We start from the raw sequence: 115,343 nt of genomic DNA on the forward strand, positions 1-115,343 counted from the left end.
CAGATCGTGCCCAACGGCCCCAACAGCATGCTGATGCAGTGGACCATGTTCGGCTACGAGGACGACACCGAGGAGATGACCCGCCACCGCCTGCGCCAGGGCAACCTGATGGGCCCGGCCGGCTTCCTGGGCCTGGAGGACAACGAGGCGATGAAGTTCGTGCAGGAGGGCGTGCGCCGCTCCAGCACCGACCTCAACGTCATCAAGCTCGACGCGGACCGCATCGGCACCTCGGAGACCCTGATCTCCGAGGCCTGCATCCGCGGCATGTACCAGTACTACCGCGAAGTCATGGGGTTCCAGGCAGCATGAGCGCACTCATTTCCAAACTGTTCCGCCCGCGCCGCATCGCACTGCCGCGCGCCATCGAACTGGCCCGCGAGGTCGAGGCCTTCAACGCCGAATACTGCGCGGTGCTGGATGCCGGCATGGTCGAGCAGTGGCCCGACTTCTTCACCGAGGACGGCGTCTACCGCATCACCGCCCGCGAGAACGCCGAGCTGAACCTGCCGGTGGGCCTGGTCTATGCCGAGGGCCGCGACATGATGATCGACCGGGCCATCGCCATCGGCCGCACCCAGATGTTCGCGCCCCGCTACAACCTGCACCTGGTGAGCAATACCCGCGTCACCGAGGAACTGGCCGACGGCGGCATCGTCGCCCAGGCCAACTTCGTGCTGCTGCAGACCCTGGTGGAAGGCCCCAGCACCATCCACATGGCCGGCACCTTCCACGACCGCTTCGTGCGCCGCGACGGCGGCCTGCTGCTGGCCGAGCGCCAGGCCATCTACGACACGACCATCATCGCCAACGACCTGGTCTATCCGCTGTGAAACAGCGCCGCTCAGATCCCGCGCAGGATGGTGCGGCTGTACTGGTTGTTGGCCTCGACCAGGCGCTGCATCAGGTCCATCAGCATCGACTTCTCGGCCTCGCGCAGCGGCTCCAGCAGCCGCTCCTGGGCACGGGTCATGTTGGCGTGCAGGGCGGCGACCAGGCGCTGGCCTTCGTCGGTCAGGCTGACATGGCGGGTGCGCCGGTCCTGCGGATTGGGCTTGCGCTCCAGCAGGCCGCGGTCTTCCAGGCGCTTGACCACGTCGGCGGTGGTGGTGCGGTCCAGGCCCACCTCCTGGCCCAGCGCCGTCTGGTCCAGGCCCGGCAGCGCGGCCACCGCCGTCATCAGGCCGTACTGCACCGGCGTCACCGATTCGGTCTTGAACTCCTCCAGGAACATGGCGACGTGGATCTGGTGCAGGCGCCGGATCAGAAAGCCCGGACGCTGGAACAGGAGGGCCTTGGCCGGATCGGCCGGGCCGCTGGTGCTGGGTTTCACAGGACTCCCGAAAAATCGTTAGTAGGCTGAGAATTTTGCCACTGCATCGTGCCGCAGGTCCGCCCAATCGGCAGAGAGAACAAGGTCATTCGCAGTTTTCTTGAGCTGGATCAAATCTGCGTACCAAAGGCATATCCGAACCGTTTCCCTTTCCAGGAAAAACCATGAACAGAATCCGCAAGATCGCCTTCGAGGAACACTTCATGGCGCCCGGCTTCGAGCGCTATTCGCCCTTCCTGAAGTTCATCGCGCCCAGCGCCGCGGCCGAGCTGCTGGCGCGGCTGTCCGACATCGACGCGATGCGGCTGGCCGAGATGGATGCGGCGGGCATCGCCATGACCATCCTGTCGCAGACCGGCCTGGGCATCCAGGGCGAGCCCGACACGGCCGCCGCCATCCGCGCCGCCGCCGAGAACAACGACTACCTGGCCACGCGCATCGCCCGCCATCCCGGCCGCTTCGGCGGCTTCGCCTGTCTGGCGATGCAGGACCCCCAGGCCGCCGCCGACGAGCTTGAGCGCGCGGTGACCCAGCTCGGCTTCAAGGGCGCGCTGGTCAACGGCCACACGCTGGGCCGCTACTACGACGACCCGGCCTACGACGTGGTCTGGGAGCGGCTGCAGGCGCTGGACTATCCGCTCTACCTGCATCCGATCGACTTCCCGCAGGTGCCCAGGACACTCGAAGGCTTCCCCGTGCTGCACGGCGCCACCTGGGGATGGGGCGTGGAGACCGGCTCGCATGCGCTGCGCCTCTTGTTCTCCGGCGTGTTCGACCGCTTCCCCAAGCTGAAGATCGTGCTGGGCCACATGGGCGAGGGCCTGCCCTTCCAGCGCTGGCGCTACGACAGCCGCTTCGCCGCCTATCCCTTCGGCATCACCCTGCAGCGAAAGCCTTCGGAGTACATCGGCAGCAACATCGTCATCACCACCTCGGGTGTCTGCTCCGAGGCGGCCTTGAAGGGCGCCATCGCCGAGATGGGTGCGGAGGCCGTGATGTTCTCGGTGGACTACCCCTACGAAGACACGGCCATCGCCGCCGACTTCATCGAGCAGTCCGACCTCGACGAGGCCACCCGCGCCCTGGTCTGCCATGGCAATGCCGAGCGGCTGCTCAAGCTCGATCCCCAATAAAGAAATCGCCCATCCAAGGAGCCAGATCCCATGACCCGTCCCTACCGCATCGGCCAGATCGTGCCGAGTTCCAACACCACCATGGAGACCGAGATCCCCGCCATGCTGCGCCTGCGCGAGGCGATCCGGCCGGAGCGTTTCACCTTCCACTCCAGCCGCATGCGCATGAAGACGGTGCAGAAGGACGAGCTGGCCGCCATGGACGGCGAATCCGACCGCTGCTCGCTGGAACTCTCCGATGCGCGGGTGGACGTGCTGGGCTACGCCTGCCTGGTCGCCATCATGGCCATGGGCCGTGGCTACCACCGCCAGTCGCAGGCGCGGCTGACGGCGCATACCGAGAAGAACGAGGGCAAGGCGCCGGTCATCACCAGCGCCGGCGCTCTGGTCGATGCGCTGAGGATCATGGGCGCGAAGAAGGTCGCGCTGGTGGCGCCCTACATGCTGCCGCTGACCGAGCTGGTGGTGGACTACATCCGCCACGAGGGCTTCGAGGTGAGCGACTGGACCGCCCTGCAGATCCCCGACAACCTGGAGGTGGGCCGGCACGATCCGTCCCGCCTGCCGGCCATCGTGGCCAAGTTGAAGACCGACGACGTGGACGTGATCGTGCTCTCGGCCTGCGTGCAGATGCCCTCGCTGCCGGTGATCGCCCAGGTGGAGGCCATGACCGGCAAGCCGGTGGTGACGGCGGCCGTCGCCACCACCTACGCCATGCTCAAGGCGCTGGAGCTGGAGCCCATCGTGCCGGGCGCCGGCGCGCTGCTGTCGGGCGCCTACTGATGGGCTCGCGGCTTCTGTACGGCGCCCATGTGCGCGCCAACGGCATCCGCCAGCATTACCTGCGCTACGGCGGCCAGGGCCGGCCGCTGCTCATCGTGCCGGGCATCACCAGCCCGGCGATCACCTGGGGCTTCGTTGCCGAACGGCTGGCCGAGCGCTTCGACACCTATGTGCTGGACGTGCGCGGCCGGGGCCTGTCCGAAGCCTCGCCGACGCTGGACTACGGGCTGGACGCCATGGCCGCCGACGTGGCCGCCTTCGCCGAGGCGCTGGACCTGCGCGGCTATGCCCTGGTCGGCCATTCGATGGGCGCGCGCATCGGCATCCGCGTGTCACGCCACCATGGCGAGCGGCTCGGCTGCCTGGCGATGGTCGATCCGCCGGTGTCCGGCCCCGGCCGCCGGCGTTATCCCTCCAACCTGGCCTGGTACCTCGATTCGATGCGCCAGGCCCGGCGTGGCATCACGGTCGAACAGATGCGGGTGTTCTGCCCCAGCTGGACCGAGGAGCAGCTGCGCCTGCGCGCCGAATGGCTGCACACCTGCGACGAACGCGCCATCGTCACCACCTTCGACGGCTTCCACCAGGACGACATCCAGTCCGACCTGCCTTTCGTCAAGGTGCCCTCCCTGCTGATGGTGGCCGGCCGCGGCGGCGTGGTCGCGCCCGAGGACCAGGCCGAGTTCACCCGCCTGCTGCCCGGTTTGTTGACCGTGCAGGTGCCCGACGCCGGCCACATGATCCCCTGGGACGACGAGGCGGGCTTTCACGCCGGCCTGCACAGCTTCCTGGGCACGAATCTGGCTGCGGCCTGAGAATCGTCCTTCGCTCTTTCCATAGGAGAACCCATGCCCGTCAGTGACCACCAGTTGATCGGCGCCTGGAAGCAGGTGCTGGCCTTGTCCCGGCTGGAGCGCGGCCAGACCGTGACCATCCTCACCGGTGCCGCCACCCATCCGCAGACCCTGGCCTGCGCGCTCATCGCCACGCAGGACATGGGCGCCATCGTCAACCGGCTGGACCTGCCGCCGGTCAACGGCGAGAAGGCCCACAGCCGCGACAGCCTGGCCTACCTGGGCACCACGCCGCTGACCGGCAATCCGGCGGCCATCGCCATGCTCAAGGCCAGCGACCTGGTGCTGGACCTGATGACCCTGCTGTTCTCGCCGGAGCAGCACGACATCCTGTCGAGTGGCACCAAGATCCTGCTGGCGGTGGAGCCGCCCGAGGTGCTGGCCCGGCTGGTGCCGACCGAGGCCGACCGTGCGCGCGTCAAGGCCGCGGCCGCCCGCATCGGCAAGGCGAAGGAGATGCGGGTGGTGTCGGCCGCCGGCACCGACATCCGCTTCGCCCTGGGCGAGTTCCCGGTCATCAGCGAATACGGCTTCGTGGACGAACCCGGCCGCTGGGACCACTGGCCCAGCGGCTTCGCGCTCACCTTCCCCGACGAGGGCGGCAGCCAGGGCACCATCGTCATCGACAAGGGCGACATCCTGCTGCCGCAGAAACGCTACTGCAGCGAACGCATCGTGCTGACGGTGGAAAACGGCTACGCCACGAAGATCGAGGGCGGCATCGATGCCGCGCTGCTCGCCGACTACATGGCGGGCTTCGACGACCCCGAGTCCTTCGCCATCTCCCACATCGGCTGGGGCCTGCAGCCGCGCTCGCGCTGGTCCACCCTGGGCCTGTACGACCGGGAGGCCACCATCGGCATGGATGCACGGGCCTTCGAGGGCAACTTCCTGTTCTCGCTCGGCCCCAACAACGAGGCCGGCGGCAGCCGCACCACCACCTGCCATATCGACATTCCCCTGCGCAAATGCACGGTCAGCCTGGACGGGCAGGACGTGGTGCGCCAGGGCCAGGTCCTCGAATCCCAAGGCTGACACACCCGATGCACGCAGAGATCCAGACCTATGCCCGCCAGGGCTTCGGCGCCGAGTTGCCGCTCAAGGCCCCTTTCGGGCTGCTCATCGTCGATTTCGTCAACGGCTTCGCCGATCCGGCGATCTTCGGCGGCGGCAACATCGCCCCGGCCATCGCCAGCACCGTGCCGCTGCTGCAGGCGGCACGCGAACGCGGCTGGGCCGTCGCGCACAGCCGCATCGTCTATGCCGACGACGGGGCGGACCACAACATCTTCTCGCTCAAGGTGCCGGCCATGCTCACGCTCAAGGAGCAGGAGCACCGCAGCGCCATCGTGCCCGAGCTGGCGCCGGCCGCGGGCGAGCTGGTGGTGAGGAAGACCGTGCCATCGGCCTTCTTCGGCACGCCGCTCACCCAATGGCTGGCGCAGCGCGGGGTGCAGACCCTGGTGATCGCCGGCGCGGTCACCAGCGGCTGCGTGCGCGCCAGCGTGGTGGATGCCATGTCCTGGGGCTTCCGGCCGGTGGTGCTGTCCGACTGCGTGGGCGACCGCGCGCTGGCGCCGCACGATGCCAGCATGTTCGACATGGGCCAGAAGTACGCGGCGGTGATGACCCGCGACGAGCTGCTGCGCGCCGCCTGAGCCTGCGGCCGGCTCAGGCGTCCCGGGGCGCCGGCTGTTCCCAGGCCTGCGCCAGCGGGTTCAGCTCCGAGCGCGCCACGCTGCCTATGCCCAGATAGCCCTTGCCCTCGTGGCCCGGCGGATTGCGCCGGTACACCGGGTGCCAGCCGCGCTCCTGCATGCACTGCACGATGGCGAGCTTGACCGCGCCGGTGCCCAGTTCGCTCAGCAGGAATTCCGTGTGTTCGCCGATGCGGCGGGCGCCGAGCGCATCGGTGTCCGAAGCGAGCGCGAGAAAGAGGCCGCGGGCGATCGCCGGATGCACCGCGCGTTGGCCGTCCACCCCGGCGTCGACCAGCAGCGCATGCCGGTGCAGGTCCAGCTGCCCGCGCTCGCTGTCCAGGCCCAGCGAGGGGCGGAACACGCCGGCCTCGATGCCCTGGCGCAGCAGCTCGGGGTAGCGCTCCTGGCGTTCGAGCCGGTCCAGCGCGGAGAACACGGTGCTGTAGGTGCCGATGTCGGGCAGCGCCGGCTCGGGCAGCAAGGGTCCGTGCTGCAGCAGCCGGTCGAACAGGATCAGGGCCTCGGCCGGCCGGCCGCTGCGCTCGCAGGCGGACAGGGCGGTGTTGTAGTGCTGGGTGTTGGGGAACACCGGCGTGGGGAAGAAGGCGCCGCATGTCTGCAGGTGGTCGAACAGCGCGAGCAGCTTCCAGGGCTTGCGGGCGCGGTCGCAGCTGGCCATCGCCAGGTAGTAGCAGATGGCGTCGGGCGACACGCTGTGCCAGCGGCCGGCAAGCGTATCGAAGCGGCGGCAGCGCGCCAGGCCTTCCAGGCAGGCGATGGCCTTGTCCGTGTCGGCGCCGTATTGCCGGATGCAGGCGGAGGTGACCTTGAGCACCTGCTCGGCATCGACCTTGCCGCGGTTGAAGCGCTCGATGATGCCGGCATTGGGTTCCTGCCCCTGCAGATAGCGGCACTCCAGCAGGTGGAGAAAGCCGCAGGCCGGCACGACGGGCCAGGACGGCAGCACGCACGCATGCTGGGTCAGCACCGGCAGTTGCATCAGTTCGAAGGGCAGCGGCCACGGCAGCAAGCCGTCAGGCTCCTGAGCTGCCTCCTGGCCGCCGGGGGCGGGCTGCTGCGCGGCGGGCCAGGGTGCCGGGGCGGGGGAAGAATTGCCGTGCGCGTGGATCTGGTCCATGTGGGCGGGTCCTGGGCAAATGGTGTGCTTGGCGGGTGAGGCCTGTTCAGCCGGCGGCGCCGCCGCGGTCCGGGGAAGGGCACTGTTCGGCTGGCGCCACCCGGCTCTCGTCGTTCGGCTGGCCGGATGTGTTGACGGAGTAGGCCGCGGTCCAGCCCTGGCGCTGGATCCAGCCCTTCACGGCCTGCTCCAGCCCCTCGGGGCAGAAGGTGCCCAGCACGATTTCGGTGTTCCGGTCGATCGGCCTCGGCAGCCCCAGGGGCTGTGGCATGTAGCGCAGGCAATGCAGGATGGCGAGCGCCAGCGCCGGATCCACGCCGCGGGTGTGCGTGGCGGGCGCATGGTGCGGCGTCAGCACCGCTGTCCGGCGCAGGTCGAGGCGGTTGCCGGTCGCATCGAATCCGAGGCTGGGCTGGAAGACCTGGCCGTCCGGCCTGCCGGGATGGTCCTGCATGCCGCGCCACAGCAGGGGCGCATACCAGTCCGGCCGGCCGAGGCTGGCGCAGGTGCGCAGTCCGATGCAGTAACTCATGTAGGTGGCCAGCAGGGCGCAAGGCAGTCGTGGGCCGGTGCACAGGAGGCAGTCGAGCAGCGCCAGCACCGTCGAGGTCCAGCCGGACTTCTCGCAAGCCGACATGGCGGCGTTGATGCACTTCACGTCCGGCAGCGCGGGGATGGGGAAATGCGGTCCGTGCACCCGCAGGTGCTCGAACAAGGCCATCGCCATCGCCGGCTGGCGGCCCAGCTCGCAGGAGACGATCGCGACGGTGTAGGCGATGGTGTTGGGATAGACGGCCTGCACCTCGCCGCTGTGCTCGTCCTGGCGGCAGCAGGCGCTCAGGGCATGCAGGCAGGCCAGGGCCGTCTTCCAGTCGGAGCCGCATCGCTTGATGCAGCAGACGGTGACACGCAGCACCTGTTGTGCATCGACCTCGCCCCGGTTGAACGAGGCGATGATGCTGGCATTGGGCGCGTCGCCATCGCGCGGGGGCCGGGCCAGGAGATGAGCGAAGCTGCGTGCATGGAGCGGTGCCGCGCCGTCCGCATCCACGTCCTGCTGCCATGGCGGCGGCCATGCCGCGGAGGCGGCGTGCTGCAGGAGGGGACCGCCCATGCAGGCCGGGTCAGGCGCCGGCCCGCTTGCGGCATACGCTTGAACAGGTTCCGCTTCGGCTTCGGCGCCTGCCCGATCCGGCGTGACCTCCGCCATGCCGAGGTCGGCGGCCGGCAGCCGGGCCACCAGGCTGCCGCGGTCGATGCGCCCGTCCGGCAGCAGCGGGTAATCCGGGATCCAGCCCTGTGCGCGGATGAACTCGGCCACGGTGCGCCGCAGCGCATTCGAAGTGTCTTCGCCCAGCACGTAGGTGGTGCCGTGGTCGATGCCGACCTGTTGGCCGACCAGGCCGGGATGGAAGCGCAGGCAGTGCAGGATGGCGTAGGCGAGCGCCGGATGCACGCCGGGTGGTTGGCTGGGGTCCACCAGCACCTGCGGCTGGTGCAGGTCCAGCCGGTTGCGGTCCGCATCGAAACCGAGCCCGGGGCGCAATACCGGCCTGGCGGGCCGGCCGGTGTCCTGCTGCAGGCCCAGACCCAGGCGCAGCAGGCCCACGTACCAGTCCGGCCGTTGCGCGCCGGCACAGGCCGCGGCCGCCACGGCGTAGCTGACGGCGGTGGGGAAGACGGGCGAGGCCTGCAGCGGGCCTATGCAGCTCAACTCATCGAACAGCCTCAGGGCCATGTCGATCCAGCCGCCTTCCTGGCAGGCCGCCATCACGACGTTGAAGGCTCGCGCATCGGGCAGGGCGGGTGCCGGAAAGCCCGGCCCGTGCCGCAGCAGGTGCTGGAACAGCGCCAATGCCCTGGCGGTCTCCCCGGCGTGCTTGCAGACCCGGATCGCGGAGGTGTAGAGGACGACGTTGGGGCAGACGATCTCCCCGACGCCGGCGTGCGGATGGCGCCGGTCGCAGCGCGAGAGCGCATGCATGCAGGCCAGGGCGTCCTGCCAGCGGGTGCCGCACTTCGCCATGCAGGCGCAGGTCTGCTGCACCACCGCCCGGGCGCCGATTTCGCCCCGGTTGAAAAGCTCGACGATGCTGGCGTTCGGCTCGGTGCCGGCGGGCACGGGGCAGGGCAGCAGATGGGCGAAGCTGCGCGCTTCGGGCGGGCAGGCGGCGGGTGCCTGGAAGATGGGCGTGCCTGCCGCGGTCGCGACGATGTCCGGGACGACGGCGGGAACATGTCCATCCGCCGAAAGCGCCGCCACGCCTGCAGGCGGTTCCGTCTCGGGAGCGGTGGTCTGCTGCGCCGACGGCGGCGCGGGCTGGGTGGGCGAGCCCCGCCGCTGCGGCCCGTGATGGATACCGGCGCTATCCACGGCGGTGCTCCGGTGCCGGTGCGGGCGGGGCCGCGCCCGTCCACGGCCTGGCCAGGGGATTCAACTCGGATCTGCCCTGGGTCCGCCGGCGCATCGCCGTCGCGGCGTCGCAGAGCACGCCGGTGTGGGCCTCGATCTTCCACTTCGGATTCCAGCCCTCGGCGCGCATGAAGGCATGGACGGTTTTCGTGAGCAGGTTCGAACGATGGGGGCCGACCCGGAAGACCGTTTGCCGGTCTATGCCCCTGGCATGGCCCAGCTGCTCGGGCTCGTGCCGCAGGCAGTGGATGATGGCCCGTGCCACCGATGTGCGCACCACGGCGGCGGGCGCTCCGTCCGGCAGCAGGGCGACGGCGCATTCGTGCAGGTCGAGTTCGTTGCGCGCGGCATCGAAGCCCAGCGAAGGCCTGAACACCCGCGACGCGGGCAGGCCGGGCAGGCCGCGGATGCCATGGGCGAGTATTTCGGCGTAGAGGTCCGGTTGCCCGGACTGCTCGCAGGCGGCCAGGCCCACCGCGTAACTGACGGCATTGGCGTAGGCCGGCACCGGCAGGCCGGGGCCCTCGCGCAGCAGCTGCCAGAAGAAGTCCAGCGCCTGCGTGTGGCGCTTCTGCCGGGTGCAGGCGGAGATCACCATGTTGTAGGTGTTCGTGCGCGGGAAGGCCGCGGGCCGGTACGACGGCCCATGGGTGCGCAGGTGCTCGAAGAGCCACAACAGGGGCTCGACGCGTTCGGCCTTCTTGCAGACGGCGATCGCGGCGTGGTACGTGGTGGACTGCGGCGATGCTGGCGGGGCCTGCTCCAGCAGCAGTCCGAACAGTGCCAGTGCATGGTCGACCAGGCCGTCGGCCTCCAGCTCCGCGATGGCGATCGAGAAGAGCTCCACATCGGGCTGGATCGACACGGGGTCCGGCAGCAGCGGGCCGCAATCCCGCAGGTGCTGCAGCAGCGCCTGCACCTTGTCGGCGCGACCGGCCTTCTGGCAGATCCCCATGGCGATGCCGTAGCTGAAGTGATCCGGGCACACCACCTCTTCGCGGCCGGTGAGGGGGTTGCGGCGCTGGCAGCGCGAAAGCGCGTGCAGGCAGGCCAGTGCGTCGTCCCAGTGATCGCACTTGCGCATGATCACCGAGGTGAGCTTGAGCACTTCCACCGCCACGTGATCGCCCCGGTTGAAGCGGCGCACGGTGCGGGCGTTGCGCTCCTGGCCGGGGCACGGCGGCTGCTCCAGCAGCGCGGCGAAACTGCGTGGATCGGCCCTGTCCCCGGCGAGCGGTGATGGCGCAGACCACACACGCGAAGCCCAGGGCCGCGGCTTCTGAGCGTCTGCCTGCCGGCACCAGAGCGCGAATGCCGGCTCCGCCGCTTGCGCTTCTTCCGGCTCCGCACCGGACCGGTCTTCGGTTTCCAGCGTCCAGGGCAGAAGCTGTGGCCAGGGCGTGCTGCCCTGCCAGGTACTCGACCCCGTGGCGGATGGCATGGTCATGGCAGCTCAGTCCGGACGCCCGTCACGACGTGGATGCCCATGCGGCTGCCGGCTTTGGCGGATGGCGGGGGTGGCGCCCTCCAAGGACTCGACCTGGACGAACTGCGGGCTCCAGTCCGGCAGGCGCAGGAAATCGACGACGGTTTTCTTCACCGTGGTCGCGCTGCTGCGGCGCAGCAGGAAACGTGTCTGCGGGTCGATGCCCGCGGGCTGGTCCTGGGCATCCCGGGCATGCACCAGGCGGCGGCAGATGGCACGGGCGAGCGCGGGGTGGATGCAGGCGTCGAAGGGAGTCCTGGGCTTGAGCAGCACGGCACGCTCATACAGGTCCAGCTCATTGCGCGCGGCGTCGAAGCCGAGGGCCGGGTGGAGCAGCCGGGTACCGGGTTTGCCAGGCTCGCCCGCGATGCCCAGGTCGATCAATCCCGTCTGGCGGTCCAGGCGTTCGAGCCTCTCGCAGATCTCCAGGCCCAGGCACAGGCTGACGATGTCGGGATAGACCGGCGTGGGCAGGTCGGGGCCGTCCTGCAGCAGCTGGTCGAGGATCGCCAGCGCCTCGGCGTCCCGCCCGGCATTGACGCAGGCCGTCATCGTCATGTTGTAGGTGATGGTCAGCGGCCAGGCCGGCCGCGGATAAAGGGGGCCGCAGGTCCGCAGGTGGTGGTAGAGCTCCAGTGCATCGTCGGTGCGGCCCGCCTTCATGCAGGTGGCGATGGCGCCGTTGTAGGTGACGGCCTGCGGCCAGGCCTGGGGCCGGTAGTCGGGGCCGTGGCGCAGCAGATGGTCGAACAGGGCCAGTGCGTCGTCGGCACGGCCATCGGCCTCGCACTCGGAGATGGCGATCGAATACACCGGCGTTTCCAGGAACAGCGGATCGGGCAGTGAGGGGCCGTTCTGCAGCAGGTGGTCCAGCAGCTCGCTCACCTTGTCGGCGCGGCCGGCCCGCTGGCACTGGGCGATCGCGATCGCATAGGTGAAATGGTTGGGGCAGACCACCTCCTCGCGGCGGGTCTGCCGGTCGCGCCGCCGGCAGCGCTTCAAGGCGTCGACGCAGGCCAGCACCTCGTTCCAGTTCTTGCCGCATTGCCTCATGACGATGGAGGTGACTTTCTGCACCTTGTCGGCATCGGCGCCGCAATGGTTGAAGTTGTGGATGAGCCTGGCATTGGGTTCGAGCCCGGGCGGCAGCGACCACTCGATCAGCTGGGCGAAGCTGCGCGGGTCGGCATCCGGCGCGGCGTTGCGATCGGCAGGGGGCGTGAAGGCCGCAACGGCGCCCACCGAGTCCTGTGGCCCGTGTAAGACAGGACCGCAAGAAAGCGGCCATGCCGCCGCGGTGGGAGGGTCATCGCCGGGATCGGACGGGCTGTCGGGCGCCACGGCGGGCGTCCAGGGAAAGCTGGTCTGCCAGCGGGTGATGGCCGGCCAATCGGTGGGTCTGGTGTCCATGGCGGGCCACTGTGCCCGGCCACGGCCGCCCGGCGCAGCCGCTTGCGCAGCCACGGCGTGGCAGACGAAGCGCCTTGGGCGGGGCGACACATCCGGTCACCTGGCTCTGGTGCTTTTTGCCACCGCGGGCGCAGAATCGCCCGACCCCCTGCCTGCCGGGGACTACCCATCCCGCATCCATGCAAGTTGCCCCCAGAAGAGCCGACGAAGCGGAGAGCCTGCGTGCCTTGCACGGTCTGCTGGCGCTGGACACCACCCCGGAGCCCGATTTCCAGGCGCTGGTGGAGGTGGCCTCCATCGTCTGCGAGGTGCCGATCTCCCTCATCAGCCTGATCGACGACCAGCGCCAGTGGTTCCGCGCCAACCACGGCCTGCCCGGTGTGTGCGAGACACCGCGCGAGATCTCCTTCTGCGCCCACGCCGTGCTGGCCGACGGCATCCTGGAAATACCGGATGCCCTGGCCGACGAGCGCTTCTTCGACAACCCGGCGGTCACCGGCGAGCCCAAGGTGCGTTTCTATGCCGGCGCGCCGGTGACGCTGGACGACGGCCACCGCATCGGCACCATCTGTGTGATCGACCGCCAGCCGCGCCGGCTCGACGACACCCAGCGCCGCGTCCTGCAGCTGCTGGCCGTGTCGGCCGCCCGCGCCCTGCAGGGCCGTGCCGCGATGAAGCACCTGGCGGTGCAGGCCCGGGCGCTGCAGGAAAGCGAACAGGCCCTGCGCCGCGAGGCCGAGGACCTGCAGCGCCTCAACCGCCTGCAAGAAGAAACCGCCCAGGCCTTCGCCGAGGCCCAGCGCCTGGGCCATATCGGCAGCTGGGAATGGGACCTGGTGCGCAACGTCAACACCTGGTCGCTGGAGATGTACCGCATCACCGGCCGCGACCCCGACCAGCCGCCGCCCACGGTGGCGCAGCGCCTGAACTCCTTTCTGCCGGGCCACCGGGAGCGCCTGGCCGCCGCCATCGGGCGCTGCCTGGGCCAGGGCGAGCCTTATGCGCTGGAGCTGGAGTTCCGCCGCGTGTCGGACCAGCAGCTGCGCTGGCTGGACACCCGCGGCACCCCGGTGCGCGATGCGTCCGGTGTCATCGTCGCGATGCGCGGCACCTCGCAGGACGTCACCGATTCCAAGCGCGCCGAGCAGGCCCTGCGCAAGAGCCAGGAGTTCCTCGAACGCACCGGCACCCTGGCCGGCGTCGGCGGCTGGGAGGTGGACCTGGACGCCGCCCTGGTGACCTGGTCGCCGGAGGTGCGCCGCATCCACGGCGTGGCGGCGGATTTCCAGCCCACGCTGGAAAGCGCGCTCGGCTTCTACACCGCCTCCTCGCGCCCGGTGGTGGAGGAAGCGGTGCAGGCGGCGATCGCCACCGGCCGCAGTTTCGACCTGGAGCTGGAGATCCGCCGCACCGACGGCGAGCTGCGCGACGTGCGGGTGGTCGGCTCCGTCGAGGCGGCCGAGGGCCGCTCGGTGCGCCTGGCCGGCGCCTTCCAGGACGTGACCGAACGCAAGCGCCTGGCCAAGCTGCTGGCCGAGCAGCACGAACTGATGCGGGTGACCCTGCACTCCATCGGCGATGCCGTCATCACCACCGACCGGCTGGGCCGGGTGACCTGGCTGAATCCGGTGGCCGAACGCATGACCGGCTGGCTCAGCGAGGACGCCGCCGGCCGGCCCCTGAGCGAGGCCTTCCACATCGTCCACGAAGGCACCCGCGAGACCGCGCCCAATCCGGTCGATGCCTGCCTGGCCGAAGGCCGGGTGGTGGGCCTGGCGCAGGGCACGCTGCTGATCGCGCGCGACGGCACCGAGCACGGCATCGAGGACTCCGCCGCCCCGATCCGCAACGATGCCGGCGAGCTGCTGGGCGCGGTGCTGGTCTTCCACGATGTCTCCGAGCAGCGGCGGCTCTCCAGCGAGATGACCTACCGGGCCACCCACGATTCGCTGACCGGCCTGGTCAACCGGGTGGAGTTCGACAACCGGCTGCACCGCACCCTGGAGCAGTCGCGCGAGACCGGTACCGAGAACGCGCTGCTCTACATCGACCTGGACCAGTTCAAGCTGGTCAACGACGCCTGCGGCCATGCCGCCGGTGACGAGCTGCTGTGCCAGGTGAGCCAGCTGTTCCGCGAGACCCTGCGCAGCCGCGACACCCTGGCCCGACTGGGCGGCGACGAGTTCGCGGTGCTGCTGACCCACTGCACCACGCTGCAGGCGCGGCGCGCGGCGCAGGCCATCTGCGACCGGCTGGATGTCTTCCGCTTCACCCAGGACGACAAGCGCTTCCGGGTCGGCGCCAGCATCGGCCTGGTGCCGCTGGACCGGCGCTGGGCGAATATCGACGCCGCCAAGCAGGCCGCCGACGCCGCCTGTTTCGCGGCCAAGGAGGGCGGCCGCAACCGGGTGCACGAATGGCTGGACAGCGACGACGCCCTGCGCGCCCGGCACGGCCAGATGCAGTGGGCCTCACGCATCGAGCGGGCCATAGACCGCGACGAGTTCGTGCTGTTCGCCCAGCGCATGCAGAAGCTGCACGACGAAGAAGGCGGCCGGCATGCCGAGGTGCTGGTGCGGCTGCGCGACGAGGACGGCACGCTGATCCCGCCCGGCGCCTTCCTGCCGGCGGCCGAGCGTTTCCACCTGGCCACCCGCATCGACCGCTGGGTGCTCTCGCATGCCACCGATTGGCTGAGGCGGCCCGAGGCGCAGGCGGCCATCGGCTGCCTGAGCGTGAACCTGTCGGGCCAGTCGGTCGGCGACCGGGCCTTCCAGAGCTGGGTGCAGGCGGTGCTGGTGGAGGCCGGCCCGGCGATCTGCTCGCGCCTGTGCTTCGAGATCACCGAGACCTCGGCGGTGACCAATATGGCCGAAGCGGCCGTTTTCGTGGAGCGTGCCCGGGCCCTGGGCGTGCGGGTGGCGCTGGACGATTTCGGCGCCGGCGCCTCCTCCTTCGGTTACCTGAAGAACCTGCGGGTGGACTTTCTCAAGATCGACGGCCAGTTCATCCGCGACCTGGTCAGCGATCCGCTGGACGAGGCGGCGGTGCGCTGCTTCATCGATGTCTCCCGCATCCTGGGCATGCAGACGGTGGCGGAGTTCGTGGAGGATGCGGCGGTGATGGCCAAGCTGGTCGAGGGCGGCGTGGACTATGCGCAGGGTTATCTGGTGCACCGGCCGGCGCCGATCGACGAATTGCTGATCGGGCCCTCCGACGCGGCCTGAAGCCGGCGGCTCAGCCCGGCGGGCGGCGGCTGCGCCCGGCGCTGGCCTGGCCGGTTTCACGCAGCGCCTCGCGCAGGCTCTGCACGATGGCCGCATGGCTGTTGCGCACCCGCTCCGCCATGCCGATCTCGCGGTGGAACTCCGCCTCGCCCAGGCCGATCACCCGCACGCCCTCCGGCGCCGGGAAATGCGGCCGGCTCTGCGGCAGCAAAGCCACGCCCAGGCCGTTGGCCACCAGCTTCATCAGGCCGCCGAGTTCGTCCATCTCCACCGCCTCCTGTACCTCCAGCCCCTGCGCCTGCAGGAATTGCGCGACCAGGCGGCCGCCGAAGGAGGAGCGGTCGTAGCGCAGGAAGGGCCGCTCCTGCAGCAGCCGGCGCCAGTCCCGTCCCTTGGCCGCTGCTGGCGCCACCAACACGAAACGTTCGGACCACAGCGGATGCCAGGCCAGTTCGGCCGGCAGGGCAAAGGGTGGGCGGATCATCACCGCCGCATCGAGTTCGCCCGCATCCACCTGGCCCAGCAGCGACAGCGACACGCCGGGCAGCACCCGCATGCGCAGTCGCGGGAACTCGCCGTGCAGCGCGGCCATCGCGTCCGGCAGGCCGGCGGCCTGCACCGAGGCGATGGCGCCTATGCGCAGCAGCACGGCGGCCTCGTCGCTGCCGGGCTTGCGGTGCAGCTGTTCGTACTGGGCCAGCAGCAGTTCGGCGCGCTCCACCGTGGCGTGGCCGGCGGCATTGAGGGTGGCCAGCCGGCCGTGGCGGTCGAAGAGCGCGAAGCCCAGCGACTGCTCCAGCCGCTGCATCTGCGCGCTGACGGCGGACTGGGTCAGGCCGATGCGGTCGGCGGTGCGGGAGAAGGTGCCGTGGCGGGCCACGGCGAGGAAGGTGCGGAGTTCCTTGAGCATGGCCAATCATCGATAAGTTTTGTCAGTCCGACAAAAATATATCGTTTATCAGCATGTAGGGCGGCCCCTAGACTTGCCGCTTTCCCTTCCTCCCCACGAGAAAACCATGTCCGCGACCGCCGCCAAGATGCCGCCCTTCCACCTCGCCTTCCCGGTGCACGACATCGCCGCCGCACGCGCCTTCTACGGCGAGCTGCTGGGCTGCCCCGAAGGCCGCAGCGCCGACACCTGGGTGGACTTCAATTTCTACGGCCACCAGATCGTCGCCCACCTGGCGCCGGACGAATGCGGCCACCGCCAGGCCAGCGCGGTCGACGGCCACGACGTGCCGGTGCGCCACTTCGGCGTGCTGCTGACGATTCCCGAATGGGAAGAGATGGCCGGCAAGCTCAAGGCCGCCGGCACCAAATTCATCATCGAGCCCTACACCCGCTTCAAGGGCGAAGTGGGCGAGCAGTCCACGATGTTCTTCCTGGACCCGTCGGGCAACGCGGTCGAGATCAAGGCCTTCGCCAACTTCGACAACCTCTTCGCCAAGTAAGCGAAGCGCTCAGGGCGCGGCGATGGTCACGCCGTCGGCCAGCAGGGCCTCGCGCATGGCCTGGGCGAACAGGGCGGCGCCGGGCTGGTCGCCATGCAGGCAGACGGTGTCGGCCTGGATGGCCACTTCCTTGCCCGAGACCGCCCGCACGAAGCCCTGCTGCAGCATGCAGCGCACCTGGGCGATGGACTGCTGCAGCTCGGTGATCATGGCGCCGGGCTGGGTGCGCGGGGTGAGCGAGCCGTCGTCCTGGTAGCTGCGGTCGGCGAAGACTTCCTGGGCCACCTGCAGTCCCATGTCGCGCGCCACCTCCACCATCACGCTGCCGGCCAGGGCGAAGACGACCAGCCCGGGATCGAGGTCGCGCACCGCGCGGCAGATGCCGGCCGAGAGCTTCCTGTCCTTGGCCGCCATGTTGTAGAGCGCGCCGTGGGCCTTCACATGGCGCATGCGGCTGCCCGCCGCCTTGGCGAAGCCCTGCATGGCCGCCGCCTGGTAGAGCGTGATGCCATAGGCCTCGGCTTCGCTCAGCTGCATGGTGCGCCGGCCGAAGCCCTGCAGGTCGGGCAGGCTGGGATGGGCGCCGATGGACACGCCCCGCGCCACGGCGGCGGCCGCGGTGGCCGCCATGGTCACCGGATCGCCCGCGTGGTAGCCGCAGGCGATGTTGGCGGAGCTGACATGGCCGAGCAGGGCCTGGTCGTCGCCCATGTGCCAGGCGCCGAAGCTTTCGCCCATGTCGGAATTGAGGTCGACTTTCATGTGATTTCCATCCGGGTTGGTGAGGAGGCCATTGCGACAGCCCTTCTTTCGACAAAAAGCATTCAGGAATTCTGAACGCAAGCGCAATTTACTGCGACAAACAACATCTTCTGTTGGTTCTTTCAGCTCAATCCAACCACCCAGCGCTCTTCGTGCCGTTTGCAGAAGTTGCGTGTGCCCTTGCGCAGCACCTCGGCGGTCTTCAACACGAGCGGCCTGGCGTTCCACGGATGCCATAGCGACATCTTGAAAGCCGGCAGCGGTGGCAGGTCGAGCTCGACGAGGTCGCCGCGCTCGATCTGCTCCTTGACGAAGATGCCCGGCACCAGGGCCACGCCCACGCCTTCGCGCGCCAGGGCCAGCTGCGCCGTGATGGAGGGCGCGGCCGACACCCGCAGGTCGCTCAGCGCCACGCCCTGGCGGCCGGCCAGCTGCTGGATCAGGTTCATCGCGTCCAGATAAGGCTGGGTGCCGCGCATCTGCAGCAGCAGCTGCTGGCGCAGCACGTTGTGCAGCAGGTCGCGCTTGGGCAGCAGGCCGCGCCGCGCCACCCAGTGCACCGGCAGCCGCATCAGGTCTTCCACCGTGGCATGCGAGGGATGCACCGCGCTCGACACCCGCAGAACGATGTCGAGCTTGCCCGACATCATCTGTTCGGCCAGGTTCACCGTCAGGTCCACCTGCAGGTCGAGATCGACCGCCGGCAGGCTCGACCGCATCAGCTTCATCAGGTCGGGCAGGCAGGTGTGGACCACGGTTTCGATGACACCCACACGCACCCGGCCGCTCAGCTCGGCGCCGGTCTCGCGCGCCGCCGTCTCCATCTTGCGGGTGGTCTCCAGCAGCGCCTCGGCATGCTGCACCAGGCGGGCGCCGTGCTCGGTCAACGCCATGCTCTTGCCGTCGTAGTGGAAGAGGGAGGCGCCCAGTTCGGCCTCCAGCGAACGCAGCCGCATCGAGATGGCGCCAGGCGTGGCATGCATGACCTCGGCGACCCGCCGGACACTGCCGATGCGTGCCAGCAGGATGAAGGTTTCGACGAAGCGGGTATTCATCGCAAGGTCTTGAATTGGTGCATCGGTGCTCTGCTTTGGTGGATTTCGTCCGATTGTTGTGCGTGCATTGTTCAACTTACTTGAACAGGTGTTTTGACAATTCTTCGATGGACGACATCTGGTGACGGTTCCTAAAGTAAGCAAATTCCTTGCACACCGCCAGCATCTCCATGACATCCGTTTCGCCACTGGCCCAGGCTTCTTCGCCATCCGCATTCCGGCAGCTGGTGCGCGCCGGCCGCTTCACCGCCCAGACGGCGGGGCAGTGTCCCGGCTTCACCCAGGGCAACCTCGCCATCATGCCCAGCGCCTACGCCGACGAGTTCCTGCGTTTTGCCCGGCGCAACCCCAAGTCCTGCCCGGTGATCGGCATGAGCGAGCCGGGCGATCCTTCGGTGCCGGAGCTGGGGCAGGACATCGACCTGCGCACCGACATCCCGGGCTACTGCGTGTTCCGCGACGGCCGCATGGTCGAAGAGGTGCCGCATCTGCGCGAACTCTGGCGCGAGGACCTGGTGGGTTTCGTGATCGGATGTTCGCTCTCCTTCGAGGAGGCCCTGCTCGAAGGCGGCGTGCCGGTGCGCCATATCGAGCAGGGCACCACCGTTCCGATGTACGACACCGACCGCCCCAACGGCGCGGCCGGCCGCTTCGGCGGAAACGGCGTGGTGAGCATGCGGCCGATGAGCGCCGCGCAGGCGATCCGCGCCATCCAGATCACCTCGCGTTTCCCGGCCACGCACGGGGCGCCGGTGCATTTCGGCGATCCGGCGGAGATCGGCATCGCCGACATCGACCGTCCCGACTACGGCGAGCGCGCCGAGATCCGCCCCGGCGAGATCCCCGTCTTCTGGGCCTGCGGCGTCACGCCGCAACAGGCGATCCGCTCGGCCGGACTGCCCTTCGCCATCACCCACAAGCCCGGCCACATGCTGGTGACCGACGTGCGCAACAGCCATCTCGCGGTGCTGTGAGGCACCCCTTTTCCCGCCAACACTTTCCGATCAGGAGTTACCGATGAAACGCAGGCAGATTCTTCTAGGCGCCGGTGCCGCAACCGTCCTCCAGGGTGCATGGAACGAAGCCATGGCGCAGGGCAAGGAAGTGGTGATCGGCGCCCTCTATCCGATGAGCGGCCCCAGCGCCCAGGTCGGCATCGATGCCCGGCAGGCCTTCGAGACCGCGCTCGAGGTCATCAACAACGTGAGCCCGCTCGACCTGCCCACGGCGAAGAACGCCGGCCTGGCCCGCCTGGGCGGCGCCAAGGTGCGTGTCGTCTATGCCGACCACCAGGCCGATCCGCAGAAGGGCCGCGCCGAGGCCGAGCGCCTGATCACGCAGGAGAACGTCTGCGCCATCGTCGGCTGCTACCACTCCTCGGTCTCGACCACCGTCAGCGCCACCTGCGAACGTTACGGCGTGCCCTTCGTCTGCGCAGACTCGTCTTCGCCCACGCTGAGCGCCCAGGGCCTGAAGTTCTTCTTCCGCACGGCGGCGCACGACGAGATGTTCTCGCAGGCCATGTTCGACTTCATGGACGCACTCAAGGCCAGGGGCCAGAAGATCGGCTCGGTCGGCCTGTTCTACGAAGACACCATCTTCGGCAGCGACTCCGCCAAGGTGCAGCGCAAGCTGGCCGCCGAGCGCGGCTACCGCATCGCCTGCGACATCAAGTACCGCAACAACTCGCCATCGCTGACGGCCGAGGTGCAGCAGATCAAGAACGCCAATCCCGACGTGCTGATGCCCTCGAGCTACACCACCGACACCATCCTGCTGGCCAAGACCATGGCCGAGCTCGGCTACCGGCCGCCCAACATCGTGGCGCAGGCCGCGGGCTTCGTCGAGAAACCCGCGCTGGATGCGGTGGGCGACAAACTCGTCGGCATGATCAGCCGCGCCAGCTTCTCCGAGGACATGGGCGAGAAGCGACCCTCGGCCAAGGCGGTCAACGCCAGCTTCAAGGCCCGGGCCGGCCGCGACCTGAACGACCAGACCTCGCGCCAGTTCAGCGCCCTGATGGTGCTGGCCGACGCGATCGACCGCGCCGGCACGGTGGAGCCCGGCAAGATCCGCGAGGCGTTGGCCGCCACCGACATCCCGGGCGACAAGACCATCATGCCCTGGGCCCGGGTGAAGTTCGACGCGCACGGCCAGAACACCTTCGCCAGCCCGGTGCTGATCCAGTGGAACAAGGCGAAGTTCGTCACCGTCTATCCCTTCGAGGTCGCCACCGCCAAGGTCGTGTGGCCCATGAACGGCTGAGGGACGGACGCACCATGACCGCTGCCGCCTTGTCGCAGGTGCTGGCCAGCGGGCTGTTGATGGGCCTGATCTACGGCATGATCGCCGTGGGCCTGTCCCTCATCTTCGGCCTGATGGATGTCGTGAACTTCGCCCACGGCGAATTCATGATGCTGGCCATGTACGCCACCTTCGGGTGTTTCGTCTTCTTCCACATCGACCCGGTGCTGGCGCTTCCCCTGGTCGCGGCGCTGATGTTCATCTTCGGCGCGAGTGTGTACGCCGGCGTGGTGCGCCATGCGCTGCGGGTGAAGGTCAACGCCGGCATGGTGCAGATCTTCGCCACCTTCGGCCTGGCCACGCTGATGCAGGGCGCGGTGCAGTTCTTCTTCACGCCCGACTACCGCAACATCGGCGACAGCAGCTGGCTCGGCGGCAAGACGCTCGAACTCGGCGGCATCTTCATGCCCTGGCCGCAGCTCTTCGGCGCGGCGGTTTCGCTGATCGCCTTCGGCGGCCTGTTCCTGCTGATGAAGCACACCGACTTCGGCCGCGCACTGGAGGCCACGCGCGAGGACAAGGGCGCCGTCGCCCTGGTCGGCATCGACAGCAACCGGGTGTTCGCGCTGGGCTGGGGCCTGGGCGCGGCCCTGGTCGGCGTGGCCGGCGCGGTGCTCTCCACCTTCTACTACATCCATCCGCAGGTGGGTGCGGCCTTCGGCACCATCGCCTACATCACGGTCGCGCTCGGCGGCTTCGGCAGTGTCTTCGGTGCCTTCGCGGCCGGCATCGTGGTCGGCCTGGTGGAGGCGCTGACCGCGGTGGTGCTGCCGCCCGCGATGAAATCCATGGGGATCTACGTGCTGTACCTGGCTGTCATCTTCCTGCGTCCGCAGGGTCTGTTCGGAAGGCTGTGATGTCCACCATGCCCATTGTTTCCAACTTCGGCGCAAGCCCTGCGCCTTCGGGCGGCCCGCCGACCCAGGCCGCCAGCGACGCGGTGCGTGGCTTCGGCGACCGTCGCCGCCGGCAGCTCGTGATCGCCCTGGCGATCTTCGTGCTGGCCGCGCTCTCGCCGCTGTTCGTGCAGAACGCCTATCTGCGCAACGTGATCGTGCTCACGCTGATGTACGCCGCACTGGCGCAGGCCTGGAACATCCTCGGCGGCTACTGCGGCCAGATATCGCTGGGCCATGCGCTCTACTTCGGCGTGGGCGCCTATGCCACCAGCAAGGCCTATGTAGGCTTCGGCCTGCTGCCCTGGTTCGGCATGCTGGGCGGCGGCCTGCTGGCCGCGGCACTGGCGGTGCTGGTGGGCTACGGCTGCTTCCGGCTGAAGGGCCATTACTTCTCGATCGCCACCATCGTCATCGCCGAGATGGGCCTGCTGATCGCCCACAACTGGGAATGGCTGGGCGCCGCCTCCGGCATCCAGTGGCCCTTCGGCGCGGACAGCTGGGCCACGCTGCAGTTCGCCCGCGACAAGACACCGTACATCCACTTCGCCCTGGGCCTGCTGGCGCTGACCTGGTTCATCTGCTGGCTGATCGAGGACTCGCGCTGGGGCTACTGGTGGCGCGCGGTGAAGGACAACGCCGATGCGGCCGAGAGCCTGGGCGTGACGGTGCTCAGCTCCAAGCTCGCGGCGGCGGCCATCTCGGCCTTTCTCACCGCGGTGGGCGGCGGCTTCTATGCGGCCTTCGTCTCCTACGTCGATCCCGACAGCGTGCTGCATTTCCGCTTCTCGCTGCTGATCGTGCTGCCGGTGGTGCTGGGCGGCATCGGCACCCTGTGGGGCCCGATGCTGGGCGCGGCCATCCTGATACCGCTGACCGAGTTCTCGCGCAGCTACATGGGCGGCTCCGGCTCGGGGCTGGACCTGATGATCTACGGCGCCCTGGTGATGGCGGTGGCACTGCTCAAGCCCGAAGGCCTGGTGCGCCTGCTGCCCGCGTGGCCGTGGCGCAGGAAGGCGGTGGCGCCATGAGCCAGGAGATCCTGCTGCAGGCCCGCCAGGTCACGCGCCGCTTCGGCGGCCTGGTGGCCAACAGGGAGATCGATGCCGACATCCGCCGCGGCGAGATCCTCGGCCTGATCGGCCCCAACGGCGCCGGCAAGTCGACCTTCTTCAACCTGATCGCCGGTGCGCTGCCGCCGAGTTCCGGCACGCTGCATTTCGAGGGCCGGGACGTCACCCGCCTGCCCGCCACCCGCCGCTGCGCCCTGGGCATCGCCCGCACCTACCAGGTGCCGCGCTCCTTCGATTCGATGACGGTGGTGGAGAACGTGATGATCGGCAGCTTCGTGCGCCACCGCGGCACCGCGGCGGCCCGCCATGCGGCGCTGGAGATGCTGGATTTCACCGGCCTGTCCCGCCAGGCCAACACGCTCACCCACCAGCTCACGCCGCCGGAGAAGCGCCGCCTCGAAGTGGCCCGGGCCCTGGCCACCGGCCCCAAGCTGCTGCTGCTCGACGAGGTGCTGACCGGCCTCACGCCCAGCGAAGCCCGCCAGGGCGTGGAGCTGATCCGCCAGGTGCGCGATACCGGCGTGACCGTGGTGATGGTCGAACATGTGATGGAAGTCGTCATGCCCCTGGTGGACCGGGCCATCGTGCTGAACCTCGGCGAGGTGCTGGCACAGGGTGCGCCGCGCGAGGTGGTGCGCGATCCGGCCGTCATCTCGGCCTATCTGGGAGATCGCCATGCTGCTTGAAGTCTCGAAGCTCACCTCGGCCTATGCCGGCCTGGTGGCCATTTCCGATATTTCGCTGCAGGTAGCGGAGGGCGAGATCGTGGTGGTGGCCGGTGCCAACGGCGCGGGCAAGTCCACGCTGCTGCAGTCGATGATCGGCATGGTCAAACCGCGTTCGGGGCAGGTGAGTTTCGCCGGCGAACGCATCGAGGCCCTGGCCGGCCACCACATCGCCGCGCGCGGCCTGGCCTTCGTGCCGGAGAGCAAGCGCCTGTTCCCGCGCCTGTCGGTGGCGGACAACCTGCGCCTGGGCAGCTATCTGCACCGCAAGAAGGCGGACCGCGAGGCGCCGCTGGAGATGGTCTTCCAGCTGTTTCCCCGGCTCAAGGAGCGCCTGGCGCAACGGGCCGAGACGCTCTCCGGCGGCGAGCAGCAGATGCTGGCCATCAGCCGCGCGCTCATGACGCGGCCGCGCATGCTGATGCTCGACGAGCCCTCGCAAGGCATCATGCCCAAGCTGGTCGACGAGATCTTCGATGCGGTGCTGGCCATCCGCGCCTCGGGCGTCACGGTGCTGCTGGTGGAGCAGCGCCTGGCCGAGAGCCTGCAGATCGCGGAGCGGGCCTATGTGCTGCAGACCGGCCGGGTGATCCTGTCCGGCAGCGCGGCCGAGGTGCGCAGCAATCCGGAGGTGCGCAGGGCCTACCTCGGGATCTGAAACCGGGCGCCGTGCGCCCGACACAGGAACCCGGCCCCGGTCAAAACCGCGAGGGCAGGAAGGGTTGCGGATCGAGGTAGGCCTGCTTGCCCTCGATCTGGTCGGCCAGCAGCCGGGCGCTCGCCGGCCCCAGGGTGAAGCCCTGGTGGCCATGGCCGAAGTCGAACCACAGCCCCGGGTGGCGCGGCGCCGGCCCGATCACCGGCTTCATGTCCGCCATGCAGGGCCGATAGCCGGCCCAGGGCGTGGCCTCCACCGGTGCGCCCAGGTCCAGCAGCTCGCGGGCGACGGCCTCGGAGCCGGCCAGCTGGCGGGGTGTCTGCGCTGCGTCCAGGTGGGCGATCTCGGCGCCGGTGGTCAGGCGCAGGCCCTGGCGCATGGGGGCCAGCACATAGCCGCGTTCGGCATCCAGCAGCGGCAGGTTCAGCGCCTCGCCGCCGGTGAAATGGCGGTGGTAGCCGCGCTTGAGGATCATCGGGAAGCGGTAGCCCAGCGCGGCCGTCAGCGGGCCGGACCAGGGGCCGAGCGCGACGACCGCATGCCCTGCCTCGATCGGGCCTTCGGCGCTGTCCACCCGCCAGCCCGCGCCCTGCGGCCGCAGGCTGCCGGCATCGCCGCTGGTAAATCGGCCTCCCAGGCGCTGGAACAGGGCGGCGTAGCGCTCCACCAGCGCGCCCGGGTCGCTCACCGTCCAGGGCTGGTGCCAGTGGATGGCGCCGGCCATGCTCTGGCGCAGGGCCGGTTCGGCTTGCGCCAGGCTCTGGCCGCCGAGGGCGGCGCTGGTCACGCCGTAGGCCTCGCACAGGGCCTTGGCGCGCCCGCGGGCCGCGTCGAAGGCGGCTTCGCTGCGGTAGGCGAAGCGAAAGCCCTGGCGCCGCACCAGGTCGCCGGCATCGGCGGCCGCCACCAGACGCTGATGTTCGCTGGTGGAATGCGCGATCAGGCTGGCGTATTGGGCGGTGATGCGCCGGTGGCGGCCCGGCGCGCTGGCCCGCCAGTAGCGCGCCAGCCGGGGCAGGGCGGCGAGCAGGGCGCCTGGGTGGTAGTTGACGTCCAGCCCGCGCCGCAGCAGCACCGACAGCATGGCGCCCCATTCGCGCGGGAAGGCATAGGGCTCCACGGCTTCGCGCTGGATGATGCCGGCGTTGCCGTAGGAGGTTTCCCGACCCGGCGGGCGCCGGTCGACCAGGGTGACCGCATGGCCGCGCAGACGCAGCTCCAGCGCCGCGCAGGTGCCGACCATGCCGGCGCCCAGGACCAGGATCTCTTGTGGCATGTGCGCTCTCGAAACGGCCGATTATCGAGAGCGCCGCCTTGTCGAGCTTGAGAATAATCGGAACGCTGCGTTGCCCGCCGCGCAAGGCATCAGGCGGCTGGCTGCAGGCCGCGCTGGAGATGGTCGAGGAAGGCCCGGCAGGCCGGCGGCAGGGTGCGGCCGGCCAGGGTCTGCACCTCGAAATGGCGCTCGGTCATCTCGCGGTCGCGCAGGGCGATGGCGATCAGGCTGCCGTCCTCCACATAGGGGCGCAGGGCGGTCTCGCCGCACAGGGTCACGCCGCCGCCGGCCGCGGCGAAGGCCAGCAGGCCTTCGAGGGTGCGGCTGAGCAGGGCCGGCTCGGGCGCCAGGCCCTGGCGGCTGCAGGCGATGTCGAAGAGCTGGCGCAGCGTGGTCTCCGGCCCCGGCAGCGCCAGCGGATAGCCGGCCAGCTGGGCCAGCGTCAGCTGCCGGTGCCGCGCCAGTTCATGGCCGGGCGGCACCACCGCCATGATGGGCGCCGGCAGGCGCAGCTCCACCTGGATGCCGCGCTCCGAGACCGAACTCAGGGTGACGCCGATGTCCGCCTCGCCCTCGCGGACCAGGCGCGGCACCTCGCCGCGCGGCGGCAGCTCCAGGCTGAAGCGGATGTGCGGGAAGCGTTCGCGGAAGCGGGCGATCTGCACCGGCAGCAGCGAGGCGAATCCCTCGGTCGCCGCCAGCCGCACCAGGCCGCTCTGCAGGCCGCGCAGCGCCTGGATGTCCTGCGTCACCCGCTCGATTTCCTGCGTCGAGCGCCGGGCATGGGCGGCGAGCAGCTCGCCCGCCGCATTGAGTGCCATGCCGCGGGCCCGGCGCTCGAAGAGCAGGCAGTCGAGTTCCTGTTCCAGCCGCGCGATCTGCCGGCTAACGGCCGAAGGCGCCACGTTCAGCCGCTCGGCCGCGGCCGTGACCGAGCCGCTGCGCACCACCTCCATGAAATAACGCAGCGCCTGCTCCTGCAGCACCCGGGGCGCTGCCGGCCGGGAAGTGCCCGGCAGGGCTGGAAGCGGGGTTCTCAAGGGCATGGGCCGAGTTTAGGGGGCTTGCCCTCATCGCAAGCCATTGCAGCCTGCGTTGCGCTGACTGGCAGGGAGGATTCATCCGGATGAAGGAGCGGCCAGGGCACTTGCACAATGCAGCCACTCCAGCCTGGGGTCCATAGGAGCGCAAGCGCATGAAACTCAAGCAGCGCCTGGCCGCATCGGCCGGCATTTCCATCCTGGCCGCCAGCTGGCTGGCCGCCTGTTCCACCCAGACGGCGGCCCCGCCGGTGGCCAGCGCCCCGGCCGCGCTGCCGGCGGCGCCCGAGGTGGCCTCCGGCTACCGCGCGGGCCTGGCCACCACCTATGCCGACAAACACATGGCCGCCGCCGCCAACCCGCTGGCCAGCGAGGCCGGCCGGCAGATGCTGCGCGAGGGCGGCTCGGCCATCGATGCGGCGGTCGCCATGCAGGCGGTGCTCACCCTGGTCGAGCCGCAGGCCACCGGCATCGGCGGCGGCGCCTTCGTCATGTACTGGGATGGCAAGAAGGTGCAGGCCTTCGACGGCCGGGAAACCGCGCCGGCCGGCGCCACCGAGAAACTCTTCCTGCGCCCCGACGGCCAGCCCATGGCCTTCAGCGAGGCGCAGATCGGCGGCCGCTCGGTCGGCACGCCGGGCACGCTGCGGGTGCTGGAACTGGCGCACCGCCAGCATGGCAAGCTGCCCTGGGCCCGCCTGTTCCAGCCGGCGATCGAGCTGGCCGAACGGGGCTTTCCGATCTCGCCGCGGCTCTACACCCAGATCGCGGCGGACAAGTTCATGGGCCAGTCGCCCGCCATGTCCGCCTATTTCCTGCAGCCCGACGGCAAGCCCAAGCCGGCCGGCACGCTGCTGAAGAACCCCGAACTGGCCGCCACGCTGCGCACCATCGCCCAGCAGGGGCCGGACGCGCTCTACGGCGGCACCATCGCCCAGGACATCGTGCGCCTGGTCAACAGCGGCGCCAATCCGGGCTCGCTCTCGCTGGCCGACCTGCAGGGCTACCGCGCCCGGGAGCGCGAGCCGGTCTGCTCCGACTACCGCAGCTGGCGCATCTGCGGCATGCCGCCCCCGTCGAGCGGCGGCGTGGCCATCGCCCAGATGCTGGGCACCCTGCAGGCGCTGGAGGCACGCGCGCCGCGATACACGCTGTCGGCCCTGCCGCCGGTGGCGGCCGGCACGCCGGCCCGGCTGGAGCCGCGGCCCGAGGCGGTGCACCTGCTGTCGGAGGTCGGCCGCCAGGCCTATGCCGACCGCGGCCTGTACCTGGCCGACAGCGACTTCATCCCGGTCGATGTGCGCGGCCTGACCGATCCCCGCTACCTCGCCGAGCGCGCCGCCCTCATCGGCGAGCGCAGCAGCGGCAAGGCCCAGCCGGGCAAGCCTGCGGGCACGGCGGTGGCGCTGGCGCCGGACAACTCGCCGCCGCGTGTCTCCACCTCGCAGATCGTGGCGGTGGACGACGCCGGCGGCGCCATCTCCATGACCACCACCATCGAGAGCTATTTCGGCTCGCACCTGATGCTGCGCGGCTTCATGCTCAACAACGAGATGACCGACTTCTCCTTCCTGCCCAGCGAGGGCGGCCTGCCGGTGGCGAACCGGGTGCAGCCGGGCAAGCGGCCGCGCTCCTCGATGGCGCCCACCCTGGTCTTCGACAGGGCCAGCGGCGCGCTGGTGGCCACCGTCGGCTCGCCGGGCGGCTCGCAGATCATCGAATACGTCTCCAAGACCCTGGTCGGCCTGCTCGACTGGCGGATGGACGTGCAGGCCGCCATCGACCTGCCCAACTTCGGCAGCCGCAACGGCCCGACCGAGGTGGAAAAAGGCCTGGTGACACCCGCCCTGGTGCAGAGCCTGAAGGCGCGCGGCCACGAAGTCACCGAGATCGAGATGACCAGCGGCACCCAGGCCATCGTGCGGCGCAGCCGGGCCGACGGCCGCCCGGTGTGGGCCGGCGGCGCCGACCCGCGCCGCGAGGGCGTGGCGCTGGGCGACTGAAGCCGCCCCGATACGCGGCGTTTTCCTGCGGCAGGCAGGATTTCGTCCGACAAGGCGCGGGAGGTGCGGAAACTAGATTCAGCGCAGCACTTTTGCCGATTCCGTTTCCCGCCCCGATGCTTCCCTCCGCCACGGCAGATGCACCCTCCGTCCCTCCTCCCAAGAAGCGGCGGCGACGGGCCCCGACCCTGTCGATGGATGCCTGGCGCCAGTTCATGGAGGTGGCCAAGCCCTACTGGACCGGCGAGAAGAAACGCATCGCCTGGCTGCTGCTGGCCCTGATGATCGTGCTGATGCTGGCCGAGACCCAGCTGGCCGTCATGCTCAACCAGAAGGCCGGCGAGATGACCTCCGCCCTGGCCGGCCGCGAACGCGACCGTTTCTGGGATGCGGTGCGCGCCGCGCTGCTGGTGCTGGCCTTCGCGGTGCCGGTCTACGCCTTCTACTACTACATGCGCGACAGCTTCTCCAACCACTGGAGACGCTGGCTCACCGGCCGCTTCCTCGACGGCTACCTGGGCAACCGCCGCTACTACGAGCTGGGCTCGATGAGCGAGATCGACAACCCCGACCAGCGCATCAGCGAGGACATCGACACCTTCACCGCCCGCTCCACCAACTTCCTGCTGATCCTGCTGGGCTCCTTCATGCAGCTGGTGGCCTTCAGCACCGTGCTGTGGTCGCTCTCGCATGTGCTGGTGGGCTTCCTGGTGCTGTATGCGCTGGTCGGCACGCTGGGGGTGCTGTATGTGTTCGGCGCGCCGCTGATCCGGCTCAACTTCTGGCAGCTGCGCCGCGAGGCCGATTTCCGCTTCGGCCTGATGCGGCTGCGCGAGAACGCCGAATCCATCGCCTTCTACCGCGGCGAATCGCAGGAGCGCGAGCAGATCGACCACCGCTTCGACGCGGTCTACAACAACTACGCGCGGCTCATCAAGAAGCAGCGCTCGCTCAACCTCTGCCAGCGCGCCTTCAGCCAGCTGACCCTGGTGGTGCCCAGCATCATCCTGGCCAACGATGTGCTCTCGGGCGAGCTGGAAGTGGGCGCGGCGGTGCAGGCGGCCGGCGCCTTCGTGGCGGTGCTGGGCGCCGTCTCGCTGATCGTGGACAACTTCGACCAGCTGGCGCGTTTCGTCGCCGGCATCGGGCGGCTGCATGCGCTGTCGCAGCTGGTGATGCCGCCGGCGCCGGAGGCGGCTGGCGCGGTGCCGCGCAGCGAGATCAGCATCCACCCCGGCGAGCGCCTGGGCCTGGAAGCCGTCACCCTCTACACCCCCGGCCATGGCCGGCTGCTGGTGCGCGACCTGGACCTGGACCTGAACCCGGGCGACGCCCTGCTGATCACCGGCGCCAGCGGCTGCGGCAAGAGTTCGCTGCTGCGCGCCATCGCCGGCCTCTGGCGCAACGGCAGCGGCAAGGTGCACTGCCTGCCGGCCAAGGACGTGTTCTTCCTGCCGCAGCGGCCCTACATGCAGGTGGGCAGCCTGCGCAGCCAGGTCTGCTATCCCAGCAAACGCTCGCCGGTCGACGACGTCCAGCTGCTGCAGCTGCTGCGCGAGGTGCAGCTGGGCGACCTGGCCGAGCGGGTCGGCGGCCTGGATGCGGTGCAGGACTGGGAAAAACGCCTGTCCACCGGCGAACAGCAGCGCCTGGCCTTCGCCCGGGTGCTGCTGCACCACCCCAAGGTGGCCATCCTGGACGAAGCCACCAGCGCGCTGGACAACGCCAACGAGGCCGCGCTCTATGCCCGGCTGCGCGCCAGCGGCGTCACCATCGTCAGCATCGCCCACCGCCCCGGCGTGCTGCAGCACCACACCCATGTGCTGCGGCTGGACGGCGGCGGCGGCTGGGGCCTGCACGCCGCCGAAGGCTACCGCTTCGAACACTGAAGGCCGGTGAGAGCGGGCAGGGCAGGGCGCCGCCCGTCATGGCGGCGTCACACCGTCCTTTTCTAATGAAATCGTTTGCAGAGCCCAGGCCCTGCCACCCCACGATTTCATTTCAGGAGAGGGATTCCCATGTCACGCTCGATCACCCGTGCCGCCCGCGCCGCCGCCCTGGCGCTGGGCCTGGCCACCGCCGGCGCCGCCTTCGCGCAGACCGCCATCTGCTACAACTGCCCGGTCGAATGGGCCGATTGGGGCACCCAGATCAAGGCCATCAAGGCCAGGACCGGCGTCACCGTGCCGCCGGACAACAAGAACTCCGGCCAGTCCCTGGCCCAGATGGCCGCCGAGCGCGCCAGCCCGGTCGCCGACATGGCCTACCTGGGCGTGACCTTCGCCATCCAGGCGCAGAAGGACGGCCTGGTCGCCGCCTACAAGCCCGCCGGCTTCGACCAGATCCCGGCAGGCCTGAAGGATGCCGACGGCCACTGGTTCACCATCCACTCGGGCACCCTGGGTTTCATGGTCAATGTCGATGCGCTGGGCGGCAAGCCGATCCCGCGCTCCTGGGCCGACCTGCTCAAGCCCGAATACAAGGGCCTGGTGGGCTACCTGGATCCGGCCTCGGCCTTCGTCGGTTATGTCGGCGCGGTGGCGGCCAACCAGGCACGCGGCGGCACGCTGGACAACTTCGGCCCCGGCATCGACTACTTCAAGCAGCTGATGAAGAACGAGCCCATCGTGCCCAAGCAGACCGCCTATGCACGGGTGCTGTCCGGCGAGATCGCGATCCTGCTGGACTACGACTTCAACGCCTACCGCGCCAAGTACAAGGACGGCGCCAACGTGGCCTTCGTGATCCCGTCCGAAGGCAGCGTGGTCGTGCCCTACGTGATGAGCCTGACCGCCAAGGCGCCGCATCCGGCCGAGGCCAAGAAGGCGCTGGACTTCGTGCTCTCCGACGAAGGCCAGGCCCTGTGGGCCCGTGCCTACCTGCGCCCGGTGCGCAACGTGGCCATGCCCAAGGAAGTCGCCTCGCAGTTCCTGCCGGCCGCCGACTATGCCCGCGCCAAGCCGGTCGACTACGGCCGCATGGCCGAGGTGCAGAAGGGCTTCTCCGAGCGTTACCTGAGCGAAGTGCGCTGATCCCATGGCCGTCTCCTTCGACGGCCGCGCGCGCAGGCTGCTGGTCGCCTGCGCGGCGCCCGCCGCCATCTTCTTCGCGGCCTTCTGGCTGCTGCCGGCCGCCCGCCTGCTGGCCCTGCCGTATGCGGCGGGGCAGGGCACGCGGGCCTATTTCGTGGTGCTGACCCAGCCGCGTTACCTGGCCAGCCTGCTGCAGACCACCGCGCTGTCGGTGGCCGTGACCCTGCTGACGCTGGCGCTGGGCGCGGCCGTCGGCCTCTACCTGGGGCGGCGCCGCTTCGCCGGGCGCGGGCTCCTGCTGTCGCTGCTCACGGTGCCGCTGTCCTTTCCGGGTGTGGTGGTGGGTTTCTTCGTGATCCTGCTCGGCGGCCGGCAGGGCCTGCTGGCCCAGGCCACGGCGGCGGCCGGCATGGGCCGCGTCACCTTCGCCTACGGACTGGCCGGGCTGCTGCTCGGCTACCTCTATTTCTCGCTGCCCCGCGCCATCGCCAGCTACACCGCGGCGGCCGAGGCGCTGGACGCGCCGCTGGAAGAGGCCGCCCGCCTGCTCGGCGCCTCGCCCTGGGCCATCGTGCGCGACGTGTGGGCGCCCCAGCTCGCGCCCACCACCCTGGCCTGCGGCGCCATCCTGTTCGCCACCTGCATGGGCGCCTTCGGCACCGCCTTCACCCTGGCCAGCCAGTTCGAGGTGCTGCCGATCACCATCTACAACGAGTTCACCAACTACGCCAACTTCCCCCTGGCCGCATCGCTGTCGGTGGCGCTGGGGCTGATGACCTGGGCGGTGCTCTTCGTGGCGCGGCGCCTGTCGGGCGCGGAGCGGCTGGTATGAAAACCGCGCACGGCCGCTCGCCCTGGCTGGCGGGCATCACCGCGGCGGTGGCCTTGTTCCTGCTGGCGCCGATGGCGGTGTCGGTGAGCGCGGCCTTCGTCGTCAACTACAGCCGCGGCATCGCCAGCGGTTTCACCTCCCGCTGGCTGCTGCAGGTGTGGGATGTGTATGGCCAGACGGTGGCCGCCTCGCTGCTGCTGGCCCTGGCCTGCGTGGCCTGCACCCTGGTGCTGGGCGTGCCCTGCGCCTGGGCGCTGTCGCAGAGCCGTTCGCGGCTGGCGCGTGTCTTCGAGGAGCTGCTGACCCTGCCGGTGGCCGTGCCGGGCCTGGCCACCGCGCTGGCGCTGCTGCTGGCCTATGGCGGCTACACCGGCTTTCGCCAGGGCTTCGGCTTCATCCTGGTCGGCCATGTGGTGTTCACCCTGCCCTTCATGGTGCGCGGCGTGGCCGCCGCCTTCGCCCGCGGCGAGTTGCGCGCGCTGGACGAGGCCGCGCGCACCCTGGGCGCCGGCTTCGGCCAGCGTTTCCTGGGCGTTCTGGTGCCGGCGGTGCTGCCGGCCATCGTCGCCGGCTGCCTGATGGTGTTCACCCTGTCGGTCGGCGAATTCAACCTCACCTGGATGCTGCACACGCCGCTCACCCGCACCCTGCCGGTGGGCCTGGCCGACAGCTACGCCAGCATGCGCATCGAGCTCGGCTCGGCCTATACCTTCGTCTTTCTCGCGGTCGTCCTGCCGGTGCTCTGGGCACTGCAGGGCTGCGCCGCCTGGCTGCAGAAACGCATCTCCCCATGACCCCGGATCCCCAACTGTTCCGCACCCGCATCGGTGTGGAGAACTGCGCCAAGACCTATGCCGACGGCACCCGCGGCCTGCAGCCCACCAGCCTGCAGGTGGAGCCCGGCGAGGTGCTGGCCCTGCTCGGCCCCTCGGGCTGCGGCAAGACCACGCTGCTGCGGCTGCTGGCCGGGCTTGAGGCGGCCGATGCCGGCAGCCGCATCCTCTTCGACCAGCAGGACGTCACCGACCGCCCGGCCGAGCGCCGCGGCGTCGGCATGGTGTTCCAGAGCTACGCGCTGTTCCCGCAGATGACGGTGGCGGCCAACATCGGCTATGGCCTCAGGGTGCGCGGCGTGGCGGCGCAGGAGATCCGCCAGCGGGTCGGCGAACTGGTCGACCTGGTGCGCCTCTCCGGTCTGGAGCACCGCCGGCCGGCCGAGCTCTCCGGCGGCCAGCGCCAGCGGGTGGCCCTGGCCCGCGCGGTGGCCACCCGGCCGCGGGTGCTGCTGCTCGACGAGCCATTGGCCGCGCTCGATGCCCAGCTCAAGGAAACCCTGCGCGACGAACTCGCCGAGCTGCTGCGGCGCCTGGGCATCACCGCCGTGCATGTCACCCACGACCAGCAGGAGGCCTTCGCCATCGCCGACCGGCTGGCGGTGATGCAGGGCGGCGCCATCGTGCAGGTGGGCGATGGCGAATCGCTCTACCGCAACCCCGCCCATCCCTTCGTCGCCGAATTCCTCGGCCGGGTCAACCGCCTGCGGGCCGATGCCGGCGGCGACGTGCCGCTGGGCGGCGTGCTGCTGGCGCAGAACGCGCCGCACGGCCTGCTGGTGCGGCCGGAGGATGTGGAGCTCACCGCGCCGCTGGCCGGCCGTTCGCTGGCCCGGGTGGCGCACCGCAGTTTCCTCGGCGACCGGCTGCGCCTGCGGCTGGAGGCCGAAGGCCAGGCTGCGCTGCTGGCCGATGTGCCGCGCGACAGCCCCTGGTGCGTGGGCGAGGCGGTGGGCATCCGCATCGCCAGCGACAGGCTGCTGCCCGCGGCGGCGCCGCGGTGAGCCGCGCCAGCATCCATGCGGTGGCGCTGGAGGCGCAGGTCTCGGCCGCGACCGTCTCGCGGGTGTTCAACACGCCGCAGAGCGTCTCGCCGGACACCCGCGCGCGTGTCGAGGCCGTGGCCCGGCGCCTGCAGTACCGGCCTCTCGGCGCCGGCCGCACCCTGCGCCGCCAGCGCAGCGAGGTGCTGGGCGTGGTACTGCCCACGCTGCGCAACCCGGTCTTCGCCGAATGCCTGGAAGGCATCGCGGCCGCGGCGGCCGATGCCGGCCATGCGATCCAGCTGCGCACCACCGAATACCGGCCCGCGCAGGAGCATGCCGCCGTCAGCGCCCTGCTGCCGCGGGTCGATGGCCTGGTGCTGGTGGTGTCGAACCCGGCGCGCTCGCGGGCGCTGCAGGCGATCCGCGCGGCCGGGCTGCCCTATGTGCTGGCCTACAACCGCCATGCCTCGCATCCCTGCGTGGCGGTGGACAACGAAGGCGCGGTGGCCGAGCTGGTCGATGCGCTGCTGGCGCGCGGCCATCGCCGCATCGCCATGCTGTGCGGCGACCTGAAGGCATCGGACCGCTCGCGGGCCCGCCAGCAGGGTTTCCAGCGCGGCCTGCTGGCCGCCGGCTTGCCGCCGGGGCCGGTCGTGGAAGTGCCCTTCGACGGCGATGCCGGAACGCCCCTGGCGGCCCTGTTCGCCCGGCCCGACCGGCCGAGCGCCCTGGTCTGCTCCAACGACCTGCTGGCCCTGCGTGCCCTGCGCGCGGCCCATGCCTGCGGCCTGCGGGTGCCGCAGGATCTCTCCATCGCCGGCTTCGACGGCATCGCCCTGGGCCAGGAACTGGTGCCCAGCCTGGCCACCATCGCCCAGCCCAACCGCGAGATCGGCGCCACCTGCGTGGCGCTGCTGGCACCCGCGGCAGCAGCCGGCACACCGCTGGATGCCAGCGCCAGCCGCCTGCTGCCCCATGCCTGGCGACCCGGCGAATCGCTGGGCCCACCCTCACCCGACACGACACCATGAGCACCACCTTCCTCGCCCAGCTGACCGACACCCACATTCGCGAACCCGGCCGCCTGGCCTACGGCCGCATCGACACCGCGCCCTATCTGCGCCGCGCGGTGCAGAGCGTGCTGGCGCTGCGCCAGCGGCCCGATGCGGTGGTGATCACCGGCGACCTGGTGGACTTCGGCCGGCCGGCCGAATACGCCCACCTGGCGCAGCTGCTGGCGCCGCTGGACATGCCGGTCTACCTGCTGCCCGGCAACCACGACGAGCGCGAGGCGCTGCGCTTGGCCTTCCCGCACCACGACTACCTGGGCGCCGCCGGCAGCCTGCTGCAATACAGCGTGGCGGTCGGCGGCTTGCGCCTGCTGACGCTGGACACCAGCGTGCCCGGCGCCCCGCACGGCGAGCTGGATGCGCCCAAGCTCGCCTGGCTGGAGGCCGAGCTGGAGCGCTGGCGCGAGCAGCCGGTGGTGGTCGCCATGCACCATCCGCCCTTCCAGACCCTGATCGGCCACATGGATGCCATCGGCCTGCGCAGCGGCGCCGAGGCGCTGGAGGCGCTGCTGCGGCGTTTCGACAATGTGGAGCGGGTGATCTGCGGCCATCTGCACCGCGCGATCGATGTGCGTTTCGGCGGCACCATCGCCAGCACCGCGCCGGGGCCGGCGCACCAGGTGTCGCTGGACCTGGATGCCCGGGCGCCTTCTCAATGGGAACTGGAGCCGCCGGCCTTCCGGCTGCATGCCTTGCCGCAAGGCGGGCGGCTGGTGAGCCACCTCGCGGCCATCGGCACTTTCGAAGGGCCTTACCCCTTCCACGACGGCGGTGCGCTGATCGACTGAATCAGGCCAGGGGGGTATCGGCCAGCAGCTCCCGCATGGCCTTGCCCACCTCGGGATCGGACGAATCCAGCAGGGTGGCGGCCTCGCCCTGCCAGCGTGGGTCGCCCAGCAAACGCAGGCACAGCGCACGCAGCTCGGGACAGGGGTCGCCGGGCAGGCTGTTGACGAACTGCAGGGCGTCCAGCGGCCGCCCCCGCTGGATCGCCAGCAGCACCGGGAACACCCGCAGATTCTTCACCCGGGAATCCGCGTCGCCCAGCTCGGCGAAGAGCTGCTCCGCCTCGTCGAGCCGATGCTCGCGCAAGGCGCCGAACATGCGGACCACGTCCCGGGCCCGCGCGGCATCGGCGCCGGAGCTCATGCGCAGCTGGGGTCCAGCGGGGCGCCCTCGTCGCCACTCATCATCTTCAGCAGTTCGCGCATTTCCTTGCTCGTCATCGAATCGGCGCTGGTGGATGCGGCGTCGCTGGACTTTCCGCCCAGGCCGAGGATGTTGGGGATGGCGTCCAGCGCGCCGGAGAGGTTGCCGGTGCACAGGCTGCCGATGCCCGAGACGATGCCGGTGATGCTGTTCGTGATGGTGGTGGCTGGATTGGCTAGGAAGGACATGGAGGATTTCCTGAGGGATGGCCGCGGCTGCGGCCGTTGGTGGAAGGAACAAAAAGACCGGCATGGCGCCGGTCCGGGCGTGAATGTGTTCCTCACCGCTCCGCCTCGAAGGCCTTCAGGCGAAATCCCGTCGGTGAAACCGAAGCCTTTCGGTTTCGCGTACAGCGCTCAGAAGGCCATGCGCGCGCTCAGCCGCACGGTGCGCGGCTCCATCGGGTGTACATGCCGGTCTTCCACGCCGCCGCCGCAGCTGCCGCTGGTGACTTCGCGTGCGGTGCAGGAGGCGTAGGCGTATTCGATGTCGTTGCCCTTGCGGCCGACCAGGTTGAACACGTCCAGGCCCAGGGTCAGCTTCGGCGTCAGCGCGTAGCGCGTGGCCAGGTTGAGCAGGGTGGCGGATTTCGAGCGCTCGATGTTCTGGGTATCCAGCGCACGTGGGCCCAGATAGCGCAGGCGCAGCGAGGCGGTCAGCGGGCCGGAGGCATAGGTCAGGCCGCCGGCGAACACCTTGTCGGCCGCGTTGTCGATGTAATTGCCTTCGCCGGCCGGCGCCTCGCCGCGGAAGCGGGCGCGCGACAGGGCGGCGTCCAGTTCCAGCTGCCAGGCGGTGCCGAGCTTCTGGCGCAGCGTGGCCTCCAGGCCGCGGCGCTTGCTGGAGCGGCCGGCTTCGGTGGAGCCGGCATCACCCACGTAGACCAGTTCCGAATCGAGCCTGAGCTGCCACAGCGCCAGGGTGGCGGTCGTGTCGGCATCGGGCTGGAAGCGCCAGCCGATCTCGGAGCCGGTGCCCTTGACCAGCGCCGGCACCCGCTGCGCCGCGCTGCCGTCCTGCGGATTGGTCGTGATCGTGGCGCCGCGCACATCGTTGCTGTGATAGCCGGTGCCGGCGTTGACGTACAGCTCGTGCGCCGGTGTCAGCGTGTAGGCCAGGCCGAGCTTGGGGCTGGCGATGCTGTCGTGCCCGCTGCCGCTGTTGGCCGCGCCGTAGACCGCCTCGCGGCCGGTCACCTCGTAGCGCAGCAGGTCGCCGCGCAGGCCGGCGTAGCCGCGCAGGCGCTCGGTGAAATTCACCATCTGCTGGCCATACACCGAGAACAGGTCCTGCGAGACCTTGTCGTCGCGCACCGTTGACAGCCGCTCGCGCGCCTCGGTGTTGTAGAGCCCCACCTGGCCGATGCGGTCGCCGCGCCAGCTCAGGCCGAAATTGACCACGCCGTCGAGCCCGCCGATGCGGTTGGCCACCCGGTGCGTGGCCTGGGTGCCGTAGACCTGGCGGCGGTCCACCTGCTCGAACTGGTCGCCGTTGACCGGGTTGTTGAGGAAGTAGGTGAAGTCCGAGAACAGGTCGAAGCGGTAGTCGATGGCGTAGAAGGACAGCTCGGTATCGCCATGCGCCCCCTTGTCGAACCACTGGCCCGACAGGCTCAGGCGCCGCGTGTTGCCGCCATCCGTGGGGTTGAGCGAGCCGAAGCGGCCGATCTCGCCGCTGTCGATCAGGCGCTGCGGCACCTGGTCGGTGGCGTTCCAGCGGCTGCGGTAGGCCATGCCGGTGAGGCTGAAGCCGCGGGCCTGCGAGCCCTGCGAATAACGCAGCACCGCATTGGCCTTCCTCAGGTTCTCGGGCACGTCCCAGGGGCCGTCGTTGCCCTCGATCTCGATGGCGCCCATCCAGGTCCGGTCCTGCACGGTATGCGAGCCGGCGGCCACCAGGCGTTTGAAGTCGTGGCCGCCCACCGTGACTTCGGCGAAGGGTGCGTCGAGGGCGCTGAAGTAATCCAGGCTGGCGCTGCCGGCCAGGGAGAAATCGCCGCCATCGGCGAAGTAGGGACCCTTGCGGTAGCGCACGCCCGAGACCAGCTCCGGGATCAGGAAGTTGAGGTCGGCATAACCCTGGCCATGCCCGTGGCTCGGCAGGTTGACCGGCATGCCCGAGACGGTGACCGCGAAGTCGGTGCCGTGGTCCAGGTTGAAGCCGCGCAGGAAGTACTGGTTGGCCTTGCCGTCGCCCGAATGCTGGGTGGCGACCACGCCGGGCACGGCTTCCACGATGTCGCCCGGCCGCAGCTTGGGGCGGGTCTGGAAGGAGGTCTTCTCCACCGCCCCCTCGCTGGCGCTGTCGGCCAGGCCGATGGCTGCGTCGCGCGGGCCGCGCACCTCCACGTCGGGCAGGTGGAGCTTGCCGCCCTCGGGGTCTTCATGAGCCAGGGCGGCGCCGGAAAGCAGCAGGCCGCAGAGCAGGGGAGAGGGACGGATCAGGGCGCGGGGCATCGTCTTTGTAAAGCAGCGTAGGAACTCTTTTCGATTATTCCTACGGGGCGTGACGGTTTGGCGAAGACCGAATCTTTCAATCTGCTTTCGCTTCCGTCACGCATTCGTCACTACTACGTAATGACATGTTTTTAAGCTGAACTTCCGTGGCTGATTCGAATCACCGGCTCCCGCCGGCCACTTCCATCGGGCTTCTGAACCAGTCCCCTGAAAGGCAAACCTAGATGTATACGCGCAGTACCTCCTTGCGACTGACGGTCGTCGCCGGCCTGCTGGCCGCCCTGGCCGCATGCGGCGACGGCAATGACCCTGTCGTCACCGGCACCACTCCTCCCACCGGCGGCGGCACCGCCACCACGGTGACCGCTGCCCAGCAAAGCGCCTTCGCCAGCGACTTCGGCAACGGCCTGGCCGCGCTGAACACCTACTCCGGCCTGACCAGCTCGGCCTTCGTCGACCTGTTCGACGACGGCTTCCTGGACGCCGGCTACAACAAGCCTTCCCTGCGCGCCAACCTGGCGCAGGAAGCCACCGCGCGTTCCACCACGCCGGATTTGGCCTTCCCCGGCGTCACCCTGTCGGGCGTGACGATCACCAACTGCAACGCCGCCGGCGTCTGCACGCTGAACGCCACCGTCACCAACGCCGACGTGGACAGCACCGCCACCCCCTTCACCAGCCTGGTCAGGCTGCAGGACGGCAAGGTCCGCCTGTACGGCGACCAGACCCAGACGCCGACGACCTGAGTCGCCGCGCCCCCACCTTTCGATTTCAGGACGAGCATTCCATGACGAAGACTTCCTTCAAGATGCGCGAGACCGCCGTGGCCCTGGCCACGCTCGCCGCCACGCTGCCGGCTTTCAGCCCGCTGATGGCACAGGCCGCCGACAAGGCCGCCACCAAGGCCGCCGGCACCTATGTGACCGGTGACTTCCACAACCACACCACCTGCTCCGACGGCACGCTGTCGATGAAGAAGCTGATCGACAAGTCGGCCGGCACCTTCAACCTCGACTGGTTCGTGCAGGCCGACCACGGCGGCAGCTCCACCCGCAACTGCACACTGGCCGAAGACCCCTTCCAGCCGGTGGCTCCCGCCCTCGGCATCCCCTCGGGCAGCACCATCCCCAGCGGCGGCCAGCCGGCCACCGACCTGAAGGGCCCGAACCAGACCTGGCAGGCCACCCTGCCCAACGGCGCGGCCGACATCAAGGGCAACAGCACCTCCTCGCCCAAGGCCATGTTCCGCTGGCAGGAAATCTCGGAATTCCAGTACCCGATCACCGAAGCCGAGAGCCGCAGCCGCAAGAAGCCGATCTGGATCGGCGTCGAGCAGAACGCGCCCGGCCACGAGCACATCTCCACCACCGTGCTGAACGGCCAGCTGCCCTTCCCCTCGGCAGCCACCGGCGGCAACGCCAACCTGCAGGCCCAGTACGAGTACTGCTTCGACCGCAGCGACACCGACAACAGCCGCGGCAACGACAGCACCGGCGCCGGCAACAACTGGGACTGCTCGGTCACCGGCAGCGCCAACAACAGCCTGATCGACGCCACCGCGCGCAAGATCACCGGCACCAACAGCTCCACCACCGCCAACCTGGGCCACCTGAAGACCCTCGAAGGCATCAAGTGGATGAACGAGAAGGCGCCGTCGACCAGCTACTTCGTGCCCGCCCACCTGGAGCGCGCCGGTGCCTACAACCCGCTGACCAACGCCGGTTTCAACATCGAGCACCTGCGCAACTTCAACAACGCGGCTCCGCGCATCGCCTTCGGCTTCGAATCCATGCCCGGCCACCAGGCTGAAGCAGGCCGCGGCAGCTACGGCACCGGCGCCGTCGGCGGCGGCACCTACGGCGGCACCGGCGTGTACGCGGCGCAGGTCGGCGGCGTCTGGGATGCACTGCTGGGCGAAGGCCGCGGCTGGTGGTTCTTCGGCAGCTCCGACTATCACAACCGCGGCAGCTTCGGTCCCGACCAGCGCGAGACCACGGCCGACTTCTTCCCCGGCGAATACACCCGCGACTTCGTGATGGTGCGCAAGGGCGCGGGCGACCTGACCGCCGGCGGCATCATCGACGGCCTGCGCAGCGGCAACAGCTTCGTGGCCAACGGCCAGCTGATCGACCGCCTGTCCTTCACCGTCTGTGCCGCCAACCCGGGCCTGCCGCGCAATGCCGGCCACGCCCTGATGCAGAAGGCCGGCTCCAACGCCGTGGCCGCCAACGGCGACGTGCGCATCAACGGCTGCGCCACCATGGGCGAGAAGCTGGTGGTCCGCCCCGGCACCGACCTGGTCGTGACCGTGGTGCTGCGTGACCCGGTGGGCACCAACAACTCGCCCTACTCGTTCCCGAACCCCTCGCTCAAGCAGGTCAACATCGACCAGCCGCTGAACGCGCCGGTGCTGGACCATGTGGACGTGATCAACGGCCTGGTGACCGGCTATGTCGACCCCAGCGACGGCGCCCGCTACGCCGGCCTGCTGAACTCGACCGCCGCCACCAACAGCTCGACCAAGATCGCCAAGGTGTTCAACACGAAGAACTGGACCAAGGCAGCCGACGGCACCATCTCGATGAGCTACATCGTGCCGGCCGCCACCGCCTCGCAGTACTTCCGCCTGCGCGGCAGCAACCTGCCGGCCTCGGTGCCTTTCGAGACCGATGCCAACGGCAACCCGCTGCTGGACTTCGGCTCGAACCCGGCCGACACCACGCTGCCGGGCAAGATCGCCTGCAGCGACGCGGCCTGCCCGGCGCACATGCGCACCCTGGGTGGCGTGAAGTACGCCAGCTACGACGTGGCTGGCTGGGCTGACCTGTGGTTCTACAGCAACCCGGTCTATATCGAAGTGACCAACGCGGTCAAGGTCGCAGGCGTCAAGTAAATGCAGCCTGGGACCGCACCGAGGGCGCGAGCCTCCGGTGTCCTTCACCCGCCGGCAGGAGCGATCCTGCCGGCGGGCAGACAACAAGCAGCCGGCCTCGTGCCGGCCTTGTGCGTCATGCTGCTGTCCGGCGCCGCGGGCCTGGGCTGGCAGGTGGTCTGGACCGCGCAGTTCGGCGCGGGCCTGGGCCATGAGATCGTGGCGGTGCTGGCCGTGCTGGCCGCCTTCTTCGGCGGCCTGGCGCTCGGCGCCTGGGGCCTGGGCGAGACCATCGCCAGAAGCCGCTGGCCGGGCCGCTGGTACGTGGCCTGCGAGCTGCTGCTCCTGCTGTGGGGCGTGGCCTGCGCCTTCGTGATGCCCGCGCTGGTGCAGCAGGGCGCCCGCCTGATCGGTGCCGAGCCCTCCGCCGGCTGGCACTGGACCGTTTCCTTCGTCCTGCCCTTCGTGCTGCTGCTGCCCGCCAGCGCCGCCATGGGCGCGACGCTTCCCGCGCTGGAGAGCCAGTTGCGCGCCGCGCACAGCCGGCTCGGCGCGCTCTATGCCGCCAACACCCTGGGTGCAGTCGCCGGTGTGCTGGCCGTGGTGTTCCTGGTGCTGCCGCACTGGGGCCTGCAGCGCACCGCCTGGCTGTGCGCCGCGGCCAATGCGCTGTGCGCGGCCGTGGGCTGGCTGATGTGGCGGGATCGCCCGGTCACGCCGTCCGCCGCGCTGGTGCCGCAGACGCATGCGCAGTGGCGCCTGGCGGGCCTGCTGCTGGCCACCGGTGCCCTGGGCATCGGCTACGAGGTGCTGGCGGTGCGGGTGCTCAGCCAGGTCACCGAGAACACCGTCTACAGCTACGCCCTGCTGCTGGCCATGTACCTGCTGGGCACGGCGGCGGGCGCGGCGCTCTACCAGCGCTTCGCGCACCGGCTCGGCGATGCCGACCTGGCGCGCGACCGCCTGCTGCAGGCCCTGGCGCTGGCCGTGCTGCTGTCGGGATTCGTGTTGCGCGAGGTCGATGTGCTGTGCGCCTGGCCCGCGCGCTGGCTGGGGGAGGGCGCTGTCGCCGCCCTGGCCGGCGAGACGCTGGCCGCCGCCGCCGTCATGTGGCTGCCTACCCTGGTGATGGGGGCGCTGTTCACCCACCTCTGCCTGCAGGCGCAGTCGCGCGGCTGGCCGCTGGGTCGGGCGCTGGCGGTGAACACCGCGGGCGCGGCGCTGGCGCCGGCCCTGGTCGGCGTCTGGCTGCTGCCGGCGCTGGGCGCGCACCTCGTGCTGGGCCTGCTGGTGCTGGCCTATCTGCTGCTGCAGCTGCCCGCGCGCTGGCGCCGGCCGCAGGTGGTGGCGCTGGCGGCCGTCGCCTGTGTGCTGGCGCTGGCCCTGCCGCCGCTGCGCTTCGTGGAGATGCCCGAAGGCGGCCAGGTGCGCAGCTACCGCGACGGCGTGATGGCCGCGGTGAGTGTGGTGGAGGATGGCGAAGGCGTCTCGCGCCTGCGCATCAACAACCGGGCGCAGGAGGGCAGCAGCGCCAGCGGGTTGGTCGAATGGCGGCTGGCCCAGCTGCCGCTGCTGCTGCATCCGGCGCCCCGGCGCGCCCTGCTGCTCGGCGTGGGCACCGGCTTCACGGCGGCCGCGGCGGCGCAGCAGCCCGATCTGCAGGTCGACGCGGTCGAACTGCTGCCCGAGGTGGCGGCGGCGACGGCCCTGTTCGCGCAATCGCCCGCGGCGCCGCATCCGGCCCGGCCGCTGCACCTGGTGTCGGCCGACGCCCGCCGCTTCGTGCAGGCACAGGGCCCGGCCTACGACGTGGTAGTGGCCGACCTGTTCCATCCCGCCCGCAGCGGAGCCGGCTCGCTCTACACCGTGGAGCAGTTCAGCGCCGTGCGCGAACGCCTGGCGCCCGGCGGCCTGTTCTGCCAGTGGCTGGCCATCCACCAGATGGACCTGCAGACCCTGCGCAGCATCGTCGCCGCCTTCCAGAAGGTGTTCCCCAAGGCCATCGCGGTGCTGGCCAGCAACAGCCTGGACACGCCGGTGATCGGCCTCGTGGCCCTGCCGGGCGACGGCCGCATCGACCTGGCCGCGCTGCAAGGCCGGCTCGCCCAGGCACAGGCGCTGCCGGGCCTGGCGCGTGGCCTGGCCACGGCTCGGCTGGAGGACACCTTCGCCGTCGCCGGCAGCGCCATCGCCGGACCGGCCGCGCTGCGCCGTTTCGCGGGCGATGCGCCGGTCAATACCGACGACCTGCCGGTGGTCAACCACCGCGCGCCCTGGGCCACCTATGCGCCGGAAGCGCTGCCGCGCCAGCGCCTGCTGGCCCTGCTCGATGCCCTGCAGCCGCAATACGGCGAGATCGCCCGCGATGGCGATGGGCCCGAGCGCCTGTCGGCCTACTGGGACGCCCGCCGCCGCTACCTCGCCTTCGGCACCACCGTGCGGCCGGTGGCCGACCCCGCCGCCATGCTGCGGCAGGTGCAGCCCACGCTGATGGCCCTGGTGCGGCAGAGCCCTGAGTTCCGCCCCGCCTGCGAGCCGCTGCTCGCGCTGGCGCGGGCCACCCAGTCGCCCGCGCTGCTCGCCGAACTGCAGGCCGCGCATGCGCGCTGCGTGCCGGCCCGCTAGTTTTTTTCCAGCCCGACCGTCAACGACCTTTCATACATCTCCCCCAGGCTCAAGACATGAACGCCCCCGCCTTTTTCCAGCGCGCCGCCAAGGAGCCGCTGCTTCACTTCCTGCTGCTCGGCGCCCTCATCTTCGCCGCCGACCATTTCATCGATTCCGGCCGCGAGAAACCGCAGACCATCACCGTCGGTGCCGACGTGCAGAAGGAAGCCCACGACATCTTCCTGAACGGCATGGGCCGCGAGCCCAGCGCCGACGACATGAAGAAGCTGACCGACCGCTGGACCGACAACGAGATCCTCTACCGCGAAGGCCTGGCCCTGGGCCTGGACCGTGGCGACACCACCATCCGCGAGCGGGTGATCTTCAAGTCGCTCAGCGTGATGCAGTCCGGCATCACCCTGCCCAAGATCGACGAGCCCGGCCTGCAGAAATGGTTTGAGGCCCGCCGCGCCCGCTACGACGCACCCGCGCGCTACGACTTCCTGGAAGCCGTGATCGTCGGCGACAGCACGCCCGAATCCACCAAGGCCTTCGTCGACGCGCTGGCCAAACGCGCCGAGTCCGACACCCAGAGCGATCTGCGCAGCTTCAAGAACCGCCCCCGCACCAACCTGGTGGCGAGCTACGGCGAGGACTTCACCAAGGCCATGGACCAGGCCACGCCCCAGCAGTGGATCGCCGTGCCCAGCAGCGCCGGCCTGCGGGTGGTGATGCTGGAGGCCGCGCATCCGCCGGTACCCGCCGTGTTCGAGGACATCAAGCCCGCCGTCTACCAGGACTGGCGCGACGACACCATGGCCGAGATGAGCAGCGCCGCCGTGCGCGAGATGGGCAAGAAGTACACCGTGCGCATCGCGCCCGCGGCCGAAGGCGGCAAGCCATGACGGCGCTGCTGCTGCGCTGGATGGCCGCGCTGCTGCTCGGCTGCACCGCCCTCGCGGGCCAGGCCCACGAGATGAGCCTGGCCGAGATGACCATGCGCGAGGTGGACCATGGCCAGTTCGTCTGGTCCTGGGGCGCGCCGGCCAAGGTCAAGCCGATCGCCGAGGAACTGACCGTGCTCTGGCCCGAGGGCTGCCTGGCCGACGCCCAGACCGTGGCCTGCGGCCCCGGCGGCCTGGCCGGCACCCTGGGGGTGCGCGGCGTGGGCGAGGCCTATTCGGCCGCCATCATCCGCATCCTCTGGCGCGACGGCCAGCAGAGCGTCGTCACCGTCAGCGGCGCCCAGCCCACGGTGCAGCTTTTCGGCAGCGCGCGCGACGAGCGCGGCGGCTTCGAGCTGGCCAGGCTCTACACCGTGCTCGGCGTGGAGCACATCCTGAGCGGCATCGACCACCTGATGTTCGTCATCGGCCTCCTCTTCCTGGTGGGCCTGAACCGCCGCCTGGTCGGCACCATCACCGCCTTCACCGCCGCCCACAGCCTGACCCTGGCCGCCAGCGCCCTGGGCTGGCTCACGCTGCGGCCGCCGCCGGTGGAGGCCTGCATCGCGCTGTCCATCGTGCTGGTCTGCGCCGAGGCGATGCGCGACCGCCAGACGCTCAGCCGCCGCTGGCCCGCGCTGGTGGCCTTCCTCTTCGGCCTGGTGCACGGCCTGGGCTTTGCCGGCGCGCTCAAGGACATCGGCCTGCCGCAGCACAACATCACCGTGGCGCTGCTGGGCTTCAACATCGGCGTGGAGGCCGGCCAGCTGCTGGTGGTCGGACTGGCCTGGGGGCGGTGCGCCTCTTCGGCCGGGTGCGCGGCTTCGCCTCGCTGCGCCAGCCGGCGCTGTACGTGATCGGTGCGGTGGCCGCCTTCTGGTCGCTGACCCGCATCGTGGCGATCGCCAACTGACATGGCCGAGCGGGAAGTCTTCTCCCTGTTCCCGACGCCCGTGATGCGGGTGGCGCAGGCCATTTCGCCCGAGCAGGTGCAGGCGCTGCGGGAGGGCCTGATGGACCAGGCCGCGCTGGCCAACCACCTCTCGGGCGAGCTGCAGCACACCCGCATCCTGGGCGCCGACGACCATCCCGAACTGCTGCAGGACCTGGCTCGGCGTGTCGGCCCGCATGTGGTCGAGATGGGCCGCCTGCTGTTCGGCGAGCAGCTGCGCTGGGGCATCAAGGAGATGTGGCTCAACGCCATGTCCACCGGCGGACGGCAGGCGGTGCACAACCATGCCAACTGCTTCGTCTCCGGCGTGCTCTACCTGAGCGACTGCGACGCCTCGGCCAACACCGTCTTCATGCGCAACCTGGGCGGGCGGGACTTCGTCTTCGCCAACACCCATGGCGGCGCCGAGGTCGGTCCCTTCAATGCCGACAAGTGGATCGGCCCCCAGCCCGAGGCGGGCGACCTGGTGCTCTTTCCCAGCTACCTGCAGCACGAGGTGCCGCTCAACCGCGGCGGCCCGCGGGTCACGCTGGCCTTCAACGCCATCCCCGAGCGGCTCGACGCCTGGGGCTACGCGATTTCCTTTTCCTCCTGAATTTCCCTTTTTCTCCTCCATGACTTCCCGACGCCTCTTCTGCACCCTGGCCCTGCTGGGTGCCGCCGCTTCCATCGCCCCCGTCGCCGACGCCCACGAGTACTACCTGCCGGGCATGGTCTTCGTGCATCCCTGGGCCGAGGCCACCGCGCCGGGCGTCAAGAGCGCGCCGGTGTATTTCTCGCTGGAGGACGTGACTGCGGCCAACCGCATCGTCAAGGTGGTCACGCCGATCGCCGACAAGGTCGTGTTCCGCGCCGGCGGCCCGGTCGCCAAGGCCGGCCTGCAGAAGACCATCGACATCCAGCCCGGCGGCGAGACCCAGTTCACCGAAGGCAAGCCGCACCTGCTGCTGCAGGGCCTGAAGGAGCCGCTGCAATGGGGCCGCAGCTACGAGATGACGCTGTACTTCGAGAAGGGCGGGGCGATGCAGGTGCAGGTGTCGGTGGGGGCGCACTGAATGAAAATAGACTGGGGCACACTCACCCTGGAGCGTTAGTGAGGACTTTCCCATGGTCAAGGCCACGGTTACAACGAAGGGGCGGGTCACGATTCCGGCCGGTATCCGAAAATCTCTCGGGCTGACCCCAGGTGACAGGGTCACATGGACCCGTCATCTCGATGGCACGGTCGCGATGGTCAAGTTTCAGGGCGACGGGTCGCGCAATGACTTGCGCGAGTCGGCTGTGGCGGACCAGCGGACTGAGTTCAGCAGCCGGGATGACGGCTAGTGTCCAGATCCGCGTAGTCGGTTAGGCTTCCCGGCTTTTTGCCTGGAAGACCCGCAGCCGCCATGGAAATGCAGCAAGAGCCAAACGGCGAAACAACCGACATCCGCGAACCCCGCCTCTGGCAGCTCAACGGCTGGACCGCCAAGGTCGTCAAGAACGAGGAAGACGACGGCTGGGCCGTCGCCATGACCCAGGCCGGCAAGAGCGAGCCGGCACTCGTCGGCCCCTGGACCATGGGCCGCGACAAGAAGAACCCCAAGCCGCTCGACGCCGCCGCCTTCAACACGCTGGTGAAGACGGCCTCCGAGGTCATCCGCCGCGCCGAGCAGCACCTGCACGCCACCCTGCACCGCCAGTTCGAGGTCGAGACCGACAAGGGCCGCATCACCGTCATGCTCGACATCGAGCCCGACGAGGACAACCCCAGCGCCACCCTCAGCGCCCAGGACGCGGCGGGCGAGGAGCTGGCGCGCATCAAGGTCTCGCCGGGCTTCGTGCTCAACCGGAGCTCCGCCCTGCGCTGGATCGAGGCCGACTTCGCCAAGCCCCGATAAGCCTTGAGCGCAGGTTCGCAGGACGATAATCGCCGGATGCAGATTCCGTTCACCAAGATGCAGGGCGCCGGCAACGACTTCGTCGTGCTCGACGAGACCCGCGGCCTGCTGGGCCTGTCGCCCGCACAGATCCGTTTCCTGGCCGACCGCCATTTCGGCGTCGGCGCCGACCAGGTGCTGTCGGTGCGGCCATCGCCCGCGCCGGGCATCGACTTCGAATACGTCATCTTCAACGCCGACGGCGGCGAGGTGGAGCAGTGCGGCAACGGCGCGCGCTGCTTCGTGCGCTACGTGGTCGAACACGGCCTGACCGGGCGCGACGCGATCCGGGTGCAGACCAAGGGGGGCGTGATCGAGCCCCGGCTCGATGCCGACGGGCGCGTCACCGTGGACATGGGCGCGCCCGTGTTCGACGCCGGCCTGGTGCCTTTCGATGTGGCCGGCATTTCCGCGCAAGCCGACGGTGGCTGGCAGCTCTGGCCGCTGGCGCTGGGCAGCGAGGCGGGCGATCCGGTGGCGCATGTGGCGGTGCTCTCCATGGGCAATCCGCATGCGGTCTGGGTGGTCGACGACGTCGATGCCGCCCCGGTCGCCGCGATGGGGCCGCGCATCGAACGCCATCCGCGCTTTCCGCAGCGGGTCAACGCCGGTTTCATGCAGGTGCTGGACCGCTCGCACATCCGCCTGCGGGTATATGAACGCGGCGCCGGCGAGACGCTGGCCTGCGGCACCGGCGCCTGTGCGGCGGTGGTGGCCGGCATCCGGCTCGGCCTGCTCGACAGCCGGGTGGATGTGCAAACCCGCGGCGGCACACTCACCATCTCCTGGGCCGGCGGCGATTCCGCCGTCTCCATGACCGGCCCGGCCGTCACCGTCTTCGAGGGCCGCATCGACGTGCCCGATTCGATCCCCTCCGTTCTGAACCCATGACCATCTCCACCACCCATCCGGAAATCCCGGACGCCTCCGTGCCGCCCATCACCGAGGACGACATCGCCGGCTACCTGGTCAACACGCCCGAGTTCTTCGAGCGCCATGCCGAGGTGCTGACCGGCGTGCAGCTCACCAGCCCGCACGGCGCCCGCGCCGTCAGCCTGCAGGAGCGCCAGGCCGAGATGCTGCGCGAGAAGATCAAGGGCCTGGAGCAGCGCCTGATGGCCATGGTGCGCAACAGCCACGAGAACACGGCCATCGCCGACCGGCTGCACCGCTGGTCGCTGGTGCTGGCGGGCACGGCCGATCCGTCCGAACTGCCGGCCCGCACCGTCGAGGCCGCGCTGGAGCAGTTCTCCCTGCCGCAGGCGGCGGTACGGGTGTGGGAGGTGGCGCCGGGCCATCGCCTGGCCAGCTTCGCCCGCGATCCGGGTGAGGAACTGCGCGCTTTCGCCGCGTCGCTGGGCGAGCCCTATTGCGGCCCCAACCGCGGCTTCGACGCGGTGCGCCTGCTCGACCGGCCGGACGAGGCCGCATCGCTCGCCCTGATGCCGCTGCGCACGCCCGAGGGCGACTGCTTCGGCCTGCTGGTGCTGGCCTCGCCCGAGCCCGCCCGCTTCGACGCCGCCATGGGCACCGATTTCCTGCAGCGCATGGCGGCCATCGCCAGCGCCGCGCTCGGCCGCCTGCGCGACTGAGATGGCCGACGCGGCGGATGGCCAGGAGCCGATCAGCCATCCGCTGGTGCTGCGTTACCTCGACCATGTGCGTTTCGAAAAACGTCTGGCCGAGCGTACCGTCACCCTCTACCAGCTCGACCTGTTGAAGCTGCTGGCCGCCTGCGCCGGCGCCAAGGTCGAAATCGAATCCGCCCACCACGCCCATATCCGCCGCTTCGCCGCGCAGATGTTTGCAGCCGGCCGCAGCGCACGCGGCATCGCGCTGATCCTCTCGGGCTGGCGCGGCTTTTACGCCTGGCTGGGCCGCGAGGGCCTTATCGCGCAGAACCCGGTGGCCCAGGTGCGTGCCCCCAAGGCGCCCAAGCCGCTGCCCAAGGCGCTGGGGGTGGACGACGCGGGCCAGCTGGCCGATTTCAGCGCCGAAGCGCCCGAGTCCGAGCAGGATGCCTGGCTCGACCAGCGCGACGCCGCCATGGTCGAACTCTTCTACGGCTGCGGCCTGCGGGTGGGCGAGCTGGTGGCGCTGGATGCCGTGGCCTCCGGAGCCGGCCAGGACGCCGGCCACGGCTGGGTCGACCTGCAGGACGGCATGGTCCATGTCCGCGGCAAGGGGAAGAAATGGCGCAGCGTGCCCATCGCCGGCAAGGCCGCCGAGGCGATCGCGCTGTGGCTGCCGGTGCGCCTGAGCGCGCTGCCGGCCGACGGCCTGTCGCAGACGGCGATGTTCCCCGGCCGGCGCGGCACCCGGCTCACGCCCCAGGCGGTCTGGCAGCGCCTGCGCGGCCGCAGCCTGGCGGCCGGGCTGGCCGCGCCGGTCCATCCGCACATGCTGCGCCACTCCTATGCCAGCCACCTGCTGCAATCCAGCGGCGACCTGCGTGCGGTGCAGGAGCTGCTGGGCCATGCCAACATCACCACCACCCAGGTCTACACCCGGCTCGATTTCCAGCATCTGGCGCAGGTCTACGACGCCGCCCATCCGCGTGCGCACGGCCGCCACAAACCCAAGACCTGATGCCTTCACCGGGCGGCCCGCACCGCCCGTTCTTCCCATGAAAACCTTGAAACTCCGCGACGGCAAGGAACGCTCCCTGCTGCGCCAACACCCCTGGATCTTCGAATCGGCCATCGCCCGCGGCGGCGCCGACAGCGGCGAGACGGTGCGGGTGGAAGCCCACGACGGCCGCTTCCTGGCCTGGGCCGCCTTCAGCCCCAGCTCGCGCATCCGCGCCCGCTGCTGGAGCTTCGTGGAGGCCGACCGCATCGACGCCGCCTTCTTCGCCGCCCGGGTGCAGGCCGCCGTCGCCATGCGCGGCCGGCTCGACATCCCCAGCGACGGCCTGCGCCTGGTGCACGGCGAATCCGACGGCCTGCCCGGCCTGGTGGTGGACCGCTACGGCGACACGCTGGTCGCCCAGTTCGGCAGCGCCGGCGCCGAGCGCTGGAAGCAGCCACTCGCCGACGCCCTGCTGGCCGCCACCGGCCTCACCCGCCTCTACGAACGCTCCGACGCCAGCGCCCGCGGCCTCGAAGGCCTGCCCGAGGTCACCGGCTGGCTGCGCGGCGAGGGCCCCACGGCGCTGGTGCTGCAGGAGCACGGCTGGCGCCTGGGCCTGGACATCGCCACCGGCCACAAGACCGGCTACTACCTCGACCAGCGCGACAGCCGCAAGGCCTTCGCCGACACGGTGCAGCGCCTGGGGGCGTGCCGGGTGCTCAACTGCTACAGCTACACCGGCGGCTTCACCGTCGCGGCCCTGGTCGGCCAGCGCGGCGCGGGCGTGACGGACGGGCAGGTGACCACCATCGACTCCTCCGGCCCGGCCCTGCAGCAGGCGCGCGAGAACCTGCGCCTGAACGGCTTCGACGACGGCGCCCATGAATTCCTGGACGCCGACGTGAACGCCAGCCTGCGCCGCTTCGGCCAGGAAGGCCGCGTCTTCGACGCCATCGTGCTCGATCCGCCCAAGTTCGCGCCCACCTCGGCCCATGCCGAACGCGCCGCGCGCGCCTACAAGGACATCAACCGCCTGGCGCTCAAACTGCTGGCCCCGGGCGGCGTGCTGTTCACCTACTCCTGCTCGGGCGGCGTGCCGCCGGAGCTGTTCCACAAGATCGTGGCCTCGGCCGGCAACGACGCGGGCATCGACGGCTACGTCGTCCAGCGCATGGCCGGCGCCGCCGACCATCCCATGACCCTGACCTTCCCGGAGGGCGAATACCTCAAGGGCCTGGCGGTCATGCGACGGGCCTGAACGCAGGGGCTTGACGGCCTCGCTAAACTGCTTCGTTGCCCTCGACCCGCCCCAGGATTTCCTCCCCATGAGCCTCATCCCCGCCACCATCCTCACCGGCTTCCTCGGCTCGGGCAAGACCACCTTGCTCAAGCGCCTGCTGTCCGAAAACCACGGCATGAAGATCGCCGTGATCGAAAACGAGTTCGGCGAGGAGAACATCGACAACGACATCCTGGTCACCGAGAGCACCGAGCAGATCGTGCAGATGAGCAACGGCTGCGTCTGCTGCACCATCCGCGAGGACCTGCGCGAGGCCCTGCAGCTGCTGGCCGCCAAGAAGCGCAAGGGCCTGCTCGACTTCGACCGCGTGGTCATCGAGACCACCGGCCTGGCCGACCCCGGCCCGGTGGCCCAGACCTTCTTCATGGACGAGGAGATCGCCGAGAGCTACCTGCTCGACTCCATCCTGACCCTGGTCGATGCCAAGCACGCGCCCCAGCAGTTGAACGACCGCCAGGAAGCGCGCCGCCAGGTGGGCTTCGCCGACCAGCTCTTCGTCAGCAAGACCGACCTGGTCAGCGCCGAGGAGACCGAGGCGCTGATCCATCGCCTCAAGCACATGAACCCGCGCGCTCCCATCCAGGCGGTGAATTTCGGCAACGTGCCGCTTTCCAACGTGCTCGACCTGCGCGGCTTCAATCTGAACGCCACACTCGACATCGACCCGGACTTCCTCAAGGAAGACGGCGACGACCACGATCACGACCACCATGACCACGCCCACGGCGAGCATTGCGACCATCCCTCGCATGCCCACGAAGGCCATGGCCACCACCACCATCACGACGACGACGTGAAGAGCTTCGCCTTCAAGTCCGAGCGGCCTTTCGACCCGGCCAAGCTCGAGGACTTCCTGGGCGCCATCGTCAACATCTACGGCCCGCGCATGCTGCGTTACAAGGGCGTGCTCAACATGCAGGGCACCGACCGCAAGGTGATCTTCCAGGGCGTGCACCAGCTGATGGGCAGCGACCTGGGCCCGGCCTGGGGCGCGGAAGAGACACGCAACAGCAAGATGGTCTTCATCGGCATCGAGCTGCCGCGCGACATCTTTCAGCAGGGATTGGAGCAATGCCTCGTCTGAGGTCAGCATTCGCAGCGGTTTCGGCCTATACAATCGCGCGCCGGTGAAATCGCCGGTGCCACCCGACGGACGGCTGCGGCAGGTGCCGTCCTACCAGGTGACGGCGGCCTCCCGGCTTCCCGTCGGGGTGATCCACCCGTAACATCGCCGGCATCGCCTCAGGGCGGTTCCTTCCGTCTCCCCGTTCAGCACATTCACGACCATGCCTTCCACCGTTCCCGCCCCCGTGAAGAAAGACCCCAAGCTTGCCCAGAACTGGAAGACCAAGTCGGCCGATACCCTGACCGACGCCGAAGTCCTCTCCATGCCCGACAGCGAGTACATGAACGAGAAGCAGCTGGCCTTCTTCCGCCACAAGCTCTCGGCACTCAAGCAGGACATGCTGGCCAACGCCGGTGAAACCACCGAGCACCTGCGCGAAGACACCGTGGTGGTGCCCGATCCCGCCGACCGCGCCACCATCGAGGAAGAACACGCCCTCGAACTGCGCACCCGCGACCGCGAACGCAAGCTGCTCAAGAAGATCGAGCAGTCCATCGTGCGCATCGACGCCGGCGACTACGGCTACTGCGACGAGACCGGCGAGCCGATCGGCGTCGGCCGCCTGCTGGCCCGGCCCACCGCCACGCTGTCGCTGGAAGCCCAGCAACGCCGCGAACTCAAACAGAAGATGTTCGGGGACTGATCCCCCACCGCCGAGCCCGTTTCACCCCATGCGCAAGGACGGCCCGGCCGGATTCTTCAGCAAGGTGGTTCGTCTGGTGCTGCCCGGCAGCACGGCGCGCAGCAACCTTGGCACGGCGCCGTCCGCGATCGAGGCGGAGTCCGAAACCGACAGCGACACCACCAAGGGCCGGCAGTTGCTGCGCGAGCTGATGGAGCGGCGCCGGCGCCACGACCTGGTGCGCCAGCGCGAATTCGACCAGCTGCGCCGCATGCGCCGCCTGGCCGCCTCCAGCCAGCCCGGGGCCGAAGGCGCCCAACAGGAAAACGAGTCCCAGGCCACCGGCTTCCTGGACACCGCGCCGGACCACAATTCCGAAGAACGAGCCGTCACCCTGCGCAAGATCAACGAGATCGAGGAGCAGATGTCGCGGCAGTGGTGGAAGACCCGGCCTTCGGAGCCCGCCGAGGCGCTGGCGCCCGTGGCCGCAGCCGGGCCCGCGCCAGCCGCCGCCGGCGCGGCGCCGCGCCCGCCTGACTCGCAGGCCTCGCGCCACCAGCCGCTGACAGCCGGCGCCGCCTTCAGCTTCGGCTCGCGCTTCACGCCGCCGCCCACCAATTTCGCCGCCACCACGCCTTACGAAGGCGGCAATGCGGCGGGCAGCCCGAAGGCGCCATCGCCCCCAGCCATCGCGGTGGCCGCCTTGCCGGCCGCGCCAGCACCGGTCCCGGTGCCGGCGCCGCTGCCGGCCGTCGTGGCGCAGGTGATGGTTCCCGACCTCGAACTGCCCGACCTGGAACTGCCGGACGCCGAACTGCCGGCCATCGCCCTGGCCGACCTCGCGCCCGGCGACGGCCCGATCGCGCAACTCGTCGCCACCGGCCCCGGCCCCTTGCCCGGCCCCCAGCCGGCCTTGCCGGGTTTCGTGCACGACCCCGCGATCGAAGAGGCGGCCATCGAATTCGCCAACGGCCATGCGGCGGCCGCGGAAACCAGCCTGCGTGGCCTGCTCGATGAAGCCGCCGAGGCGGGCCTGGACGAAGCCGTCCAGCGCGAGCGCTGGTTCGCCCTGTTCGACCTCTACCGTGCCACCGGCCGCCGCGAGCCTTTCGAGGCCGCGGCCATCGGCTATGCGGAGCGTTTCGGCCAGTCGCCGCCGCCCTGGTTCTCCCTGGCGGCCGAGGCCGTGCCGCTGCCGGACGGCGCCGGCGACTTCTACTGGCGCAGCCCGGCGCTGGTCGGTGCGCATTCGGTGGTGCGCCTGCGCAGCGGTGCCGCGGCGGCGCCCGGCGCCTGGTGGCTGGACTGGTCGGCCGTGGAGGGCTTCGAATACGACGCGGTGGCCCTGCTGCTGGAAACCTTCAGCGCCTGGAGCCGTTCCCCGGCGCAGATCTACTTCGAAGGTGTCGGCCGGCTGCTGGCCACGCTGGAGGCCCGCACCCTCACCGGCGCGGCCGATGCCGAGGCCGACTGGTGGAAGCTGCGCATGGAGACCCTGCGCCTGATGGGCCGCATGGACGACTACGAGGAAGCCGCCCTCGACTACTGCATCACCTACGAAGTCTCGCCGCCCTCCTGGCAGGAGCCGAGCTGCGAATTCCACACACTCAAGATCGGCCGGCCGGCCCTGCCCGGCGATGCACCCATGCCGGTCGGCTGGGAAAGCGTGCCGCAGGCGCCGGTGGCCGAATCCGCCATGCTGGCCGGCGAGATCGGCGCCGATATCGACACGGAGCTCGCCCGCCTCGACGCCGTCTTCGCGCTGCAGGCGCAGTCGGCCATGCCCGGGCGCGACGAGCTGCTGGCGATCGACTGCAGCCGCCTGATCCGCATGGATTTCATCGCCGTCGGCTCGGTGCTCGGCTGGGCCGCCAGCCACCACGGCGCGGGCATGGCGGTGGAGTTCCGCAACCTGCACCGACTGGTCGGCGCCTTCTTCAATCTGACCGGCATCAACGAATACGCCCGGGTGTACCTGCGGCCGGACTGAAAACCCGGTCCCATTGAAAAGCGCGGCGTTTGCCCTCAAGTGACGCGCTTATGAGCCAATCGAACGAAAGCGCCGTCTACCACGGCACCACCATCCTCAGCGTGCGCCGTGAAACGCCCAACGGCTGGCAGGTCGCCATCGGCGGCGACGGCCAGGTGACGTTGGGCAACATCGTCGTCAAGGGCACCGCCCGCAAGGTGCGCAAGCTGCACCACGACCGGGTGCTGGCCGGCTTCGCGGGCGCCACGGCCGATGCCTTCACCCTCTTCGAGCGTTTCGAGGCCAAGCTCGAAAAACACCAGGGCCAGCTGGCCCGCGCCGCCATCGAACTCACCAAGGACTGGCGCACCGACCGGGTGCTGCGCCGCCTCGAAGCCATGCTGGCCGTGGCCGACCGCACCACCTCGCTGATCATCACCGGCAACGGCGACGTGCTGGAGCCCGAGCAGGGCATCGTCTCCATCGGCTCGGGCGGCGCCTATGCGCATTCGGCGGCCAAGGCGCTGATCGACAACACCGACCTGCCGGCCGACGTGGTGGTGAAGAAGTCGCTGGAGATCGCGGGCAGCCTGTGCATCTACACCAACATGAACCACACGATCGAAACCCTGGATTAAGCGCGCCCATGTCCTTCTCGATGACCCCCAAGGAGATCGTCTCCGAACTCGACCGCCACATCGTCGGCCAGCAGCAGGCCAAACGCGCCGTCGCCATCGCCCTGCGCAACCGCTGGCGCCGCCAGCAGGTGGACGACAAGCTGCGCCACGAGATCACGCCCAAGAACATCCTGATGATCGGCCCGACCGGCGTCGGCAAGACCGAGATCGCCCGCCGCCTGGCCCGCCTGGCCGATGCGCCCTTCCTGAAGGTGGAGGCCACCAAGTTCACCGAGGTGGGCTATGTGGGCAAGGACGTGGACACCATCGTGCGCGACCTGGTCGAAGTGGCCGTCAAGCAGACCCGCGAGGCCGAGGTCAAGCTGCACCGGGTGCGCGCCGCCGATGCCGCCGAGGACCGCATCCTCGACATCCTGCTGCCGCCCGCGCGGCCCACCGGTGCGGCGGCGGAGGAGGGTGCCATCGCCGCGCCCGCGCCCGACAGCGTGGCCCGCCAGTCCTTCCGCAAGAAGCTGCGCGAGGGCCAGCTCGACGAGAAAGAGATCGAACTCGACCTCGCCGAGCCGCCGCCCGCCATCGACGTGATGGGCGCCCCCGGCATGGAAGGCATGGCCGACCAGCTGCGCGGCATGTTCGGCCAGATGGGCGGCCGCCGCAAGGCGCGCAAGCTGCGCATCGCCGAAGCCCTGCGCCTGCTCACCGACGAGGAGGCCGGCAAGCTGGTCAACGAGGAGGAGATCCGCGCCCGCGCCATCCACAACGCCGAGCAAAACGGCATCGTCTTCATCGACGAGATCGACAAGGTCGCCTCGCGCGGCGGCGAAGGCGGCGGCAGCACCGCGGAAATCTCCCGCCAGGGCGTGCAGCGCGACCTGCTGCCGCTGGTCGAAGGCAGCTCGGTCAGCACCAAGTACGGCATGGTCAGGACCGACCACATGCTGTTCATCGCCTCCGGCGCCTTCCACCTGGCCAAGCCCAGCGACCTGATTCCGGAACTGCAGGGGCGTTTCCCGATCCGGGTGGAGCTGCAGTCGCTCACCGCCCAGGACTTCGAGGCCATCCTGGTGCAGACCCATGCCTCCCTGGTCCGCCAGTACCAGGCGCTCTTGGCCACCGAGGGCGTGACCATCGAGTTCACGCCCGAGGGCATCACCCGCCTGGCCGCCATCGCCTTCGAGGTGAACGAACGCACCGAGGACATCGGCGCGCGCCGCCTGGCCACGGTGATGGAGCGCCTGCTCGACGAGGCCAGCTTCGATGCCGAGCAGCTCTCCGGCCAGACCCTGCTGGTGGATGCCGCCTATGTCGACCACCGTCTGGGCGAGCTGAGCCGCAACGAGGATCTCTCGCGCTTCATTCTCTAAGCACCGACAGGCTGCTTTTTCACCGCGTGCCGGCGCCGGACTGTTGTCCGCCGCCGGCACTGTTACATGTGAGTCGCCGTCTCAAGGTTCACTTTGACATGGGGATGTAAGTACTTCATTTAGAAGGTTTTTCCGCTCGTTGCACTTCGATGATCGTGTTCTAAGTCCTTGATTTCATTGTGAAAGTAGGCCCCGAGGCATGTCGGCGGTGCCTGGATTCCTGCTACAGTGCAAAAAAGTGCAATTAAGTGGTGAAAAGTGGCCCGGCCAGGCTGCCCACTCGCACTGCAGGGCCCGCCGCCCTGCTCATCTCCCGGAGGGTTGACTGTCGTGTTCCAAGGGGCCTCGTCGCTGAGTCTCGATGCCAAGGGGCGTTTGTCCGTCCCGACGCGTCACCGCGACGTCCTGGGCGCGACGGCCGCGGGCCAGCTCACCATCACCAAGCATCCGCACGGCTGCCTGATGGTGTTCCCGCGCCCCGAATGGGAGAAATTCCGCGAGCGTATCGCCCAGCTGCCGATGTCGGCCCAATGGTGGAAACGCATCTTCCTGGGCAACGCCATGGACGTGGAGATGGACGGCACCGGCCGCGTGCTGGTCTCGCCCGAGCTGCGCACGGCGGCCGGCATCAGCAAGGACTGCGTGCTGCTGGGCATGGGCAACCACTTCGAACTCTGGGACAAGGCCAGCTACGAAGCCCAGGAAGCCGAAGCCATGAAGGGCGAGATGCCCGACGCCTTCCAGGATTTCTCCTTCTAAAGCCATGAGCAGTACCGCAGTCCACACGACGGTCATGCTGCACGAGGCGGTCGATGCCCTAGTGCACGACCCCGATGGCACCTATATCGACGCCACCTTCGGCCGGGGCGGCCACAGCCGCCTGATCCTGTCGCGGCTGTCGCCCGCCGGCCGGCTGATCGCCTTCGACAAGGATCCGGAGGCGATCGCGGCGGCGGCGGAGATCGCCGACAGCCGCTTCTCGATCCGGCACGAGGGCTTCGCCCAACTGGGGGATCTGCCGCCGGCCAGTGCCGCCGGGGTCCTGATGGACCTCGGCGTCAGCTCCCCCCAGATCGACAGCCCCGTACGGGGTTTTTCTTTTCGTTTCGACGGGCCTCTCGACATGCGCATGGATCCCACGCGCGGCGAGAGCGTGGCCGAGTGGCTCGCTGCGGCCGAAGTGCAGCAGATCGCGGAGGTGATACGTGACTACGGAGAAGAACGGTTTGCTGGCCCCATTGCGAAGGCGATTGTTGCTCGCCGACAGGAAGGGCGCCCTGTTTCAACCACCACCGAGCTGGCCGAACTCGTGGCTGGCGCGGTCAAAACCCGCGAGCAGGGCCAGAACCCTGCAACGCGCACATTTCAGGCTCTTCGGATTTTCATCAACGCCGAGCTTGAAGAGCTGCAGCAGGTACTGAGCGCCAGCCTGGGCGTGCTGCAGACCGGCGGGCGCATCTCGGCGATCAGCTTCCATTCGCTGGAAGACCGCATCGTCAAGACCTTCATCGCCCAGCAGTCCAAGGAGGTCTACGACCGCCGCGCGCCCTTCGCGCCGCCGCAGCCGATGCGGCTGAAGGCGCTGGGCCGCTTCAAGCCGAGCGCGGCCGAGGTGTCGGCCAATCCGCGTTCGCGCAGTGCCGTGCTGCGGGTGGCCGAACGCACCGAGGTGCCGGCATGACGCGGCTGTCGGTCGTGCTGCTCCTGGCCGTGCTGGCCAGTGCCCTGTACCTGGTGCATGTGCAGTACGAGTCGCGCCAGCTCTTCACCGAGATGGAGCGGGCGCGCGCCGAGTCGCACCGCCTCGAAGTCGAGAGCGACCGGCTGGAAGTGGAAAAACGCGCCCAGGCCACGCCGCTGCGGGTGGAAAAACTCGCGCGCGACAAGCTGCAGATGCGCAACACCACGCCGGCGATCACGCTGTACCTGGCCGATCCGGGCCCGGGAGCCGCCAAATGAGCCGCGGCAGCCGCAGCGTCCAGTACGCCTCCAGCCCCTTGCTGGCCAGCAAGACGCCGGTCTGGCGCAGCAAGTTCATCGTCGCCTGCATCGCGCTGGGCTTCGTGGGCCTGGCCGCACGCTCGCTGTACGTGCAGGTGATCAACAACTCCTTCTTCCAGCGCCAGGGCGAGGTGCGTTTCGCCCGCACCCTGGAGCTGCCGGCCAACCGCGGCCGCATCCTGGACCGCAACGGCCTGCTGCTGGCCTCCAGCGTGATCGCCCCCAGCATCTGGGCGATCCCCGAGGACGTCGAGAAGGACGACCCCGAGGTCGCCGCCAAGTTGAAGACCCTGGCCAAGCTGCTGGGCATGCCGCTGCCCGCGCTCAACAAGAAGCTGGCCGACGAGGACAAGACCTTCGTCTGGATCCAGCGCCAGGTGGACGAGCCCGTCGCCAAGCAGATCGCCGCACTCGACATCAAGGGCATCTACCAGCGCCGCGAATACAAGCGCCAGTACCCCGAGGGCGAGGCGGCGGCGCACATCGTCGGCTTCACCAATGTCGAGGACAAGGGCCAGGAAGGCATCGAACTCGCCTTCAACCAGGACCTGGGCGGCAAGCCGGGCTCGCGCCGCGTCATCAAGGACCGCCTGGGCCGCGCGGTGGAGAGCGTGGGCGACGCGGTGCCGCCGCTCGACGGCAAGGACATCCAGCTCTCCATCGACTCCAAGGTGCAGTTCTTCGCCTACCAGAAGCTGCGCGACGCGGTCATCGCCAACAAGGCCAAGGCCGGCAGCGTGGTGGTGCTGGACTCGGTCACCGGCGAGATCCTGGCCCTGGCCAACTATCCCAGCTACGACCCGGGCAACCGCCAGCACCTGTCGGGCGAGCAGCTGCGCAACCGCGCGCTCACCGACACCTTCGAGCCCGGCTCGACCATGAAGCCGATCACCATCGCCACCGCGCTGGAGCTGGGCCGGGTCACGCCGCAGACCATCATCGATACTTCGCCCGGCCGCATCACCATCACCGGCTCGACCATCACCGACACCCACAACTACGGCGTGCAGACGGTCGAGGGCGTGATCCAGAAGTCCAGCAACGTGGGCGCCACCAAGATCTCGCAGCGCATGAGCGCGCACGAGATGTGGGACAGCTTCAGCGCCGTCGGTTTCGGCCAGAAGCCGCAGCTGACCTTCCCCGGCGCCGTCACCGGCCGGCTGCGGCCCTGGAAGACCTGGCGGCCGGTGGAGCAGGCCACCATGTCCTATGGCTACGGCCTCTCCGCCTCGCTGTTCCAGATGGCGCATGCCTACACCGTCTTCGCGCACGACGGCCACCTGATCCCGGCCACCATCTTGAAGAGCGACCAGCCGGCCGTGGGCACTCCCGTCTTCTCGCCCAAGAACGCCGCCGCCGTGCGCCGCATGCTGCAGATGGCCGCCGGCCCGGGCGGCACCGGCCCGCGTGCGCAGACCATGGGCTATTCGGTGGGCGGCAAGTCCGGCACCGCGCACAAGCAGGAAGGCCGCGGTTATGCGGCGCACAAGTACAGGGCCTGGTTCAACGGCATCGCGCCGATCGACAACCCGCGCATCATCGTCGCGGTGATGGTGGACGAGCCCACCGCCGGCACCTACTTCGGCGGCACCGTGGCCGCGCCAGTGTTCAGCGAAGTGGTGGCGCAGACCCTGCGCATCATGGGCGTGCAGCCCGACCTGAGCGTGCGGCCGCAGGTGGTGTCCAAGGAAGTGGAGGAGTCCTTCTGATGGTCGCCTCCGACATCTCGCTGCAGCAGCTGAACGGCGCCGCCGACGCGGTCGCCTGGCTGCGCGCGCGGGTCACCGGCACGCTGCGCATCGACAGCCGGGAAGTCCAGTCCGGCGACGGCTTCATCGCCTGGCCCGGCGCGGCGGTCGATGGCCGGGCCTTCGTGGCCGATGCCTTCGCACGCGGCGCGGCCGCCTGCCTGGTCGAGCGCGAGGGTGTCGAGGCCTTCGAATTCGCAAGCCGCGAAGTGGCCACCTGCGCTGGCCTCAAGGCCGCCACCGGCCGCATCGCTGGAGACTGGTTCGGCGCGCCCAGCGAAGGCCTGGACGTGCTGGCCGTCACCGGCACCAACGGCAAGACCAGTACCGCCTGGTGGCTGGCCCTGGCGCTGGCCCGCACCGGCCGCGGCTGCGGCCTGATCGGCACCCTGGGCACCGGCGTGCCGCCGCAGGTGGTCGCCAACGGCCTGACCACACCCGACCCGGTGCTGCTGCAGCGGGTGTTCCGCCAGTTCGACGACCAGGGCCTGGCCGCCTGCGCCATCGAGGCCTCCTCCATCGGCATCGCCGAACGGCGGCTCGATGGCAGCCGCATCCGCGTGGCCCTGTTCACCAATTTCACGCTGGACCACCTGGACTACCACGGCAGCATGGCCGCCTACTGGGCCGCCAAGGCCGAGCTGTTCGCCTGGCCGGGCCTGCAGGCGGCCGTGGTCAACATCGACGACGCCCATGGCGCCGCCCTGGCCGCGCAGCTGACGGTGGACCTGTGGACCTATTCGGCGGACGGCTCGGCCGACGCCCGCCTGCGCGCCGAGGACATCGGCCATGGCGAGACAGGTGGCCTGCGGTTCACGGTGGTCGAAGGCGAACAGCGCTGCCTGCTGCAGGCCGGCGCCATCGGCCGTTTCAATATCAGCAACCTGCTGGCGGTGGTCGGCGGCCAGCGTGCGCTGGGCGTGCCGCTCGATGAGGCCGTGGCCGCCTGCGCCGACCTGGCCCCGGTGCCCGGCCGCATGGAACGCATCGCCCGCGCCGGGCAGCCGCTGGTGGCCGTCGATTACGCCCACACACCCGACGCGCTGGAAAAAGCCCTGGCCGCCCTGCGCCCGCTGGCCGAATCGCGCGGCGGCGAACTGGTCTGCCTGTTCGGCTGCGGCGGCGGGCGCGACCAGGCCAAGCGCCCGGTGATGGCCTCCATCGCCGCCCACGGCGCCGACCGCATCTGGCTGACCAGCGACAACCCGCGCCACGAAGACCCCGCCGCCATCGTGGCGCAAGCCGCCGCCGGCCTGCCCGAAGGCGCACCCTATCGCATCGAGATCGACCGCGCCGCGGCGATCGCCCAGGCCATCGCCCAGGCCGGCCCGCAGGACGTGGTCCTGGTCGCCGGCAAGGGCCACGAAACCTATCAGGAAGTCGCCGGACGGCGCCTTCCCTTTTCCGACCGCGAGCAGGTCGAGACCGCGCTGGACCAGCGTGCCGCCTCCCTGCCGCCCTCGGCCCACTGATTCCCCGAGACCATGACCCTCGCTTCCCAAATGATGACCCTGCAGCAGGCCTTTGCCTGGACCGGCGGCATGCGCCTGGTCGGCAACGGCGAGCTGCCCATCAGCCGCATCCATACCGATACCCGCACCCTGCAGCCGGGCGACCTGTTCGTGGCCCTGCGCGGCGAACGCTACGACGCCAACGACTTCCTGGCCGATGCCCGCGCCAGCGGCGCCGTGGCCGCCATCGCCCACGGCGGCCTGCAGGCGGCCGGCCTGCAGGGCATCGAGGTGCCCGACACCCGCGCCGCGCTGGCCGCCCTGGCCACCGGCTGGCGCCACCAGTTCCGCCTGCCCATGGTCGCGGTGACCGGCAGCAACGGCAAGACCACCACCACCCAGATGGTGGCCAGCATCCTGCGCGCGGCCTATGGCGACGCCGCCTTCGCCACCCAGGGCAATTTCAACAACGACGTCGGCGTGCCGCTGACCCTGCTGCGCCTGCGCGCCACGCACCGCGCCGGAGTGGTCGAGCTGGGCATGAACCATCCCGGCGAGATCTCGGTGCTGGCGCATATCGCCCAGCCCACCGTCGCCCTGGTCAACAACGCCCAGCGCGAGCACCAGGAATTCATGCACACGGTGCAGGCCGTGGCGCACGAGAACGGCAGCGTCATCTCGGCCCTGCCGGCCGATGGCTGCGCGGTGTTCCCGGCCGGCGACGAATTCACGCCCCTGTGGCGCTCCCTGGCCGGTCAGCGCCGCTGCATGAGCTTTGCCCAGGCGCAGGCCGCTGGCGCCGACCTGTGGCTGCGCTCTGCCGAATGGCAGGGCGATGCCTGGGCGGCCGTGGCCGCCACGCCGGCGGGCGACATCGCCTTCCGCCTGGCCGTGGCCGGCCGCCACAACCTGCAGAACGCCTTGGCTGCCGCTGCCTGTGCACTGGCCGCCGGTGTGCCGGCAGAGGCCATCGCCGAAGGCCTGGCCGCCTTCCAGCCGGTCAAGGGCCGCTCGCGCGCGGCGCAGCTGTCCATCGCCGGCAAGGCCGTCACGCTGATCGACGACAGCTACAACGCCAATCCGGATTCGGTGCGCGCCGCCATCGAGGTGCTGGCCTCGCTGCCCGGCCCGCGCCTGCTGGTGCTGGGCGACATGGGGGAAGTGGGCGAACAGGGCCCGGCCTTCCACGCCGAAGCCGGCGCCTTCGCCGCCTCGCACGCCATCGAGCAGGTCTTCACGCTGGGCGCGCTCTGCGCCTCGGTGGGCGCCGGCTCGCGCCATTTCGAAAGCTATGCCGCCCTGGAAGCCGCGCTGCTCGCCGCGCTGCCGGGCACGGCGACCGTGCTGGTCAAGGGCTCGCGTTTCATGCAGATGGAGCGCGCCGTGCTGGCCATCGAAACCCTGGCCGCCCGCGGCACGCAGGAGGCATCGGCATGCTGATGAACCTGGCCGAATGGCTGCAGACCCTCTCGCCGGACCTGGGCCCGCTGCGGGTGTTCCAGTACCTCACCTTCCGCGCGGTGATGGCCGCCATGACCGCGCTGCTGATCGCACTGCTGTCCGGTCCCTTCGTGATCCGCCGCCTGACCGCCCTCAAGATCGGCCAGCCGGTGCGCGGCTACGGCATGCAGACGCACCTGGTCAAGAGCGGCACGCCCACCATGGGCGGGGTACTGATCCTGCTGTCGATCGCCGTCTCCACGCTGCTGTGGGCCGACATCTCCAACCGCTTCGTCTGGATCGTGCTGCTGGTCACCGGCGGCTTCGGCGCCATCGGCTGGGTGGACGACTGGCGCAAGGTGGTGCGCAAGGATCCCGAGGGCATGCGCTCGCGCGAGAAGTACCTGTGGCAGTCGCTGATCGGCCTGTTGGCCGCCCTCTACCTGGTGTTCAGCATCTCCGAATCCTCCAACTGGAAGGTGCTGCAGCTGGTCATGACCTGGGCCCGCTCCGGCTTCGACGTGGACCTGCCGCCCAAGGCCGGCCTGCTGGTGCCCTTCTTCAAGTCGGTGAGCTACCCGCTGGGCGTGATCGGTTTCATGATCCTGACCTACCTGGTCATCGTCGGCTCCAGCAACGCGGTCAACATGACCGACGGGCTGGACGGGCTGGCGATCATGCCGGTGGTGATGGTGGCCTCCTCGCTGGGCATCTTCGCCTTCATCACGGGCAATGTCTCGCTGTCGCGCTACCTGCTGTTCCCGCATATCGCGGGCTCGGGCGAGCTGCTGGTGTTCTGCGCCGCGATTTCCGGGGCGGGGCTGGCCTTCCTGTGGTTCAACGCACATCCGGCCCAGGTCTTCATGGGCGACGTGGGCGCGCTGGCGCTGGGCGCCGCGCTGGGCACGGTGGCCGTCATCGTGCGCCAGGAGATCGTGCTGGCCATCATGGGCGGCGTGTTCGTGGCCGAGGCCCTGTCGGTGATGCTGCAGGTCACCTGGTTCAAGTTCACCAAGAAGCGCTACGGCGCCGGCCGGCGCCTGTTCCTGATGGCGCCGCTGCACCACCATTTCGAAAAGGCCGGCTGGAAGGAAACGCAGGTCGTCGTGCGCTTCTGGATCGTGACCATGCTGCTGTGCCTGATCGGCCTGTCCACCCTGAAGCTGCGCTGACATGAAGCATCTTCAAGACCTCCCCGTACTGGTCCTGGGCCTGGGCGCCTCGGGCCTGGCCATGGCGCGCTGGTGCGCGCGCCACGGCGCGCGGGTGACGGTGGCCGATACCCGCGAAGCGCCGCCGCAGCTGCCCGCCCTGCAGGCCGAGCTGCCGGACGTGGCCTTCGTGCACGGCCCCTTCAGCGACACGCTGGTGCAGGGCGGCGCGGTGCGCGCCGTCTACCTCTCGCCCGGCCTGGCGCCGGAGCAGACCGCCGTGGTGGTCGACGCCGCACGCGCCATCGGCCTGCCGGTGGGCGGCGAACTGGACCTGTTCGCCATGGCGCTGGCCGACCTGCGTGGGCCGGACATCGAGGAAACGCCGCCGCTGCCGATCGACCTCTCCGCCCCGGACGAGGACGACAACGAGCCCGCCGCGGCTGCCCCCGCGCAAGAATCCGAGCCGCTGCCCGAAGACGCACCGGCCATCGAACCCGAAGCCCCCGCCGAGGAAGCCGCCGCCGTCCCCCGCTACCGCCCCGCCGTGCTGGCCATCACCGGCACCAACGGCAAGACCACCGTCACCTCGCTCACCGGCCAGCTGGTCGAACGCGCCGGCAAGACCGTGGCGGTGGCCGGCAACATCGGCCCCACGCTGCTCGACACCCTGGCCGAACGCATGGCCGCCGGCACGCTGCCCCAGGTCTGGGTGCTGGAACTCTCCAGCTTCCAGCTCGACGCCGTCCGCCAGTTCGAACCCACCGCCGCCACCGTGCTCAACATCAGCCAGGACCACCTGGACTGGCACGGCGGCATGGCGCAGTACACCGCGGCCAAGGCCCGTGTCTTCGGCGAACGCGGCCTGATGGTGCTCAACCGTGAAGACGAAGCCGTGATGGCCATGCTGCCGCCGCCGGTCAAGGTGCGGCTGCAGAAGCCCCAACACCGCGCCCACGTCACCTTCGGCGGCGACATGCCCAAACGCCCCGGCGACTACGGCATCGAGGTGCTCAACGGCATGACCTGGCTGGTGCGCGCCACCGAGGCCGACGAGACCCGCCGCAAGCGCGGCTCCGAAGCCGAGGAACTGCACATCCAGCGCCTGATGCCCGCCGATGCGCTGCGCATCCGTGGCCGGCACAACGCCGTCAACGCCCTGGCCGCGCTGGCCCTGGCGCAGGCGGCGGGCTGCTCGCTGGCGCCCATGCTCTACGGCCTGCGCGAATACCGTGGGGAGCCGCACCGGGTCGAATCCGTGGCGGTGATCGAGGGCGTCGAATACTTCGACGACAGCAAGGGCACCAATGTCGGCGCCACCGTGGCCGCGCTGAACGGCCTGGGCGCCGAGCGCCGCATCGTGGTGATCCTGGGCGGCGTCGGCAAGGACCAGGACTTCAGCCCCCTGGCCGCGCCGGTCGCCCGCCATGCCCGCGCCGTGGTGTTGATCGGCCGCGACGGCCCGCTGATCGGCGCCGCCCTGGCCGAAGCCGGCGTGGCGCTGCACCAGGCCGAGACCCTGCCCGAAGCCGTCGCCGCCGCCGGCCGCCTGGCCCATGCGGGCGATGCGGTGCTGCTGTCGCCGGCCTGCGCCAGCTTCGACATGTTCCGCGGCTACGACCACCGCGCGGAAGTCTTTTGCGAAGCGGTCGCCGAACTGGCCGAGAGCCAGCTGTCCGGCTCCACCGAAGGAGGCCTGGAATGAGCGCGACGCCCGAAGCCATCGGCCTGCGCGGCCGTGTCGGCGGCTGGTTCAGCGGCCTGTTCCGCGCCGCCGGCGATGCGCTGCCGGTGCGCATCGGCTCCTCCGAATACGCCCGCACCCAGACCGCTCCGGCACGCCTCATGGGCTTCGACCAAGCGCTGCTCTGGGTCACGGTGGCCCTGCTGGCCTGGGGCCTGGTGATGGTCTATTCGGCCTCCATCGCCATGCCGGACAACCCGCGTTTCGGCCGCCTGGGCTACAGCCAGACCTATTTCCTCTACCGCCATGTGATCGGCCTGGTGCTGGGTTTCGTCGCCGCGGTGCTGGCCTTCCAGGTGCCGATCCGCACCTGGGAGCGCTGTGCCCCGGCGCTTTTCATCTTCTCGCTGCTGCTGCTGCTGGCGGTGCTGATCCCGCATGTGGGCCGCAGCGTCAACGGCGCGCGGCGCTGGATCCCGCTGGGCGTGATGAACTTCCAGCCTTCGGAGCTGGCCAAGCTGTCGGTGGTGATCTATGCCGCCGACTACATGGTGCGCAAGATGGAAGTCAAGGAACGCTTCTTCCGCGCCGTGCTGCCCATGGGCGTGGCGGTGGCGGTGACCGGCGTGCTGCTGCTGGCCGAGCCCGACATGGGCGCCTTCATGGTGATCGCCATCATCGCCATGGGCATCCTGTTCCTGGGCGGCGTGAACGCCCGGATGTTCTTCCTGATCGCCGCCGTGCTGCTGTTCGCCTTCTCGATGATGGTGATGATGAGCGAGTGGCGGCGCGAGCGGATCTTCGCCTACCTCAACCCCTGGGACGAGAAGCTCACCCTGGGCAAGGGCTACCAGCTCTCGCATTCGCTGATCGCCATCGGCCGCGGCGAGATCTTCGGCGTGGGCCTGGGCGGCAGCGTGGAGAAGCTGCACTGGCTGCCCGAGGCGCATACCGACTTCCTGCTCGCCGTGATCGGCGAGGAATTCGGCATGGTCGGCGTGCTGGTGGCCATCGGCCTCTTCCTGTGGCTGACCCGCCGCATCATGCACATCGGCCGCCAGGCGATCGCGCTGGACCGGGTCTTCGCCGGGCTGGTGGCGCAGGGCATCGGCATCTGGGTGGGTTTCCAGTCCTTCATCAACATGGGCGTGAACCTGGGCGCGCTGCCGACCAAGGGGCTGACGCTGCCCTTCATGAGTTACGGCGGCTCGGCCATCCTGATGAACCTGGTGGCGGTGTCCATCGTGCTGCGCATCGACTACGAGAACCGCGTGCTGATGCGGGGAGGGCGCATCTGATGGGCAAGACCGCGCTGGTCATGGCCGGTGGCACGGGGGGGCATATCTTCCCCGGCATCGCCGTGGCCGAGGCCTTGCGTGCGCGCGGCTGGACGGTGCATTGGGTCGGTGCGCCGGCCAGCATGGAGGCGCGGCTGGTGCCGCCGCGTGGGTTTACCTTCGAGGCCATCGATTTCGGCGGTGTGCGGGGCAAGGGGTTCATGACCTTGCTGCTGCTGCCTTTGCGGCTGCTGCGGGCTTTTTGGCAGAGCCTGCAGATGGTGCGGCGGGTGAAGCCGGATGTGGCGATCAGCTTCGGGGGTACATCGCTTTTCCTGCCGGGTTGATGTCCGTGCTGTCGTGGAAGCCGCTGGTGCTGCATGAGCAGAACTCGGTGGCCGGGCTGGTCAATCGCGTGCTGGCTACTGTGGCGGATCGCAGCTTCACGGCGTTTCCCGGGGTTCTCAAGACCGGCGAGTGGGTTGGCAATCCCCTGCGGTCGGAGTTTCTGGCGGTGCCTGCGCCGGCTGAGCGGTTTGCGGGGCGCAGCGGGCCCTTGCGCCTGCTGGTCGTGGGCGGGAGCCTGGGGGCGAAGGCGCTCAATGAGATCGTGCCTGCTGCCCTTGCCCTGCTGCCTGCTTCGGAGCGGCCTGTGGTGACCCACCAGAGTGGCGAGAAGCAGATCGATGCGCTGCGGGCCAACTATGCGCGGGCCGGGGTGTCTGCTGAGTTGACGCCCTTCATCCAGGATACGGCGGTGGCGTTTGCGGATGCCGATCTGGTGATTGCGCGGGCTGGGGCCAGTACGGTGACCGAGATTGCTGCTGTTGGGGCGGCTGCCTTGTTTGTGCCGTTTCCGTTTGCCGTGGATGACCACCAGACTACGAACGCCGGGTTTCTGGTGGATGCCGGGGCTGCCTGGCTGGTGCAGCAGAAGGTTCTGACTGCCGAGTCGCTGGCTGCGATGTTGCGGTCTATGACTCGTACTGAGTTGTTGGCTCGGGCTGAGAAGGCCCGGGGTGTTGCCAAGCTGGATGCTGTGGGTGCTGTTGTGGCGGCTTGTGAGGAGGTTGCTCGATGAGCTCTTGCTTCTTGCTGGCGCTGGCTGCTCCTGCGGAGGGCGGGGGCCGGGATTTCGGCCCGGCGGCCGACTCACTTTCTTTTGCTTCGCCAAAAGAAAGTAAGCAAAGAAAAGGCGACCCGACACCCGAGGCCCTTCGGGCACCGCTGCGGTACTCGCAAAGGCGGGGTCCACGACAACTCGCTTCGCTCAAACAGGTCGTGGCCCTGATCCGCCTTTGCTCCGTTCCTCGCTCTCGGGCTCACGGTACCCGGGAGCGGGAGCGGGGACAGCGGCTGCTTCGCAGCGCAACTGGCCTTCGCTGCGCTCGGCCGCTGGCTGGTGAATACCTGCCCTTCGCCACGTTCTGTCTTTCAGCCAGGGCCGAGCGCAGCGAAGGCCCGTCGCCCTGCGAAGCAGTGGCTGTCCCCGTTCCCCGGGTCCCATCTGCGGGTGAGCGAGGAGCGGAGCAAAGGCGGATCAGGGCCACGACCTGTTTGAGCGAAGCGCAGCGTAGCGAGTTGTCGTGGACCCCGCCTTTGCGAGCACCGCAGCGTGCCCCCTCGAAGAGGGGGGACTCCCGCAGCTGGGTCGCCTTTCTTTGCTTACTTTCTTTGGCGAAGCAAAGAAAGTGAGCGCGGTCTGGGGCGCGCAGCCCCAGCTCCGCCCTCCGCAGGAGAACCGCCCCCAGCAAGAAGCCAAAGCCGCCAGCCAGCCAGCAAACAAAGCACAACAAAAATGAAGCACGCCATCCGACAAATCCATTTCGTAGGCCTGGGCGGCTCCGGCATGAGCGGCATAGCCGAGGTCCTCTTCAACCTCGGCTACCAGGTCTCAGGCTCAGACCTGTCAGACAGCCCCACCCTGAAGCGCCTGGCCACCCTGGGCATCAAGACCTACGTAGGCCACGCCGAAAGCAACATAGAAGGCGCCGACGCAGTAGTCACCTCGACAGCAGTCAAGCAAGACAACCCTGAAGTCGTGGCGGCAAGAGCCAAGCGCATCCCCGTGGTCCCCAGGGCCATGATGCTGGCCGAACTGATGCGCCTGAAGCAGGGCATCGCCATCGCCGGCACCCACGGCAAGACGACGACCACCAGCCTGGTCACCAGCGTGCTCGCAGCCGCAGGCCTGGACCCCACCTTCGTCATCGGCGGCCGCCTCAACAGCGCCGGCGCCAACGCCAAGCTCGGCAAGGGCGACCACATCGTCGTGGAGGCCGACGAATCGGACGCATCGTTCCTGAACCTGCTCCCCATCATGGCCGTGGTGACGAACATCGACGCCGACCACATGGAAACCTACGGCCACGACTTCAACCGCCTGAAGGCGGCCTTCGTGGACTTCCTGCACCGCATGCCCTTCTACGGCGTGGCCATCCTCTGCGTGGACGACGCCGCCATCCGCGAAATCATCCCGCAGGTCACCTGCCCGGTCACCAGCTACGGCTTCTCGGAAGACGCCCAGGTCCGCGCCGTGGACGTGCGCGCAGAAGGCGGCCGCATGCGCTTCACCGTGCAGCGCCGCAACGGCGTGACCCTGCCCGACCTGGACGTGACGCTCAACCTGGCCGGCCGCCACAACGTGCTCAACGCCCTGTCGGCCATCGCCGTCGGCGTGGAACTCGGCATCGCCGATGAAGCCGTGCTGCAGGCTTTGTCCGAATTCCGCGGTGTCGGTCGGCGCTTCCAGCGCTACGGCGAACTGCGTGCGGCCGACGGCGGCAGTTTCACCCTGATCGACGACTACGGCCATCACCCGGTCGAGATGGCCGCCACCCTGTCGGCCGCCCGAGGCGCCTTCCCCGGCCGCCGCATCGTCCTGGCCTTCCAGCCGCACCGCTACAGCCGCACCCGCGACTGCTTCGAGGACTTCGTCAAGGTCATCGGCGAACACGCCAACACCGCCCTGCTGGCCGAGGTCTATGCCGCCGGCGAGGCGCCCATCGTGGCGGCGGACGGCCGCGCCCTGGTGCGGGCCCTGCGGGTGGCCGGCAAGGTCGAGCCGGTGTTCGTCGACGAGATCGCCGACATGCCCGGGGCCATCGCCGCCCAGACCCGCGACGGCGATGTCGTGATCTGCATGGGCGCCGGCTCCATCGGCGGCGTGCCGGCCAAGGTGGCCGAACTGGTCGGCGTCGCTGCCACCACCGGAGTCGCCGCATGAGCGCCCAGGACATCGTCTCCCGCCTGCCGGCCCTGCCGCCGGTGGCAAGCTTCGGCAAGGTCGCCGTGCTGATGGGCGGCTCCTCGGCCGAGCGCGAGATCTCCTTTCTCTCCGGCAAGGGCGTGCTGGCCGCGCTGCAGAGCCGGGGCGTCGATGCCCATGCCTTCGACACCGGCCTGCGCCCCCTGTCCGACCTGCAGAAGGAAGGCTTCGACCGCTGCTTCATCGCGCTGCACGGCCGCTTCGGCGAGGACGGCACGGTGCAGGGCGCCCTCGAACTGATGGGCATCCCCTACACCGGCCCGGGCGTGATGGCATCGGCCATCGCCATGGACAAGGTGACCACCAAACGCGTCTGGCTGGCCGACGGCCTGCCCACCCCGCGTTATGTGCGCCTGGCGCCCGACCAGCAGAGCGCCGCGCAGATCGCCGCCGCCGCCGACACGCTGGGCCTGCCGCTGATCGTCAAGCCGCCGCGCGAGGGCTCCTCCATCGGCGTGACCAAGGTCACCGACCGTGCGCAGATGGCCGAGGCCGCCGCCCTGTCGCTGCGCTACGACCCCGACCTGCTCTGCGAGGAGTTCGTCACCGGCGAGGAGATCACCGTGCCCGTCCTCGGCAGCGGCGCCGATGCCATCGCCCTGCCGGTGATCCGCATCCGCGCGCCCGAAGGCGCCTACGACTACCAGAACAAGTACTTCACCGACGACGTGCAGTACCTCTGCCCCAGCGAGCTGCCAGAAGAAGAGGAACGCGAGATCCAGCGCATCGTGCTGGCCGCCTACCGCACCCTGGGCTGCCGCGGCTGGAGCCGGGCCGATCTGATGATCCGCGCCAGCGACCGCAAGCCCTTCCTGCTGGAGATGAACACCTCGCCCGGCATGACCTCGCATTCGCTGGTGCCCATGTCCGCGCGCGCCGCCGGCATCGACTATGCCGAGCTGTGCCTGCGCATCCTGGCCGCGGCCAGCCTGGACTACGCCGCCTCGCAGCGCCGCGTGGTCGAGCCCGAGGAGAAGGCCGCGTGACCGACGCAACGCCAGCACCCTTCGACGTACGGCTGATGAACGTGACCGCCGCGGTCCTGTTCGCCGGCTGCGCGGCGATGCTGCTGGCCGCCGCCGGCTGGTGGACGCTGCGCAACCCGGCCTTCGCGCTGGGCGCCATCGTCATCGAAGGCAAGCTCAGCCACAACAACCCGGTCACCCTGCGCGCCAACGTGGCCCACAAGCTCGAAGGCAGCTTCTTCACCGTGAACCTGCGCACCGCGCGCGAGGCCTTCGAGGCCGTGCCCTGGATCCGCCATGCCGACGTGCGCCGCGAGTTCCCGAACCGGCTGCTGGTCACGCTGGAGGAGCATGTGCCGGTCGCCTACTGGGGCCCGGAATCCGGCTCGGCCATGGTCAACAGCTTCGGCGAAGTGTTCGAAGCCAATGTGGCCGACGTCGAGAACGAGGACCTGCCCCGCCTGGCCGGGCCGCAGGGCCATGCGCCCGAGGTGCTGGAGATGCAGCATGTGCTGGAGCCGGTGTTCGCGCCGCTGGAGATGTCGGTCACCCAGCTGGAACTCTCCGGCCGCGGCAGCTGGCGCCTGACGCTGGACGACGGCCCGGTGGTGGAGCTGGGCGGCGGCAGCACGGCGGACCTGCTGGAGCGCACCCGGCGTTTCGCCCGCACGCTGACCCAGGTCGCCGCCAAGTACGGCCGCCGGGCCGACGCCCTGGCCTCGGCCGACCTGCGCCATGCCGACGGATACGCGATCCGGCTCAACGGCGTGACCACCATGACGGTGGAGCAGGCCGCGGCGATCGCACGCAAGAACATGGTCAAGGCGATCGACTGACCGCCATGCAGAAATACAAGGATCGAGGGAACAACTGATGGCTAAAGAGTACAAGGACCTGGTGGTCGGCCTGGACATCGGAACGGCCAAGGTCATGGCCGTGGTGGCCGAGGTGCAGGCCGACGGGCAGCTCAAGCTGGCCGGCCTGGGCGTGGCACCGTCCAACGGCCTGAAGCGCGGCGTGGTGGTCAACATCGACGCGACGGTGCAGAGCATCCAGCAGGCGCTCAAGGAGGCCGAGCTGATGGCCGACTGCAAGATCACCCGGGTCTACACCGGCATCACCGGCAGCCACATCCGCGGCCTGAATTCCAGCGGCATGGTGGCGGTCAAGGACAAGGAAGTCACCCCGGCCGACGTGGCGCGGGTGGTGGAGACGGCCAAGGCGATCAACATCTCCACCGACCAGCGCCTGCTGCTGGTCGAGCCGCAGGAATTCGTGATCGACGGCCAGGACGTGCGCGAACCCATCGGCATGAGCGGCATCCGCCTGGAAGCCAAGGTGCACATCGTGACCGGCGCCCAGAGCGCGGCCGAGAACATCATCAAGTGCGTGCGCCGTTGCGGCCTGGACGTGGAGCAGCTGATGCTCAACCCCCTGGCCAGCAGCCAGGCGGTGCTGACCGACGACGAACGCGAACTCGGCGTGGCCGTGGTCGACATCGGCGCCGGCACCACCGACGTGGCCATCTTCACCAACGGCGCGATCCGCCACACCGCGGTGATCCCGATCGCCGGCGACCTGATCACCAGCGACATCGCCATGGCGCTGCGCACGCCCACCAAGGACGCCGAAGACATCAAGGTCGAGGCCGGTGTGGCCAAGCAGCTGCTGGCCGACCCCGAAGCCCAGGTGGAAGTGCCGGGCCTGGGCGACCGCGGCCCGCGCATGCTGAGCAAGCAGGCCCTGGCCGGCGTGATCGAGCCGCGCATCGAGGAGATCTTCTCCCTGGTGCAGCAGGTGATCCGCGAATCGGGCTACGAGGAAATGCTCTCGTCGGGCATCGTGCTGACCGGCGGCAGCGCCGTCATGCCGGGCATGGTCGAGCTGGCCGAAGACATCTTCCTGAAGCCCGTGCGCCGCGGCGTGCCCAAGTACCGCAGCGCCCTGGCCGACATGGTCAGCCAGCCGCGCGCCGCCACCGTGATGGGCCTGATGGAAGAGGCCCGCCTGGCCCGCATGCGCGGCTTCAAGGTGGCGCAGAAACACGGCTCCGTGAAGACGGCCTTCGGCCGCTTCAAGGACTTCATCGTCGGGAACTTCTGACCATGCAGTCCCATTACCCCCTCTGGCTCGCGCGGGGCAGTCCGCCGGGCCGACGACGATGGCGATGTCGCCGTACCGGCCCGCCCGGCCATCGTCCGCAGCAGATTTTTTGTCGCACCTTCTTGTCCCAGTTTTCAGTCTTACAGAACCCTATTTCAGGAGATCCATCATGACCATCGAAATGATCGAAGTCGAAGAATTCCACCAAGGCACCCAGATCAAGGTGATCGGCGTCGGCGGTGGCGGCGGCAATGCGGTGGATCACATGATCGACCGCGCGGTGCAGGGCGTGGAATTCATCTGCGCCAACACCGATGCCCAGGCCCTCGGCCGCAGCCACGCGCACCGCTCCATCCAGCTCGGCCAGATCGGCCTGGGCGCCGGCGGCAAGCCCGACAAGGGCCGTGAAGCGGCCGAAGCCGCGGTGGACGACATCCGCGCCGCCATCGACGGCGCGCACATGCTCTTCATCACCGCCGGCATGGGCGGCGGCACCGGCACCGGCGCCGCGCCGGTGATCGCCCGCGTGGCCAAGGAAATGGGCATCCTCACCGTGGGTGTGGTGACCAAGCCCTTCGAATTCGAAGGCGGCCGCCGCATGTCCAACGCCGACTCGGGCCTGACCGAGCTGGAAGCCAATGTCGACTCGCTGATCGTGGTGCTCAACGAGAAGCTGCTGGAAGTGCTGGGCGACGACGTCACCCAGGACGAGGCCTTCGCCCACGCCAACGACGTGCTGAAGAACGCCGTCGGCGGCATCGCCGAAATCATCAATGTGCCCGGCCATGTGAACGTCGACTTCGAAGACGTGCGCACCGTGATGGGCGAGCCCGGCAAGGCCATGATGGGCACGGCCCTGTCGGACGGTCCGGACCGCGCCCGCATCGCCGCCGAGCAGGCCGTGGCCTGCCCGCTGCTGGAGGGCATCGACCTGTCGGGCGCCAAGGGCGTGCTGGTGCTGATCTCGGCCGCCAAGGGCAGCCTGAAGCTGACCGAGTCGAAGCTGGCGATGAACACCATCCGCGCCTACGCCTCGCCGGACGCCAACATCATCTTCGGCACCGCCTACGACGACAACCTGGGCGACAGCCTGCGGGTGACCGTGGTCGCCACCGGCCTGTCGCGCCAGGGCCAGCAGCGCCGCACCGCGCCTCCGCTGCAGGTGCTGCGCACGGGCACCCACGACGTGGCTTTCGGCCTGCCCACCGGCGCCGGCGCCGCCATGGCCGGCCACGGCCAGCAGGGCGGCCTGGGCTCGCTCGGCAACGCTTCGGCCACCGACTACGGCAACATGGCCGTGCCCAGCGTCTGGCGCACCAACCGCACCCAGGCCGCGGCCCGTGTGGACGCGCTGGCCTCCGGCGGCATGGACGACCTGGAGATCCCGGCCTTCCTGCGCAAGCAGGCGGACTGAGCCGCGCGCGGCCCGCGGGCCGCTGCCGCTGCCGATGACGGCTCCCGCGAGGGAGCCGTTTTCTTTTGGGGCGGCCGCTTCGTGGCACGGGCCAGGGTTTCGCGCCCGGGCGCCGTGCGGGTGATGGGGCGATGAACGATCGCGCTCCTTTCACCCCTGGAGCGACTTCATGTTCGGCGAGATCTCACCGAATTCCGCTGGCGCCAGTGCGTCGGCATCCCCTCACGATCCCGATGGCAAACAAGCCTTCGAAGCCGCGGAGCAGGAACTGGCCGCACGCCGCAGCCTGCGCGAACACAGCGGCCAGGCGCTGCTGAAGAACCTGCCCGCCGCCCAGGCCCCGAGCGGGCCGCTGGCCCTGGCCGAGGTCTTCCGTCCGCCGCACGATCTGCCCACCGAGGCGCAGGTCGAAGCCTTCCTGGCCGAGACCCTGCAGCAAGGCGCGATCAGCCAGGACATGGCCGACGAGATCCGTTTCTACGAAGCGCTGGAGCGCTCGCGCACCGTGCCGGCGATGCTGCCGCAGGATCTGCTCAAGCATCTGCGCGGCGCGCCCCTCAGCAGCCCGCAGGCGATCGCCCATCTCTACGGCCGGATGAGCGCCCCGGCCGCCAGCGCCTGCATGTCCACACGCCAGTACCTGCTGCATGCGGGCATCATCGGCCAGCGGGAAAAGGACGGGATCCTCAAGAACATGGTGCTGCGCATCCTCGATGGCCAGGATGCGGCCTGCACCGCGCCCGCCGCCCGCCACACCCTGGCCCATGTCCTGACCGAGCGCATGGCGCAGATCCATGCGATGCCCGGAGGCGACCGGCTGTCGATGAACGAGCTGGCCGAACGGGTGGTCTTCGGCGTGCGCGGGCAGCGCTGAGTTCAGCCCGGCCGCTTCGTGCCGGCGGCAGGCCGTTCGCGCGGCTGTTTCGGGGCGATCCTGCGGCGATGAACGATGGCGGCTTTCCCAAAACCGGAGCCACTCTCATGTACACCCACATTCTTTCCGAGGTCCCGGGCGGAACCGCCATGCTCCGATATCCGGTCGTCACCGAAAGCCAGAAGGTGGTCGTGGCCCTGCGCAGGGCGGCCGCCCGGCCGGGCCAGTACCCCGCCTTGACGGACTACACGCTGGACCGGCTGGAGAACGCCAGGTCCGTCATCGCCGAACAGCCGGACAGCGAGCAGCTGCTGAAGGCCCTGGAGCATGAGCTGGAGGCACGCCGTTCGCTGCACGAGCGCAGCGCCGGCGCGCTGCTGAAGAACATCCCCGCCGGCGCGCACGCACCCATCGAGCAGCCGGCCCTGGCCGAGGTGTTCCGCTCGCCGCAGGATCCGGCCGATCATGGGCAGGTCGCGGCCTTCATCGAACATGCGCTGGAGCAGGGCACGATCACGGCCGAGATGGTCGAGGCGATCCGTTTCTTCGAGACGCTGGCCTTTTCCCAGTCCACGGCGCCCATGCTTGCCGAGGAGCTGGAGCGGTACCTGGCCCAGGCCCCGACGATCGATCTGCCGGTGATCGCCAGGCTCTACCAGGTCATGAGCCCTCAGGCCGCCGGGCGTTTGATCGGCATGCGCATGAAGGAGCAGCAGGCCGGCTGCGTCGGCCAAACCGACCTGGACAAGGTCTACAAGATGCTGGCCCTGCGCCTGCTCGAAGGCAAGGACGCACTGTGTTCGGACCCGTTGGCCAGCCACACCCTGGCCTATGCCCTGACCCAGCGCATCGGCCAGATCTTCTCCCTGCCCGGCGGCGACCGGCTGTCGATGGATGAGCTGGCCCAGCGGGCGGCTTATGGCCTGCGTTCGCAGGCTTTCCTGCTCGACGCCGGCATCGCGCTCTACAAGGCGAACGGCGATTGAGCGCGCCGCGTGCCGGGGCCGGCATTCGCTATCGGGCTTTCGGGCCCGATGCGCGCCCCGGCTGCCATTGCGCCATCTCCTGCGCGATGAATGTCGCCAGGGGCGTGATCCGGCCCTCGACGCTGGCGGCTTCCAGGGCAGCCATGTAGTCGTCGCGCCGGCTCACCCGGATGACCGTCCAGGGATAACCGCCGGAGGCCAGCAGCGCGTTCATCAGAAACCTTCCGATCCGGCCGTTGCCATCGAAATAGGGGTGGATGAAAACGAAGAGGTGGTGTCCCAGCACTGCGCGCACGCAGGCCTCGGGCTCGGTCTTCAGCAGGTCCCAGAGTGCTTCGAGCGAGTCCAGGATGGCTTCGCGCGGCAGCGGCGTGTGCATCGAGTTGCGGATGAAGATGGGACCGCTGCGATAACCGGCCAGCTGGCTGCGTGCCACCATGCCGGCGCTCACCGCGGAACCGAACAGTGCCGCATACCAGTCATGGTGGTCACGCCCGACCACGGTTCCGGCATCTTCGCCCGCCAGCACCCTGGCGATGCTGTCCTTGACCGCATGGAAAGCCTGGAAATATCCCCGCGCTGCCAGGGCATCCCTGGTTTGGTTGTGTTCCGGATCCCCGTCGGGATCCCCGTCACCCATCGCTACTCGCTCGATGAGTTCGTCGGTGACGCGGTAACCCTCGATCGACAAGGAGTTGTAGGCGTCCGCGGCATACCGCTCCTCGACCTGTGCGAGGTACGCCTCTGCATCGGCCTGCAGTCCGGGCGCTGGCGGGAAGGCCGCGATGACGTCCTGGCGCCAGCCCATCCACATCGAGCGCAGGCGCAGCACGTATGGCGAACGATCCCGGCTCGGCTCCAGCGTGGGCTCTGGAAGGCGGAAAGGGTTGACCGGCTTGAGCTTGATCTTCATCTGGGCGAAGGCTTTCACGATGCGGTCGGCCTCGTCGGCACGGCCGATGAACTCGAAAGCGCCGGCCAGGCGGGCAGCCGCCGTCATCATCGTGGCGCCTGCCAGCAGCGTGGTCAGCAGTTCGGACGCATGGCGCACCATGGCCAGTGCGATTTCCGCCTCACGGGGGTTGTTCACAAAGAACTGGGGGCCCGTCATGCACAGGGCTTCTGCCAGCGGCCAGACCTGCTGCCCTCGCACCTCCACACGCGAGCGTGGAAGAGTTCATCAATTCACTATGGTATGGGTGTTTTTTCTACTATGGTATCTCTTGGGAATTCACTCTGTTATCGATGCGAAAGCAAGCGAGTCCTGGCTGGCTGCAGTGAATGTCGATGGCTGGTCCCGGCGGACTTGCGCCGCTTCGCGCTTCTGGCCGTGGCTGCGTGAGCCTGTCTGGCGCCGGCCCGCGGCCCGGCAACCATGGCAGGCTTTCCATCACTGTCAGGCTGTCATGCTCCCGACCCTGGGCACATCCGGCCCGCCCGCCGCGCAGGCGTCGCGGCCGCTGTCCTGCGACGAGGAGAGGCTGTTGTGCGTGCTGCGCGAAAGCCGGCACCACCCGCAGCATCCGGCGCTGCGTGCCTTGACCGATGACGAACTGCGGGATGCCCGCCAATGGCTGCCCGGCCTGCCCGGCCTGCCCGACGAGGACGAGCTGCTGGCGGTGGTGGCGCGCGAACTCAACGCCCGGCGCGAGCCGTGGGAATGCCGCGGCAACGCGGTGCTGCGTTCCCTGCCCGCACGGCCGCCGCGGCCGGCGCGGCGGGTCGAATTGCCGGCCGGCATGGTCGATCCGCATGCGCTGCCCGAGGTGCAGCAGGTCAACGCCTTCATCGTCGCCGCGCTGCACCGGGAGCGCGACCGGATCACGGTGGAGATCGCCGACGAGATCCGCTTTTTCGAGGACCTGGCCCGCAAGCTGGCCGAGGCTCGCCTGGACCTGCGCGAACTGCCCGCGCTGCTGGCGCAAGCGCCGGCGGCCGACCCGCCCTCGATCGGCATCCTCTACCTCTCGATGAGCTTCAAGGCCGCCTGCGCCTGCCTGTCGCACCGCCTGAGCGCCTGGGTGCGCGGCCATGTGGGCTGGCGCGACTACGAGGATTTCCTGGCCGAGGCGCCGGTGCTGCGCATGATCGAAGGCAGGGAGGCCTTGGGCCACGACCCGGTCGAGCGCCACACCCTGCGTTTTTTGCTCACCGAAAGGCTGGAGCGGATCCGCGCGCTGCCGGGCGCGAGCCGGCTCGCGCCGCAGGAAACCGCGCTGCGGGTGGCCTACAGCCTGAAAACGCCGGCCTTCCTGCTCGATGCCCGCCTGCCCTGGAGCGAGGCGGCCGAAAGCGCCTGAACCGTTCCGGCGCTCATCGCGGCAGAGGTCAAGGTCAGCTTCTGATCCCCGGTCTGCCGCGTCGTTCGGCACCGGCTCGTGGCACCCGGGCGGCCGCGCTGCGCGTGCGTCTGGCCACCGGCTCGTCGGGCATGTCCTGCGCCTCGCCGGCTGTGCGTTTGCGGCGCTGCAGGTCCGCGGCGCCGTCCGGCTGCTGCGGCAGGGGCGCCGGCTCGGGGAGGGGGTCTGCGGTCGGGCGGGGAGACGGCCGCTGTGCCAGTTCCAGTTCGAGGTGGCCGTAGATCTCCATCGCGCAGCTGCCGCTGAAATGTCGTCGCGCGCCGCCCGGCGCGTGCACCTGCAAGACCTGCTCCAGCGCCTCCTCGAAAAGCGGCCAGGACGGCATGGGGCTGCCGGGCTCCAGCTTGCGCAGCGCCATGATTTCGCGCACCCGCGCCTGGCGTCGGGAACTGGTGTCCCAGAGCCGGGCGTCGACGGGATCGCCCTGCGCGGCGGCGATCGCGTCGCGCCGCTCCAGCACCAGTTCCATCAGGCGCTTGCGTGTGATGCTGATGCCCTGCAGCCCCAGCTGGTTGCGCAGGGCGTACAGGTCGAGCAGCCTGCATTCCGGCACCAGGTAGCAGCTCAGCGATGCTCCGCCTATGAGTTCGTCGAGCTTCTTGACGGCGCGCGCTTCGCTGTTCGGCAGTCTCCTGATGTACTGCGAGAGCATCTTGGCCGTGCAATAGTGCTCGGGATCGATCCGGTTGACCCAGGCCGCGAGCACGCTGCGGTCGGTGAAGGCCAGCAGCGGCAGCCTGGCCTGCAGGGTGGCGAGGGATGCCGCGAGTTGCTCCCGGCTGGCCGGTGCTTTGAGCCACTGCCGGGCCGCCAGGGTGCGGTCGATGTGGGCGGGCAGCTCATGCGCTAGGCAGTCGCGTATGGCGGTGTCGCAGAGGCCGGGATGGCTTGCCAGCAGCTGCTGCCGGATCTTTTTGTTGTGGAAGACCTGGCGCCCGCGGCAGTCGGTCTGCAGGTAGCTGTCCAGCGCATGCCTCTGAACGGCCTGCGCCAGCAGCCCGAATACCAGGCGGCTCTCCCGCACGCCGTGGCCGTCGGCCGGCGTCTCGCCGGTCTGCGACGCCGCGTCTGGCATATGGCGGTGCGCCAGCCACGAGCCGGGCTGCGTGCAGTTCGCCAGGATGAACTGGCGCAGGGAGGTGCAGACCAGGTCGGGATCGACGGTGAACCGCGTTTCGCTGATCGGCAGCAGCCACGCGTTGCGGCGGAACGCCGCGGTGTAGTCGCACGCAGCACGCTCGTCCAGGCCGGTGTTCCAGGCGCGCAGCAGCGCCTGGCACTGCTGCAGGCTGCAGCCTTCCGGATGGCTGTGCACCAGGTGCTTCGCGAAGCTGGCCTGCCCGGTCGAATCCAGGCCCATCGGCGCGAAGCCGCGAAAGAGCTGCAGCTCGGGGTCGTCGCATCGGCAACCGAGGAAACGCACCGGCTGTTCGGCCTCGGGAAAGTACCAGCCGCCGGCATAGGCGAGCCCGGGCACGGCCAGCGGCAGATCGCGCATCTGCTCCTTGGTCAGCCGCACTCCGCGGGCCAGCAGCAGCATGCAGATCTCCAGGCCGGCCGTGGGAAAGCCGTGCTCGGCCATGGCGTTCACGCAGGTCACGATGCTGTTGGTGTGGTCGACGATGCGGGCCTGGCCTTGCACCGTGTGCATGCCGCCGCCGCCGCAGGTCTGCATGAGGGTGGCGATGGTGTCGCGGCTGGGCAGGCTGCCCCGCAGCTCCCACACCAGCTGGTGCACCAGGGCGGTTTCGTGGAGTGCCAGGAAATGGGTGAGCGGCAAGCCGTAATGGCGGGCATACCAGGTGATGTGCTGCCGCCATGTACCGCCGGCGTCCAGCAGCCGTGTGCCGGTGCTGCAGGCGTGCCGGAGCTCCTGGTACATCCGGCCCAGCCCGGGCCAGCGGTCCTCGTACAGGTCGGGGCGCGCCAGCGCGAGCCAGCCCGGCAGGTGCCGGCAGTAGACGTTGAGCTGCCGCCTGGCAAACACCTCGCGGACCTTGCGCATGGCGTTGCGGGCGGTGAGTTCGGTGGCCGACAGCTCCGCCAGCGCCCAGGCCACGTCGGCCGGCCCCGGCGTGGTCGGCGAGGCCTGATGCGGCGGCAGGAAAACGGCCGGATCGTCCAGGGCTTCAATGGGTGGCAGGAATGTGGCGATCGCCTGGCCCGGCGATTCGGGCCGCCACTCGGGGATGTGTCGGCTTGCGCAGGCGCGATCGACGAATCGGAACTCCAGGATGGAGTTGCAAGGGACGGGGTGTTGAAGAAGATGTCCATGGCGCGGGCTGAGGCAAGGCGGAAGTCCGCCATGTTGTGTCCTGGGCCGACGGGTCCGCGCAGGGTCCCGAAAACGCACGGCCGCAGGCGAAGCCTTCACCCGAGCCGCGGGCCGGGGTCCGGGGGGCCGGCCGCGGGCGGCCCATCGTGGCGGGCCCGCCTGGCCGAGGGCGGACTTTCGGGGTCCTCGGCCGGGCGCTTGGGTGACTGACCCCGCAGCATCCTCGGCTCGAGTTCGAGCGCCAGCTCGCTGTAGCCCAGCATCGCGCAGATGCCGCTGAAGCGCAGCGGCGGCTGGCCCCGGCGTGCGCAGAAGGTGGCCTGAAACGCCTTCATATAAGTTTTCCAGGACGGCATCCGGCCGCCGCGCTGCAGGCCGAGGGTGCACATCAACTCCTGAACGCGCAGCTGCTGCTGCAGGCGGGTGCGCCAGCCGGCCGGTGGGATGAATTCCTGGCGCACCACGCGGATCTGCTCACGGCGCTCCTTCAGCAGAAGCTTGAGCCTGTTGGCGTCCACGCCGATGCCCATCAGGCCCAGATGGGTGCGCAGGGTGCTGGTATGCACCCCGCTGCAGTCGCGGTTAGCGAAGAGCAGGATGCGCTCGTCGCGGATCATGGCGTCGAGCGTGCGAGCCGCGCGCTGCTCGTCGATGGGCAGGGTGCGGATGTAGTGCTGCAGAAAGCCCGTCGAACACCAGTGCTGTGGGTCGATCAGGTTGATCCAGCGTGCGATCGTGCAGCGTTTGGCGAAAGCCAGCAGCGGCATCCGGCTGCGCAGGGCGGCCAGGTTGATCGCCAGCTGCTCGGAGCTGCTGTTCTCCAGGCGCCATTGCGCGGCGGCCAGGGTGCGGCCGATGCTGCCCGGCGTATGGCCCTGGAGGATGAACACGATGGCGGCGCGGCCGACGGCCGGACGGTGGGATGCCAGCGCCTGGCTGATCTTTCGGAAGTCGAAGATTTCGCGGCCCAGGTAGTCATCGGTCACCAGTGCCGCCAGCCCGGCCGCATCGCAGGACGCCAGCATTTCGAAGACCGCCCGCGTGTGCGCGATGCCGTAGCGGGGGATGGGCACGGTGTCGATGTCCGCCTCGTCGTCGAATGCGTCGGGTTCCCGGTCGGCCGGCGGCGGCGGCGCCGGCGCCACCGCCGGGGGCTGGTGCGGCGGCCAGCCAGCCAGGATGCGCCGGCGCAGCCAGCCGCACACCAGTTCGGGGTTGACCACGAGCCGGTCCGCGCCCCGGTCGAGCAGCCAGCCGCTGCGCAGGAAGCGTTCGATCTGCAGCGCGACGACGGTCCGCTCCAGCAGGGGGGCCCAGGCAGCGAGCAGCGCCTGGCAGCGCGCGGTGCTGCAGCCAGCCGGCTCGGTCGTCACCAGATGGCGCGCGAAGCTGGGCTGCCCGGTGCCTTCGATGCCGATCGGTGCCACGCCGCGGAACAACCACGCGCCCGGGTCGTCCATCCGGAAGACGAAGTATTTGTCCGGCGCGTCCTCGGGCGGATGAAACCAGCGGTCGGAATGGGCGATGCCGGGCACGGCCAGGGGCAGGTCCTTGAGCTGGCGGCTGTTCAGCCGGATCTGCCGGCGCAGCAGCAGCACGGTGATCTCGGCATCGGTCGTGGCGAAGCCTTCCCTGGCCATGGCGGCCACGCATTCGGAAATGGCCTGGGCATGCGGTGTGATGTGCTCGCGGCCCCGGGCCAGGCGCAGGCTGAACTGCGTGCCCATCAGCATGCACATTTCCTTGCGGCTCGGCGCACGTTGCGCCACCTCGAATATCAGCCGGTGTGCCAGCGCCGATTCGTGTGTCGCCAGGAAATGGTTGGGGGCCAGCTCATGGGCCTGGGCGCATTGCGCGATCAGCTGGCGAAAGCCGGCGCTGTCCTCCAGCCGCCAGGGCTCGCGCCGGCAGGTGGCCAACGCCTGGTCGAAAAGCTCGCGCAGGCCCGGCCATTGCTCGGCGAAGAGGTCCGGACGCGCCAGCGCGATCCAGGCGCGCAGATGCCGGCAGGACGTGGCCAGTCCGCGTGCGCTCAGGGCCTGGCCGACGGCGGCGAGCACCGCCGGCACGCTGTTGAGTTCCTCGGGCAGCTTGGCCAGCGCCCAGGCGACGTCCGCCGGCCTGGGCATGAGCCGGTCGGACTTGCGTGGCTTGGGCACCGGCTGGAAGGCGGCGGCAGGGGCGCCGGCAGCGTCGCGGGCGGGCCAGGGCGGCGGGGCGGGCATGGGCTCGGCGCGGGGCGCGGGCCCGGCCGTCCCGGCGGCGGGCGGCAATTGGGCGGGGGGCGAGGCGGAGGAATGTCCCGGTGCCTGCGATAGGAATGCCATGGCGTGAGCTGCGGATGTGAGGGCGTCCGCCATGGTCTGCCGGTGCCGGTGGCCGTCGCGGCGCTTGCCGAAGCCGCACGGCGCCGCGCGAAGCCGGCCTATGCGCGCGATAGAGAGCACAGGGCTGCAAGGGGCCGCCGGGAAACCTAGAATGCCGCCCATGCTCCAGCAACGCACGCTCAAGACCCTCACCCGCGCCGTCGGCGTCGGCCTGCACTCGGGCCAGCGGGTGGAACTGACGCTGCGCCCGGCCCAGCCCGACACCGGCATCGTGTTCCGCAGGGTCGACCTGCCCGAGCCGGTGGACATCCCGGTCACCGCCATGGCGGTCAACGACACCCGGCTGGCCTCCACCATCAACGTGGGCAGCGCCAAGGTCCACACCATCGAGCACCTGATGTCGGCCTGCGCCGGCCTGGGGCTGGACAACCTCTACGTGGACATCACCGCCGAGGAGGTGCCCATCCTCGATGGTTCATCGTCGTCCTTCGTCTTCCTGCTGCAGAGCGCCGGCATCGAGCTGCAGCGCGCGCCGCGCCGCTTCATCCGCATGCTGAAACCCGTCGAAGTGCGCGAGGGCGAGGGCGCCGCGGCCAAGTGGGCGCGGCTCGATCCCTACCACGGCTACAAGCTCAGCTTCGAGATCGATTTCCACCATCCGGCGGTCGACTCCACCGGCCAGCGTTTCGAATTCGACCTGGGCGAGGGCAGCTACAGCCGCGACATCGCCCGGGCCCGCACCTTCGGCTTCACCCGCGATGTCGAGATGATGCGGGCCAACGGCCTGGCGCTGGGCGGCGGGCTGGACAACGCCATCGTCATGGACGACTACAAGGTGCTGAACGTGGGCGGCCTGCGCTACGACGACGAGTTCGTCAAGCACAAGATCCTCGACGCCATCGGCGACCTTTACTGCGTGGGCAAGCCGCTGCTGGCGGCCTACAGCGCCTTCCGTTCCGGCCATGCGATGAACAACAAGCTGCTGCGCGCCCTGCTGGCCGACCCGGCCAGCTACGAGGTCGTCACTTTCGAGGACGAGAAGCAGGCGCCGCACGGCTTCGCCCAGGTGGCCCGGGCCTGGTGAGGCTTCAGCTGCTGCAGGGCAGGTAGAACTCGGCCTGGCGGCGGGGCGGCTCGCGCAGGTCCCAGGCCAGCAGCTCGGCCAGCCGCACCGCTCCCCCGCCGACGCAGGCCGAAGCCATGCCGTCGACACTGCGCACCGCCACGATCTGGCCGGCGCGGGGCAGGCGCAGCAAACCGACGGCGCCCGGGGCGCAGACATGCCCGGCGATCTTGTTCACGAAGGCGCGGCCGCCGTCCCGGGCCTGCGGCTGCCCGAGCTTGTCGACCGGCAGCCAGCGGCGGCCCTGCGTCCGCGCCAGGAAGCGGGCCACCAGGCCCAGGCTGAGGTCGTGCTCCGGCTGCGTGCCCGGTGGCGCTGGCGAGGCGCCTGGCGGCCAGGGCAGCCGCCGTGCCAGCCAGCGGGCGAAGGCATCGTCCGGCGGCACGCCGCCCGTGGCCTCGCCGATCGCCTCGCAGGCATCGCCGAAGCCCGGCATCGCCCGGCAGGCCTGCATCCGGCCGGCCAGTTCGCTTGCGTCGAGTGCATCGGGCAGGCCGCCCGGCCCGCTCGCGCGTTTGGCGGCGGGGAGCGGCTCGGCATCCTCCGCGGGGCGTTTGGAGGCGGCATCGGGCAGCAGCTGCAGCTCCAGTTCGAGCCGCAGGCTGGCATGGATCTGCATCGCGCAGGCGCCGGTGTAGCGCCGTGCGGGCTGGCCGGGGTGGTGCCGGGCCAGGGTCTGTTCCAGGGCCCGGGTGAAGTTGTACCAGGGCGGCATGTTGTCGCCGCGCCGCAGTCCCAGCACCGCCATGAGCTCGCGTGCGCGCTGCTGCAGGCGCCCGGCGCTGTTCCACAGTTCCGGGTCGATGAACGCTTGCGGCTGCAGGTCGATGCGGCCCTGGCGGCAGGCCACCAGCATGGCGAGCCGGTCGGCCCGGATGCTCAGGCCCAGCAAGCCCATGTGGGTGTGCAGCGCGGCCTGGTCGAGTGTCCGCAGATCGGGGCGCATGAAGTAGTGGATGTGGCCGTCGTCGATCAAGGCGTCGAGGGCGGCAGCTGCGCGGGTGTTCCACGTGCGCTGTCTGGCCAGCAGGTCCTGCAGGATGCCCGCCGTGCAGAAATGGTCCGGGTCTTTCAGGTTGATCCAGGCCGCAGTCATGCCGGGCTGCACGAAGGCCAGCAGCGGCAGCTGTTGCCACAGCTGCGTGAGGTCGGCCCGGAGCCGCCGGTGCTGCGCGGGCTCGCGCAGCCATGGCCGCGCCGCCAGGGTGGCGGCTATGCGTGCGGGTGTTTCGCCCTGCAGGCAGATGTCGATCCTGCGGACGTCGATGTCAGGCCGCTGCGGCCGGATCGCCTGGTGGATCTTTTCCAGGTCGAAGTGCTCGCGCCCCAGCGGGTCGCGCCGCACGTAGTCGGCCAGCTGTCCGGGACAGGCGGACTGCAGCAGCTCGAAGACCACGCGGGCTTCCTCGGCGCCGGGCTGCGTGTCGTCCTGCATGCCCTGCTGCGGCGCAGGCTCGGGGCCTCTCGTGGGCGGCGCAAGGTCCGGCGGAGCCATGGCCTGCCGCCGGATCGATGGCCGGGGATCGAGCGCCGGGATGTTGGCCAGAATGCTTTCGCGCATCGTGCCGCACACCCGCTCGGGATTGACGCTCAGCAGGCCGTTCTGCACGCCCGTCAGCCAGCCCTCGTCGCAGAACGTTTCGGTCATCCTGCGGGCGGCGTCGGCATCCAGGCTCCGGTCCCAGCCGAGCAGCAGGTCCCGGCATTGCTCGATGCCGAAGCCGGCCGGATGGGTCTCCAGCAGATGGCGGGCGAAGCTGCCCCGCGCCGGCTCGCCGCCGACCGCCGGGTGTCCGCGGAAAAGCCGCTGCACCGGATCGCCGGCCTGGAAGGCGCGCAGGCGCTGCGGCGACTGTCCCACCGGGTAGAACCAGTTCTGGGTGTAGGCCAGGCCTTCCAGGAGGTTCGGCAGCGCGTCCATCTGCAAGCGGCTGAGCCGCAGGCCGCAGCCCAGCAGCAGCATCTCGATCTCCACCACGGCCGTGGCGAAACCCTCGCGGGCCATGCCGCCCACGCAGTCCTGGATCGCCCGGGCATGCGGCATGAGGCGCTGGCGCAGCGCATCGTCCTTGGCGGCGCCGGCGGTGCCCATGATGCAGCTCAGCTGACGCAGGTTCGGCGCGCCGAGGTTCAGCAGCTGCATCACCGCGTGGATCAGGGCGGCTTCGTGCCGGGCCAGGAAATGGGTCAGCGCCGCGCCGGAATGCGTGGCGCACCAGGCGATCAGGGCGCGAAATCTCTCGCTGTTGCCCAGCAGCCCGCGGTCCTGCCGGCAGGCTTTCAGCACGAAGGCGCTCATGCCGGCCAGGCCGGGCCAGAGCTCGGCAAAGAGTTCCGGGCGCGCCAGGGCGATCCAGGGGCGCAGGTGTTCGCCGACCACACCCAGCCCGCCGGCCGCCAGCCGTTGTTCGACCACCGCCTCCACCTGCAGGATGCCGACCGGGCCGGGCGGCAGATGCTGCAGCGCCAGGGCCACGTCCCGCGCGGAGGCCATGGGCCGCGTGTCCCTGGCGATCCGCTTTTGCGGCGGCGGCGTGCCGCCGTCCAGATGCAGCAGCGCTTCGGTGTTTTCGTCGAGCCGGCCGGGCGGCGGATCGATCGCCTGGGGCGCGGCAACGCTGCAGGGCCACGGGCTGCCGGCAGGCGCGCAGGCGGCGTCGGGCGTGCGGAGCGGGGGCCAGCCCATGGTCACCAGGCGGCGGCCGGGCCGCTCGACAGGTCGGTGTCGCAGGGCCAGTAGCACTCGACCTCCTGCAGGTCCTGCAGGCCCTGGGCGATCCACGCGAGCAGCTCCTGCAGCGGCTGCGGCCCCGCATCGCCCTGGGCCATCGGCATGCCGGCCTGTTGGCGCACCACCAGCACATGAGGCGTGCCGGGCAGGGCCAGCAGCACGGCCTGGGCGGGATCCATGCCGCGGGTGAACAGTTCGAGCAGGGGCATCAGCGATTGCGCGTCGTCCCAGGGCAGCAGGGAGGGCAGCGCTTCGCCCGGCACCCAGGCCTGACCGTGGCGCTCCTGCAGGTACTGCGTCACCTGCTCCAGTCCGATGAAGGGGTGGAGCCGGCGGCGCAGCGCATCCAGCGGCTCGTGCGGCATGCCTTCGGTGGGCTCGAAGGGGTCGTCCAGCCAGCGCGCGAAGTCATCGAGGGGCGGCGCGTCGCCGGTGAGTTCGGCGATGGCGTCGCAGGCCGCGGCGAAGCCGGCGATGGCCTGGTAGGACAGCTGCCGGCCGATGGCGCCGCGGCAGGCCGCCGCCGGCAGGGCGGCGGCGAAGCGGCCGTCGGCCAAGGCGAGCTCGCCCGGCGGCGGGGCCTGTTGCGGCTCTGCCTGCTGCGCATGCAGCAGCCACAGGCTGTCGGCGCCGCGGCGCAGGGCGGCGAATTCTCCGGCCCCGCGCTGCACCACCGCCATGTCGAGGCTGTTCAACAGATCGGCGGCGCCGGCCTGCCACTGGCGGGCGGACAGCTGCAGCAGGGCCCAGCCCTGGCCATCCGGCGTGCTGCGCACGCCCTTCGATTCGCCCGGCGCGTGGGAGAGCCGGTGCAGGGCGAGGTCCAGCGTTGCCTCGCAATCGGCAAGGCCTTCCAGCGATTCGACCGCGTCCGGATCCTGCAGCGCATTGCCGATCGCGCAGACCAGTTCGTACAGGCCGCCCCGGCCGGGGAAAAGCGTCTTCAGCCGCAGCTGCGGCCGCTGCTCGAATGCGTTCCAGGGCGCTGGCGCCGGCGGCGCTGGCGCGGCGGGCGCCGCATCGGGCGTTTCGATGCGGGCGCGTTTGGCGGGGGCAGCGTCCTCGCCGTCCTCGGCGGCCCGCTTGGTGGTGGGGGCCGGCTCGTCGGCCGCGCCGAGTTCCTGTTCGAGTTCGGCGTAGATGCGCATCGCGCCCAGGCCGGTGTAGAGCAGCGGCTGCTCGCCGGGTCCACGCTGGCACAACAGCTGGTGGAAATGCTCCATGTAGCGCTTCCAGTCGGGCAGCGGATCGCCTTGCCGCAGCCCCAGGCTGTGCTTGAGCCGGCGTGCGGTCTCCCGCAGGCCGGCCGAGCCGTTCCACAGGCCGGCGTCGATCAGCCGCGAGCGTCGCAGGATCATGAGGTGCCGGTAGGGGCGCAGCAGCGTCTGCAGGCCGGGGCGGTCCAGGCCTGCATTGCTCAGGATCAGCTGCATGCGCAGGGCGGTGAGATTGGGCCGCCGGCCGTCGGCCGACACGAAGAGGTGGAGCAGCTTGCGGGCCGCCAGGTCTGCGATGGCGCGGGCGGTGGCTTTTCCGTCGTGCTTCTGCCGTTTCACCAGGTCGGTCACCATCGCGCTGGTGCAGAAGTGCGTCGGATCGTGCCGGTTGAGATGGGCGGCGATCTGGCTGTGCCCCGCGAAGGCCAGCAGCGGCAGCTCCCGCGCCAGCGAGACAAGGCGGGCCGGCAGCCGGGCCATGGCGACCCGGGGCCGCTGCCATTGCCGGGCGGCCAGCGTGTCGTCCAGCCGCGCGGGGGTCAGGCCCTTGAGGGCCTCCTTGATCGCCGTCAGGCGCGGATGGGCCCGGGCGGGCCGCAGCGCCTGGCGGATGGCCTCCAGTTGGAAGATCTCGCGGCCGAAAAGGTCGCGGCCGAGGTAGTCGCCCAGCCGGCCCTCGTCGCGCGCCTGCAGCAGGCATTCGAATGTCATCACTGCTTCGGTCAGGCCGTAGGGGGCGGGCTCCGGCGCCGCGCTTTCGGCGGGCTGCTCGTCCGCCGGGCTGGCGGGTTCCGCGGCCGCGGCGCAGCCCTGGCCGGCCGCGGGGCCGAGTCCGGGCGTGCCGCGCAGGATCAGCTCCCGCGTGCGCCGGCACACCAGGTCGGGATTGACGGCCAGCCTTCCGGCCCGCGCCGACACCAGCAAGCCGCGGCTGCGGAAATTGTGCAGATGCGTCAGCCGGGCGCTGGCGTCCAGCGTGGGCGCCCAGACCTCCAGCAGCTCGAGGCACTGGTTGAGGCTGCCGCCGGCCGGATAGGCCTGCTGCAGGCAATGGGCAAAGCCGGCGCGGCCGTCCGGCACGATGCCGGCCGAGGCCTCGCCGCGGAAGATGCGCATGTTCTCGTCGTCCAGGCGGTAGTGCATGAACTTGCGCGGCGACTGGCCCTTGGGAAACAGCCATCCGTGCCGGCATTCCAGTCCGGGCAGCAGCCGGCCCAGCTTGTGCATCTGCCGCAGGTTCAGGCGCAGCTGGCGCAGCATCAGCAGCATGTCGATTTCCACCGAGGAGGTCGCGAAACCCTGGGCGGCCATCGTGTTCACGCAGTCCAGGATGTCCTGCGCATGCGGGGCGATGTAGCTGCGCAGCTTGGCCGCGCTGTCGGCCTGGTCGGTGCCCATCAGGCGGCTGATCCGCTGGCGCTCGGCGGTGGCCTCGCCCTGGTCCTGGATCAGGTAGTGGATGAGCGGCGCTTCGTAGACGGCCAGGAAGCTGCGCAGCAGGCGCGGCACGGTCGCGGCTTGCTCGGCGATCAGGCGGCGGAAGGCGGCGCGGTCGTCGAGCAAGGCGGGGTCGCCGCGGCAGGCGGCGAGCATGTCGTCGCGAAACGCCTGCAGGCCGGGCCATTGCACGGCGAAGAGTTCGGGCCGCAGCAGCGCGGTCCAGCCCTTGAGATGGATATCGCTGGGCGCGAGCCCCTGGCAGTTGAGCTCGCAGCGCACGATACGCAGCAAGGTCTTGCTGTTGTCCGGGCCCGGCGCGAGCCGCTCCACGATCGCCGCGATGTCGCGTGGTGTGGTCAGCATGGGCTGGAACGGCCGGGCCTGGCTGCCGGTGGCGATGGCCGTGTCGATGTTGGGCAGCGGCAGGCCGGCCAGGACCAGGGCGATGGAGCCGTCCAGCGCGCCATCGCCGGCGTGCGCGTCCACGCCGCGGGGCCATGAGGGACGGGGCTGGGACGGGCCGGCGGCAGGGCCCGTCGCAAACGTGGTGAAAGCCATGGCATGCGAATCGGCTGACGAGAAGGCCGCCATGGTCCGCAGCCGTGGCGGGCATCCGGCGCGGCATGCGAAGGCAGACGGCGCCGCGCGAAAAATACCGAAGCCGGCCGCCATCAAGCCTGTGATGCCCTGCCCCGCTGCCGTGGGAGCCGGGAGCAGATGCGCCTGCGCATGTCCTTGCAGACCAGGGCGGGATTGATGGTGAACCACAGGCCGTCGAGCGTCTGCAGCAGCCGGCGCTTGCGCCAGCTTTCGAAGCGGGCGCGCCGCAGCGGGGCGCTCAGCTCCGGTGCGAAATGGGCCAGCGCGGCATCGCATTCGGCGGCGCTGCAACCGGCCGGATGCTGCTGCAGCAGATACAGCGCGAAGCCGCCCCGCAGGGGCGTGGTGCTGCCGGTCGCCGGCTGGCCGCGGAAAAGCGCCAGCACCGCGTCGTTCGCGCGAAAGCGGGTGAAGCGCCAGGGCGCCTGGCCCTTGGGAAAGAGCCAGAAGCCCTTGCGCTCCAGCTCCGGCATCACCCGGGTCAGGTCGCGCAGCTGCGCCGGGTTGAGCCGCAGCTCCCGGCTGCCCAGCAGCGCCCTGATCTCCAGCATCATGGTCGGGAAACCCTGCCCGGCCATGTAGCTCACGCAGGCCATGATGGCCTGGCGGTGCTCGGCGATGAGGTGCGCCAGGGTCCGGGGGGTGCAGGGCTGCCGGGTGCCCATCAGGCTGCTCATCTGCGTGCGCACCAGGGTGCCGCCGTTCAGGTGGTGTTGCAGATGGTGGATCAGGGCGCTTTCGTGGCTGGTGATGAACTGCTGCAGCTCGGCGCCGTGGCTGGCGGCGCATTCGGCCATCATGCGGCGGAACGCCTTGCTGTTGGCCAGCAGCATGGAGTCGCGCCGGCAGGCATCCAGCAGGCCGGCGCGCAGTTGCGCCAGGCCCGGCCAGGTCGCGGCGAACAGCTCCGGGCGTTCCAGGGCGACCCAGGGCTTGAGATGCTGCGCCGACAGCGTGCGCCCGCGCGCCAGCAGCAGCGGCTTCACCTCCCTCAGCACCGCCTCGGCGCTGTCCTGGCGGTCGGGCGTCAGGCTGGCGAGCACATCGATGACATCGGTCGGCGTGAGCGGCAGGCGCCTTGCCGCGGCGAAATCCTGCGCCTGCGCGCCGGAGCTTTCCGGGCTGTCCCCGGTGCCGGACGCGGCGGGCGATGGGGCGGCACCGGTGCCGGTCGAATCGGCGCCCGGCGCGGGGGAGGGGGGAAGATGTCGGGCAGCATCGCTGTTGCCCGCGGCGCGGATGAGGAAGGCCATGGCGTCGGGTGGGACAAGACGAAAGCCGCATGGTCCGCCGCCCCCGCACGCGCGTCCGTGCGGCGGGGCGAAGACGCACGGCGGCAGGCGAACAGGGCGCCATGAAGGCCGCCGCCGGCCAGCGGACTCAGCTCGACTGCAGGTAGAGCGTGCAGGGCGGCCACTGCACCGCCTGCCGGGCCGCCGCCTCCACCAGCGGAGCCAGCGGCCTGGAGACCCTGCCGAACCGGGCGGCCAGCTCGCCGTTGACGATGCCTGCGGCCACCACCGGAAAGGCACCCGGCAGGCTGAGCAGCCCCACCTGCCGGTGCTGCGACAGCTGCGCCCGCAGCGCGCCCAGGAAGGCTTTCTGGTGGGTCAGCGGCGGCATGCCGGGCACGGGCCACCAGCGGCTGCGATGCCGCTCCAGCAGGAAGCCGGCCACCCGCTGGCCGTGCGAAAAACCCATCCAGGCCTCGCGCCGCAGCCGGTGCATCTGCGCGTGCGGCGTGCCGGGCGGCGCATCCAGCCTGTCATCCAGCCAGCGCGCGAAGCTGTCCAGCGGCGGATCGCACCACATGGCCTCGCCGATCGCCTCGCAGGCCTGCACATAGCCGGGGAACGAGGCATAGGACAGCTGCCGGCTCGCCGCGCCACGGCAGGCGGCGCCGGGCACGGCTGCCGCAAAGCCGCCGTCGGGCCGCCTGAACAGGGCCTGGAACTCGGCCGCCGCCAGCGGCCTGGCCTCGGCGCCGGACGATTCCAGCAGCATGAGCGCCCGCCCTTCCCGGCGCAGGGCGGCAAAGCTGCCCGCAGGCGCCTGGTGCTGGACCACCGCGATGTCCAGGTCCGCCAGCAGCAGGGGGCCGACCAAGGCCCAATGGTCGGCGTCCAGCTGCAGCAGCTCCCAGGCGGCGCCGTCCGGTGTCCTGCGGGCCTGCGGCACCGTCCCGGGCGCGTCGGGGCCGAAATCCAGCAAGGCGGTCTGCAGGCTTGCGGGATGGTCGGGCCGGTGGCCCGGCAGGCCGACTTGCGCGAAATCCTGCAGCGCGTTGCCGATGGCGCAGGCCAGTTCGTAAAGGCCGCCGGGCCGGGCATCGGCGCTGCGCGTCAGGATCCGCGGGCTGCGGTCGAAACGCAGCCAGCCGGGCGCCGGAGCTTGCGTCGCCATCTTCTTGGGGGCGGGGTCGTCCTCGCCGAGATCGACCGGGCGGCGGCGCTGCCGTTGGGGTGGGGCGGGTCGGGCGGGCCGGGCGGGCGGGACGGCCGGCGCGCTGGCGGCACCGTCGGACCGCGCTTCGCTCTCCAGTGCGTATTCCAGTTCGAGTGCCAGGTAGAGGTTGATCGGCGCGCCGCCCTGGTAGAGCGGCCTGACGCCCTGTTCGTTGGGCGGGCAGAACTCCTGCTCGAAGGCCTGCATGAAGGTGGACCAGTCCGGCATCGGCCCGCCGGGCGTGTGCTCCAGCCGCTGCATCAGGAGGCGGGCGTTTTGCTGGCGGCCGCGGGGGCTGCCCCAGAGCATCGAATCGATGAAGGGCGTCGGCGGAAAACGCAGGCGATCCCAGCGCTCGGCCAGCAGCAGCCGTACGAGCGCCGGCGTGGTGCAATTGCCCGAGAACGTCAGGTGGCTGCGCAGCGTGTGCGGATTCAGCGCAGTGGCTCTGGCGTTGGCGAAAAGGAAGATGCGTTGGCTGGCGATCAGTTCGTCGATGACCTTGGCGACGCTGGCCTTGGCCGAGCGGGACCGCTGCATCAGGTCGTCCAGCATCTGCGTGGTGCAGAAGAACTGGGGCCAGCGCCGGTTGATGCAGGCGACGATCTGGTTGTGCGGCGCGAAGGCGATGAGCGGCAGTTCCTTCTGCAGCGCCTTCAGGCAGGCGCACAGCTGACGGCTGGTGGGCGGTGGCTTCAGCCATTGCCGCTGCGCCAGGGTGGCGGCGATGCCGCCGGGAGTCAGGCCCTTGAGTACCTCGTACGCCAGCCGGATGCGCAGGCCTGGGTGCTGCTGCTGCAGCATGCGCTGAAGGGCGCTGGGGTCGAGGATGGGGCGGCCGAGTTCGTCCCGCGCCAGGCAGTCGCCCAGCCTCCCGTCGATCGACAGGCTGCGAAGCTGTTCGAAGACCCGTCGGGCGTCGGCCACGCCATGGCCGATGGTCTGGCCGTCGCGCTCCGGGGAGGGCGCGGCGACGCGGCCGGACGGCTCGTCCGGCCCATCGCTTTCCGGCTTCTCGTCCGGTGCCCCGTTGTCGTCCGGCGAGCAGCCGCGCCGGGGGCAGGAAGCCAGGATGGATTCGCGCAGACGGGCGCACACCATGTCGGGATTGACGATGACCAGATGCATGTCGAGCGGCTGCAGCAGGCGGCGCAGCAGCAGGGTGTCGATGTACTCATGCCGGGTGGCGCGGTCGAGCTGGGGATCGAAGCGGGCCAGGGCCTTTTCGCATTCCTGCGAGGGGCAGCCGCCCGGATGCTGCTGGTGCAGGTAGAACGCGAAGCCGGCGCTGGCGGGCCTGTCGCCTATCGCCGGCTGGCCGCGAAACAGCACGAAGGCGGGATTGTCCGGCCGGCAGCCGGGAAAGCTCTTGGGCGCCTGGCCCCGGGGATAGACCCAGCCCCGGCTGCGTTCGAGTTCGGGCAGCAGCTCGGCCAGCTGGGGCAGCTGGCTGTTGGTGAGCCGCCGGCCGCGCGCGCTGAGCAGCGCATCGATTTCCGTCAGCGGGGTGGCGAAGCCCTGCGCCGCCAGATGGCGCACCTGGTCGTACACCGCCTGTTTGTGCGGCTCCAGCGCACGGGCCAGGTTCTGGTTGCCGGGCTGCTGGTCGGTGCCCATCAGGCGGCTCACCTCCTGGCGGGTGGCGGGCCGGCCGCGCAGGTGGTGGAACAGGTAGTGGACGAGGGCGCTCTCGTGGGTGTGCAGGAAGTCCCGGGTCGGGATGTCCGCGCAGGCCGTGCAGCTGGCCAGCAGCGGGCGAAAGCTCGCGTGGTCGCACAAGGCCATGACGTCGTCCCGGCAGGCTTCCATCAGGCTGTCGCGCACGGCCTTGAGCCCGGCGAGCTCCGCGCTGAACAGCCGGGGGCGCGCCAGCGCCACCCAGGGCCTGACCGCCATCCTGGGCAGGCTGAACCCGCGCTCCTGCAGCGCGCGCTTCACGGCGCGTATCACCGATACGCTGCTGTCGCGGGTGCTGCGCGGCAGCCTTTCCAGCAGCGCCATCACATCGCTGACGTTGGTCGCGCGCCTCGGGTCGGTGAAGTCGCCGGGCCGGGCGGTCTGCGTCAGCGCGGCCGGCGGCAGGGGCTCATGGATGAGCCCGGGGCTGGACGAACACTCGTCCGAGGACGATAAGGTCCGGGCGAACGGCGTGCTGTCGGTACTGCTCCTCACGGAGGGGAGAAAGGCCATGGCGTGGAGTCCGTGGAGTCGGACTGGACGAAAACCGCCATGGTCCGCCGCGCGACGAGGCAGGTGCCGCCCGCGCGCGAAAGCCCACGGCGGCAAGCGAAGCCGGGCGGCGCGGCCGTGGTCCCGTTCAATCGCCCTGCTGCTCCTGCGTGGCCGCAAGCTCGCCGGCAGGCTGCGGCCCGACAGGCGGCTGCAGCCAGCACCACAGCACCGGCTGCTCCGCGGCCAGGGTCGCGGCGATGCGGCGCAGCCGCTCCTGCAGCGCCACCAGCGTGGGATCTTCATGGCACAGCAGCATGCCTTCGGCGCGGCGCACCAGCAGCAGGTGCGGCGTGCCGGGCAGGCCCAGCAGCAGGGGATTGCCGCCGTGCAGCTCCGATGTCCGGGCATCGAGGGCCGCCAGCAGCGAGGCACCCTCGTCCTGCGGCAGCAGGGGCGGCAGGGGCAGGCCCTGGAGCCACATCTGCCGGCGCCGTTCGAGCAGATAGGCGGCCACCTGGGTGGGAGCGATGAAGCGGTGGTACTGGCCGCGCAGGGCGTCGAGCGTGGCATGGGGCAGGGCCGTGACGGGGCCGAGCGGGCCGTCCAGCCAGGCCGCGAAGTCGTCCAGCGGCGGCTCGCCGCCGTCCAGGTCGGCGATGGCATCGCAGGCCGCCGCGAAGCCGGCGATGGCCTGGTAGGACACCTGGCGGCCGAGCGCGCCGTGGCAGGCCGCGGCCGGCAGCGCGGCGGTGAAGCGGCCGTCGGCCAGGGCCAGTTCCCGCGGCTTCGGCAGGGCCATGGGAAGCGGGTGGCTGGCCAGCAGCAGCCAGAGGCCCCGCCAGCTCCGGCGCAGGGCGACGAACTGGCCCTCGCCGCGCTGCACCACGGCCATGTCCAGGTCGTCGAGCAAGCAGGGGGCGGCGGCGCGCCAGTGGCGGGCCGGCAGCTGCAGCAGGGTCCAGGGCTGGCCGTCCGGCGTGCTGCGCGGGCCGAAATACTCGCCCGGCGCGTGCACGAACCAGTCCAGCGCCGTCTCCAGTGCCGCCGGGCGGTCGGCCACGCCTCCGAGGGGATCGACCTGCGGCGGGTCCTGCAGCGCGTTGCCGATCGCGCAAGCCAGTGCGAAAAGCCCGCCCTGCAGCACCTGCTGCGAAGGGCTCAGCAGGAACTCCGGGTCGCGGTCGTAATCGTTCCAGCGGCCGGGCGGCGGGCTGGGCTGCGGCGGTGGCGTCCCGGCGCCCGGTTGGGCGCTCGCCGCATCGCGGTCTTCCTGGCCGGCCCGGGCGGCCGTGGTGCCGCTGCGCGGGGCGAGCGTCAGTTCCAGTTCCATGTAGAGGCTCATCGCGCCGCCGCCGTGGAAGTTCTGCGCCGGCCGGCCGCGCCTGCGCTTGCAGAACAGGCGCTGGAATTGCGCCAGGAAGCGGTCCCAGGGCGGCATGTCGTCTCCCGGGGTCAGCCCCATTTCATGCGTCAGCCAATACAGGGACTGCTGCAGCGCGGCGGGTCCGCTGCAGTAGTCCGCGGGGGCCAGGTCCGCATCTGCGAGCAGCCGGGCGATGGGGCGCTTCCTGAGCAGCGACTGCAGCGCGTCGCTGCGCACGCCGATGCCGGCCAGGGCCAGTTCGTTGCGAAGGTGGCTGAGCCTGAGGCCGCAGGCCGAGATGTTCGCGAAGAGGGCCAGATGGCCGCTCGCGCTCAGCCGGTCCAGGGCCTCGTCGAGGGCCTGCGCGTTCATCGCCTGCCGCTCCACGAACTCCACCACCATCGCGGTCGTGCAGTAGTGCGCGGGGTCGTACTGGTTGACCCAGGCCGCCAGCCGGTGGCGCGGTACGCAGGCCAGCAGCGGCAGGCGCCGCCCCAGGGCGTCGAGGCTGGCGCGCAGCTGCTCTGCCGACGGGCGCGGGCGCAGCCATTGCCGGGCCTGCAGCAGCGCGGCGAGCCCGGCCGGGGTCTGGCCGGAAAGCGTGTCGGTGACGGCGGCCAGCGGCAGGCCGGGCGTGCGGTGCTGCAGCTGGCACAGGATCGCGTGTACGTCGAAGCCACGGCCCCTGGTGTAGCGCGCCAGATGGCCATCGCGCACCGCCTCTTCCAGCAGCTCGAACACCAGGCCGGCCTCCGTCACGCCGCCGCTCGTGTCCTTCACATAAGGGGGCGGGGCTTCCGGCGGCGGCGTGACGCTGCGAGGCCGCGGCGGTGGCCGGTCGGCGGCGCCCGGGGCGGCCGGTTCTCCAGGATCAGCTGCCGGATCGGCTCGCACACGATGTCGGGATGGATGCGCAGGCGCTGGCCGTCCAGGCTCTGCAGGAAACGCCTGCGGAAGTTGCGCATGTGCGCTCGCCGTTCGGCGGCGTGGAGGCCGGTCGCGTACTGGGCCAGCAGCAGCTCGCATTCGCCGATGGTGCAGCCGCCGGGGTATCGGCACAGCAGTTCGTAGGCGAAGCCGCCGCGCACGCCCGCCTGCGTGCCGGCGGCGGCTTCGCCGCGGAAGAGGGCCAGGCTCTTGTCGACCATCCGTGTCCCGAGGAAGCGGCGGGGCGCCTGGTCGCGCGGGAAGAACCAGCCGGCGGCATAGTCCAGCGCCGGAATCAGCTGCGGCAGCTGCAGCATCTGCCGCAGGTTGAGCCTGAGCTGGCGCGCCTGCAGCAGCATGTCGAGCTCCACCATGGCGGTGGGAAAGCCGTAGCCGGCCATCGCCTGCACGCAGTCCTGTATCGCCTGGGCATGGAGCGCCACGCCGGCTTGCAGCTTTTGCTGGCTGTCGTGGAGATTGGTGCCCATCAGCCGGCTGAGCAGGGGGCGGTCGGCGATGTCGCCCTTCACCTGCTGCGCCAGGTAATGGATCACGGCGCTCTCGTAGGCGGCGACAAAGCGCCTGAGGGCCGGCGATGCGCCTCGCATCCGGGTGGCGATCAGGCCGCGGAAGACGGTGCTGTCGCGCAGCAGCGCGGGCCTGCGGCGGCAGGCATCGAGCAGCTCGTCGCGCAGTTGCGCCAGCCCGGGCCATCGGTCGGCATGCAGCTCGGGCCGCACGAGCGCCAGCCAGGCATCGACATGGCCTCCGCGCAGCCGCAGTCCGCGGGCGCGCAACTGCTGCATGACCAGGCGCAGGGCGGCTTCGCGGGAGGCGGGCTCCTCGTCCGAGGCGTGCAGGGCATCGGCGATGTCCTGCGGCGTGGGCTGCAGCCGGTGCGAGCGCTGGCGCGGCGAAACGGGGCGGAACCGGTCATGGTCGGCTCCGGCCTCGGTTTCGGGGAAGGAAACGACCATGAGGCTGTCGTCGATCCCGTCCGGCTCGTTGGCGATGTCGTTGCCGTCGGGCCAATGCACCGGCAGGGACGTCACTGAGGGGAAATAGGCCATGGCATGCGTCAGGGGCAGGACAAAAGGCGGCCATGGTCTGCCCGCGGCGCGATGTGCCTGCCGCGCCGGCACGAATCCGCACGGCGGCAGGCGAAGAGGCGGGCCTGCCGGCGGAGCGGCTCAGTAGGCGGAGCCGTCCCGCACCCGGTGGATCTCGCCGATATCCACCACCCACACCAGCCCGTCGCCGATCTGGCCGGTGCTGCAGGAGGCCATGATGGCCTCGCGGATGGGCGGGACCATATGGTCCTCGCACAGCACGCTCAGCATCACCTTCTCGCTGAAGTCCACCAGCTCCTCGCGCACGGTGCGCCGGGTGGTGGAGGCCGGGGCGGTGAAGCCCTCGGCCCTGAAGAGCGTGACGCCCGGGAAGTTGGGAATGTCCCGCAGGGCATCACGCAGGCGCTGGATGCGGCTGGGCCGCACGATGGCTCGGATTTCTTTCATGGCTTCAGGCCTCCATCGGCTTTTCGTCGAACCAGCGGTAGAGCGTCGGCAGCACCACCAGCGTCAGCAGCGTGGAGGAGATCAGTCCCCCGATCACCACGATGGCCAGCGGCCTCTGCACCTCAGAACCCGGCCCGGTGGCGAAGAGGAAGGGCACCAGGCCCAGCAGCGCCACGGTGGCGGTCATCATCACCGGCCGGAACCGGGCGATGCAGCCTTCGCGCACCGCCTCGGCCACGTCCAGGCCGTCCTCGCGCAGGCGGCGGATATAGCTTACCAGCACCACGCCGTTGAGCACCGCGATGCCCCACAGCGCGATGAAGCCCACCGAGGCCGGCACGCTCACGTACTCTCCGGTGACGAACAGCCCGATCAGCCCGCCGATCGAGGCGAAGGGCAGCACCAGGATGATCAGCCCGGCCAGCTTCACCGACTTGAACAGCATGAACAGCAGGAAGAAGATGGCCGCGATGGTCAGCGGCACGATCACCGACAGCGTGGCCATGGCGCGTTCCATGTTCTCGAACTGGCCGCCGTAGGTCAGGTAGTAGCCGTCGGGCAGCTTCACGTCGCGGTCGATCCTGGCCTGCGCCTCGGCGACGAAGCCGGCCAGGTCGCGGCCCTCCACGTTGGCGCCCACCACCACGCGGCGCTTGCCGCTCTCGCGGCTGATCTGCGCCGGGCCGTCCACCAGGGCGATCTTCGCCACCGCCGACAGCGGCACCTGCGCGCCGTCGGGCGTGGGCAGCAGCATGCGCGAGATGGTCTCCACCGAGTTGCGCTGCTCCTCGGGGAAACGCACGGCCACCGCGTAGCGCCGCTCGCCCTCGTAGAGCGTGGTCACCGGCTTGCCGCCGATGGCCGACTCGATCAGCGCCTGCACCGCGGCCACGTTCAGGCCGAAGCGGGCGATGGCCTTGCGGTCGATGTCCACCGTCAGCGCCTGCTGGCCCGACAGGCGCTCGATGCGGATGTCGGTGCTGCCGGGGATGCTCTTGAGGATCTTGGCGATGTCTTCCGAGACCCGGCGCAGCTCCGGCAGCGTGTCGCCGAAGACCTTCACCGCGACCTGCGAACGCACGCCGGTCACCATCTCGTCGACCCGCTCGGAGATCGGCTGCGACAGCACGATCTGCACGCCCGGAATGGTGGACAGGCGCTGGCGGATGTCCTCGTCGATCTCGTCCTGGCTGCGTTCGGATTCCGGATCCAGGATCACGATGGGGTCGGACTCGTTGGGCCCGGCCAGGTCGGCCGGCGATTCGCCGCGGCCGATCTTGGAGACCACCGATTTCACGCCCGGCACCGCGGCCACCATCTTCATGGCGTCCATCTCCATGCGCAGCGACTCCTCCAGCGAGATGCTGGGCACCCGGTTGATCTGCGGGGTGAGCGCGCCTTCCTTCATGGTCGGCATGAAGGACTTGCCGAGGAAGGGGAACAGCGCCAGCGAGGCCAGCAGCAGGCCCACGGCCACGGCCAGCGTCAGCCGGCTGTGCTTGCTCGCCCCGTCGAGCAGCGGCAGGTAGCCGCGCTTGAGGAAGGCGATCACCCTGGTGTCGTGGTCCGAGCCGCCCTTCAAGAAGTAGGAGCACAGCACCGGCGACAGGAACAGCGACACCAGCAGCGACACGAAGAGCGAGATGGCGATGGTCAGCGCCAGCGGGCCGAACATCTTGCCCTCGATGCCCTGCAGCGTCATCAGCGGCAGGAACACCAGGATGATGATCATGATGCCGAAGATGGTCGGCGTGGCCACCTCGGTGGTGGCCTGCAGGATGGCGCGCACCTTGGCGCCGCGGCTGTCGTCGGTGAGCTGGCCGAGCTTGTGGAACACGTTCTCCACCACCACCACCGTGGCGTCCACCATCAGGCCGATGGCGATGGCCAGGCCCCCCAGCGACATCAGGTTGGCCGACAGGCCGTAGCGGTTCATCACGATGAAGGTGGTCAGCGGCGTGATGACCAGGGTGGCCACCACGATCAGGCTGGAGCGCACGTCGCCCAGGAAGATGAAGAGCACCACCACCACCAGCACCACGCCCTCGATCAGCACCTTGCCGACGGTCCACAGGGCCGAGTCGACCAGGTCGGTGCGGTCGTAGTAGGCCTTGATCTGCAGGCCGCCGGGCAGCATGCCCTTGGCGTTGATCTCGTCCACCCGGGCCTTCACCCTGGTCACCACCTCCTTGGCATTGCCGCCGCGCATCATCATCACGATGCCGGAGACGGCTTCGGTGTAGCCGCCCTTGATGATGCCGCCCTGGCGCACTTCCTGGCCGATGCGCACCTCGGCCACGTCGCGCACGTAGACGGGGGTGCCGCGCTCTTCCTTGACGACGATGTTGCCGATGTCCTCCAGCGTCTTGATCAGGCCCGAGCCCTGGATCAGGTACTGCTCGGTGCCGATCGGCAGGATGCCGCCGCTGGCGTTGGAGTTGTTGGCCGAGATGGCGTCCACCACCTGCTGCACCGACAGGTTGTAGTGGCGCAGCCGCACCGGATCGACCAGCGCCTGGTACTGGCGCACATAGCCGCCCTGCGAGTTGATCTCGGCCACGCCGGGAATGCTGCGCAGCAGCGGGCGCGCCACCCAGTCCTGGATGGTGCGGCGCTCTGCAAGTTCCTCGGGCGTGAGCGCGCGCTCGCCGTCGTCGGGATGGTCCAGCGTGTATTGGTAGACCTCGCCCAGGCCGGTGGAGACCGGGCCCAGGATCGGCAGGATGCCCGCCGGCATGCGCGGCGTGACCTCGATCAGCCGCTCGGTGACGAGCTGGCGCGCGAAGTACACATCGGTCGCGTCGGTGAACACCAGGGTGATGACCGACAGGCCGCTCTTGTTGATCGAGCGCATCTCGGTCAGGCCCGGCAGGCCGGTCAGCGAGATCTCCAGCGGCACGGTGACGAAACGCTCGATCTCCTCGGGCGAGCGCCCGGCCGCCTCGGTGGCGACCTGCACCTGTACGTTGGTCACGTCGGGGAAGGCGTCCACCGAGAGTTTGGTGGCGGCGCGCATGCCGAAGGCGCAAAGCACCAGGCCGAGCACGACCACCAGCAGCCGCTGCCCTAGCGCGGCTTTGATGAGGGAAGCAATCATGGGGCGATCACTCCAGTTCCGCGCGCTTGCGCTCGTTGTTCAGGTGGAAGGCGCCTTCGGTCACCACCTCGGTGCCCTCGCGCGGGCCCTGCAGCACCGCACGCATGCCGCCGCTGGTGGGGCCGAGTTCCACCGGGGTGAGGCGGTAGCGGTTCTCGGCGGTCTTGACGAAGACATGGTCGCGGTCGTTCTCGCGCACCACGGCGGTGGCCGGCAGGGCCAGCACCTTCTGCGCGGCGCCGGAGATGCGCATGGTGGCCAGCATCTGCGGCTTGAGGGCGCGGCGGGGGTTGTCCACCTCGGTGCGGATGGCCACGGTGCGGGTGTCGGGCTGCACCGTCGCGCCCACCACCACCACCTTGCCGGAGAGCGGGTCGCCGCCGAGGGCGGGCACCGTGATCTCCATCGATTGGCCGACCTCGACCGAGCCGGCGGTCTGTTCGGGCACCGCGCCCACCACCCAGACCTTGTCCAGGTCGGCCACGGTGAAGAGCGGGTTGCCCGGCTGGGTCACCTGGCCCTGGCTGACGGCGCGCTCGATCACCACACCCGCGCGCGGCGAGAGCACCGACATGCCGGCGGCCAGCGTGCCCTGGCTGCGCAGGGCCTGGATGTCGCCTGCGGACATGCCGAGCAGGCGCAGCTGGTCGGAGGAGGCACGCAGCTCGGCATTGGCCACCGCCTGTTCCGATTCGCGGCGCTGCAGCTCGGCCGAGCCGATCACGTCGGCGGCCAGCAGCTGGCGGGCGCGTTCCACCGCGCGGCTGGCCAGGCTGCTGGCGGCATTGGCGCGCAGCAGGGCCAGCTGGGCCTGGGTGAGTTCGGGGCTGGCGATGCGGGCCAGCGGCTGGCCGGCGCGCACCGTGTCGCCCACCTCCACCAGCACCTCGGTGATGCGGCCGGTGACGGCGGCGCCGATGCGGCTGACGCGGTGCTCGCTCGCATCGATGCGGCCGGTGATCTCCTGCACCGGCGAGATCTCGGCGCTGCCGAGCTTGCCGGTCTTGAAGTTGGCGGCCATGGCGGGCTGCACGCTGACCAGCATCGGGTCCTGCGCCACCTCGGCGGCGGCGGGCGGGGCGGCGGCCTCGTCCTTCTTGCCGCAGGCGGACAGGGCCAGGGCCAGGCAGCAGGCGATGGCGATATGGGTGAAGGAAGGGGCGGTGCGGTCCATGGCGGGCCTTTCGGAAGTCATCGAAGCGGTGAAGGGCAGGGGGCTCATTGCAGGCCACCCCGCTGCAGCGCGGCCGAGGGCAGCGCTGTCATCTCGTCGGCCCAGCGGCCGGAGAGGAAATCGAGTTCGGTGCGGGCGGCCTGCACCTGGAAACGCGCGGTCAGCAGATCGGCGCGCACCGAGCGCAGCACCCGCTGGGCATCGAGCACATCCAGGATGCCGCGCTCGCCGAAGCGCCAGGCGGCATCGGCCACCCGCAGGGCGGCCTCGGCGTCGCGCACCGCGCCCTGCGACAGGGCCTGCACCCGCAGGCGCGACATCTCCAGCGCGCGTTCGGCCGACTGCAGCTGCTGCTCCAGCTCGGCCTGGCGGCCGTCGAGCCGGCCGCGGGCGCGTTCCAGTTCGCTGCCGGCCTCGGCGATCGGGCCGCTGCGGCGGTCGAACAAGGGGATCTGCACCGTCACGCCCAGCATGTTCTGCTTGATGTCGGGCTCGCGGCTCTGGCTGAGCTTGAGTTCCACATGGGGCAGGCGGCCGGCCTCGGCCAGGTCGAGCTGGGAGCGGGCGCGGTCCACCTCGGCGCGCAGCACCTGCAGCTCGGGGTTGCGGGCCAGCATGGATTCGCGCAGCAGCATCAGGTCGGGCTGCACCGGCGGGGCGTCGCTCAGCTGGGCGTCCAGCGACCATTGCGGCGGCAGGGCGCCGGCGGCCAGGCGGTTGAGCGTCAGGCCTGCCTGCTGGGCCTGCAGCAGGGCGGTCTGCTGCAGGGAGCGGGCGTTGATGGTCTCGGCATCGGCCTTGATCAGTTCGTAGCGCGGAGATTCGCCGCTGTCCACCCGCGCCCGCACCCGGGTGTTGACCTGTTCCAGCAGCGAGGCGGCCTCGGCGGCGGCCGCGGCCTCGGCCTGGCGCAGCAGCAGGTCGTAGGCGCGCAGCCGCACCTGGGCCACAAGCTCGTTGCGGGCCACGCCCACCTGGAAGCCGCTGGCGCGTTCGCCGGAGCGGGCCGCGTCGATGCGGGCCTCGCGCAGCCAGGGGTTCTCTATGGTCTGCGAGATGCCGTAGGTGGTCAGGCTGCCGCCCACGCCGCCGACCTGGCGGGCGCTCTGGTTGCCGGCGCTGTATTCCAGGCGCGGGTTGGGAAAGGCCGAGGCGCTGCTGATGGCGGCGGCGGCCGTGTTGCGCGAGCGCTGGGCCGACAGCAGCCCGGGGTTGTTCAGGATCACCGCGTCGGTGAGCTGCTGCAGGTTGAGCGGCGGGCCGCCGGCCAGCGAGGCGGTGACGGCGGCGCCGCTGGCCGCCGCTGCCGGCAGGTTGAGCGGCGAGGCATCGGTGCCGGTGCGCGGCGCCTGTCCGGCACGGGCAGGAGTGGAGGGCGCAGCGGGCTGCGCGGCCGCGGGCTGCACGAGGCAGCCGGCAGCCAGCAGCGCCGCCGCGCTGAGAGCGCGGAACGGGGCAGTGGGCATGGGCGAAGCTGCTCCTTGTGGGAGGCAGGAAATGGAAAACGGACGCGGCAAGCGGCCGGTCGAGGCGACCGGCGCGAAGCCAGAAAGGAGAGGAAAAGCCGTTCAGCCCCGACGAACGGGGGGAAGGCTCAGGCCAGCAGCAGGGCCGTGCGTGGCGGCCGCAGCAGGCGGCGCGGCCAGGCGGTGGCGCTGGCCGGATGCGGGGAGGAGGCCTGCGCTTGCGGCAGGGCATCGACTTCGGGCCGGGTGAAGTCGGCCGCTATCATTTCCGTCCGGTCGTCGTTGTTGGCCTGCAGGTCGAACACCACCTGGGCGGCCGCGGCCGACAGCGATGCATCGTCGAGCAGGTCGGCGCGCGGATGGCAGAAGACGAACATCGGATGCGAGGGCTCGGCCTGCTGCCGCTGCTGCGCCACCAGCAGCGGATGCGCCGGCACCAGGTGGCCCACCCGCGAGAACGCATGCACCGAGGCATTCGCCACCGGCCGCTTGCAGCCCGAGCCGGCCAGCGCGGTGAGCGCCAGCAGCAAGAGGATCAGGGCGGAAAAGGCGATGCGCATGAAGAATGCGGTGGAGGTCAGGTTGTGGTCAGGAAGGCCGGTGCAGGGCTGGATTGTGCACCAGACAGGACTAACCCTTGGAACCCTTGGAATTGGCCGGGTGGCATGCTTGCTGCTCCGACAGGAAAACCCATGCCAGCAGCCCCCATGACCGAAGCCGACATCCCCGAAGCCTCGGCCGCGCCCCTGCAGCGGGTGGTGAAGATCCGCCGCGACTACAACGACTGGGTCGGCCGCGAGACCCTGGAGGACTATGCCCTGCGTTTCGCGCCCCGGCGTTTTCGCAAGTGGTCGGAATGGCGGGTGGCGAACACGGCTTTCGGCGCGGCGTCCTTCCTGATCCTGGAGGCGGTGGGCGCCACGCTGCTGGTGCAGTACGGGGTGATGAACGCCTTCTGGGCCATCCTGGCGACCGGGCTCATCATCTTCCTGGCCGGCCTGCCGATCAGCATCTATGCCGCCCGCTACGGGGTGGACATGGACCTGCTGACCCGCGGCGCCGGCTTCGGCTACATCGGCTCGACGGTCACCTCGCTGATCTACGCCAGCTTCACCTTCATCTTCTTCGCGCTGGAGGCCGCGGTGATGGCCTATGCGCTGGAGCTGGCGCTGGGCATACCGCCGCGCTGGGGCTATCTGATCTGCGCGCTGGTGGTGATTCCGCTGGTGACCCACGGCGTCTCGGCCATCAGCCGGCTGCAGCTGTGGACCCAGCCCGTCTGGCTGGCCATGCTGGTCGTGCCCTTCGCCTATGTGCTGATGCGCGATCCCAAGGCCTTCGACGGCATCGTGAACTACGGCGGCGAATACGGCGTGGGCCCGGGCTTCCGCCTGCAGGCCTTCGGCGCGGCGCTGACGGTGGGCATCGCGCTGATCACCCAGATGGGCGAGCAGGCCGACTACCTGCGTTTCATGCCCGAGCGCACCGCCGCCAACAAGAAGCGCTGGTGGCTGGGCGTGCTGGCCGGCGGGCCGGGCTGGGTGGTGCTGGGGGTGGTGAAGATGCTGGGCGGGGCGTGCCTGGCCTGGCTGGCCATCTCGCACATGGTGCCGCCGGAGCGGGCGGTCGACCCCAACCAGATGTACCTGGCGGCCTACGAGTATGTGTTTCCGCACTACGGCTTCGCGGTGGCGGCCACGGCCTTCTTCGTGGTGCTGTCGCAGCTGAAGATCAACGTCACCAATGCCTATGCCGGGTCGCTGGCCTGGAGCAACTTCTTCTCGCGCATCACCCACAGCCATCCGGGCCGGGTGGTGTGGGTGGTGTTCAACACGCTGATCGCCTTCATGCTGATGGAGATGAACGTGTTCGACGCCCTGGGCGCCGTGCTGGGCCTGTTCTCCAACATCGCCATCGCCTGGATCATGGCGGTGGTGGCCGACCTGGTGATCAACAAGCCGCTGGGCCTGTCTCCCGCCGGCATCGAGTTCAAGCGGGCCTATCTCTACGACGTGAACCCGGTGGGCACGGGGGCGATGGGCCTGGCCTCGGCGCTGGCCATCGCGGCCCACCTGGGCATGTTCGGGCCGCTGGCGCAGGCCTTCTCGGCGCTGATCGCACTCGGCACGGCGTTCGTCGCCTCGCCGCTGCTGGCATGGGCGACGAAGGGCCGCTACTACCTGGCGCGCGAGCCGCTGCCGGCGATCCGCATCCTGCCGGCCGAGGCCACCGGCGGCGCGGCGCCGCGCACCCTGCGCTGCACCGTCTGCGAGCGCGACTACGAAGGGCCGGACATGGCCTTCTGCCCCGCCTACCGCGGCCACATCTGCTCGCTGTGCTGCACGCTGGATGCGCGCTGCGGCGACCTGTGCAAGCCGCATGCGAGCCTGGCGGCGCAGTGGTCGCAGGCGCTGCGTTCGCTGCTGCCGCGCCGGGTCTGGCCTTATCTGGACACGGGTCTCGGCCATTTCCTGCTGCTGATGCTGATCATCGTGCCGCTGCTGGGCGTGGTCTTCGGCATGCTCTACCGGCAGGAGGCCGGCGCGCTGGGCTCGGCGGCCGCCGGCTCGCTGGCCGCCGGTTTCCTCAAGGCCTACATGGCGCTGCTGGTGATATCGGGCATCGTCGCCTGGTGGATGGTGCTGGCGCAGGAGAGCCGCCGGGTGGCGCAGGAGGAATCCAACCGCCAGACCCATCTGCTGGTGGAGGAGATCGAATCCCACCGCCGCACCGACGCCGCCCTGCAGCAGGCCCGCCAGGTGGCCGAGACCGCACGCGAGCAGGCCGACCAGGCCAACCAGGCCAAGAGCCGCTACATCGGCGCCATCAGCCACGAGCTGCGCACGCCGCTCAACAGCATCCTGGGTTATGCCCAGCTGATGGGCGAGGACCCGGCCGTGCCGCCGCACCGGCGCCAGGCGGTGGAAGTGATCAAGCGCGGCGGCGAACACCTGCTGGGCCTGATCGAGGGCACGCTGGACATCGCCCGCATCGAGGCCGGCAAACTTGCGCTGGAGCTGGCGCCCATGCGCTTCGCCGACATCGTGCAGGAGATCGCCGACCTGTTCGAACTGCAGGCGCGCGAAAAGGGCCTGTCCTTCTTCTTCGAGGTGGATGGCGCCCTGCCGGCGGTGGTGCGGGCCGACGAGAAACGGCTGCGCCAGATCCTCATCAACCTGATCGGCAACGCCATCAAGTTCACGCCGCAGGGCAGCGTGACCCTGCGCATGAAACACCGGCGCGAGATGGCCACCATCGAGATCGCCGACACCGGCCCGGGCATGGATGCGGAAGAACTCTCGCGCATCTTCGAACCCTTCGCCCGCGGCTCTTCGCCGGGCGCGCGGGGTGCGCCGGGCGCGGGCCTGGGCCTGTCGATCGCCGAGATGCTCACCGGCCTGATGGGCGGGCAGCTGACCGCCGAGAGCGTGCCCGGCCAGGGCTCGACCTTCAAGGTGCGCCTCTTCCTGCCCGAACTGGCCGAAGGCCGAGCCAAGCCGCGCAGCACCGTGCTGCGCCGCGGCTACGAAGGCAAGCGCCGCGACATCCTGGTGGTGGACAACGAGGAGCCCGACCGCGAACTGCTGGTGCAGGTGCTGAGCCCCCTGGGATTCCGCCTGCGCACGGCCGCCAGCGGCCACGACTGCCTGGACCTGCTGGCCGCCGGCTACCGGCCCGACGCCATCCTGATGGACCTGGCCATGCCCGGCATCGACGGCTGGGAGACCATCCGCCGCATCCGCGCGGGCGTGCATGCCGGCATCGCCGTCGCGGTGGTCTCGGCCAATGCCTTCGACAAGGGCCTGGAGAACGACGTGGGCATCACCCCGCAGGACTTCATCACCAAGCCGCTGCGCCACGGCGAGCTGCTGGACTGGCTGGAGCACCGCCTGCACCTGAAGTGGCGCAGCGAGGCGCCGCCGGCCCCTGTCGCCCCGCCCGCGCCCGCCGCCGTGGTGCTGCCCGACGCGGCCTCGCTGCAGGCCCTGCGCGAGGGCGCCGAGCTGGGCTATTACCGCGGCATCCTCAACACCCTGGCCGACATCGAACGCCGCCAGCCGGCCTGCGCCGTGTTCGTGGAGGAGATGCGGGCGCTGGCGCGACAATTCCGCTTCGAGGCGATCGCCGCGCGCCTGGCCGCGCCGCAAGCCTCCGCCCCCTGAACATGGACTCCCCCCTGACCGCTCCCGCCCTGCAGTCCCTGGACCGCGCCAACAGCGACCTGGTGCTGATCGTCGACGACGTGCCCGACAACCTGGCCCTGCTGCACGACGCGCTGGACGAATCCGGCTACACGGTGCTGGTGGCCACCTCCGGCGAATCGGCCCTGGCGCGGGCGGCGCAGGCGCGGCCGGACATCGTGCTGCTCGACGCCATGATGCCCGGCATGGACGGCTTCGAGGTGGCGCGCCGGCTCAAGGCCGACCCGGCCACGGCGCACATCCCCATCGTCTTCATGACCGGGCTGACCGAGACCGAGCACCTGGTGGCCGCGCTGGGCGCCGGCGCCACCGACTACGTCACCAAGCCGATCAAGCCCAAGGAAGTGCTGGCGCGCATGAACGTGCACCTGCAGGGCGCCCGCCAGGCCCGGCAGGCCGCCAGCCAGGCCGGCCAGGCGCGCAATGCGCTCGATGCCTTCGGCTACGCCAGCATCACCGTGCGGGCGGGCGACGGCCGGCTGATGTGGCAGACGCCGCTGGCGCGCGAGCTGCTGGAGCGCTGGTTCGGCACCGCCGCGCCGGTCACGCCGCCTGCCGTGCTCGACTGGCTGCGCCGCCATGTGAAGGACGGCCCGCCGGCGGCCGAACCGCCGCGCCTGTCCTTCGAGCAGGGCGCCGCGCGGCTGTCCATCCGCCTGCACCGCCAGACCGGCGACAGCGAGGACGGCGGCGACTGGCTGCTGGTGATGCGCGAGGCCAGCGACGCGGCGGTGATCGAGGCCATGCGCCTGTCCTTCACCCTCACCGCGCGCGAGGCCGAGGTGCTGTACTGGGTGGTCAAGGGCAAGATCAACCGCGACATCGGCGACATCCTCGGCTCCAGCCCGGCCACGGTGAAGAAGCACCTGGAGCGCATCCTCGCCAAGATGGGCGTGGAGACCCGCACGGCGGCCGCCGGCATGGCGATGAACCGCATCCGGCAGCTGCATCCGCAGTTCGAGGCCTGAGGCGGCAGAGGCCGCGCACCTTCGCGGGATGCGGAGAGCGTTCGTGATGCGCGCAGGCGCCGGGCGGGAGGCTGCGCAGAGTGATGCCTCCTTCACTTCCCGGATGCGTTGCCATGCAACAGTTTTTCTCCAACCTGGCCTGGCCGGTGCAATGTCCTCCCACCTACGCCCATCAGGCTTTGGGCCTGTGCACGGCCAGACCGATGGAGCCCGATGCCGACAGCGGCATCATCGAACGCACCGAGGAATCTCCCCATTGGAAGCATCCGGAGATGGTGCTCAGTCCGGATCTGCAGGGGCTGCTCTGCATGACGGCCACGGAGAACGGCACTGTTTCGCAGAGCGACGTCGAATTCCTGAGCCGGATGAAGCACGGCGGCGTGGACGAGGCTGTCCAGATGTTTCGACCATGCTTGCGCAAGCATCGCGATGACCGGGGCGCATCAACGTACACGGGACCCTACTGGTATCTGGGCAACGAGTGGGACAAAGAATATTTCGGCACATTGACGCACATCAGGGTCTCGAACCTCCTGGAAGAAGCGCTTCGTGCGCTCGATGAGCAGATGGGAAGGGCCGTGTCGCAGCTGGAGACCCCCCAGATGGCGCAAACGCTGGCCAGGCATGGGCTGCTACCTGAGCACGTGAGACGGGAATTGCAGCGCATCGACGAAGCGGAGCGCAAGGAGATGATCGAGCAGGTCGCGAGCGGAACCCCTGACCGGCTGAGGATTCCCACCACCGAAACCTTGCTCGATATGGCGCTGAAGGCGGCCAGACAGCCCCCGCAACTTGCGCCGAAACCCGCAATCGGCACCCGCATCCTGGACTGGCTCAAGTGGCCGTGGCGATGAATCCCATGCGACAGCTGCATCCGTAGTTCGAGGCCTGAGGAAGGGGAGGCCGCGCCGATTTCGTGGGCGCAGGCATGTCTGCAGATCCCGAAGTCGCCGATTGACAGGACCGGGCTTCGTGCGGAGGGACAGCGACTTCGCGAACGCTTTCCTCGCGGATGGAACGGGCCGCGATGGTCGCACTTTCATCCCGGGACGAAAGGACCAGGCCGTGATTCCGACCTCTGCCGCGAATGTTCTCGCCACCAACACCACCTCGCTGCTGCAACAGGGTCTGGCCCTGATGGGCCTGCCTTATCGGCCGCTCGATCCGCCGGCGACGGAGACCATCGCCGGACGGGAACTGCCCGATCCGGAACTGAACCACGAGTTGTGCAAGCTGCTGAGGCTGAATGCGGACGGCCGGGCCCGGCACAGGTCCCGGCGCGGCGAGGGGGAGGGGGCGCCCGCGTTCGTGGAACCTGGCGTGGAGGCGCTGCCGCCGCTCGACGTGCCTCCCGAGGGGGCCGCCCCGGACACCACCCCCGTGCCCTGGCCTTCGGACGACAGCACCCTGGGACCGCTTTTCCTGCCTCTGCTCCCGGAAGTCGCGACGACGACCACCACCACCGCCGCAACCACGACCACGACCACGACCACGACCACGACCACGACCACGGCCGGACCACCCCCCTATATCCTGACCCTGCCCGCATCGCCAACGCGGAGCAGGCACGCGCCGTCCTGCGCCACTTCGAGCGAAATTTCCGGCACAAGCTGCCGCAGGCCGCGGGCCCCGGCAGGCTGCTGCTGCAGCTGGGCCGGGGCTCGGTGCGCTTCGCCACGGTCGCGGACATGGTGACGACCTTCCCCTGTGCGCAGACGGTGACGGCGCACCGGCCCCGCCGCTTCTTCGGCAGGCGGCTGCCGCCTTGGGCGCAGCACTTCTACAGCGCCGAATACCCGCGCCTGCCCAAGGGCCAGGGCCGTGCGGTGCGGGAGGGGCTGGTGGACGGCCAGGTGGCCATCACCGCGACCAGATTCCGCAACGAAGTGAGCTTCTCGCCCGATGAGCTGCGCTGGGTGCCCACCGGCGTCTATACCGACCCGGACATCGAGCGGGAAAAACTCCACATGTGGGGCCGCATCCTGAACTGGGCCTATGCGGTGGCGACGCAAGACCCGGACGATCATCACTGGGTCACCATCGTCAAGCGTAGCCGCGGCCTCGGGGCCGGCGGCCTTGAATGAGGTCTTTCGCCACGTGCGACGGCGCTTCGGCCCGGCCCTTGCGGGCGGTCGGCTGGCGAAGAGACTGCAGGCTTCGTGACCGACCGCAGCCGTTCGCCAGGATGCCTTCCACCCCCGTCACCGTTGCCGTCCCGCCCTGCCGGTGCTGCTGGTCTGCAAGGCCGGCATCCCGGTCGGTGAAGAGGCCCGGCGCATCATGATTCCCCAGTCCCCGAACAGGCCCGGCGTGCTGCTGCCGCTTCTGGAGCAGCTTGGCCGCCAGCTGCTGCACCGGCGGCAGCCGACGCTCAGCGGACCAGCCCGGACGCTGGAGATCGGCGCCGACCTGCGTGCCATCCTCGAGCTGGACGAGGAAGGCGCACCGACGAAAGGGCAAGGCGAGGATTCCCACCACGAGCCAGCAGAAGCCCGCGGCACGCCGTCGATCCGGGCCCCGCGCGCCCGGCGCGAGGCGGCCTTCAACGGCAAGCTGCCGCCCCCGCCGGTGCTCCGGCTGCCCGAGGCCCGCAACCACACCCAGGCCCTGGCGCTGCTGTGGGACTTCGAAACCCATATGAAGGATCGCCTGCGGCAGATGCACGGCACCTGGGAGGAGGTGGCGGAGCTGAGCGGCGGCCGTATCGAATTCGGCAGCGCCGAAGACCTGGCCATGACCTTTCCCTGCGCGCTGAAGGTCCATGCCCACCGGCTCGGAGACCGCCATTCGCGGCCCTGGCTGCAGGACCTGGCCCGATTCACCGCGCAATATCCGCGCGCGCCGGCCCGGCACGATTCGCCGCCCACCCACGGACAGTACGCTCAGGTGCCCTTGCTGGGCGGCAAGGTGGCCATCGTCTCCCGCGCCAACCACGAGGTCTTGCTGAGCCTGGACCGTATCCAGTGGATCCCGACCGGGCTCTACACCGACGATGTCATCGAGCACGCCAAGCTGTTCATGTGGATGCGCATCTGCCGCGAAGCCGGCCGGCTCGCCTCGCGCCTGGAGCAGCAGGACGACCGTTACGTCACCCATGTGCTGCGGGGCTGAGGGCGGTGCGCGCAGCCGTCGCGGACTTCGCATGGCATGACACCGGGCGGCGGGTCGGCTTGCAAAGTCCCGATCTTTGCAAAGAAGGAGCGATACCGATGGCGCTTTTGCCTCCAGCCGTCCAGGGCCTGCTGGCCTCCATGAACCTGCCGGGCCTGACCGGCGCATTACTGCCCTCGACGGATGGCACGCTGGCGGCCGCCAGCATCAGCACGGCCGAGGATGCCGGCGACCGACTCGCGCAGCTGAACCAACTGGGCGCCAGGCAGACCCGGCCCGGGGGCTGGAGCAGCTACCGCCTGGCCCGGGATGCCGACGCCGTCGCCGATGTCCTGCCGCCCCTGCCGCCCACCGATCCCGCAAGCCTGCGTGCGGCCGGCACCGAAGGCCTGCTGCGGCAGTACATGGAGCTCTGGTACAGCGGCCCCTTCCAGCGCCATTCGC

Annotated in this window: 93 protein-coding genes and 1 pseudogene (2 of these 94 running past the window's edge); 67 read left to right on the forward strand and 27 right to left on the reverse strand. The window is 70.0% G+C overall.

From position 1 onward, the window contains the following. Together GT347_RS17935 and GT347_RS17940 are read left to right on the forward strand one after the other, a co-directional pair. A protein-coding gene (locus tag GT347_RS17935; protein WP_160553502.1) for an aromatic ring-hydroxylating dioxygenase subunit alpha crosses the window boundary here: on the forward strand, nucleotides 1-312 show its 3' portion. Its footprint begins 978 nt before the window's first position; 312 of the gene's 1,290 nt are visible here — the last part of the coding sequence; the start codon falls outside the window, past its left edge; its stop codon occupies nucleotides 310-312. After that, nucleotides 309-833, forward strand: a complete 525-nt coding sequence (locus tag GT347_RS17940) for an aromatic-ring-hydroxylating dioxygenase subunit beta (RefSeq protein ID WP_160553503.1) — start codon at nucleotides 309-311, stop codon at nucleotides 831-833. The genes GT347_RS17935 and GT347_RS17940 overlap by 4 nt, the downstream gene beginning before the upstream one ends. Before the next feature lie 11 nt (nucleotides 834-844). Here the strand turns inward: GT347_RS17940 and GT347_RS17945 are convergent, their stop codons facing one another. After that, entirely contained in the window at nucleotides 845-1,333 is a 489-nt protein-coding gene (locus tag GT347_RS17945) for a MarR family winged helix-turn-helix transcriptional regulator (RefSeq protein ID WP_229722363.1), read from the reverse strand. 164 nt (nucleotides 1,334-1,497) lie between these two features. Between GT347_RS17945 and GT347_RS17950 the strand changes: the two genes are divergently transcribed. The 5 genes from GT347_RS17950 to GT347_RS17970 are packed head-to-tail and all read left to right on the forward strand — an operon-like array spanning nucleotide 1,498 to nucleotide 5,761. Further along, nucleotides 1,498-2,466 (forward strand): amidohydrolase family protein, encoded by a 969-nt coding sequence (locus tag GT347_RS17950; RefSeq protein ID WP_160553504.1) that lies wholly within the window; start codon nucleotides 1,498-1,500, stop codon nucleotides 2,464-2,466. A gap of 30 nt (nucleotides 2,467-2,496) precedes the next feature. Further along, nucleotides 2,497-3,249 carry a maleate cis-trans isomerase family protein gene (locus GT347_RS17955; RefSeq protein WP_160553505.1) on the forward strand — a complete coding sequence of 251 codons (753 nt, stop codon included), beginning with the start codon at nucleotides 2,497-2,499 and terminating at the stop codon, nucleotides 3,247-3,249. Beyond that, complete coding sequence (locus GT347_RS17960; protein ID WP_160553506.1) at nucleotides 3,249-4,064, forward strand: alpha/beta fold hydrolase; 816 nt, start codon at nucleotides 3,249-3,251, stop codon at nucleotides 4,062-4,064. The genes GT347_RS17955 and GT347_RS17960 overlap by 1 nt, the downstream gene beginning before the upstream one ends. A 33-nt stretch (nucleotides 4,065-4,097) precedes the next feature. Then, entirely contained in the window at nucleotides 4,098-5,138 is a 1,041-nt protein-coding gene (locus tag GT347_RS17965) for a M29 family metallopeptidase (protein ID WP_160553507.1), read from the forward strand. Between the two features lie 8 nt (nucleotides 5,139-5,146). Continuing rightward, nucleotides 5,147-5,761, forward strand: a complete 615-nt coding sequence (locus GT347_RS17970) for an isochorismatase family protein (protein WP_160553508.1) — start codon at nucleotides 5,147-5,149, stop codon at nucleotides 5,759-5,761. A gap of 13 nt (nucleotides 5,762-5,774) precedes the next feature. Here the strand turns inward: GT347_RS17970 and GT347_RS17975 are convergent, their stop codons facing one another. Genes GT347_RS17975 through GT347_RS17990 form a run of 4 tightly spaced genes read right to left on the reverse strand, consistent with a single transcriptional unit; the run spans nucleotide 5,775 to nucleotide 12,250 of the window. After that, nucleotides 5,775-6,941 (reverse strand): pentatricopeptide repeat-containing protein, encoded by a 1,167-nt coding sequence (locus GT347_RS17975; protein WP_160553509.1) that lies wholly within the window; start codon nucleotides 6,939-6,941, stop codon nucleotides 5,775-5,777. Between the two features lie 46 nt (nucleotides 6,942-6,987). After that, complete coding sequence (locus tag GT347_RS17980; RefSeq protein WP_160553510.1) at nucleotides 6,988-9,315, reverse strand: hypothetical protein; 2,328 nt, start codon at nucleotides 9,313-9,315, stop codon at nucleotides 6,988-6,990. Then, a complete protein-coding gene (locus GT347_RS17985) occupies nucleotides 9,308-10,801 on the reverse strand; it encodes a pentatricopeptide repeat-containing protein (protein ID WP_160553511.1) in 1,494 nt (497 codons plus the stop codon). Before GT347_RS17985 ends, GT347_RS17980 begins: the two co-directional genes overlap by 8 nt. Nucleotides 10,802-10,807: 6 nt before the next feature. After that, the gene (locus GT347_RS17990) at nucleotides 10,808-12,250 is read right to left on the reverse strand and encodes a hypothetical protein (RefSeq protein WP_160553512.1); all 1,443 of its coding nucleotides are present in this window, start codon (nucleotides 12,248-12,250) and stop codon (nucleotides 10,808-10,810) included. Nucleotides 12,251-12,429: 179 nt separating this feature from the next. Here GT347_RS17990 and GT347_RS17995 point away from each other — a divergent pair, with 179 nt between their 5' ends. Next, nucleotides 12,430-15,477 carry an EAL domain-containing protein gene (locus GT347_RS17995; protein WP_160553513.1) on the forward strand — a complete coding sequence of 1,016 codons (3,048 nt, stop codon included), beginning with the start codon at nucleotides 12,430-12,432 and terminating at the stop codon, nucleotides 15,475-15,477. A gap of 10 nt (nucleotides 15,478-15,487) precedes the next feature. On the opposite strand, the gene GT347_RS18000 is transcribed toward GT347_RS17995, so the two are convergent. After that, nucleotides 15,488-16,387 carry a LysR family transcriptional regulator gene (locus tag GT347_RS18000; protein ID WP_160553514.1) on the reverse strand — a complete coding sequence of 300 codons (900 nt, stop codon included), beginning with the start codon at nucleotides 16,385-16,387 and terminating at the stop codon, nucleotides 15,488-15,490. Nucleotides 16,388-16,493: 106 nt separating this feature from the next. On the opposite strand from GT347_RS18000, the gene GT347_RS18005 reads away from it, so the two are divergent. Further along, nucleotides 16,494-16,928, forward strand: coding sequence for a VOC family protein (locus GT347_RS18005; protein ID WP_160553515.1), 435 nt, complete (start codon nucleotides 16,494-16,496; stop codon nucleotides 16,926-16,928). A gap of 9 nt (nucleotides 16,929-16,937) precedes the next feature. Here GT347_RS18005 and GT347_RS18010 read toward each other — a convergent pair whose 3' ends face one another. Together GT347_RS18010 and GT347_RS18015 are read right to left on the reverse strand one after the other, a co-directional pair. After that, entirely contained in the window at nucleotides 16,938-17,690 is a 753-nt protein-coding gene (locus tag GT347_RS18010) for a LamB/YcsF family protein (RefSeq protein WP_160553516.1), read from the reverse strand. Between the two features lie 122 nt (nucleotides 17,691-17,812). Then, nucleotides 17,813-18,745, reverse strand: coding sequence for a LysR family transcriptional regulator (locus tag GT347_RS18015; protein ID WP_160553517.1), 933 nt, complete (start codon nucleotides 18,743-18,745; stop codon nucleotides 17,813-17,815). 170 nt (nucleotides 18,746-18,915) lie between these two features. On the opposite strand from GT347_RS18015, the gene GT347_RS18020 reads away from it, so the two are divergent. Genes GT347_RS18020 through GT347_RS18045 form a run of 6 tightly spaced genes read left to right on the forward strand, consistent with a single transcriptional unit; the run spans nucleotide 18,916 to nucleotide 24,401 of the window. Beyond that, on the forward strand, nucleotides 18,916-19,719 hold the full coding sequence (locus GT347_RS18020) for a putative hydro-lyase (RefSeq protein ID WP_407704107.1): 804 nt from the start codon (nucleotides 18,916-18,918) through the stop codon (nucleotides 19,717-19,719). 43 nt (nucleotides 19,720-19,762) lie between these two features. Then, complete coding sequence (locus GT347_RS18025; protein WP_160553518.1) at nucleotides 19,763-21,010, forward strand: ABC transporter substrate-binding protein; 1,248 nt, start codon at nucleotides 19,763-19,765, stop codon at nucleotides 21,008-21,010. A 14-nt stretch (nucleotides 21,011-21,024) separates the two neighbouring features. Continuing rightward, entirely contained in the window at nucleotides 21,025-21,906 is an 882-nt protein-coding gene (locus GT347_RS18030; protein WP_160553519.1) for a branched-chain amino acid ABC transporter permease, read from the forward strand. Beyond that, nucleotides 21,906-22,976 (forward strand): branched-chain amino acid ABC transporter permease, encoded by a 1,071-nt coding sequence (locus GT347_RS18035; RefSeq protein WP_229722364.1) that lies wholly within the window; start codon nucleotides 21,906-21,908, stop codon nucleotides 22,974-22,976. Before GT347_RS18030 ends, GT347_RS18035 begins: the two co-directional genes overlap by 1 nt. Then, on the forward strand, nucleotides 22,973-23,704 hold the full coding sequence (locus GT347_RS18040; RefSeq protein WP_160553520.1) for an ABC transporter ATP-binding protein: 732 nt from the start codon (nucleotides 22,973-22,975) through the stop codon (nucleotides 23,702-23,704). The genes GT347_RS18035 and GT347_RS18040 overlap by 4 nt, the downstream gene beginning before the upstream one ends. After that, nucleotides 23,694-24,401 carry an ABC transporter ATP-binding protein gene (locus GT347_RS18045; protein ID WP_160553521.1) on the forward strand — a complete coding sequence of 236 codons (708 nt, stop codon included), beginning with the start codon at nucleotides 23,694-23,696 and terminating at the stop codon, nucleotides 24,399-24,401. The genes GT347_RS18040 and GT347_RS18045 overlap by 11 nt, the downstream gene beginning before the upstream one ends. 40 nt (nucleotides 24,402-24,441) lie before the next feature. On the opposite strand, the gene GT347_RS18050 is transcribed toward GT347_RS18045, so the two are convergent. Both GT347_RS18050 and GT347_RS18055 read right to left on the reverse strand, forming a co-directional pair. Continuing rightward, a complete protein-coding gene (locus GT347_RS18050; RefSeq protein ID WP_160553522.1) occupies nucleotides 24,442-25,677 on the reverse strand; it encodes an NAD(P)/FAD-dependent oxidoreductase in 1,236 nt (411 codons plus the stop codon). An 89-nt stretch (nucleotides 25,678-25,766) separates the two neighbouring features. Next, complete coding sequence (locus tag GT347_RS18055) at nucleotides 25,767-26,723, reverse strand: LysR family transcriptional regulator (protein WP_160553523.1); 957 nt, start codon at nucleotides 26,721-26,723, stop codon at nucleotides 25,767-25,769. Nucleotides 26,724-26,872: 149 nt separating this feature from the next. On the opposite strand from GT347_RS18055, the gene ggt reads away from it, so the two are divergent. The 8 genes from ggt to GT347_RS18095 all read left to right on the forward strand — a co-directional run bounded on the left by ggt (nucleotide 26,873) and on the right by GT347_RS18095 (nucleotide 36,261). Continuing rightward, nucleotides 26,873-28,720: a gamma-glutamyltransferase gene (gene ggt, locus GT347_RS18060; protein ID WP_160553524.1), complete on the forward strand. Its 1,848-nt coding sequence runs from the start codon at nucleotides 26,873-26,875 to the stop codon at nucleotides 28,718-28,720. Nucleotides 28,721-28,914: 194 nt separating this feature from the next. After that, entirely contained in the window at nucleotides 28,915-30,609 is a 1,695-nt protein-coding gene (locus GT347_RS18065) for an ABC transporter ATP-binding protein/permease (RefSeq protein ID WP_229722365.1), read from the forward strand. A 129-nt stretch (nucleotides 30,610-30,738) separates the two neighbouring features. Continuing rightward, nucleotides 30,739-31,752, forward strand: coding sequence for an ABC transporter substrate-binding protein (locus tag GT347_RS18070; RefSeq protein ID WP_160553525.1), 1,014 nt, complete (start codon nucleotides 30,739-30,741; stop codon nucleotides 31,750-31,752). A gap of 4 nt (nucleotides 31,753-31,756) precedes the next feature. Further along, nucleotides 31,757-32,584, forward strand: a complete 828-nt coding sequence (locus GT347_RS18075) for an ABC transporter permease (protein ID WP_160553526.1) — start codon at nucleotides 31,757-31,759, stop codon at nucleotides 32,582-32,584. Next, entirely contained in the window at nucleotides 32,581-33,378 is a 798-nt protein-coding gene (locus GT347_RS18080) for an ABC transporter permease (protein WP_160553527.1), read from the forward strand. The genes GT347_RS18075 and GT347_RS18080 overlap by 4 nt, the downstream gene beginning before the upstream one ends. Next, on the forward strand, nucleotides 33,375-34,421 hold the full coding sequence (locus GT347_RS18085) for an ABC transporter ATP-binding protein (protein ID WP_160553528.1): 1,047 nt from the start codon (nucleotides 33,375-33,377) through the stop codon (nucleotides 34,419-34,421). Before GT347_RS18080 ends, GT347_RS18085 begins: the two co-directional genes overlap by 4 nt. Continuing rightward, nucleotides 34,418-35,434 carry a LacI family DNA-binding transcriptional regulator gene (locus GT347_RS18090; RefSeq protein WP_160553529.1) on the forward strand — a complete coding sequence of 339 codons (1,017 nt, stop codon included), beginning with the start codon at nucleotides 34,418-34,420 and terminating at the stop codon, nucleotides 35,432-35,434. The genes GT347_RS18085 and GT347_RS18090 overlap by 4 nt, the downstream gene beginning before the upstream one ends. Further along, nucleotides 35,431-36,261: a phosphodiesterase gene (locus tag GT347_RS18095; RefSeq protein ID WP_160553530.1), complete on the forward strand. Its 831-nt coding sequence runs from the start codon at nucleotides 35,431-35,433 to the stop codon at nucleotides 36,259-36,261. Before GT347_RS18090 ends, GT347_RS18095 begins: the two co-directional genes overlap by 4 nt. A gap of 1 nt (nucleotide 36,262) precedes the next feature. Here the strand turns inward: GT347_RS18095 and GT347_RS18100 are convergent, their stop codons facing one another. The 3 genes from GT347_RS18100 to GT347_RS18110 all read right to left on the reverse strand — a co-directional run bounded on the left by GT347_RS18100 (nucleotide 36,263) and on the right by GT347_RS18110 (nucleotide 39,138). Next, nucleotides 36,263-36,622 (reverse strand): HrpB1 family type III secretion system apparatus protein, encoded by a 360-nt coding sequence (locus GT347_RS18100; protein ID WP_160553531.1) that lies wholly within the window; start codon nucleotides 36,620-36,622, stop codon nucleotides 36,263-36,265. Beyond that, nucleotides 36,619-36,870, reverse strand: coding sequence for a hypothetical protein (locus tag GT347_RS18105; protein ID WP_160553532.1), 252 nt, complete (start codon nucleotides 36,868-36,870; stop codon nucleotides 36,619-36,621). Before GT347_RS18105 ends, GT347_RS18100 begins: the two co-directional genes overlap by 4 nt. Before the next feature lie 168 nt (nucleotides 36,871-37,038). Then, entirely contained in the window at nucleotides 37,039-39,138 is a 2,100-nt protein-coding gene (locus GT347_RS18110) for a TonB-dependent receptor (protein WP_160553533.1), read from the reverse strand. A 224-nt stretch (nucleotides 39,139-39,362) separates the two neighbouring features. Here GT347_RS18110 and GT347_RS18115 point away from each other — a divergent pair, with 224 nt between their 5' ends. From GT347_RS18115 to GT347_RS18285, 35 genes and pseudogenes are all read left to right on the forward strand, one after another. Then, nucleotides 39,363-39,884, forward strand: coding sequence for a hypothetical protein (locus tag GT347_RS18115; protein ID WP_229722366.1), 522 nt, complete (start codon nucleotides 39,363-39,365; stop codon nucleotides 39,882-39,884). 41 nt (nucleotides 39,885-39,925) lie between these two features. After that, a complete protein-coding gene (locus GT347_RS18120; RefSeq protein ID WP_160553535.1) occupies nucleotides 39,926-42,031 on the forward strand; it encodes a hypothetical protein in 2,106 nt (701 codons plus the stop codon). A gap of 99 nt (nucleotides 42,032-42,130) precedes the next feature. Next, nucleotides 42,131-44,635: a fused MFS/spermidine synthase gene (locus GT347_RS18125; protein ID WP_229722367.1), complete on the forward strand. Its 2,505-nt coding sequence runs from the start codon at nucleotides 42,131-42,133 to the stop codon at nucleotides 44,633-44,635. Between the two features lie 56 nt (nucleotides 44,636-44,691). Beyond that, nucleotides 44,692-45,522: a peptidyl-prolyl cis-trans isomerase gene (locus GT347_RS18130; RefSeq protein ID WP_160553536.1), complete on the forward strand. Its 831-nt coding sequence runs from the start codon at nucleotides 44,692-44,694 to the stop codon at nucleotides 45,520-45,522. Further along, complete coding sequence (locus GT347_RS18135; RefSeq protein WP_160553537.1) at nucleotides 45,519-46,418, forward strand: HupE/UreJ family protein; 900 nt, start codon at nucleotides 45,519-45,521, stop codon at nucleotides 46,416-46,418. The genes GT347_RS18130 and GT347_RS18135 overlap by 4 nt, the downstream gene beginning before the upstream one ends. Before the next feature lie 57 nt (nucleotides 46,419-46,475). Beyond that, nucleotides 46,476-47,108 carry a putative 2OG-Fe(II) oxygenase gene (locus tag GT347_RS18140; protein WP_160553538.1) on the forward strand — a complete coding sequence of 211 codons (633 nt, stop codon included), beginning with the start codon at nucleotides 46,476-46,478 and terminating at the stop codon, nucleotides 47,106-47,108. Between the two features lie 19 nt (nucleotides 47,109-47,127). After that, complete coding sequence (locus GT347_RS18145) at nucleotides 47,128-47,568, forward strand: copper chaperone PCu(A)C (RefSeq protein WP_160553539.1); 441 nt, start codon at nucleotides 47,128-47,130, stop codon at nucleotides 47,566-47,568. A 52-nt stretch (nucleotides 47,569-47,620) separates the two neighbouring features. Further along, complete coding sequence (locus tag GT347_RS18150; protein ID WP_160553540.1) at nucleotides 47,621-47,839, forward strand: AbrB/MazE/SpoVT family DNA-binding domain-containing protein; 219 nt, start codon at nucleotides 47,621-47,623, stop codon at nucleotides 47,837-47,839. A gap of 68 nt (nucleotides 47,840-47,907) precedes the next feature. Further along, nucleotides 47,908-48,393, forward strand: coding sequence for a hypothetical protein (locus GT347_RS18155; RefSeq protein ID WP_407704166.1), 486 nt, complete (start codon nucleotides 47,908-47,910; stop codon nucleotides 48,391-48,393). 36 nt (nucleotides 48,394-48,429) lie between these two features. After that, nucleotides 48,430-49,323: a diaminopimelate epimerase gene (dapF, locus tag GT347_RS18160; protein WP_160553542.1), complete on the forward strand. Its 894-nt coding sequence runs from the start codon at nucleotides 48,430-48,432 to the stop codon at nucleotides 49,321-49,323. Then, nucleotides 49,320-50,024, forward strand: a complete 705-nt coding sequence (locus GT347_RS18165; protein WP_160553543.1) for a DUF484 family protein — start codon at nucleotides 49,320-49,322, stop codon at nucleotides 50,022-50,024. Before dapF ends, GT347_RS18165 begins: the two co-directional genes overlap by 4 nt. A gap of 1 nt (nucleotide 50,025) precedes the next feature. Then, complete coding sequence (locus tag GT347_RS18170; protein ID WP_160553544.1) at nucleotides 50,026-51,021, forward strand: tyrosine recombinase XerC; 996 nt, start codon at nucleotides 50,026-50,028, stop codon at nucleotides 51,019-51,021. A gap of 37 nt (nucleotides 51,022-51,058) precedes the next feature. Continuing rightward, nucleotides 51,059-52,261 carry a class I SAM-dependent rRNA methyltransferase gene (locus GT347_RS18175; RefSeq protein WP_160553545.1) on the forward strand — a complete coding sequence of 401 codons (1,203 nt, stop codon included), beginning with the start codon at nucleotides 51,059-51,061 and terminating at the stop codon, nucleotides 52,259-52,261. 67 nt (nucleotides 52,262-52,328) lie between these two features. Then, complete coding sequence (locus tag GT347_RS18180) at nucleotides 52,329-53,387, forward strand: CobW family GTP-binding protein (protein WP_160553546.1); 1,059 nt, start codon at nucleotides 52,329-52,331, stop codon at nucleotides 53,385-53,387. A gap of 202 nt (nucleotides 53,388-53,589) precedes the next feature. Continuing rightward, nucleotides 53,590-54,072 carry an RNA polymerase-binding protein DksA gene (dksA, locus tag GT347_RS18185; protein ID WP_160553547.1) on the forward strand — a complete coding sequence of 161 codons (483 nt, stop codon included), beginning with the start codon at nucleotides 53,590-53,592 and terminating at the stop codon, nucleotides 54,070-54,072. A gap of 28 nt (nucleotides 54,073-54,100) precedes the next feature. Continuing rightward, the gene (locus GT347_RS18190) at nucleotides 54,101-56,041 is read left to right on the forward strand and encodes an STAS domain-containing protein (RefSeq protein WP_160553548.1); all 1,941 of its coding nucleotides are present in this window, start codon (nucleotides 54,101-54,103) and stop codon (nucleotides 56,039-56,041) included. Between the two features lie 50 nt (nucleotides 56,042-56,091). Continuing rightward, nucleotides 56,092-56,658, forward strand: coding sequence for an ATP-dependent protease subunit HslV (hslV, locus tag GT347_RS18195; RefSeq protein ID WP_160553549.1), 567 nt, complete (start codon nucleotides 56,092-56,094; stop codon nucleotides 56,656-56,658). A gap of 8 nt (nucleotides 56,659-56,666) precedes the next feature. Further along, on the forward strand, nucleotides 56,667-58,022 hold the full coding sequence (gene hslU / locus GT347_RS18200; protein WP_160553550.1) for an ATP-dependent protease ATPase subunit HslU: 1,356 nt from the start codon (nucleotides 56,667-56,669) through the stop codon (nucleotides 58,020-58,022). Nucleotides 58,023-58,352: 330 nt separating this feature from the next. After that, nucleotides 58,353-58,781: a division/cell wall cluster transcriptional repressor MraZ gene (gene mraZ / locus GT347_RS18205; RefSeq protein ID WP_160553551.1), complete on the forward strand. Its 429-nt coding sequence runs from the start codon at nucleotides 58,353-58,355 to the stop codon at nucleotides 58,779-58,781. 4 nt (nucleotides 58,782-58,785) lie between these two features. Next, nucleotides 58,786-59,703, forward strand: coding sequence for a 16S rRNA (cytosine(1402)-N(4))-methyltransferase RsmH (gene rsmH, locus GT347_RS18210; RefSeq protein ID WP_160553552.1), 918 nt, complete (start codon nucleotides 58,786-58,788; stop codon nucleotides 59,701-59,703). After that, nucleotides 59,700-59,981, forward strand: a complete 282-nt coding sequence (ftsL, locus tag GT347_RS18215; RefSeq protein WP_160553553.1) for a cell division protein FtsL — start codon at nucleotides 59,700-59,702, stop codon at nucleotides 59,979-59,981. Before rsmH ends, ftsL begins: the two co-directional genes overlap by 4 nt. Continuing rightward, a complete protein-coding gene (locus tag GT347_RS18220; RefSeq protein WP_160553554.1) occupies nucleotides 59,978-61,732 on the forward strand; it encodes a peptidoglycan D,D-transpeptidase FtsI family protein in 1,755 nt (584 codons plus the stop codon). The genes ftsL and GT347_RS18220 overlap by 4 nt, the downstream gene beginning before the upstream one ends. Beyond that, the gene (locus tag GT347_RS18225; protein WP_160553555.1) at nucleotides 61,732-63,243 is read left to right on the forward strand and encodes a UDP-N-acetylmuramoyl-L-alanyl-D-glutamate--2,6-diaminopimelate ligase; all 1,512 of its coding nucleotides are present in this window, start codon (nucleotides 61,732-61,734) and stop codon (nucleotides 63,241-63,243) included. The genes GT347_RS18220 and GT347_RS18225 overlap by 1 nt, the downstream gene beginning before the upstream one ends. 30 nt (nucleotides 63,244-63,273) lie before the next feature. Then, the gene (locus GT347_RS18230) at nucleotides 63,274-64,662 is read left to right on the forward strand and encodes a UDP-N-acetylmuramoyl-tripeptide--D-alanyl-D-alanine ligase (RefSeq protein WP_160555424.1); all 1,389 of its coding nucleotides are present in this window, start codon (nucleotides 63,274-63,276) and stop codon (nucleotides 64,660-64,662) included. Beyond that, complete coding sequence (mraY, locus tag GT347_RS18235; RefSeq protein ID WP_160553556.1) at nucleotides 64,656-65,834, forward strand: phospho-N-acetylmuramoyl-pentapeptide-transferase; 1,179 nt, start codon at nucleotides 64,656-64,658, stop codon at nucleotides 65,832-65,834. The genes GT347_RS18230 and mraY overlap by 7 nt, the downstream gene beginning before the upstream one ends. Before the next feature lies 1 nt (nucleotide 65,835). Next, complete coding sequence (gene murD, locus GT347_RS18240) at nucleotides 65,836-67,518, forward strand: UDP-N-acetylmuramoyl-L-alanine--D-glutamate ligase (protein WP_160553557.1); 1,683 nt, start codon at nucleotides 65,836-65,838, stop codon at nucleotides 67,516-67,518. Then, nucleotides 67,515-68,795: a putative lipid II flippase FtsW gene (gene ftsW, locus GT347_RS18245; RefSeq protein ID WP_160553558.1), complete on the forward strand. Its 1,281-nt coding sequence runs from the start codon at nucleotides 67,515-67,517 to the stop codon at nucleotides 68,793-68,795. The genes murD and ftsW overlap by 4 nt, the downstream gene beginning before the upstream one ends. After that, nucleotides 68,795-69,855: pseudogene (gene murG / locus GT347_RS18250) on the forward strand (undecaprenyldiphospho-muramoylpentapeptide beta-N-acetylglucosaminyltransferase). Before ftsW ends, murG begins: the two are co-directional and overlap by 1 nt. Nucleotides 69,856-70,572: 717 nt before the next feature. Further along, nucleotides 70,573-72,000 carry a UDP-N-acetylmuramate--L-alanine ligase gene (gene murC, locus GT347_RS18255; protein WP_160553559.1) on the forward strand — a complete coding sequence of 476 codons (1,428 nt, stop codon included), beginning with the start codon at nucleotides 70,573-70,575 and terminating at the stop codon, nucleotides 71,998-72,000. After that, a complete protein-coding gene (locus tag GT347_RS18260; protein ID WP_160553560.1) occupies nucleotides 71,997-73,028 on the forward strand; it encodes a D-alanine--D-alanine ligase in 1,032 nt (343 codons plus the stop codon). Before murC ends, GT347_RS18260 begins: the two co-directional genes overlap by 4 nt. Beyond that, a complete protein-coding gene (locus tag GT347_RS18265) occupies nucleotides 73,025-73,843 on the forward strand; it encodes a cell division protein FtsQ/DivIB (RefSeq protein ID WP_160553561.1) in 819 nt (272 codons plus the stop codon). Before GT347_RS18260 ends, GT347_RS18265 begins: the two co-directional genes overlap by 4 nt. 37 nt (nucleotides 73,844-73,880) lie before the next feature. Continuing rightward, nucleotides 73,881-75,110, forward strand: coding sequence for a cell division protein FtsA (gene ftsA / locus GT347_RS18270; protein WP_160553562.1), 1,230 nt, complete (start codon nucleotides 73,881-73,883; stop codon nucleotides 75,108-75,110). A 169-nt stretch (nucleotides 75,111-75,279) separates the two neighbouring features. Continuing rightward, a complete protein-coding gene (gene ftsZ / locus GT347_RS18275) occupies nucleotides 75,280-76,524 on the forward strand; it encodes a cell division protein FtsZ (protein WP_160553563.1) in 1,245 nt (414 codons plus the stop codon). Between the two features lie 169 nt (nucleotides 76,525-76,693). After that, nucleotides 76,694-77,398: a hypothetical protein gene (locus tag GT347_RS18280; RefSeq protein WP_160553564.1), complete on the forward strand. Its 705-nt coding sequence runs from the start codon at nucleotides 76,694-76,696 to the stop codon at nucleotides 77,396-77,398. A gap of 149 nt (nucleotides 77,399-77,547) precedes the next feature. Then, complete coding sequence (locus tag GT347_RS18285; RefSeq protein ID WP_160553565.1) at nucleotides 77,548-78,384, forward strand: hypothetical protein; 837 nt, start codon at nucleotides 77,548-77,550, stop codon at nucleotides 78,382-78,384. Nucleotides 78,385-78,412: 28 nt separating this feature from the next. On the opposite strand, the gene GT347_RS18290 is transcribed toward GT347_RS18285, so the two are convergent. Then, the gene (locus GT347_RS18290; RefSeq protein WP_160553566.1) at nucleotides 78,413-79,495 is read right to left on the reverse strand and encodes a Fic family protein; all 1,083 of its coding nucleotides are present in this window, start codon (nucleotides 79,493-79,495) and stop codon (nucleotides 78,413-78,415) included. Nucleotides 79,496-79,790: 295 nt separating this feature from the next. On the opposite strand from GT347_RS18290, the gene GT347_RS18295 reads away from it, so the two are divergent. Continuing rightward, complete coding sequence (locus tag GT347_RS18295; protein ID WP_160553567.1) at nucleotides 79,791-80,684, forward strand: hypothetical protein; 894 nt, start codon at nucleotides 79,791-79,793, stop codon at nucleotides 80,682-80,684. A gap of 34 nt (nucleotides 80,685-80,718) precedes the next feature. On the opposite strand, the gene GT347_RS18300 is transcribed toward GT347_RS18295, so the two are convergent. Together GT347_RS18300 and GT347_RS18305 are read right to left on the reverse strand one after the other, a co-directional pair. Continuing rightward, entirely contained in the window at nucleotides 80,719-82,803 is a 2,085-nt protein-coding gene (locus tag GT347_RS18300; protein WP_160553568.1) for a hypothetical protein, read from the reverse strand. A 311-nt stretch (nucleotides 82,804-83,114) separates the two neighbouring features. After that, a complete protein-coding gene (locus GT347_RS18305; protein ID WP_160553569.1) occupies nucleotides 83,115-85,244 on the reverse strand; it encodes a hypothetical protein in 2,130 nt (709 codons plus the stop codon). Between the two features lie 262 nt (nucleotides 85,245-85,506). Here GT347_RS18305 and lpxC point away from each other — a divergent pair, with 262 nt between their 5' ends. Continuing rightward, nucleotides 85,507-86,430, forward strand: a complete 924-nt coding sequence (gene lpxC / locus GT347_RS18310) for a UDP-3-O-acyl-N-acetylglucosamine deacetylase (RefSeq protein ID WP_160553570.1) — start codon at nucleotides 85,507-85,509, stop codon at nucleotides 86,428-86,430. A 4-nt stretch (nucleotides 86,431-86,434) separates the two neighbouring features. Here the strand turns inward: lpxC and GT347_RS18315 are convergent, their stop codons facing one another. From GT347_RS18315 to GT347_RS18365, 11 genes are all read right to left on the reverse strand, one after another. Further along, entirely contained in the window at nucleotides 86,435-89,155 is a 2,721-nt protein-coding gene (locus GT347_RS18315) for a hypothetical protein (RefSeq protein ID WP_160553571.1), read from the reverse strand. A gap of 2 nt (nucleotides 89,156-89,157) precedes the next feature. Continuing rightward, nucleotides 89,158-92,343, reverse strand: a complete 3,186-nt coding sequence (locus GT347_RS18320) for a hypothetical protein (protein WP_160553572.1) — start codon at nucleotides 92,341-92,343, stop codon at nucleotides 89,158-89,160. 185 nt (nucleotides 92,344-92,528) lie between these two features. Then, a complete protein-coding gene (locus GT347_RS18325) occupies nucleotides 92,529-93,710 on the reverse strand; it encodes a hypothetical protein (RefSeq protein WP_160553573.1) in 1,182 nt (393 codons plus the stop codon). Between the two features lie 127 nt (nucleotides 93,711-93,837). Beyond that, the gene (locus GT347_RS18330; protein WP_160553574.1) at nucleotides 93,838-97,092 is read right to left on the reverse strand and encodes a hypothetical protein; all 3,255 of its coding nucleotides are present in this window, start codon (nucleotides 97,090-97,092) and stop codon (nucleotides 93,838-93,840) included. Between the two features lie 127 nt (nucleotides 97,093-97,219). After that, the gene (locus tag GT347_RS18335) at nucleotides 97,220-99,217 is read right to left on the reverse strand and encodes a hypothetical protein (RefSeq protein ID WP_160553575.1); all 1,998 of its coding nucleotides are present in this window, start codon (nucleotides 99,215-99,217) and stop codon (nucleotides 97,220-97,222) included. Further along, nucleotides 99,214-100,434 (reverse strand): hypothetical protein, encoded by a 1,221-nt coding sequence (locus tag GT347_RS18340; RefSeq protein WP_160553576.1) that lies wholly within the window; start codon nucleotides 100,432-100,434, stop codon nucleotides 99,214-99,216. The genes GT347_RS18335 and GT347_RS18340 overlap by 4 nt, the downstream gene beginning before the upstream one ends. A gap of 120 nt (nucleotides 100,435-100,554) precedes the next feature. Further along, a complete protein-coding gene (locus GT347_RS18345) occupies nucleotides 100,555-100,881 on the reverse strand; it encodes a P-II family nitrogen regulator (protein WP_160553577.1) in 327 nt (108 codons plus the stop codon). A gap of 4 nt (nucleotides 100,882-100,885) precedes the next feature. Then, complete coding sequence (locus GT347_RS18350) at nucleotides 100,886-103,978, reverse strand: efflux RND transporter permease subunit (protein WP_160553578.1); 3,093 nt, start codon at nucleotides 103,976-103,978, stop codon at nucleotides 100,886-100,888. Between the two features lie 7 nt (nucleotides 103,979-103,985). Next, nucleotides 103,986-105,152 (reverse strand): efflux RND transporter periplasmic adaptor subunit, encoded by a 1,167-nt coding sequence (locus tag GT347_RS18355; RefSeq protein ID WP_229722368.1) that lies wholly within the window; start codon nucleotides 105,150-105,152, stop codon nucleotides 103,986-103,988. A 44-nt stretch (nucleotides 105,153-105,196) separates the two neighbouring features. After that, nucleotides 105,197-106,618 carry a TolC family protein gene (locus GT347_RS18360; protein WP_160553580.1) on the reverse strand — a complete coding sequence of 474 codons (1,422 nt, stop codon included), beginning with the start codon at nucleotides 106,616-106,618 and terminating at the stop codon, nucleotides 105,197-105,199. A 128-nt stretch (nucleotides 106,619-106,746) separates the two neighbouring features. After that, nucleotides 106,747-107,178, reverse strand: a complete 432-nt coding sequence (locus GT347_RS18365; protein WP_160553581.1) for a hypothetical protein — start codon at nucleotides 107,176-107,178, stop codon at nucleotides 106,747-106,749. A gap of 132 nt (nucleotides 107,179-107,310) precedes the next feature. Between GT347_RS18365 and GT347_RS18370 the strand changes: the two genes are divergently transcribed. The 7 genes from GT347_RS18370 to GT347_RS18400 all read left to right on the forward strand — a co-directional run. Next, entirely contained in the window at nucleotides 107,311-110,781 is a 3,471-nt protein-coding gene (locus GT347_RS18370; RefSeq protein WP_160553582.1) for a hybrid sensor histidine kinase/response regulator, read from the forward strand. A 2-nt stretch (nucleotides 110,782-110,783) separates the two neighbouring features. After that, nucleotides 110,784-111,788: a response regulator transcription factor gene (locus GT347_RS18375; RefSeq protein WP_160553583.1), complete on the forward strand. Its 1,005-nt coding sequence runs from the start codon at nucleotides 110,784-110,786 to the stop codon at nucleotides 111,786-111,788. 113 nt (nucleotides 111,789-111,901) lie between these two features. Further along, entirely contained in the window at nucleotides 111,902-112,642 is a 741-nt protein-coding gene (locus tag GT347_RS18380; protein ID WP_160553584.1) for a hypothetical protein, read from the forward strand. A gap of 211 nt (nucleotides 112,643-112,853) precedes the next feature. Next, nucleotides 112,854-113,483, forward strand: a complete 630-nt coding sequence (locus GT347_RS18385) for a hypothetical protein (RefSeq protein ID WP_160553585.1) — start codon at nucleotides 112,854-112,856, stop codon at nucleotides 113,481-113,483. Then, nucleotides 113,477-113,872: a hypothetical protein gene (locus GT347_RS18390; protein ID WP_160553586.1), complete on the forward strand. Its 396-nt coding sequence runs from the start codon at nucleotides 113,477-113,479 to the stop codon at nucleotides 113,870-113,872. Before GT347_RS18385 ends, GT347_RS18390 begins: the two co-directional genes overlap by 7 nt. A 196-nt stretch (nucleotides 113,873-114,068) precedes the next feature. Further along, the gene (locus tag GT347_RS18395) at nucleotides 114,069-114,899 is read left to right on the forward strand and encodes a hypothetical protein (protein WP_160553587.1); all 831 of its coding nucleotides are present in this window, start codon (nucleotides 114,069-114,071) and stop codon (nucleotides 114,897-114,899) included. Nucleotides 114,900-114,997: 98 nt separating this feature from the next. Continuing rightward, nucleotides 114,998-115,343, forward strand: partial view of a hypothetical protein gene (locus GT347_RS18400; protein WP_160553588.1) — the beginning only. It continues 479 nt past the right edge of the window; only the first 346 of its 825 coding nucleotides appear in the window; it begins with the start codon at nucleotides 114,998-115,000; its stop codon lies off the right edge, out of view.

It is taken from the genome of Xylophilus rhododendri (assembly GCF_009906855.1).
Classification (GTDB): Bacteria; Pseudomonadota; Gammaproteobacteria; order Burkholderiales; family Burkholderiaceae_C; genus Xylophilus; species Xylophilus rhododendri.

Bases quoted from the DNA above. Each gene is read 5' to 3' on its own strand.
- murC (WP_160553559.1), top strand. From the start codon at position 70,573: ATGAAGCACGCCATCCGACAAATCCATTTCGTAGGCCTGGGCGGCTCC.
- GT347_RS18380 (WP_160553584.1), top strand. From the start codon at position 111,902: ATGCAACAGTTTTTCTCCAACCTGGCCTGGCCGGTGCAATGTCCTCCC.
- GT347_RS18020 (WP_407704107.1), top strand. From the start codon at position 18,916: ATGACATCCGTTTCGCCACTGGCCCAGGCTTCTTCGCCATCCGCATTC.
- GT347_RS18070 (WP_160553525.1), top strand. From the start codon at position 30,739: ATGTCACGCTCGATCACCCGTGCCGCCCGCGCCGCCGCCCTGGCGCTG.
- GT347_RS18135 (WP_160553537.1), top strand. From the start codon at position 45,519: ATGACGGCGCTGCTGCTGCGCTGGATGGCCGCGCTGCTGCTCGGCTGC.
- hslU (WP_160553550.1), top strand. From the start codon at position 56,667: ATGTCCTTCTCGATGACCCCCAAGGAGATCGTCTCCGAACTCGACCGC.
- GT347_RS18365 (WP_160553581.1), bottom strand. From the start codon at position 107,178: ATGCGCATCGCCTTTTCCGCCCTGATCCTCTTGCTGCTGGCGCTCACC.
- GT347_RS18145 (WP_160553539.1), top strand. From the start codon at position 47,128: ATGACTTCCCGACGCCTCTTCTGCACCCTGGCCCTGCTGGGTGCCGCC.
- GT347_RS18035 (WP_229722364.1), top strand. From the start codon at position 21,906: ATGTCCACCATGCCCATTGTTTCCAACTTCGGCGCAAGCCCTGCGCCT.
- GT347_RS18225 (WP_160553555.1), top strand. From the start codon at position 61,732: ATGGTCGCCTCCGACATCTCGCTGCAGCAGCTGAACGGCGCCGCCGAC.
- GT347_RS18050 (WP_160553522.1), bottom strand. From the start codon at position 25,677: ATGCCACAAGAGATCCTGGTCCTGGGCGCCGGCATGGTCGGCACCTGC.
- GT347_RS18010 (WP_160553516.1), bottom strand. From the start codon at position 17,690: ATGAAAGTCGACCTCAATTCCGACATGGGCGAAAGCTTCGGCGCCTGG.
- GT347_RS18260 (WP_160553560.1), top strand. From the start codon at position 71,997: ATGAGCGCCCAGGACATCGTCTCCCGCCTGCCGGCCCTGCCGCCGGTG.
- ftsZ (WP_160553563.1), top strand. From the start codon at position 75,280: ATGACCATCGAAATGATCGAAGTCGAAGAATTCCACCAAGGCACCCAG.
- murD (WP_160553557.1), top strand. From the start codon at position 65,836: ATGAAGCATCTTCAAGACCTCCCCGTACTGGTCCTGGGCCTGGGCGCC.
- GT347_RS18095 (WP_160553530.1), top strand. From the start codon at position 35,431: ATGAGCACCACCTTCCTCGCCCAGCTGACCGACACCCACATTCGCGAA.
- GT347_RS18230 (WP_160555424.1), top strand. From the start codon at position 63,274: ATGATGACCCTGCAGCAGGCCTTTGCCTGGACCGGCGGCATGCGCCTG.
- GT347_RS18375 (WP_160553583.1), top strand. From the start codon at position 110,784: ATGGACTCCCCCCTGACCGCTCCCGCCCTGCAGTCCCTGGACCGCGCC.
- GT347_RS17995 (WP_160553513.1), top strand. From the start codon at position 12,430: ATGCAAGTTGCCCCCAGAAGAGCCGACGAAGCGGAGAGCCTGCGTGCC.
- GT347_RS18055 (WP_160553523.1), bottom strand. From the start codon at position 26,723: ATGCCCTTGAGAACCCCGCTTCCAGCCCTGCCGGGCACTTCCCGGCCG.
- GT347_RS18220 (WP_160553554.1), top strand. From the start codon at position 59,978: ATGAGCCGCGGCAGCCGCAGCGTCCAGTACGCCTCCAGCCCCTTGCTG.
- GT347_RS17990 (WP_160553512.1), bottom strand. From the start codon at position 12,250: ATGGACACCAGACCCACCGATTGGCCGGCCATCACCCGCTGGCAGACC.
- GT347_RS17965 (WP_160553507.1), top strand. From the start codon at position 4,098: ATGCCCGTCAGTGACCACCAGTTGATCGGCGCCTGGAAGCAGGTGCTG.
- GT347_RS18045 (WP_160553521.1), top strand. From the start codon at position 23,694: ATGCTGCTTGAAGTCTCGAAGCTCACCTCGGCCTATGCCGGCCTGGTG.
- GT347_RS18030 (WP_160553519.1), top strand. From the start codon at position 21,025: ATGACCGCTGCCGCCTTGTCGCAGGTGCTGGCCAGCGGGCTGTTGATG.
- GT347_RS18130 (WP_160553536.1), top strand. From the start codon at position 44,692: ATGAACGCCCCCGCCTTTTTCCAGCGCGCCGCCAAGGAGCCGCTGCTT.
- hslV (WP_160553549.1), top strand. From the start codon at position 56,092: ATGAGCCAATCGAACGAAAGCGCCGTCTACCACGGCACCACCATCCTC.
- GT347_RS18340 (WP_160553576.1), bottom strand. From the start codon at position 100,434: ATGGCCTATTTCCCCTCAGTGACGTCCCTGCCGGTGCATTGGCCCGAC.
- GT347_RS18390 (WP_160553586.1), top strand. From the start codon at position 113,477: ATGGTGACGACCTTCCCCTGTGCGCAGACGGTGACGGCGCACCGGCCC.
- GT347_RS18015 (WP_160553517.1), bottom strand. From the start codon at position 18,745: ATGAATACCCGCTTCGTCGAAACCTTCATCCTGCTGGCACGCATCGGC.
- ftsA (WP_160553562.1), top strand. From the start codon at position 73,881: ATGGCTAAAGAGTACAAGGACCTGGTGGTCGGCCTGGACATCGGAACG.
- dapF (WP_160553542.1), top strand. From the start codon at position 48,430: ATGCAGATTCCGTTCACCAAGATGCAGGGCGCCGGCAACGACTTCGTC.
- ftsW (WP_160553558.1), top strand. From the start codon at position 67,515: ATGAGCGCGACGCCCGAAGCCATCGGCCTGCGCGGCCGTGTCGGCGGC.
- GT347_RS18165 (WP_160553543.1), top strand. From the start codon at position 49,320: ATGACCATCTCCACCACCCATCCGGAAATCCCGGACGCCTCCGTGCCG.
- GT347_RS18360 (WP_160553580.1), bottom strand. From the start codon at position 106,618: ATGCCCACTGCCCCGTTCCGCGCTCTCAGCGCGGCGGCGCTGCTGGCT.
- rsmH (WP_160553552.1), top strand. From the start codon at position 58,786: ATGAGCAGTACCGCAGTCCACACGACGGTCATGCTGCACGAGGCGGTC.
- GT347_RS18295 (WP_160553567.1), top strand. From the start codon at position 79,791: ATGCTCCCGACCCTGGGCACATCCGGCCCGCCCGCCGCGCAGGCGTCG.
- GT347_RS18350 (WP_160553578.1), bottom strand. From the start codon at position 103,978: ATGATTGCTTCCCTCATCAAAGCCGCGCTAGGGCAGCGGCTGCTGGTG.
- GT347_RS18305 (WP_160553569.1), bottom strand. From the start codon at position 85,244: ATGCCCGCCCCGCCGCCCTGGCCCGCCCGCGACGCTGCCGGCGCCCCT.
- GT347_RS18370 (WP_160553582.1), top strand. From the start codon at position 107,311: ATGCCAGCAGCCCCCATGACCGAAGCCGACATCCCCGAAGCCTCGGCC.
- GT347_RS17970 (WP_160553508.1), top strand. From the start codon at position 5,147: ATGCACGCAGAGATCCAGACCTATGCCCGCCAGGGCTTCGGCGCCGAG.
- GT347_RS18170 (WP_160553544.1), top strand. From the start codon at position 50,026: ATGGCCGACGCGGCGGATGGCCAGGAGCCGATCAGCCATCCGCTGGTG.
- GT347_RS18120 (WP_160553535.1), top strand. From the start codon at position 39,926: ATGACGAAGACTTCCTTCAAGATGCGCGAGACCGCCGTGGCCCTGGCC.
- GT347_RS18100 (WP_160553531.1), bottom strand. From the start codon at position 36,622: ATGAGCTCCGGCGCCGATGCCGCGCGGGCCCGGGACGTGGTCCGCATG.
- lpxC (WP_160553570.1), top strand. From the start codon at position 85,507: ATGCTCCAGCAACGCACGCTCAAGACCCTCACCCGCGCCGTCGGCGTC.
- GT347_RS17950 (WP_160553504.1), top strand. From the start codon at position 1,498: ATGAACAGAATCCGCAAGATCGCCTTCGAGGAACACTTCATGGCGCCC.
- GT347_RS18175 (WP_160553545.1), top strand. From the start codon at position 51,059: ATGAAAACCTTGAAACTCCGCGACGGCAAGGAACGCTCCCTGCTGCGC.
- GT347_RS18325 (WP_160553573.1), bottom strand. From the start codon at position 93,710: ATGGCCTTCCTCATCCGCGCCGCGGGCAACAGCGATGCTGCCCGACAT.
- GT347_RS18315 (WP_160553571.1), bottom strand. From the start codon at position 89,155: ATGGGCTGGCCCCCGCTCCGCACGCCCGACGCCGCCTGCGCGCCTGCC.
- GT347_RS18040 (WP_160553520.1), top strand. From the start codon at position 22,973: ATGAGCCAGGAGATCCTGCTGCAGGCCCGCCAGGTCACGCGCCGCTTC.
- GT347_RS18085 (WP_160553528.1), top strand. From the start codon at position 33,375: ATGACCCCGGATCCCCAACTGTTCCGCACCCGCATCGGTGTGGAGAAC.
- GT347_RS17975 (WP_160553509.1), bottom strand. From the start codon at position 6,941: ATGGACCAGATCCACGCGCACGGCAATTCTTCCCCCGCCCCGGCACCC.
- GT347_RS18280 (WP_160553564.1), top strand. From the start codon at position 76,694: ATGTTCGGCGAGATCTCACCGAATTCCGCTGGCGCCAGTGCGTCGGCA.
- GT347_RS17985 (WP_160553511.1), bottom strand. From the start codon at position 10,801: ATGACCATGCCATCCGCCACGGGGTCGAGTACCTGGCAGGGCAGCACG.
- ftsL (WP_160553553.1), top strand. From the start codon at position 59,700: ATGACGCGGCTGTCGGTCGTGCTGCTCCTGGCCGTGCTGGCCAGTGCC.
- GT347_RS18395 (WP_160553587.1), top strand. From the start codon at position 114,069: ATGATTCCCCAGTCCCCGAACAGGCCCGGCGTGCTGCTGCCGCTTCTG.
- mraY (WP_160553556.1), top strand. From the start codon at position 64,656: ATGCTGATGAACCTGGCCGAATGGCTGCAGACCCTCTCGCCGGACCTG.
- GT347_RS18190 (WP_160553548.1), top strand. From the start codon at position 54,101: ATGCGCAAGGACGGCCCGGCCGGATTCTTCAGCAAGGTGGTTCGTCTG.
- GT347_RS18080 (WP_160553527.1), top strand. From the start codon at position 32,581: ATGAAAACCGCGCACGGCCGCTCGCCCTGGCTGGCGGGCATCACCGCG.
- GT347_RS18150 (WP_160553540.1), top strand. From the start codon at position 47,621: ATGGTCAAGGCCACGGTTACAACGAAGGGGCGGGTCACGATTCCGGCC.
- GT347_RS18155 (WP_407704166.1), top strand. From the start codon at position 47,908: ATGCAGCAAGAGCCAAACGGCGAAACAACCGACATCCGCGAACCCCGC.
- GT347_RS17960 (WP_160553506.1), top strand. From the start codon at position 3,249: ATGGGCTCGCGGCTTCTGTACGGCGCCCATGTGCGCGCCAACGGCATC.
- GT347_RS17940 (WP_160553503.1), top strand. From the start codon at position 309: ATGAGCGCACTCATTTCCAAACTGTTCCGCCCGCGCCGCATCGCACTG.
- dksA (WP_160553547.1), top strand. From the start codon at position 53,590: ATGCCTTCCACCGTTCCCGCCCCCGTGAAGAAAGACCCCAAGCTTGCC.
- GT347_RS18140 (WP_160553538.1), top strand. From the start codon at position 46,476: ATGGCCGAGCGGGAAGTCTTCTCCCTGTTCCCGACGCCCGTGATGCGG.
- GT347_RS18005 (WP_160553515.1), top strand. From the start codon at position 16,494: ATGTCCGCGACCGCCGCCAAGATGCCGCCCTTCCACCTCGCCTTCCCG.
- GT347_RS18110 (WP_160553533.1), bottom strand. From the start codon at position 39,138: ATGCCCCGCGCCCTGATCCGTCCCTCTCCCCTGCTCTGCGGCCTGCTG.
- GT347_RS18355 (WP_229722368.1), bottom strand. From the start codon at position 105,152: ATGGACCGCACCGCCCCTTCCTTCACCCATATCGCCATCGCCTGCTGC.
- GT347_RS18065 (WP_229722365.1), top strand. From the start codon at position 28,915: ATGGATGCCTGGCGCCAGTTCATGGAGGTGGCCAAGCCCTACTGGACC.
- ggt (WP_160553524.1), top strand. From the start codon at position 26,873: ATGAAACTCAAGCAGCGCCTGGCCGCATCGGCCGGCATTTCCATCCTG.
- GT347_RS18345 (WP_160553577.1), bottom strand. From the start codon at position 100,881: ATGAAAGAAATCCGAGCCATCGTGCGGCCCAGCCGCATCCAGCGCCTG.
- GT347_RS18075 (WP_160553526.1), top strand. From the start codon at position 31,757: ATGGCCGTCTCCTTCGACGGCCGCGCGCGCAGGCTGCTGGTCGCCTGC.
- GT347_RS18290 (WP_160553566.1), bottom strand. From the start codon at position 79,495: ATGACGGGCCCCCAGTTCTTTGTGAACAACCCCCGTGAGGCGGAAATC.
- GT347_RS18285 (WP_160553565.1), top strand. From the start codon at position 77,548: ATGCTCCGATATCCGGTCGTCACCGAAAGCCAGAAGGTGGTCGTGGCC.
- GT347_RS18000 (WP_160553514.1), bottom strand. From the start codon at position 16,387: ATGCTCAAGGAACTCCGCACCTTCCTCGCCGTGGCCCGCCACGGCACC.
- GT347_RS18330 (WP_160553574.1), bottom strand. From the start codon at position 97,092: ATGGCCTTTCTCCCCTCCGTGAGGAGCAGTACCGACAGCACGCCGTTC.
- GT347_RS18105 (WP_160553532.1), bottom strand. From the start codon at position 36,870: ATGTCCTTCCTAGCCAATCCAGCCACCACCATCACGAACAGCATCACC.
- GT347_RS18025 (WP_160553518.1), top strand. From the start codon at position 19,763: ATGAAACGCAGGCAGATTCTTCTAGGCGCCGGTGCCGCAACCGTCCTC.
- GT347_RS18115 (WP_229722366.1), top strand. From the start codon at position 39,363: ATGTATACGCGCAGTACCTCCTTGCGACTGACGGTCGTCGCCGGCCTG.
- GT347_RS18180 (WP_160553546.1), top strand. From the start codon at position 52,329: ATGAGCCTCATCCCCGCCACCATCCTCACCGGCTTCCTCGGCTCGGGC.
- GT347_RS17955 (WP_160553505.1), top strand. From the start codon at position 2,497: ATGACCCGTCCCTACCGCATCGGCCAGATCGTGCCGAGTTCCAACACC.